This is a genomic window from Streptomyces sp. GQFP (assembly GCF_021545335.1).
Classification (GTDB): domain Bacteria; phylum Actinomycetota; class Actinomycetes; order Streptomycetales; family Streptomycetaceae; genus Streptomyces.
The window spans coordinates 1893803-2009145 of the sequence record NZ_CP089312.1 but is presented as its reverse complement, the minus strand read 5'-3'; the positions used below and the strand labels follow the sequence as shown (position 1 = coordinate 2009145).

General features: G+C 70.9%; 89 protein-coding genes and 4 pseudogenes (2 of these 93 running past the window's edge). 52 read left to right on the top strand and 41 right to left on the bottom strand.

Features of this window, described 5'->3' with window-relative positions; translation table 11 throughout:
- From LUX31_RS08765 to zapE, 11 genes and pseudogenes are all read right to left on the bottom strand, one after another.
- Positions 1–626, bottom strand: partial view of a DUF4142 domain-containing protein gene (locus LUX31_RS08765; RefSeq protein WP_235474214.1) — the 5' portion only. The gene continues 175 nt to the left of window position 1, outside the view; 626 of the gene's 801 nt are visible here — the first part of the coding sequence; its start codon is at positions 624–626; its stop codon lies beyond the left edge, outside the window.
- Positions 627–751: 125 nt separating this feature from the next.
- Entirely contained in the window at positions 752–1360 is a 609-nt protein-coding gene (locus LUX31_RS08760; RefSeq protein WP_235474213.1) for a DUF4142 domain-containing protein, read from the bottom strand.
- An 85-nt stretch (positions 1361–1445) separates the two neighbouring features.
- A complete protein-coding gene (locus tag LUX31_RS08755) occupies positions 1446–2231 on the bottom strand; it encodes a peptidyl-tRNA hydrolase (protein WP_235474212.1) in 786 nt (261 codons plus the stop codon).
- A gap of 37 nt (positions 2232–2268) precedes the next feature.
- Entirely contained in the window at positions 2269–3105 is an 837-nt protein-coding gene (locus LUX31_RS08750) for a polysaccharide deacetylase family protein (protein ID WP_235474211.1), read from the bottom strand.
- Between the two features lie 117 nt (positions 3106–3222).
- Positions 3223–4110 carry a PPK2 family polyphosphate kinase gene (locus tag LUX31_RS08745; protein ID WP_235474210.1) on the bottom strand — a complete coding sequence of 296 codons (888 nt, stop codon included), beginning with the start codon at positions 4108–4110 and terminating at the stop codon, positions 3223–3225.
- Positions 4111–4239: 129 nt separating this feature from the next.
- Positions 4240–4423, bottom strand: a pseudogene (locus LUX31_RS08740) (Tat pathway signal sequence domain protein); the annotation flags it as partial.
- Positions 4424–4584: 161 nt separating this feature from the next.
- The gene (locus LUX31_RS08735; protein ID WP_235474209.1) at positions 4585–5376 is read right to left on the bottom strand and encodes a slipin family protein; all 792 of its coding nucleotides are present in this window, start codon (positions 5374–5376) and stop codon (positions 4585–4587) included.
- Positions 5377–5516: 140 nt separating this feature from the next.
- Positions 5517–6977 carry a SulP family inorganic anion transporter gene (locus tag LUX31_RS08730; RefSeq protein WP_235474208.1) on the bottom strand — a complete coding sequence of 487 codons (1461 nt, stop codon included), beginning with the start codon at positions 6975–6977 and terminating at the stop codon, positions 5517–5519.
- 26 nt (positions 6978–7003) lie between these two features.
- Positions 7004–7594 (bottom strand): carbonic anhydrase, encoded by a 591-nt coding sequence (locus tag LUX31_RS08725; RefSeq protein WP_235474207.1) that lies wholly within the window; start codon positions 7592–7594, stop codon positions 7004–7006.
- 91 nt (positions 7595–7685) lie between these two features.
- Complete coding sequence (locus tag LUX31_RS08720) at positions 7686–8084, bottom strand: hypothetical protein (RefSeq protein WP_235474206.1); 399 nt, start codon at positions 8082–8084, stop codon at positions 7686–7688.
- A gap of 209 nt (positions 8085–8293) precedes the next feature.
- On the bottom strand, positions 8294–9403 hold the full coding sequence (zapE, locus tag LUX31_RS08715) for a cell division protein ZapE (RefSeq protein ID WP_235474205.1): 1110 nt from the start codon (positions 9401–9403) through the stop codon (positions 8294–8296).
- Between the two features lie 37 nt (positions 9404–9440).
- On the opposite strand from zapE, the gene LUX31_RS08710 reads away from it, so the two are divergent.
- The 4 genes from LUX31_RS08710 (at position 9441) to msrB (ending at position 12865) form a co-directional block, all read left to right on the top strand.
- Positions 9441–10277, top strand: a complete 837-nt coding sequence (locus tag LUX31_RS08710; RefSeq protein WP_235474204.1) for a pyrimidine reductase family protein — start codon at positions 9441–9443, stop codon at positions 10275–10277.
- Positions 10278–10434: 157 nt separating this feature from the next.
- The gene (locus LUX31_RS08705; protein ID WP_235474203.1) at positions 10435–10908 is read left to right on the top strand and encodes an indole-3-glycerol phosphate synthase; all 474 of its coding nucleotides are present in this window, start codon (positions 10435–10437) and stop codon (positions 10906–10908) included.
- A gap of 144 nt (positions 10909–11052) precedes the next feature.
- Positions 11053–12444 carry a UDP-N-acetylmuramate--L-alanine ligase gene (gene murC, locus LUX31_RS08700; protein WP_235474202.1) on the top strand — a complete coding sequence of 464 codons (1392 nt, stop codon included), beginning with the start codon at positions 11053–11055 and terminating at the stop codon, positions 12442–12444.
- Between the two features lie 13 nt (positions 12445–12457).
- Positions 12458–12865 carry a peptide-methionine (R)-S-oxide reductase MsrB gene (gene msrB, locus LUX31_RS08695; protein WP_235474201.1) on the top strand — a complete coding sequence of 136 codons (408 nt, stop codon included), beginning with the start codon at positions 12458–12460 and terminating at the stop codon, positions 12863–12865.
- A gap of 9 nt (positions 12866–12874) precedes the next feature.
- Here msrB and LUX31_RS08690 read toward each other — a convergent pair whose 3' ends face one another.
- The gene (locus LUX31_RS08690) at positions 12875–13231 is read right to left on the bottom strand and encodes a trypco2 family protein (protein ID WP_235474200.1); all 357 of its coding nucleotides are present in this window, start codon (positions 13229–13231) and stop codon (positions 12875–12877) included.
- A 106-nt stretch (positions 13232–13337) separates the two neighbouring features.
- Between LUX31_RS08690 and LUX31_RS08685 the strand changes: the two genes are divergently transcribed.
- The 5 genes from LUX31_RS08685 (at position 13338) to LUX31_RS08665 (ending at position 21008) form a co-directional block, all read left to right on the top strand.
- On the top strand, positions 13338–15008 hold the full coding sequence (locus LUX31_RS08685; RefSeq protein ID WP_235474199.1) for a trypsin-like serine peptidase: 1671 nt from the start codon (positions 13338–13340) through the stop codon (positions 15006–15008).
- Positions 15005–17344 carry a tetratricopeptide repeat protein gene (locus LUX31_RS08680; RefSeq protein WP_235474198.1) on the top strand — a complete coding sequence of 780 codons (2340 nt, stop codon included), beginning with the start codon at positions 15005–15007 and terminating at the stop codon, positions 17342–17344. Before LUX31_RS08685 ends, LUX31_RS08680 begins: the two co-directional genes overlap by 4 nt.
- A 96-nt stretch (positions 17345–17440) precedes the next feature.
- Positions 17441–18886, top strand: coding sequence for a VWA domain-containing protein (locus LUX31_RS08675; RefSeq protein WP_235474197.1), 1446 nt, complete (start codon positions 17441–17443; stop codon positions 18884–18886).
- Entirely contained in the window at positions 18883–19806 is a 924-nt protein-coding gene (locus tag LUX31_RS08670; RefSeq protein ID WP_235474196.1) for a hypothetical protein, read from the top strand. The genes LUX31_RS08675 and LUX31_RS08670 overlap by 4 nt, the downstream gene beginning before the upstream one ends.
- On the top strand, positions 19803–21008 hold the full coding sequence (locus LUX31_RS08665) for an ABC transporter substrate-binding protein (RefSeq protein WP_235474195.1): 1206 nt from the start codon (positions 19803–19805) through the stop codon (positions 21006–21008). Before LUX31_RS08670 ends, LUX31_RS08665 begins: the two co-directional genes overlap by 4 nt.
- A 3-nt stretch (positions 21009–21011) precedes the next feature.
- Here LUX31_RS08665 and LUX31_RS08660 read toward each other — a convergent pair whose 3' ends face one another.
- The gene (locus LUX31_RS08660; protein ID WP_235474194.1) at positions 21012–23834 is read right to left on the bottom strand and encodes a discoidin domain-containing protein; all 2823 of its coding nucleotides are present in this window, start codon (positions 23832–23834) and stop codon (positions 21012–21014) included.
- 410 nt (positions 23835–24244) lie between these two features.
- Here LUX31_RS08660 and LUX31_RS08655 point away from each other — a divergent pair, with 410 nt between their 5' ends.
- Together LUX31_RS08655 and LUX31_RS08650 are read left to right on the top strand one after the other, a co-directional pair.
- Positions 24245–25609 (top strand): FAD-dependent oxidoreductase, encoded by a 1365-nt coding sequence (locus tag LUX31_RS08655; RefSeq protein ID WP_235479843.1) that lies wholly within the window; start codon positions 24245–24247, stop codon positions 25607–25609.
- Between the two features lie 70 nt (positions 25610–25679).
- Positions 25680–26138, top strand: a complete 459-nt coding sequence (locus LUX31_RS08650; RefSeq protein WP_235474193.1) for an SDR family NAD(P)-dependent oxidoreductase — start codon at positions 25680–25682, stop codon at positions 26136–26138.
- A gap of 64 nt (positions 26139–26202) precedes the next feature.
- On the opposite strand, the gene LUX31_RS08645 is transcribed toward LUX31_RS08650, so the two are convergent.
- From LUX31_RS08645 to LUX31_RS08635, 3 genes and pseudogenes are all read right to left on the bottom strand, one after another.
- Positions 26203–28347, bottom strand: a complete 2145-nt coding sequence (locus LUX31_RS08645; protein WP_235474192.1) for a beta-galactosidase — start codon at positions 28345–28347, stop codon at positions 26203–26205.
- Between the two features lie 73 nt (positions 28348–28420).
- Positions 28421–29134: pseudogene (locus LUX31_RS08640) on the bottom strand (LacI family DNA-binding transcriptional regulator); the annotation flags it as partial.
- Between the two features lie 332 nt (positions 29135–29466).
- On the bottom strand, positions 29467–29604 hold the full coding sequence (locus LUX31_RS08635) for a hypothetical protein (protein WP_235474191.1): 138 nt from the start codon (positions 29602–29604) through the stop codon (positions 29467–29469).
- A 117-nt stretch (positions 29605–29721) separates the two neighbouring features.
- Between LUX31_RS08635 and LUX31_RS08630 the strand changes: the two genes are divergently transcribed.
- From LUX31_RS08630 to LUX31_RS08620, 3 genes are all read left to right on the top strand, one after another.
- Positions 29722–30057 carry an AbgT family transporter gene (locus tag LUX31_RS08630; RefSeq protein WP_235474190.1) on the top strand — a complete coding sequence of 112 codons (336 nt, stop codon included), beginning with the start codon at positions 29722–29724 and terminating at the stop codon, positions 30055–30057.
- Positions 30054–30170, top strand: coding sequence for an AbgT family transporter (locus tag LUX31_RS08625; protein WP_235474189.1), 117 nt, complete (start codon positions 30054–30056; stop codon positions 30168–30170). Before LUX31_RS08630 ends, LUX31_RS08625 begins: the two co-directional genes overlap by 4 nt.
- Positions 30171–30238: 68 nt before the next feature.
- On the top strand, positions 30239–31429 hold the full coding sequence (locus tag LUX31_RS08620; protein WP_235474188.1) for a M20 family metallopeptidase: 1191 nt from the start codon (positions 30239–30241) through the stop codon (positions 31427–31429).
- A gap of 324 nt (positions 31430–31753) precedes the next feature.
- Here LUX31_RS08620 and LUX31_RS08615 read toward each other — a convergent pair whose 3' ends face one another.
- Positions 31754–34837, bottom strand: coding sequence for an AfsR/SARP family transcriptional regulator (locus LUX31_RS08615; RefSeq protein ID WP_235474187.1), 3084 nt, complete (start codon positions 34835–34837; stop codon positions 31754–31756).
- Positions 34838–35047: 210 nt separating this feature from the next.
- Here LUX31_RS08615 and LUX31_RS08610 point away from each other — a divergent pair, with 210 nt between their 5' ends.
- The gene (locus tag LUX31_RS08610; RefSeq protein WP_235474186.1) at positions 35048–37507 is read left to right on the top strand and encodes a hypothetical protein; all 2460 of its coding nucleotides are present in this window, start codon (positions 35048–35050) and stop codon (positions 37505–37507) included.
- 76 nt (positions 37508–37583) lie between these two features.
- On the opposite strand, the gene LUX31_RS08605 is transcribed toward LUX31_RS08610, so the two are convergent.
- From LUX31_RS08605 to LUX31_RS08565, 9 genes are all read right to left on the bottom strand, one after another.
- Positions 37584–37913, bottom strand: a complete 330-nt coding sequence (locus LUX31_RS08605) for a hypothetical protein (RefSeq protein ID WP_235474185.1) — start codon at positions 37911–37913, stop codon at positions 37584–37586.
- Positions 37910–39118 carry a hypothetical protein gene (locus tag LUX31_RS08600; protein ID WP_235474184.1) on the bottom strand — a complete coding sequence of 403 codons (1209 nt, stop codon included), beginning with the start codon at positions 39116–39118 and terminating at the stop codon, positions 37910–37912. The genes LUX31_RS08605 and LUX31_RS08600 overlap by 4 nt, the downstream gene beginning before the upstream one ends.
- 187 nt (positions 39119–39305) lie before the next feature.
- Positions 39306–41489, bottom strand: a complete 2184-nt coding sequence (locus tag LUX31_RS08595) for an ArnT family glycosyltransferase (protein WP_235474183.1) — start codon at positions 41487–41489, stop codon at positions 39306–39308.
- Positions 41486–42331 carry a dolichyl-phosphate beta-glucosyltransferase gene (locus tag LUX31_RS08590; RefSeq protein ID WP_235474182.1) on the bottom strand — a complete coding sequence of 282 codons (846 nt, stop codon included), beginning with the start codon at positions 42329–42331 and terminating at the stop codon, positions 41486–41488. The genes LUX31_RS08595 and LUX31_RS08590 overlap by 4 nt, the downstream gene beginning before the upstream one ends.
- A 124-nt stretch (positions 42332–42455) precedes the next feature.
- Positions 42456–43061 carry a GTP-binding protein gene (locus LUX31_RS08585; protein WP_235474181.1) on the bottom strand — a complete coding sequence of 202 codons (606 nt, stop codon included), beginning with the start codon at positions 43059–43061 and terminating at the stop codon, positions 42456–42458.
- Positions 43048–43404 carry a DUF742 domain-containing protein gene (locus tag LUX31_RS08580; RefSeq protein ID WP_235474180.1) on the bottom strand — a complete coding sequence of 119 codons (357 nt, stop codon included), beginning with the start codon at positions 43402–43404 and terminating at the stop codon, positions 43048–43050. Before LUX31_RS08580 ends, LUX31_RS08585 begins: the two co-directional genes overlap by 14 nt.
- 1 nt (position 43405) lies before the next feature.
- A complete protein-coding gene (locus LUX31_RS08575) occupies positions 43406–43831 on the bottom strand; it encodes a roadblock/LC7 domain-containing protein (protein WP_053746758.1) in 426 nt (141 codons plus the stop codon).
- 14 nt (positions 43832–43845) lie between these two features.
- Positions 43846–46287, bottom strand: a complete 2442-nt coding sequence (locus LUX31_RS08570) for a sensor histidine kinase (protein WP_235474179.1) — start codon at positions 46285–46287, stop codon at positions 43846–43848.
- A 260-nt stretch (positions 46288–46547) separates the two neighbouring features.
- A complete protein-coding gene (locus tag LUX31_RS08565; RefSeq protein ID WP_235474178.1) occupies positions 46548–47567 on the bottom strand; it encodes a substrate-binding domain-containing protein in 1020 nt (339 codons plus the stop codon).
- A gap of 386 nt (positions 47568–47953) precedes the next feature.
- Here LUX31_RS08565 and LUX31_RS08560 point away from each other — a divergent pair, with 386 nt between their 5' ends.
- From LUX31_RS08560 to fxsT (LUX31_RS08515), 10 genes are all read left to right on the top strand, one after another.
- Positions 47954–49018: an AAA family ATPase gene (locus LUX31_RS08560; protein ID WP_235474177.1), complete on the top strand. Its 1065-nt coding sequence runs from the start codon at positions 47954–47956 to the stop codon at positions 49016–49018.
- The gene (locus LUX31_RS08555; protein ID WP_268828130.1) at positions 49015–52224 is read left to right on the top strand and encodes an SAV_2336 N-terminal domain-related protein; all 3210 of its coding nucleotides are present in this window, start codon (positions 49015–49017) and stop codon (positions 52222–52224) included. Before LUX31_RS08560 ends, LUX31_RS08555 begins: the two co-directional genes overlap by 4 nt.
- A gap of 108 nt (positions 52225–52332) precedes the next feature.
- Positions 52333–52506: a YxD-tail cyclophane-containing RiPP peptide gene (locus LUX31_RS08550; protein ID WP_235474175.1), complete on the top strand. Its 174-nt coding sequence runs from the start codon at positions 52333–52335 to the stop codon at positions 52504–52506.
- Positions 52507–52655: 149 nt separating this feature from the next.
- Positions 52656–53933, top strand: a complete 1278-nt coding sequence (locus LUX31_RS08545; protein ID WP_235474174.1) for an FxsB family cyclophane-forming radical SAM/SPASM peptide maturase — start codon at positions 52656–52658, stop codon at positions 53931–53933.
- A gap of 96 nt (positions 53934–54029) precedes the next feature.
- Positions 54030–56984: an FxSxx-COOH system tetratricopeptide repeat protein gene (fxsT, locus tag LUX31_RS08540; RefSeq protein WP_235474173.1), complete on the top strand. Its 2955-nt coding sequence runs from the start codon at positions 54030–54032 to the stop codon at positions 56982–56984.
- A 369-nt stretch (positions 56985–57353) separates the two neighbouring features.
- Positions 57354–58577 (top strand): FxsB family cyclophane-forming radical SAM/SPASM peptide maturase, encoded by a 1224-nt coding sequence (locus LUX31_RS08535; protein WP_235474172.1) that lies wholly within the window; start codon positions 57354–57356, stop codon positions 58575–58577.
- Positions 58578–58634: 57 nt separating this feature from the next.
- Entirely contained in the window at positions 58635–59942 is a 1308-nt protein-coding gene (locus LUX31_RS08530) for a toll/interleukin-1 receptor domain-containing protein (protein WP_235479842.1), read from the top strand.
- A 5-nt stretch (positions 59943–59947) separates the two neighbouring features.
- A complete protein-coding gene (locus LUX31_RS08525; protein WP_235474171.1) occupies positions 59948–60937 on the top strand; it encodes an AAA family ATPase in 990 nt (329 codons plus the stop codon).
- Positions 60934–61917, top strand: coding sequence for a hypothetical protein (locus LUX31_RS08520; RefSeq protein WP_235474170.1), 984 nt, complete (start codon positions 60934–60936; stop codon positions 61915–61917). Before LUX31_RS08525 ends, LUX31_RS08520 begins: the two co-directional genes overlap by 4 nt.
- 40 nt (positions 61918–61957) lie before the next feature.
- Positions 61958–65815, top strand: a complete 3858-nt coding sequence (gene fxsT / locus LUX31_RS08515; RefSeq protein WP_235474169.1) for an FxSxx-COOH system tetratricopeptide repeat protein — start codon at positions 61958–61960, stop codon at positions 65813–65815.
- A 56-nt stretch (positions 65816–65871) separates the two neighbouring features.
- On the opposite strand, the gene LUX31_RS08510 is transcribed toward fxsT (LUX31_RS08515), so the two are convergent.
- From LUX31_RS08510 to LUX31_RS08500, 3 genes are all read right to left on the bottom strand, one after another.
- Positions 65872–66687, bottom strand: a complete 816-nt coding sequence (locus LUX31_RS08510; RefSeq protein WP_235474168.1) for an SAM-dependent methyltransferase — start codon at positions 66685–66687, stop codon at positions 65872–65874.
- A gap of 118 nt (positions 66688–66805) precedes the next feature.
- Positions 66806–67075 carry a DUF397 domain-containing protein gene (locus LUX31_RS08505; protein WP_235474167.1) on the bottom strand — a complete coding sequence of 90 codons (270 nt, stop codon included), beginning with the start codon at positions 67073–67075 and terminating at the stop codon, positions 66806–66808.
- A gap of 1 nt (position 67076) precedes the next feature.
- Positions 67077–67952, bottom strand: coding sequence for a helix-turn-helix domain-containing protein (locus tag LUX31_RS08500; protein WP_235474166.1), 876 nt, complete (start codon positions 67950–67952; stop codon positions 67077–67079).
- Between the two features lie 391 nt (positions 67953–68343).
- Here LUX31_RS08500 and LUX31_RS08495 point away from each other — a divergent pair, with 391 nt between their 5' ends.
- The 7 genes and pseudogenes from LUX31_RS08495 to LUX31_RS08465 all read left to right on the top strand — a co-directional run.
- Positions 68344–69093, top strand: a complete 750-nt coding sequence (locus LUX31_RS08495; protein WP_235474165.1) for an ATP-binding protein — start codon at positions 68344–68346, stop codon at positions 69091–69093.
- A 154-nt stretch (positions 69094–69247) separates the two neighbouring features.
- Positions 69248–69652, top strand: coding sequence for a hypothetical protein (locus LUX31_RS08490; protein WP_235479841.1), 405 nt, complete (start codon positions 69248–69250; stop codon positions 69650–69652).
- Positions 69653–69853: 201 nt separating this feature from the next.
- A complete protein-coding gene (locus tag LUX31_RS08485; RefSeq protein ID WP_235479840.1) occupies positions 69854–71032 on the top strand; it encodes an MFS transporter in 1179 nt (392 codons plus the stop codon).
- 70 nt (positions 71033–71102) lie between these two features.
- A complete protein-coding gene (locus LUX31_RS08480; RefSeq protein WP_235474164.1) occupies positions 71103–72863 on the top strand; it encodes a glycoside hydrolase family 35 protein in 1761 nt (586 codons plus the stop codon).
- Complete coding sequence (locus LUX31_RS08475; protein ID WP_235474163.1) at positions 72860–75229, top strand: beta-galactosidase; 2370 nt, start codon at positions 72860–72862, stop codon at positions 75227–75229. Before LUX31_RS08480 ends, LUX31_RS08475 begins: the two co-directional genes overlap by 4 nt.
- Positions 75230–75328: 99 nt before the next feature.
- Positions 75329–76420 (top strand): LacI family DNA-binding transcriptional regulator, encoded by a 1092-nt coding sequence (locus tag LUX31_RS08470; RefSeq protein WP_235474162.1) that lies wholly within the window; start codon positions 75329–75331, stop codon positions 76418–76420.
- 9 nt (positions 76421–76429) lie between these two features.
- A pseudogene (locus tag LUX31_RS08465) lies at positions 76430–76570 on the top strand (transcriptional regulator); the annotation flags it as partial.
- Between the two features lie 35 nt (positions 76571–76605).
- Here LUX31_RS08465 and LUX31_RS08460 read toward each other — a convergent pair.
- Positions 76606–77835: an RNA-guided endonuclease InsQ/TnpB family protein gene (locus LUX31_RS08460; protein ID WP_235474161.1), complete on the bottom strand. Its 1230-nt coding sequence runs from the start codon at positions 77833–77835 to the stop codon at positions 76606–76608.
- Positions 77836–78018: 183 nt separating this feature from the next.
- Here LUX31_RS08460 and LUX31_RS08455 point away from each other — a divergent pair.
- Positions 78019–78680: pseudogene (locus LUX31_RS08455) on the top strand (Type 1 glutamine amidotransferase-like domain-containing protein).
- Here LUX31_RS08455 and LUX31_RS08450 read toward each other — a convergent pair.
- Both LUX31_RS08450 and LUX31_RS08445 read right to left on the bottom strand, forming a co-directional pair.
- Entirely contained in the window at positions 78599–79156 is a 558-nt protein-coding gene (locus LUX31_RS08450) for a DUF6114 domain-containing protein (protein WP_235474160.1), read from the bottom strand. The pseudogene LUX31_RS08455 and the gene LUX31_RS08450 sit on opposite strands and share 82 nt — an antisense overlap.
- Complete coding sequence (locus LUX31_RS08445; protein WP_235474159.1) at positions 79156–79887, bottom strand: DUF6230 family protein; 732 nt, start codon at positions 79885–79887, stop codon at positions 79156–79158. Before LUX31_RS08445 ends, LUX31_RS08450 begins: the two co-directional genes overlap by 1 nt.
- An 808-nt stretch (positions 79888–80695) precedes the next feature.
- On the opposite strand from LUX31_RS08445, the gene LUX31_RS08440 reads away from it, so the two are divergent.
- The gene (locus tag LUX31_RS08440; protein WP_235474158.1) at positions 80696–81355 is read left to right on the top strand and encodes a Tat pathway signal sequence domain protein; all 660 of its coding nucleotides are present in this window, start codon (positions 80696–80698) and stop codon (positions 81353–81355) included.
- A 33-nt stretch (positions 81356–81388) separates the two neighbouring features.
- Here LUX31_RS08440 and LUX31_RS08435 read toward each other — a convergent pair whose 3' ends face one another.
- Entirely contained in the window at positions 81389–82354 is a 966-nt protein-coding gene (locus LUX31_RS08435) for a lytic polysaccharide monooxygenase (protein ID WP_235474157.1), read from the bottom strand.
- A gap of 462 nt (positions 82355–82816) precedes the next feature.
- Here LUX31_RS08435 and LUX31_RS08430 point away from each other — a divergent pair, with 462 nt between their 5' ends.
- The gene (locus LUX31_RS08430) at positions 82817–84613 is read left to right on the top strand and encodes a S8 family peptidase (protein WP_235474156.1); all 1797 of its coding nucleotides are present in this window, start codon (positions 82817–82819) and stop codon (positions 84611–84613) included.
- Between the two features lie 266 nt (positions 84614–84879).
- On the opposite strand, the gene LUX31_RS08425 is transcribed toward LUX31_RS08430, so the two are convergent.
- A complete protein-coding gene (locus tag LUX31_RS08425; protein WP_235474155.1) occupies positions 84880–85731 on the bottom strand; it encodes an SDR family oxidoreductase in 852 nt (283 codons plus the stop codon).
- The gene (locus LUX31_RS08420; protein ID WP_235474154.1) at positions 85728–86387 is read right to left on the bottom strand and encodes a ScbR family autoregulator-binding transcription factor; all 660 of its coding nucleotides are present in this window, start codon (positions 86385–86387) and stop codon (positions 85728–85730) included. Before LUX31_RS08420 ends, LUX31_RS08425 begins: the two co-directional genes overlap by 4 nt.
- A 260-nt stretch (positions 86388–86647) precedes the next feature.
- On the opposite strand from LUX31_RS08420, the gene LUX31_RS08415 reads away from it, so the two are divergent.
- The 8 genes from LUX31_RS08415 to cyc2 all read left to right on the top strand — a co-directional run bounded on the left by LUX31_RS08415 (position 86648) and on the right by cyc2 (position 95522).
- A complete protein-coding gene (locus tag LUX31_RS08415) occupies positions 86648–87544 on the top strand; it encodes a ScbA/BarX family gamma-butyrolactone biosynthesis protein (protein ID WP_235474153.1) in 897 nt (298 codons plus the stop codon).
- Between the two features lie 75 nt (positions 87545–87619).
- The gene (locus LUX31_RS08410; protein WP_235474152.1) at positions 87620–88270 is read left to right on the top strand and encodes a ScbR family autoregulator-binding transcription factor; all 651 of its coding nucleotides are present in this window, start codon (positions 87620–87622) and stop codon (positions 88268–88270) included.
- Positions 88271–88384: 114 nt separating this feature from the next.
- Positions 88385–89581 carry a damage-control phosphatase ARMT1 family protein gene (locus tag LUX31_RS08405; RefSeq protein WP_235474151.1) on the top strand — a complete coding sequence of 399 codons (1197 nt, stop codon included), beginning with the start codon at positions 88385–88387 and terminating at the stop codon, positions 89579–89581.
- A 103-nt stretch (positions 89582–89684) separates the two neighbouring features.
- Positions 89685–90614, top strand: coding sequence for an ABC transporter substrate-binding protein (locus LUX31_RS08400; RefSeq protein WP_235474150.1), 930 nt, complete (start codon positions 89685–89687; stop codon positions 90612–90614).
- A complete protein-coding gene (locus LUX31_RS08395; RefSeq protein WP_235474149.1) occupies positions 90611–91516 on the top strand; it encodes an ABC transporter permease in 906 nt (301 codons plus the stop codon). The genes LUX31_RS08400 and LUX31_RS08395 overlap by 4 nt, the downstream gene beginning before the upstream one ends.
- A complete protein-coding gene (locus LUX31_RS08390; RefSeq protein WP_235474148.1) occupies positions 91513–92421 on the top strand; it encodes an ABC transporter permease in 909 nt (302 codons plus the stop codon). Before LUX31_RS08395 ends, LUX31_RS08390 begins: the two co-directional genes overlap by 4 nt.
- A 32-nt stretch (positions 92422–92453) precedes the next feature.
- Positions 92454–93218, top strand: coding sequence for an ABC transporter ATP-binding protein (locus LUX31_RS08385; RefSeq protein ID WP_235474147.1), 765 nt, complete (start codon positions 92454–92456; stop codon positions 93216–93218).
- A gap of 147 nt (positions 93219–93365) precedes the next feature.
- Positions 93366–95522 carry a germacradienol/geosmin synthase Cyc2 gene (gene cyc2 / locus LUX31_RS08380; protein WP_235474146.1) on the top strand — a complete coding sequence of 719 codons (2157 nt, stop codon included), beginning with the start codon at positions 93366–93368 and terminating at the stop codon, positions 95520–95522.
- Positions 95523–95561: 39 nt separating this feature from the next.
- Here the strand turns inward: cyc2 and LUX31_RS08375 are convergent, their stop codons facing one another.
- Entirely contained in the window at positions 95562–97091 is a 1530-nt protein-coding gene (locus LUX31_RS08375) for a hypothetical protein (protein ID WP_235474145.1), read from the bottom strand.
- Positions 97092–97262: 171 nt separating this feature from the next.
- On the opposite strand from LUX31_RS08375, the gene phsA reads away from it, so the two are divergent.
- Positions 97263–99134, top strand: a complete 1872-nt coding sequence (gene phsA, locus LUX31_RS08370; protein WP_235474144.1) for an O-aminophenol oxidase PhsA — start codon at positions 97263–97265, stop codon at positions 99132–99134.
- Between the two features lie 112 nt (positions 99135–99246).
- Complete coding sequence (locus LUX31_RS08365) at positions 99247–99933, top strand: PDZ domain-containing protein (RefSeq protein WP_235474143.1); 687 nt, start codon at positions 99247–99249, stop codon at positions 99931–99933.
- Positions 99934–99994: 61 nt separating this feature from the next.
- Here LUX31_RS08365 and LUX31_RS08360 read toward each other — a convergent pair whose 3' ends face one another.
- The gene (locus LUX31_RS08360) at positions 99995–100750 is read right to left on the bottom strand and encodes a metallophosphoesterase (RefSeq protein WP_235474142.1); all 756 of its coding nucleotides are present in this window, start codon (positions 100748–100750) and stop codon (positions 99995–99997) included.
- A 213-nt stretch (positions 100751–100963) separates the two neighbouring features.
- Here LUX31_RS08360 and LUX31_RS08355 point away from each other — a divergent pair, with 213 nt between their 5' ends.
- A complete protein-coding gene (locus LUX31_RS08355) occupies positions 100964–102091 on the top strand; it encodes an aminopeptidase P family protein (RefSeq protein ID WP_235474141.1) in 1128 nt (375 codons plus the stop codon).
- Between the two features lie 60 nt (positions 102092–102151).
- The gene (locus tag LUX31_RS08350; protein WP_235474140.1) at positions 102152–103099 is read left to right on the top strand and encodes an aminoglycoside phosphotransferase family protein; all 948 of its coding nucleotides are present in this window, start codon (positions 102152–102154) and stop codon (positions 103097–103099) included.
- Between the two features lie 102 nt (positions 103100–103201).
- Here LUX31_RS08350 and treZ read toward each other — a convergent pair whose 3' ends face one another.
- Positions 103202–104947: a malto-oligosyltrehalose trehalohydrolase gene (gene treZ, locus LUX31_RS08345; protein ID WP_235474139.1), complete on the bottom strand. Its 1746-nt coding sequence runs from the start codon at positions 104945–104947 to the stop codon at positions 103202–103204.
- A 180-nt stretch (positions 104948–105127) separates the two neighbouring features.
- On the opposite strand from treZ, the gene LUX31_RS08340 reads away from it, so the two are divergent.
- The 3 genes from LUX31_RS08340 (at position 105128) to LUX31_RS08330 (ending at position 107626) form a co-directional block, all read left to right on the top strand.
- Positions 105128–105679: a DUF1707 and FHA domain-containing protein gene (locus tag LUX31_RS08340; protein WP_235474138.1), complete on the top strand. Its 552-nt coding sequence runs from the start codon at positions 105128–105130 to the stop codon at positions 105677–105679.
- A gap of 166 nt (positions 105680–105845) precedes the next feature.
- A complete protein-coding gene (locus tag LUX31_RS08335; RefSeq protein ID WP_443045938.1) occupies positions 105846–107171 on the top strand; it encodes a M14 family zinc carboxypeptidase in 1326 nt (441 codons plus the stop codon).
- Positions 107168–107626 (top strand): SSI family serine proteinase inhibitor, encoded by a 459-nt coding sequence (locus LUX31_RS08330; RefSeq protein WP_235474137.1) that lies wholly within the window; start codon positions 107168–107170, stop codon positions 107624–107626. The genes LUX31_RS08335 and LUX31_RS08330 overlap by 4 nt, the downstream gene beginning before the upstream one ends.
- 194 nt (positions 107627–107820) lie before the next feature.
- Here LUX31_RS08330 and LUX31_RS08325 read toward each other — a convergent pair whose 3' ends face one another.
- From LUX31_RS08325 to glgX, 3 genes are all read right to left on the bottom strand, one after another.
- Positions 107821–109080, bottom strand: a complete 1260-nt coding sequence (locus tag LUX31_RS08325) for a M14 family zinc carboxypeptidase (RefSeq protein WP_235474136.1) — start codon at positions 109078–109080, stop codon at positions 107821–107823.
- 345 nt (positions 109081–109425) lie between these two features.
- Positions 109426–111810, bottom strand: a complete 2385-nt coding sequence (gene treY, locus LUX31_RS08320) for a malto-oligosyltrehalose synthase (protein WP_235474135.1) — start codon at positions 111808–111810, stop codon at positions 109426–109428.
- A gap of 195 nt (positions 111811–112005) precedes the next feature.
- Entirely contained in the window at positions 112006–114138 is a 2133-nt protein-coding gene (glgX, locus tag LUX31_RS08315; RefSeq protein WP_235474134.1) for a glycogen debranching protein GlgX, read from the bottom strand.
- Between the two features lie 189 nt (positions 114139–114327).
- On the opposite strand from glgX, the gene LUX31_RS08310 reads away from it, so the two are divergent.
- Both LUX31_RS08310 and LUX31_RS08305 read left to right on the top strand, forming a co-directional pair.
- The gene (locus tag LUX31_RS08310; RefSeq protein WP_235474133.1) at positions 114328–115152 is read left to right on the top strand and encodes a Tat pathway signal sequence domain protein; all 825 of its coding nucleotides are present in this window, start codon (positions 114328–114330) and stop codon (positions 115150–115152) included.
- 77 nt (positions 115153–115229) lie between these two features.
- Positions 115230–115343, top strand: the 5' portion of a protein-coding gene (locus tag LUX31_RS08305) for a copper amine oxidase (protein ID WP_235474132.1). Its footprint extends 1185 nt past the window's final position; the window shows 114 of its 1299 coding nt (coding positions 1–114); it begins with the start codon at positions 115230–115232; the stop codon falls past the right edge of the window.

Sequence of the window (115343 nt, the reverse complement as noted above, 5' to 3'; positions counted from 1 at the left end):
CTGGCGCTGGGCCCGGCGGCGGACTGGGCGATCTCCTCGAAGTCGACCTGGCCGGTCTTCTCCAGGACCGTGATGTGGTCGAGCACGGTCTGGTTGGTGTCCGAGGCCAGCTGACGCACCAGCGTGTTGCGGGTGGTGTTCCGCACCGTCGCGACGTCCGGGAGGATCTTGCCGTGCGCGGTGCGCAGCAGGTTCGCCCAGACCTTGTCGTAATCGGTGCCCTCGGCGGCCGTCATCTCGTCCAGCCAGCCCTGTTGCAGTTCGTTCGGCTGGTTGGGGATCGGGACACCGAGCTGCTGGGAGATGCTCCGCACCCGCTTGTCGAGGTCGGTGTGGCCCACGATCAGATGCTGCGCCGCCTCCCGGACGGCCGCGCTGGCGGACTTCTCCATCGCCTGCTGTCCGGCGGGCAGCTCCCACAGTCCGGCGAGCCGCACACGCACGATGAGGTCACGGTCGGAGGGGGTCAGCGGTCCCCACTGCGTGTTCACCGTCTCTCCGGTGACCGCGGCGGCCGTCGCGGTGTCGTTGCGGTGCGGGTAGGAGTAGAACACCGGGTACGCGAGTGCACCGACCGTGCCTGCGATTGCCAGACCGACGAGGATCGAGCCGTTCATGCGGGGCAAAGAAGCCTCCCGAGGGGAACCCAACTGATCGTTGGGGGAGTGATACGTGGCCAGTGGGGGAGAGGGCGATACGTGAGAAGCGGTCAGGACACTGAGCGGGCCCGCGCCGCGGTCACGTACACCAGTCAGATCGTGCCGTTGGCGAGGGCGTCGAAGTCGACCGCGTCCGTCTTCTCCAGCATCGTGATGTGGTCGAGCACGGTCTGGTTGGTGTCCGTCGCCAGCTGACGCACCAGGGTGTTCTGGGTCTGGTTGCGGACCGCCCCGATGGCCGGGAAGATCCCACCGTGCGCCTTGCGCAGAAGGCTCGCCCAGATCCGGTCGAAGGACTCGCCCTGAGCGGCGTCCATCTGGGCCAGGAAGCCCTGCTGCTGCGCGTTCGGCTGGTTGGGGATCTCGACACCGAGCTGGGAGGCGACCTTCCGCACCCGCTCGTCCAGGTCGCCGTGGCCCACCAGCAGGTGGTCCGCCGCGTCCTTGACCGTGGCGCTGTCGGACTTCGCCATCGCCTTCTCCGCCGCCGGCAGCTCCCACAGCCCGGCCAGCCGCACGCGCACGATCAGGTCGCGGTCCGAGGCGGTCAGCGGCCCCCACTGGGTGTTCACCGTGCCGGCGGCCATGTTCGACACTCCGGTGCCGGACCGGTCGGTGTAGGACCACACGGGGAACGCGAGCGCGGCGATGGTGGTCGTCAGGGCCGCGATGACGAGGGCCGATTGGTTGAAACGCGGCAAAGGAGCCTCCCGGGGAAACCAACTGGTCGTTGGGCAGATGTTGCTTGGCCAGTGACAGAAGGTACGGCCGGGAACCCGGTGATGTTCAACGAAGATGTCTGAACCCTGTGCGTCCCAGGGGACGGTGGTCCGCGACAACCGTCGCCGAACCGGGCGCGATCTCCGTGAAACCGGCATCACGGACCAACGGCAGCCCACCGGAGGTGAGTTCACGCCAACGGTCCGGCTCCGCCGTACGCACGGCGAGCGGATAGCCCGCGTCGCGCCAGGCCACCCGGGCCTCGTCCGACAGCTCCCACCACGCCAGTTGAGCCCCGTGCCCCGTCTGGGCCATCGCCTTGCCCGCCGACATGTCCAACCCGGGATTCAGCCAGAGAACGGGCACCGCAGGGTCCGGATCGAGCGGCGGCTCCGGATCCTCCAGTTCGGTACCGGAGACCTGAAGTCGGGCCAGATCCTTGGGCCACCCGTCCAACGGCACAGGCGGAAAGACCCGCACCTCGGCCGACTTCCCACTGACCGTGATCCCGGCCAACGCCTCGGCCCGCCGCCACTCGGCCCCCCGCGCCCGCCGCACAACCTTACGAATCCGAGCGTCCTGCCAGTCCCGCATGACCTGCGCCCACTCGCCTTCTCCGGCAGACCTTTCATCCCCGAGAATCACAAGAACGGCCCGAGCGGCGGTCTCCAACGCATCGGTACGAGCGGGCGGCGCCCCCTTCTCGATCCGCGCAACGAGAGGCAGAACGAACTGGGGCGCCTCATCACGAGGGGACTGCTCGGACTGAAAAGGACTGTCGCTGGGGTGCGTTTGATCATGGCTCACGAGGACCAACTCTAGGGGCGCGGGGAACTGCGCGACCAGCCACATACGACCCGCAGCCGCCCCACGACACAAGGCCCCACACTCATGGCGCCCCGATCAGCTCAGACACCTTCACAAACCGAAACCCACGCTCACGCAACACAGGCACGATCACACGCAGCGCCCGCTCAGTCACCGGCGCCGCACTACGCGTGCAGTGCATGACGACAACCGACCCCGCCCGCACCCCGTCCAGCACCTGCCGGGCCACGGCGCCCGCGTCCGTAGCGAACGCATCCCCGCTCACCACATCCCACTGCACCGCCGTGACCCCGGCCCCACTCAGCGCCCGCAGCGCACGCCGGTCGTAACACCCGCCCGGGAAACGGAAGTAGGGCATGGCACCGCGTACCCCGACGGCCCGGAACGCCGCGAAGGCCCGCTCGACGTCGCCCCGCATCCGCGCCTCCGAGCCGGCGATCGTCGGCAGCCCGTAGCAGTCCTCGGTGAAGGCGTAGTGGCTGTACGAGTGGTTGGCGACCTCGAACAAGGGGTCCCGCCCGATGGAACGGGCCTGGACCGGGTACTCCTCGGCCCACCGCCCCGTCATGAACACGGTCGCCGGCACCTTCAGCGCCCGCAGCGTGGCGATCAGCCGGGGATTGTCGAAGCGCTCGCCCCGCGCCGCCCGGTCGCCCTGTCCGGCGGTCATGTCGGCGTCGAAGGTGAGGGCGACGGTCTTCTCCGCGCCGCGCGGACCGTTCCGGAAGACGGGGGTCAGACCGGCGGGCCCGGGGGCGAGGGTGGGCGGACGCGAGGGGACGGCGGAGGGGGACACGGGAGGCCGCTGCGGGACGGGGGCCGTGCCGCAGGCGGCCAGGGCAGCGAGCGCGGCGCCCAGGACACAGCCAGTGGCGACTTGTCGTACGAGAGTGATCATCGTACGAAGGTAGAAATGCCGGGGTTGTCCGGCGGGCCGCCGCGAGGGCAAACCCCCCGGATGTCACCCGCCCGGCCGGTGAACCCGTACCCCCGCCGCCCCGCAGCCCACAGCCCCCTACGTGGCGAGCAGCCGCGCCCTGGCCTCCGCCACGTCGAAGTCCGCCTTCGGGTACTGCGGGTCCAGCGCCTCCAGGTGCTCAAGGAGCAGCCGGCTGATCGCCCAGTTGCGGTACCACTTGCGGTCCGCCGGGATCAGGTACCAGGGCGCGCCGGTCGAACACCGCTCCAGGGCGATCTCGTACGCCTCCTGGTACGCGGGCCACAGCGCGCGCTCCTCGATGTCGCCGACGTTGAACTTCCAGTGCTTGTCGGGGTTGTCGAGGCGTTCGAGAAGACGGCGCCGCTGTTCGTCGTACGAGATGTGCAGGAAGCACTTCACGACGGTCACGCCGTCCTCGGCGAGGGACTTCTCGAAGCCGTTGATCTGGTTGTAGCGGGCGGTGAGCTGGGCCCGGGAGGCGAGTTCGCGGACGCGGGCGATCAGGACGTCCTCGTAGTGGGAGCGGTCGAAGATGCCGATCTCGCCGGGCTGGGGGAGGGCCCGTTTGATGCGCCAGAGGAAGGAGTGGCCCAGTTCCTCGTGGGTGGGTGCCTTGAACGCACTGATCCGGCAGCCCGACGGGTTGAACAGGCCGATGACGTGTTTGACCGTGCCGCCCTTGCCGCTGGTGTCCATGCCCTGCAGGACGAGCAGCAGCCGCCGTCGGTCCCCGGTCGCGCCCGCCGCCCACAGCCGCTCCTGGAGGACCGCGAGCCGCTCGCCCAGCAGGGCGGTGGCGGCGAGGCCCGCGGCCTTGTCACCGGGGCCGCCCGGGGTGGCCCAGGCGTCGTACGCGCCGAGGTTCACGGGTGCCCCGCCGGGGACGCGCAGCAGCTCAGCCAGTGAGCCCTCGGCACTCTCGGCACGCCTCCCGGAGTCCTGTTTCGAGCCCTTCTTGGCCATGGGGCACCTCTTCCGGTCCGGTCCTTCGATCCTCCGGCACGGGAGCGGGGTGCGCCAGCCGCCGAGAGGTCCTAGCGACGTGTACAGCGCCCGGTGGGGCTCGTGGCCGGTGGGCGGCACTGGAGGGCGAAGTCGGCAGGCCCGTCGGGTCGGGAACCAGGGGACCGTAGCCGGAGTGGCCGATGCCCTGCGCGGCGGCGGTGCCGGCGAAGAGTTCGGAGAGGGCTCCGGTGAAGGCGATGCAGGCACCCAGGGCGCCGGTGCGGGCGAGGACCTGGCGTCGGGAGGCGGGGGATGCGTCGACTGCCGTCAGGCCGTCAACTGCCTTGGTGGCAACGGCTGTTGAGGTGTCGTCGAGTTCGGGCGTGCCGAATGCGGACAGGGGGAGGCGACCTTCCTGCTGGCGGACAGGACTGTGACCTTGCTGTGTGTATCACGCCGTACGGACCTTGGTAACCACGCGCGTAGCGCGCCTCACCCCGATGACCCGCCTGGAGGCGGCTGCTGGGCCTGTGCCCGTTCCAGGAAGCGGAGCAGTTCCACCGGGAAGGGCAGGACGAGTGTCGAGTTCTTCTCGGCCGCGACCGCCACCACCGTCTGGAGCAGCCGGAGTTGGAGCGCGGCGGGCTGGTCGGACATGACCTCGGCGGCCTCCGCGAGCTTCTTCGAGGCCTGCAGTTCGGCGTCCGCGTTGATGATCCGGGCCCGGCGTTCGCGGTCGGCCTCGGCCTGGCGGGCCATCGAGCGCTTCATCGTGTCGGGCAGGGAGACGTCCTTGATCTCGACCCGGTCGATCTGCACACCCCAGCCCATCGCCGGGCTGTCGATCATCAGTTCCAGACCCTGGTTGAGTTTCTCGCGGTTGGAGAGGAGGTCGTCGAGGTCGCTCTTGCCGATGATCGAGCGCAGGGACGTCTGCGCCATCTGGGAGACCGCGAAGCGGTAGTCCTCGACCTGGACGAGCGCGTTCGCCGCGTCGATCACCTTGAAGTAGACGACCGCGTCCACGCGCACGGTCACGTTGTCCCGCGTGATGCCCTCCTGCGCGGGCACCGGCAGCGTGACGATCTGCATGTTGACCTTGTGCAGCCGGTCCACGAGCGGGACCACCATCGTGAAACCGGGCCGTCGTACGTCCCCGGCGAGCCGGCCGAGCCGGAAGACGACCCCGCGTTCGTACTGCTTGACGACCCGTGCCGCCGCCCCGACGTAGACGAGCCCGGCGGCTCCGGCGGCGATGGCCGCGGCCAGCAATTCCTCAAGCATGATGACGACCCCTCGCAGCCGTCCCGTATGTGCCGATCGGCACCTTTAACAAACGATATGCCCGGTCCGGGGCTCGGGGCGAGCCTCGGACCGGGCAACCTCACATGCGAGACATACGAGACATACGAAGGCCGTGGAGGTTACGGCGTCGGCGTCATCATCCTGACCGGTTCCGTCCCGGCCGCGCTGTGCCGCTCCGCCCAGCTCTCCAGGGCCGTGCGGCAGGCGTGGTCCAGGTGGTGCAGGCCCGACAGGTCCAGCTCGATGGGCCGGTCCTGGGGCAGCGCCTCCAGGCTGTCCAGTATTTTCGGCAGCCGCAGGAAGGTCGCGTTGCCCGACAGATACGCCTGGACGGGCCCGGCGCCCTTGTCTATGACATCGAGCTTCAGATGCGAGGCCTCCCAGGCGGTCTTGCCCACCGACAGGGCGAGACCGATCAGCACGCCCTCGAACATGTTCACGGACACGATCGCCACGGCCGTGACGACGAGTATCAGCGCCTCACCGCGGTGCTCGCGCCAGAGCGAGACGACCCCGCGCAGCGGGATCAGCTTCCAGCCCGCGTGGACGAGGATGCCGGCCAGCGCGGGCAACGGGATCAGCGCCAGCGCGCCGGGCAGCAGCGCCGCGAACAGCAGCAGCCATACGCCGTGCATGACCCGGGACGCCTTCGTCCGCGCGCCCGCCTGCAGGTTCGCCGAGCTGCGCACGATCACCGCGGTCATCGGCAGCGCGCCCAGCAGCCCGCACACGGTGTTGCCGGCGCCCTGCGCCATCAGTTCCTTGTCGTACTGGGTGCGCGGACCGTCGTGCAGCCGGTCCACCGCGGCCGCGCTGAACAGGCTCTCGGCGGACGCGATCAGCGTGAACGCCACGACCGTGCCGAGCACGCTCAGGCTCGCCAGTTCGCCGAAGGCGCCGAGGCCGGGCAGCTGGACGGCGTCCAGCAGGCCCTTCACCTCCACGGTCGCCACCGGCAGGCTGAAGACGAGGGTGACGACGGTCGCCAGGACCACCGCCGCGAGCGCGCCCGGCACCGCCCGCACCTTCTTGGGCAGCCGCTGCCACAGCACGATCACGGCTATCGTGCCCGCGCCGACGGCCAGCGAGGCCAGCGCGCTGGTGCTCCCCACGGCCTTCGCGGCGGCCTCGGGCAGCCCGACGATCTTGTCGAGCCCGGCGGCGGGCGCCTTCAGCCCGGCCGCCGCGTACAGCTGCCCGGCGATGATCACGAGCCCGATTCCGGCCAGCATGCCCTCGACGACGGACACGGATATCGCCCGGAACCAGCGCCCCAGCTTCAGGGCGCCCATGGCGAGCTGGAGCAGGCCGGCGGCGAGCACGATCACCCCGAGGGCGGCCAGACCGTGCTCCCGTACGGCCTCGAAGACGAGCACGGTGAGGCCGGCGGCGGGCCCGGACACCTGGAGGCTGCTGCCCGGCAGGAGTCCGGTGACGATGCCGCCCACGATGCCGGTGACCAGGCCGAGTTCGGCCGGCACACCGGAGGCGACGGCGACGCCCACGCACAGCGGCAGGGCGACCAGGAACACGACGAGCGAGGCGGCGAAGTCCTGCCGCAGATGAGGGAACTTGGCCATTTTGGTGAGGCTGGTCATGGCGGCCCTCACAGCGCTTCGAACGCGTCGGTGGCGGCCCGGTGTTCGCGTACGGACCCGGTGTGGACCTCGTAGTACCAGCCGCGCAGGCGCAGTTGGCCCTTCGCCAGACGTTGCTCCACACAGGGGTAGGAGCGCAGCCGCAGCAGCTGGGTCAGGACGTGGTTCTGGACGCCCGCCGCGACCGTCGGGTCGTCGGTGTCGGACGCGGTGGTCGCCCCGGGTTCCCCTGCGGCGTGCGCGAGCCAGTCGCGTACGGCGGGTACGGCGGTGAGGTCGTCGCCGCGCACCAGGGCGCCGACGGCACCGCAGTGGGAGTGGCCGCAGACCACGATGTCGCTGACGCCGAGGACCTCCACGGCGTACTCGATCGTGGCCGCCTCGCCGGTGGGGCGGCCGGAGGCGTATGGGGGGACGATGTTGCCGGCGGTGCGCAGCTCGAAGAGTTCGCCCGGCCTGGCACCTGTGATCAGGGCCGGGACGACCCTGGAATCGGAGCAGGTGATGAACAGGACCTGGGGGGACTGGCCTTCGGCGAGCTTGGCGAACTCCTCAGGGCGCTGACCGAAGGTGCGGGCGTTGTCGATGAGGGGCTGCATGTGGTGACTCCTCCTGGCGCGCCTCGATGGCGCGTCGGACGTACATGACAGTCGGACGTGAGTGACAGAGCGTGGGGGGACGTCTCTGCTGTCAGCAGCGGAACACCTGGAGTGCGGCCGGGGTGTGCGCGGTCAGGGATCTGGGCGCCTGATGGCGGGATGTGACGCGCGCTTCCGGTTCGTGCGGGGCCGTGGGGTCCGCTGCGAGGGGCGGGCGCTCGGGCGTCTCGGGGCCCGCATCGACGATTCGATGCCGGTCACGGATGCGCAGGGGCCAGCTCGGGTCGTTGGGACGGCCGTCATTACCGCAGGTAACGTACTCGTCGCGCAGGGCTTCCGCCCGGGGTTTGTTTCGGGGCTCGGTCTTGGCCACGGCGTGACGGGCTGTGTGCGCGGATGCGAAGGACGCGGTGGGAGCGAAGAACTGGAGGGCCAGCAGGGCGGCGGCGAGGAGCGAAATCACGGTCCTGGCCGTAGCACCTCGGAACATGCGCCCCCCTCCAGGCGGTTCGAGATCTCTTACGCGCGTCAATGGTTGGTCAACCACTGGTCAAGAAACACGTTAACCCTGCGAAGTTGTTTGCAGGGTTAACTTAGCGTTTCGTGCTGAAGAGAGCCTGAAAGCGCGGGTGGGATGACGCGAACTGGCCCTTGACCTGCGGCAGTTCGTGTGGTGGGAGGGTGGGGCCCATGAGGGCTCTACGCGGGCTCCACGAGGCCCTTGGCGTCGCGGGCCAGAGCGGTCAGGCGGGAGATCGCGCGGAAGTACTTCTTGCGGTAGCCGCCGTTCAGCATCTCCTCGCTGAACAGCTGGTCGAAGGGCATGCCGGAGGCGAGCACCGGGACCTCGCGGTCGTAGAGCCGGTCGGCGAGCACGACGAGCCGCAGCGCCGTCGACTGGTCGGGAACCGGCCGTACGTCGGTGAGGCACACGGCCTTCAGGTCGTCCGTGAGGGCGCCGTACCGGCTGGGGTGCACGCGGGCGAGGTGGTCGAGGAGGTGCGGGAAGTCGTCGAGCGACGCGCCCTCGGTGGCGTACGCGGCCTTGGTCACCTGCTCCTCGGAGTACGGCGCCGGGGCCTGGGGCAGCCCGCGGTGGCGGTAGTCCTCGCCGTCGATGCGCAGTGCGCGGAAGTGGGCGGACAGGCCCTGGATCTCGCGCAGGAAGTCGGCCGACGCGAACCGGCCCTCGCCGAGCTTGCCCGGCAGGGTGTTCGAGGTGGCGGCGAGCGCGACGCCCGCGTCGACGAGCTTGCCGAGCAGGGTCGACACGAGGACGGTGTCGCCCGGGTCGTCCAGCTCGAACTCGTCGATGCAGAGCAGCCGGTGGCCGCTGAGTGTCTGCACGGTCTTCTGGAACCCGAGGGCGCCGACGAGGTTCGTCAGCTCCACGAAGGTGCCGAAGGCCTTGAGCGCGGGCTCGGCCGGGGTGGCGTGCCAGAGGGAGGCGAGGAGGTGGGTCTTGCCGACGCCGTAGCCGCCGTCGAGGTAGACCCCACGGGGCCCGGCGGGCAGCTTGGGCGCCCTGGCCTTCCCGAACCCGAAGAATCCCCGCTTGCCGCCCCCCAGGGCGTGCGCCCCGCCGAGCCCGCCGGCGAAGCCGTCGAGGACGCGCACGGCCTCGGTCTGGCTGGGCTGGTTCGGGTCCGGGATGTACGTACCGAAGCGCACCGAGTCGAACCGGGGCGGCGGCACCATCTCGGCGACCAGCCGGTCCGCGGGAACGTGCGGCTCACGCACGCACAGGGACAGCGGGGTGGCCGCGTCGGCTATCGGGCCGAATCCGGGGGTGGCTGGGGTGGTAGGCACGGTTCACCATGCTAAGCCGCATGCCAGACTGCCTGACATGCGACGCCTGTTCCCTGTGACCGAAGAGACAGTGACCGGGGCCTCGGGAGGGGCCGTGAATGCCGGTGGTGCCGGTGGTTCGCCCGGGGGTGGTGGGGCGGTCGACCGTGAGTGGAGTCTGGCGGAGCTGGGCGCCGCCTACGCCTACCCCGAGCGGGGGAACGGGGGCCCGGGAACTTGGCTGCGGGCCAACATGGTGTCCACGCTCGACGGTGCCGCCCAGCACGACGGCCGTTCCCAGCCCATCTCCTCCGCCTCCGACATGCGGATCTTCGGCACCCTGAGGGCGCTGGCGGACGTGGTGCTCGTCGGTGCGGAAACGGTACGCCAGGAGGGTTATCGGCCGGCACGCGCGCGTGCCGAGTTCGCCGAGGCCCGGGAGGCGGCCGGGCAGGGGGAGGCGGCGGCGATCGCGGTCGTCAGCGCGAGCCTCGAGCTGGACTTCTCGCTCCCGTTGTTCACCTCGCCCCTGGTGCCCACCCTGGTCCTCACGGGTGCCGCGGCCGCCCCCGACCGGGTCGCCGCCGCCGAGAAGGCGGGCGCCCGGGTGGTCGTCGCCGGTGACGGCATGGGCGTGGACCCGGCACGTGCCGTACAGGCCCTCGCCGGCCTCGGTCACACCCGGCTGCTGGCCGAGGGCGGGCCGCGGCTGCTGGGGCAGCTGGTGGCGGCCGGTGTGCTCGACGAGCTGTGCCTGACGATCTCCCCGATGCTCACCGTGGGGGACGCTCAGCGGATCTCGGGCGGGCCCTCGTTGGCTGTCCCCCGGCGCTTCGAACTGGTGTCCTTGCTGGAGGAGGAGGGCTTCCTGTTCAGTCGGTATCGCCGCCCATGAGGTGTGGGGGTCCCGCATGACCCGACACGATGTGGAATCTTCCGTTCCGTTTGTCTTTCGCTGGGCACACTAAAACTCGCAGCCCCCGTGCGATCACGGGGCAGGATGGTTTCCGCAGGGGCCTACGGACGGCCCACGGAGGAGAAGGGCGCCTGTCGTGTTCACAAGCGTACTGATGATCGAGAAGGCCCTGACGTCCGCCGACGTGGAGTTCGTCACCACCTTGCACGGCGACGAGGACGTCGCCTTCCACGTACTGCTCCAGCCCCGTGGCGACCAGGCCGACCGGCTGCTGCGCGCCATCGACGACATCGCCCTCGGCGAGCTGGACGAGGCGGCGCACGAACGGGAGGCGCCGGAGGGGAAGGACGCGGCGGCGTTGGGGGAGCAGGCGTTGGAGGTGTCGCTGGCGGCGCTGCGGGGGTCTGGTAACGAGGCGGAGGGGCGGATTGTCGAGGACCATCCGCTTGATGCGCTTCGGGGGTTGGTGGACGAGGTCGAGGCGGATGAGGTGATCGTGCTGACCGATCCTCATTACGTGGAGGAGTTCTTTCATCGGGACTGGGCTTCTCGGGCTCGGCACAAGGTGGGCGTGCCGGTGTTGAAGTTGTTCTCGCACAGCAAGGCGTAGTTCTTCGGGTGCGGGTGCGTTGTGGCTGGTCGCGCAGTTCCCCGCGCCCCTGGGTGGGTATCCGCTGCGTCCCTTGTCAAGTGCTGTCAGTCGTGGCTAATAGGCTGGGGGTCCGTCGTCGTACCGCACCTGGGAGATAAGCGCATGGCACCCGGCCTTCCTACCGCCATGGACCGACCGCACTTCATTGGCATTGGTGGCGCCGGGATGTCGGGGATCGCGAAGATCCTTGCTCAGCGTGGGGCCTCTGTGGCGGGGAGTGATGCCAAGGAGTCCGAGACCGCCGCGGCTCTGCGGGCACTGGGGGCGACCGTGCATATCGGGCATGCGGCCGGGCATCTCGCCGATGACGCCACGTGTGTCGTGGTGTCCTCCGCGATCCGGGCCGACAATCCGGAGCTGGCGCGGGCGGCCGAGCTGGGGATCCCGGTGGTTCACCGGTCGGACGCGCTCGCCCGGCTGATGGACGGGCTGCGGCCGATCGCCGTCGCGGGTACGCATGGCAAGACGACCACGACGTCGATGCTGGCGGTGTCGCTGAGCGAGCTGGGGCTGAACCCCTCGTACGCGATCGGCGGTGATCTGGACGCGCCCGGCTCGAACGCCCTGCACGGCGACGGTGAGATCTTCGTGGCCGAGGCGGACGAATCGGACCGCAGCTTCCACAAGTACGCGCCCGAGGTCGCGATCGTCCTCAACGTCGAGCTCGACCACCACGCCAACTACGCCTCCATGGACGAGATCTACGAGTCCTTCGAGACGTTCGCCGGTCGGATCGTGGCCGGTGGGACGCTCGTGATCTCCGCCGATCACGACGGCGCCCGCGAGCTGACGCGGCGGCTGCCCGACTCCGTGCGCGTGGTGTCGTACGGGGAGTCCGCCGACGCCGATGTGCGGGTGCTGTCCGTCGTGCCCCAGGGGCTCAAGAGCGAGGTCACCGTCGAGCTGGACGGGGCTCCGCTCACCTTCACGGTCTCGGTGCCCGGGCGGCACTACGCGCACAACGCGGTCGCCGCGCTGGCCGCGGGCGTCGCGCTGGGCGTGCCCGCCGGAGAGCTGGCGCCCGCGCTGGCGGCGTACACGGGCGTGAAGCGGCGGTTGCAGCTGAAGGGCGAGGCGGCGGGTGTCCAGGTCATCGACTCGTACGCGCACCACCCGACCGAGATGACGGCGGACCTGGAGGCGATGCGGGCGGCGGTCGGTGACGCGCGCATCCTGGTGGTCTTCCAGCCGCACCTCTTCTCCCGTACCCAGGAGCTGGGCAAGGAGATGGGCGGGTCGCTGGCGCTCGCGGACGCCTCGGTCGTCCTCGACATCTACCCGGCCCGCGAGGACCCGATCCCGGGTGTCACCAGCACGCTGATCATCGACGCCGCGCGGGTCGCGGGCGCCGATGTGACGGCCGTCTCCGACAAGGCCGAGGTCCCCGAGGTCGTCGCGGGAATGGCGAAGCCCGGGGATCTCGTTCTCACCATGGGCGCGGGTGACGTGACGGACCTGGGCCCGCGGATCCTGGATCGTCTCGCACAGAAGTAAGGGGTTGGCCTTCATGTCGTACGACGTCGACAAGCCGGACGAGCAGTGGCGCGCGGAGCTGACGCCGGCCGAGTACACGGTCCTGCGTCAGGCCGGCACGGAGCCCGCCTTCGTCGGTGAGTACACGGACACCAAGACGAAGGGCGTCTACTCCTGCCGGGCCTGTGGCGCCGAACTCTTCACCTCGGACACGAAGTTCGAGTCGCACTGCGGCTGGCCGAGCTTCTTCGACCCGAAGGACACCGACGCGGTCGAGCTGATCGCGGACCGGTCCCACGGGATGGTGCGGACCGAGGTGCGGTGTGCGCGGTGCGGATCGCATCTCGGGCATGTGTTCGAGGGTGAGGGGTATCCGACCCCGACCGATCAGCGGTACTGCATCAACAGCATCTCGCTGCGGCTGACGCCCGGCGAGGGCTGACGGCTTCGTTCATCGTTCATCGTTCGCCGGGCGGTGGGGTGTTCCGCCGTCCGGCTCCGAGGTGCGTGGTGTGCCGCCCCGGCCCACCCGTACCCGCTCGCCGCCCACGTCCGGTTTCAGGTCGACCTGCACCTGATGGGTAGTCTGGCGGTCCACTGTGCCGCCGAGTTCGGCTGTGACCACTCCGATCCGGACTCCGCCACGGCCGGTGCCGGAGCGGTGCACCTGGACCATGAACGTCAGGTTCACGTTCTCCACGGTGAAGCCCAAGGCCCGGCCCTGGGCTTCCTCGCGGGCCTCCTCCAGTTCGCCCCGGACCTGACGGATCACTTCGGCCAGTCCCACGAACCCCGGTACATCCGGCAACTCGTACCTCCCGAAAGCCTGTTGTTGCATTGCACGTCACTATGCGCAACCACCACCGTATAGTGACGGTGTGGCTGCTGACGGGGGTATCCATACCAATTCGTCCATGGAGACGCCGCCCTGGGTGGTGCGTATTCGGCGGGCGAACGGGGAGATCGCGGGCGCCGGCATTCTGCTGAGCCCCGATCAGGTCCTCACCTGTGCCCATGTGGTGGAGCGGGGAGCCCGGGTCACCGCCGAGTTCGTCGGGGCGCCCGGCCATACGGTGCCCTCGGTGGTGGCATGGGTGGACGGGGACGCGTATGTGCCGGAGACCCGGGACGCCGACGGCGATCCCAGTGGCGATGTCGCAATGCTGAGACTGGAACACTCCAGACCCACCGGAGAGACGACGCGGCTCCACCGGCTGTCCGCACCGAACCGGGCCGTACGGATGTACGGCTTCCCGTACGACCACAACGGCGGCATCTGGTTCCGGGCCACCGTCGTCGGCGGCTGCGGGCGTGACGGCCAGGTGCAGCTGAGCCCGACGAGCCGTGGTGAGCTGGCCAGCCCGGGATGCAGCGGTTCCGGTGTCGTCGACAGCCGGACCGGCGAGGTCATCGGGATGGTTCTCAGCGGGCTCAAGGACCGCCACGGAAACCTGTTCTCCTTCATGACCCCGGCCGAGACCATCGTCCGGCACCTCCCGCAGATCGCCCAGTGGACCTCGGGCCGGACCGCGGTCGACGACAGACTCAGATCCACGGGCGACGACGCCTCGGAGGCCCTGCTCGACGAGCCGTTCGCGCAGCGTCTCGCCGACTGGCTCCGGGACGACGGGCAGCAGGTGAAGATCAGCCTCGTCCGCAGCGGCGACGCCGCGCGGGCCGCCACGTTGCGTCGCGCCATCACCCTGGCCGACCGGGAGTTACGCACCTCGGCATCCGTCGACCGGGCGTCGCTCGATCCGCCGGGTACCGTCCCCTCGGCCGGCGGCCATGACCTGGCCGTGGACGCCACCGGACTCAGCTCCGCCGAGATCGAGGAGCGGATCGCCGAGCGCATGGGGCTGTGGCAGCACCCGGGCGCCCCGCCGACCGAACGGATCAGGACGGCGCAGGTCACCCTCACACTGATCGTCGTCGGGGTCGACGAGGCCGTCGACCCACCGGCGCTCCTGGACCTCCTGGAGATGCTCCGGGCCCAGGGCAGCCGCCTCCTGCTGGTCTTCCGCACCGCGGGTGCCGCCCACCGCCACGCCCGGTACCAACTGGTGGCCGAGCCCGCCCGACAGCGCCACGCACGTCTGGTCGCGCGGCTGGAGGAGACCGCCACCGGCCCGCTGGCCACGGCGCTGTACGAGCGGATGGCCGCCGTACGGACCGAGGACACCCGTCACGCGGACTCGGTCCTGGTGAGTGCCCACGCCGCACTCGCGGACCTGACCCGGGCGCCCGGCGCCGCGGGTGAAGGCTGCCGCGGGCCCGACCTGGCACGGTACGAGCGGCTCGCCGAACGGGTGACAGCCGGGCTGGCCAGGACCATCGGCACCCTCGACCGGCTCCGTGACCGGCGCGACGAACTGCGCGGCCGACTGCAGAGCTACCACGTACTGCACCAGCAGGCCACCCAGGGCGAGGAGGACCTGGCGGTGGACGCGCTCTATCTCCGCGCCCACGAACTGCTGCGGGCCAGGCCGTGCGACGTACAGGCGGCCGAGGCCGCGGTGGACGTCTATGTGCGCAGAGTCGAACGCGGGGACGCGGGCCGGAACCAGGGGGGTGTCCCCTCATGATGACGTCATCACCCGAGCCGTGCCCCAGATCCGACTGCCGGGGCGGCCACATCATGGTGACGGGCTTCTGCGGCACCTGCGCCCGCAGGCCGCCCGCCCCGGTACGGGGGTTACCGGCGCGGCCCGCCGCCGGGCCCGCGCGGTCCTCGCACCGGTCGGCAGCCCCTGCGGCAGCCCCCGCGTTGGACCGTGACGGTCTGCTGGTCCTTCCCCGCGTCCCCTCCCCGGATCCGTCGGAAGTCGCCGGTACCATCGCCCGTTCACCCAGCGGGGGCCGACGCTGCGGCGTCGACAACTGCACCGCCACCATCGGTGTCTCCTACGACGGAGGGCCGGCTCCCGACCACGGCTTCTGCACGGCGTGCGGTGCGGAGTACTCCTTCATGCCGAAACTGCACCCGGGCGACCGGGTCGGCGGCCACTACCGGGTGCTCGGCTATCTCGCGGTGGGCGGCCTCGGCTGGGTCCACCTCGCGGAGGACACCCGGGTGCCGGACCTCCTGGTCGTCCTCAAAGGGCTGATCAACACCGGGGACGCCGTCGCCCGGCGGTCGGCCGTCGAGGAGCGCCGCTCACTCACCACGCTCCACCACCGGGACATCGTCCGCATCGTCACGTACGTGCACCATCAGGTGCCCGGCGAGAAGGAACCCACCGGGTACATCGTGATGGAGTACGTCGGCGGCCGTTCCCTCGCCTGGATCCGGCATGCCTCGGACGAGGAACTGGCGCGGCTCTTCGGCGGATCGTTCGAGTTCGGCCATGTGCTCACCTACGGCTGCAAGATCCTCGGTGCCTTCGAGTACCTGCACGACCAGGGCCTGCTGTACTGCGACATGAAGCCCGACAACGTCATCCACTACGGGCGTGAGATCAAGGTCATCGACCTCGGAGCCATCCGCCGGATCGACGACCGCTCCTCCAGCCTGGTCTACACCCCGGACTACGCACCGCCGAAGACGGAACGCGACGAGCGCGGCTTCCAGGTCGACACCGACCTCTACACCGTCGGCCGGACCCTGAAGACCCTCGCCGTCCGTGCGTTGCCGGCCGCCGGACTCGCCGCCCGTTCCTTCGACGCACTGATCCGACGCGCCACCCACCCGGAGCCGGCCGCCCGCTTCACCTCCGCGGCCGAGATGTCCCGCCAGCTCTGGGAGGTGCTCCGGGAGCATCAGGCCCTCAGCGGGCACGAGCCGTATCCGGAGCGTTCCACCTGCTTCGAACCGACGGCGGCGCTGTTCGGCTCGGCTCTCGGCACGGTGCCGGCACTCGACCACTGGACCCGGCGCTCCAGCTCCGACGCGCCGGAACTGCCCATCGGCGCGCCGGAACCCCGGGACGCGGCCCGCGCGCTGCCCGTCCCCGTTCCCGACCCCCGGGACGCCGCCGCCGTACTGCTCGGCGGACTCGCCGCCGACAACCCGGAGCGCGTCGCGGAGCAGGCGGAACGGGACTCGGCGCTGTACACCGTGGAGACCGCGCTGTGGCTGTGCCGCGCCTATCTGGACGCCGGGGACGTGGACAAGGCCGACCGGTGGGTGGGGAAGGCCCGTGGGCTGAGCCGGGATTACGACTGGCGGATCTTCTGGCACCAGGGGCTGCTGCATCTGACGAGTGGTCAGGTGCGCGAGGCGGAGTGCGAGTTCGCCGCCACCTACGCCACCCTGCCCGGTGAGTCCGCGCCGAAGCTGGCACTCGGCTACTGCGCGGAACACCTCGCGGCCACCGCCGGGGCCGGGGAGCGGCAGACCGAGGAGTACGCGGAGTACACCGAGGAGTACTACGAGGCCGTCTGGCGGCGCGACCGGACCCAGGGCAGCGCGGCCTTCGGGCTCGCCCGGATCCACCTTCGCCGGGGCGACCGGGAGGAGGCCGTCGGCGTACTCGACGAAGTACCGACGACGTCACGGCACTACGACGCCGCACGCGTCGCCGCGATCCGGGTGCTCACCGGCCGGCTTCCCGGTGCCGGCCCCACCGCGGCCCAGCTCGGCGAGGCCGCCGAGCGGCTGCAAGGGCTGAGGAGACCGCCGACCACGCTGCACCTCGACGGCAGCGGAGCCTGGGACCGGCTGGTCACCGAGGTCCGGGGACATGCCGTCACCTGCCGTCCGCCCGGGGGATGGGGACCGGACTTCCCCGCCGGGGAGCTGTTCGGGCCGGCGGACACACCGAGGGCGCTGGGCGAGCTGCTGTCCCGGTCGCTGAAGAGACTCGCGGACCAGGCGGGGAGCACCGGCGAGCGCGGTGACCTGCTGGACCGGGCGTACGCGACCCTCCCCGAGACCGTCGGCCTCCGGGAACTGCTTCGGGGGTGGCGGCGGACGGTGTGAGGGGCGGGGCGGCGAGCGGACCGGCGACTGAGGACGAGGGCGAGGAGCACGGACACAGTGGACACAGACACATCCGTGAACGGAGGTGTACCGGGCGTGCGCGTGGTCGGAAGCGAGAAGGCGGGGCAGATCACGGTCGGGCTGGAGATCAGCCAGTCGAAATACCTGTCCGCCAAGGCGAGTGAACCGGAGATGCACGCCATCCTGACCGTCCGGGTCGATGGCACGGAGGGCGGCGGAGGGCCGGGCCCCGTGCTCGCCCAGGTGCTGGCCGTGGACTGCTCCAGCTCGATGGCCTGGCCGCAGGAGAAGCTCCGCGCCGCCAAACAGGCGGCCGTGGCGGCGCTGCGGATGCTGCCGGACGGCACCCCGTTCGCGGTGGTCCGGGGCGCGGAATCGGCGGCCATGGTCTACCCGACCACCACAGCCATGGCCCGGGCGGACGCCCGGCAGCGCGCGGAGGCGGAGAACGCCGTGGGCCGGCTGGTCGAGGGAGGCGGCACCTGTATCGGTACCTGGCTCGACCTGTGCCGTCGACTGCTGACGGAGCAGGCCGCGCCGATCGGACATGTCCTGCTGCTCACCGACGGCAAGAACCAGCACGACGAGCTGATGCCGCTGGAGGGCGTTCTGGAGGCGTGCGCGGGGCGCTTCGTGTGCGACGCCTGGGGCATCGGCGACGGCTGGGACGGGCGGGAACTCCTGGACATCACCCGCCGCCTGCACGGCAGCGCCGCCTCGGTACAAGAGGAGTCCGCCCTTCCGGGGGAGTACGAGAGGCTGATGGACCGTCTGCTCACGAAGAGCGTTCCCGAGCTGGCGATCTCCGTGACTCCCAAGGACGGGGCCACGGTCCGCTACGTCAAGCAGGTCTTCCCGACCGAGGCCGAACTCGTTCCCGGCACCGGGCAGGACGGCGGGACACAGCGGTTCGTCACCCGTGCGTGGGGTGACGAGACCCGCCGCTACCAGCTGTGCCTCGCGGCCGACCCCGCCGGCCGCCAGCCCCGGGAGGACCGCCAGATCGCAGTCGTGGCCGTCGACGTGCCCGGTGGCGAAGGCGTGCGGCTGCCGACGCCCCTGCCCTGCGTCGTGCACTGGACCGACGACCCGGTCCAGTCCCTGTACACCGACGTCCAGGTCGAGCACTTCGAGCAGCATCGGCTGCTCGGCGAGGCCATCGCGGCCGCGACCGACGCCCACCGCAAAGGTGAACACGACCTGGCGGAGCGGAAGTTGGGCCGGGCGGTGCAGCTCGCCCATGCCATGGGCGCCGCCGTGCAGCTCAGCCGGCTGGAACAGCTGGTGGAGATCGTCGACGCCACAGCCGGGCTGGTCAGGCTCCGTGCCGGCGTGGCGGCCATCGACTTCGAGCGCTTGATCGCCGCGAGCAGTCACAGCACGTACGGCCCGGAGTCGGCCCCCGGCGCCGGCACGAACCCTGGAGCCGGTGTGATGCCGTGCCCGGCCTGCGGGACGAACGCGCCGGTTACCGCACAGTACTGCGGGTCGTGCCGGCACCCCTTCGGAGAGCGGCCATGAGCACCACCGGGCGGGACCTGACGCGCAGACTCCGGCTGCTGCTGGCCCTCGGGGCCGCCGCCACCCTCGTACTGTTCGGCGCGTACCGGGGTGTGCACGACGACACCGTGCCGATGGCATCGTCGAGCACCCCGGGGATCCTGGCGGTCGACACCGCGATGCACGCGATGAGAACGGCGAACAAGGTCGTCAGCGGCGCCGGGGCGACGGATGACACGACCGGTGAGTTCCACACCCAGATCTCGGTCGCGCACCAGAGCCTCGCGCGGGCGGCTTCGGAGAACGTCACCGGTATCGAGGGCCGCCACACCCTGCAGACCGTCACCGGGCTGATCGCCGTCTACTCGGGCTTTGTGGAGCGCTCCGGCAAGGAGGGAGACGACTCTGTGCTGAGAGGCGTCTACCTGCACTACGCGGGCCGGGTGCTCAGCTCCGAATCTGACGGGGACATCATGGACCGCCTCAAGGATCTGCGGGCCGAACAAGTGAAGAAGGCCGAGGGGCAGGCGTCCTTCCCCTTGCCGTTGCGGCTGGGCTGGAGCGCGGTCCTGGTGCTGTACGTCGCGCTGTGCGCGGCGCTGGTGGAGGCGCAGTGGTTCGCACGGCGCCGGTTCCGCCACTCCGTGCACCCGCCGCTGCTCGCCGCGACCGTCCTGTGCCTGGCCGTAGTGGCAGTCCTGGGCTGGCTCACGCTGGGGGCACATACGGCGATGAACGGCACTCTCGACGGACTCCTCCAGCCGAAGTCGGCGGATGAGATCCCCGGTTTCGCCGCCCACGCGGAGGTCAAGATGGAGAACGTCGGCCTCTGGGCAGCGTTGTCCAACTGGGTACTGATCGAAGGGGCGTTGCTGATGGCGCTGATGGTGGCGGGGCTGTGGCCGCGCATCGCGGAGTACCGGTTCAAGGCGTCGCGATGAGACGACCACGACCCCGCAACCTCGGCATCGTCTGCGCCTGTCTGATCCTGCTCGCGGCCGGAGTCGTCACTGGGGTGCGCTGGGCGCAGGACAAGGGCCCGCTGACCCTGCTCGCCAACTGGAGCGGTGAGGAGGAGAAGCAGTTCAAGGACGTCCTCGAACGGTTCAAGGACGACCACGGCATCGAGGTCGTCTACCAGGGCAGCTCCGCCCTGAGCCAGGTGCTGGCCGCCGGCATCGCCTCCGGTTCCCCGCCCGACGTGGCGGTGGTCCCGGGGCCGGGCGAACTGATGACCTACGCGGACGAGGGCCGACTCCACCCGCTGGGCGCCTTGTTCGAAGCCGGTCGGTACGACGAGTTCTGGGCACCCGAAGTGACGCCGCAGGAAGGCCGGAAGAGCAGGTACTGGCTGCCGGTCAAGGCCGGTCTGAAGAGCATGGTGTGGCACTCGAAGTCGAATGAGGAGAAGGTCGCCGAGTTCGCCCGCACCCCCGGCAAGTGGTGCCTGGCCATGGAGTCCGGCGCGACCTCCGGCTGGCCGGGCACCGACTGGGTGGAGGACATCCTGCTGCAGCAGGCGGGCCCCAAGACGTACGGGGATTGGGCGACCGGCAAGCTCGACTGGAGGAAAGGGCACGTGAGGAAGGCATGGCAGACCTGGGGCGAGATGGTGGGCGCGGACGACCAGGACTCCATGGAAAAGGGGCTGAAGGCCGACTACACGAAGACCTGCTCACCGCAACTCCTTGAGCACCAAGGGTCGTTCCGCGCCACCGATTGGAAGAAGGCCGACGGCGACTTCGTCCACTCCGCCGAGGTGATCCCCGAGGCTCGCAAAGCCGCCAAATCCTGGGAGGCCTCCGGCGACCTCGCGGTCATGCTGAACAAGAGCGAGGAGGCCGAACAGCTGATCCGCTATCTGGCCTCCCCCGAGACCGAACTGCCGGAATACACGGTGAACACGGGCGCCTCACCGCCGATCGACACGAAGACCGTGAAGGGGAGGGTCGCCTCGACGCTTCGTGGACTGGACGGGACCCTCTGCTGGGACGCTTCGGACGCGATGCCACGCGCCCTGCGTGACGCGTTCCAGCAGGCGGTGCTCCGCTACCTCATCGCACCGAAGACGCTCGACGCCGAGCTGGCGGCCCTGGAACGACTACGCGTCGACCAGGGCACGACACTTCCCGTCTGCAGTTAGAGGTCAGCGACCGGAGCGGTCGTCGTCACCCCTGACGATCAGCTCCTCCAGGGCCGGCCGGTCGTCGGCACCGCCCTGTGCGCTGACCCGGACGTACCGGGCGTTCACCGGCTGGCTGAGCATGCCCGCGGCTCCGTCGGGCCGTACCCGCGTCCAGCTGTCGCCGTCCCGGGAGACCTCGACCGAGTACGTGGCCGGGAGCGGGTCCCGCCAGCGCAGGGCGACATGGGTGAGCGGTCGGGTCCGGCGCAGATCGAGCGTCACGGCTCCTTCGGTGGCGTCCGGCGACCAGAAGGTGGTGTCGTTGCCGTCCACCGCCGCCACCGCGTAGGCGCCCGGCTCCTCGGTCGAGGCGCTGATCCGGGCGCAGCGCGCCAGGTTGTCGGTGGGGTCGCGGTCCGGGCGCCGGGTCTTGAGGACGGCCGGTACGGACTCGCTCACCAGCCGATCGCCCTCCGGCGAGTCCACGCGCATCGGTTCCCCGCCGGTCAGCCGGACGGTGGTCTGCTCCGGCCCGACGGCGATGTCGAAGGTGCGCCCCTGCCAGCGCAGACCGCGCAGGGTCACCCCGTCCTTGAGCTGTGGCGGCAGCAGCGGGTCCAGCCGGATGCCGTCCTCGCGCCAGCGCAGCCCGGTCAGGCCATGGGTGAAGGCCTGTAGGAAGCCGCCCTTGCCGGTCAGGAAGTCCTGGGCGGGCTGGCCCGCCAGCGGGTCGGACGCCCCGGCCTTCTCGCCCCGGGCCTCGGCGAACAGCGCGTACGGATCGCGGGCGAACGGCCGGTAGGCGCGCAGGAGATAGGTGTACGTCGCACAGCCGGGCGCGCCGATCTCGGCGGCGTCGACGGCGTGCACCGAGTCCGTCATGGCCGGGCCGTCGGGGTCGCTGCGCCGCGCGTAGTAGTCGAGGGTCCGGGCCTTCCTCGCGTCGTCCATGGGCCATTCGAGCGGATAGATCAGCAGCACCGTGTCGGCCTGCTTGATCGGCTTCGTCCCGTCGTACCCCGCGTACTGGAGGTAGACGCCGGTGTCCGCGTCGTAGGGAATGCGCAGCCGGTCGGCGATCCTGGTCCACTCCTCCGGCACCGGCTCGCCGAGCAGCTGTCCGGCGCGGGTCGCGTTGCGCAGGGCGACCGCGGCGCCGGCGTTGGTGAAGACGCCGTCGTTGACGTCGTTGCTGTACTCGTCGGGCCCCGCCACATGGTTGATCGAGTACGAGCCGTCGGAGTTGGCGGTGACCCGGCTCGCCCAGAAGTCCGCGATGCCCTTCAGCAGAGGCCAGCCACGGCCGCGCAGCCAGGCCGTGTCGCCCGTCACCAGGTAGTACTGCCAGACGGCGAGGGAGATGTCGCTCTGCAGATGGTTCTGCATCCGGCAGTGGTCGGGGTCCACGCTGTGGCACTCGGCGGCCAGGTCGCCGTCGCTGCCGCTGGTCCACGAGTAGAACAGTCCCCGGTGGCCGAGCCGGGCGGCATTGGCCCCGGCCGCTGGCATGGTCCGGTACCGGTACTCCACGATCGTCCGCGCCAGCTCCGGGTGGAACGCCAGCAGGCCCGGGTGGATCCACGTCTCGGCGTCCCAGAAGACCAGCCCCGCGTAGTTGTCGCTGGTCAGGCCGACCGGCGACACGCTGGTGGCGGTGCCCGGCCGGGTGGCCGACAGCACCCCGTACAGGGAGGACCGCAGCCAGGCCTGGATGTCCGGACGGCCGGGCACCTCGATACCGCCGCGCCACAGCTCGTTCCAGGCCCTGGCGTGCTCGCCGAAGAGCGTGTCCCAGCCGCGCGTGGCGGCCCACCGGGAGGCGTCGAGCGCGGCGCGTTCCGGCAGCCCGGACGTCAACTCCGTGTCCACACCGACGTACTTGACGAACTCGTACGACCGGCCCGGCTCGACCGCGACGGTGGCGGACTGGCTCTCGGAGCCGACGTCGGCGGCGCGTCGACCGGTCTGGCGCCGAGGCCTGTCGGACCGGTCGACACCGGCGCGGGCGGCGCTGTCGCCGAGGACGAGGGTGGAGGCGACCGCGCCGTCCACGTTCGTGCCGTCGGTGCGGAAGGAGAGACCGATGGTCCGGTCCGCGCTGCCGGGCCGGGGCCCGCCGCCGGTCCTGGTGATCCGTCGCGCCCCGGCGCCGTCCAGGACGTCGGTGACGGTGGTCCGGCCGCGCCAGTGGGGCACCATGCGCAGCCGTACGGTGCCCACGTGCGGGTTGTTGCGGTCGGTGGTGATGTCGTAGACCAGGTCCGTGGCCCGGCCGTCGGCGGCGGTCCAGGTCAGGGACGTACGGACGAGTCCGCAGCGCTGGAACAGGGTCTGGCGGTATCCCGAGATCGCGGCGGCGGGTGTCCGCGAGGTGAAGGTGTCGCCGCCGACGCCCACGGTGAGCGTCGACCAGGTGGGGAGGGCGGCGGCGACCTGGAACCCCTTGGCCACGGCCGGGTCGCGGGCGTAGAGGCCCGCGGCGAAGGCGCCGTCGTAGGCCGGGGTGTAGAGGGGCCAGCCGGTCCGCTCACCGGTGGCGTCGTAGCCCATGCCGTTGGAGGGAACGCGCTGGCCGAGCAGGCCGTTGGCGACGTAGGCCCGGAAGGGGTTGTCCCGGTCCGGCCGGGTGGTCGAGGGAGCCCAGGCCGGGTCCCCGGCGTCCCGCAGACAGGGCCGGTCGGGCACTCCCGCGGCAGCCGCTCGGGGCACCTGCGCGGCCGGGACGGCCAGAGCGGGGACGAGTGCCGTCGCCAGGGCGAGGACACCCACGAGGACGGGCGGAATCGGCCGACCGCTGCGACGACGCCCGGCCCGGCCCCTTCCGGGGTGGATTCGTAGTGGCATCGCTGTCCCTTCAACTCAACTGCGGCCCGTCCAGCGGCGGATGAGCTATTGACTTTGCCCCTGAATAGGGTGTTGCGTCACGAATGATGGCATGGGCGGGAACAGGTTCCGTCCATGTGCGGAGGGGTGGCGGGGGGAGCGCGGCAGCCAGGTGGGGGCGTGTGGGAGCGAGGCATGCCGTTCTCGGCGATCACTTCGGCCGAGCCGTGGACGGGCCCCTGTCCAGGCGTCCGGTCCGACCGGTCGACGGGACGCGCCGAAGGGCGGGAACACGGTCAACCTGCCCCGTGCAGCGGGATACTTGTGGCCTCTCACGACAATGCGACCAGGGGAGCGGATCGGTGAACTCTGTCTTAGGGGCGGGCGGTTGGGGCGAGAGCGGCGGTCGGGGCGGGCGGCACGCGGTCGTTGTGGGCGGGAGTCTCGCGGGGCTTCTCGCGGCGCACGTCCTGGCCGGGCACGCAGACCGGGTGACCGTCGTCGAGCGCGACCGGTTCCCGGACGGCACCGGGGCACGGCCCGGCGTGCCGCAGAGCCGGCATCCACATGTCCTGCTGCAGGGCGGGCAGTCGGCCCTGGAGTCGCTGCTGCCGGGCTTCCTGGAGGAGCTGCGGGAGGCGGGGGCGCCACGGGTCGGCCTGCCGTCGGACCTGGTGCTGTGGCAGAACGGCCGCTGGCTGCGCCGGGTGCCCCCGTCGACGCACATCTACACCGGTTCCCGTGCGCAGTTGGAGGGGCTGGTGCGGCGGCGCGTTCTCGCCGACCCGGTGATCAGCGTGCTGGAGGGCACCGACGCGGTCGGGCTGCTCGGTGACGCCTCGCGGGTGCGGGGCGTGCTGCTGCGGGACCGCGCCGACGGTGCCGACGCGGAGCACCGGGCGCTGGAGGCCGATCTCGTCGTCGACGCCTCCGGCAGCGGCACCAAGGCCCCGCAGTGGCTCGCCGCGCTCGGCGCCGAGGCCCCGCACGAGGAGACCATCGACACCGGGCTCGCCTATGCCTCCCGCGTCTACCGGGGCAGGGACGGTGTCCTCGGCGGCGACACCCTCGGCTACTACGTCTACCCCAACCCCGAACAGGTCCACGGCGGCGGTGCGCTGCCGCTGGAGGACGGCAGCCATCTGGTCATCGTCTCGGGGCTGCGCGGCGACGAACCGCCCCGGGGCGACGACGAGTTCGAGACATACGCCAAGCGGCTGGGGCATCCGCTCCTGGACCGGTGGATCGAGGAAGCCGAACCGCTCTCATCGGCGTTCGGCTACCGGCGGACCGCGAACACCCGCCGCCGCTACGACCTGCCCGGCCGCCGCCCGGCCGGTTTCCTCGCCACCGGCGACGCCCTGTGCACCTTCAACCCGATCTACGGGCAGGGCATGGCCGTCGCCGCGATGAGCGCGGTCGCCCTGCGCGACGCGCTCGCCGACCCGCGCCGGACGCCCACCACGCGCCGCGTGCAGCAGGCGCTCCTCGCGGCGTCCCGGCTCGCGTGGGACATCTCCGCCGGGGCGGACCGCAAGATGCCGGGCGCGGTCGGCACCGCGGTCGAGGGCGCGCCCACGGACCGCGTCGCGGACTGGTATCTGCGCCGGGTCACGGAGCGGTCCCCCGGCGACCCCGTCGTGGGCCGCGCCTTCCGCGCCGTACTGACCCTCTCCGCGCCCGTCTCCGCCCTGTTCGCGCCACCCGTGGCCCGCGCGGTGCTGTTCGGTCCACCCGGACCGACACCGACCCGGCCGCCGGAGGCACTGGAGGAGCCGGGGGAGTCGGGGGACTGAGCGACACACGCTGGGGCCCAGCCGTCGTCGTACGGCAGGGCCCCAGCGCGTCTTCCTCTCCCGCTACGACGTGCAGACGTCCTACAGCCTGTCGGCCGCCGCGTCGATCTTGCTGGAGTCCGGGCCTGACCGGGACGTTCCTCGGGCACGGGCGGGCGCCGCGGTGATGGGCGCCGGAGGGCGGATCATCGTCACGGGGTCCGTCCTTGGCGACCGGCCCAAGGGCGGCCTCGCCGCGTACTCGGCGTCCAAGAGCGGCGTCCAGTCCCTGGTGGGGGCGCTGGCACAGGAGTTGGGGCCGCGCGGGATCACCGTCAACACGGTGGCTCTCGGCTGGTTCGACACCGGGCTCGGCGCGCACTGGCGGCGCAGCGCGGAGCGCGACAGCGGCATCGTCGACCACACGGCACTGGGCCGCTGGGGCACCCCCGACGACCTCCCCGGCATCTGTCTCTTCCTGGCCTCCGAGTCCTCGGCCTATGTGACCGGTACGACGATCACGGTCGACGGCGGCTACTCGCTGCTGTGACCGGCCGCCGCCGACCGGGAGGGCCTGTTGGCGTCGCGTGACGTCAACAGGCCCTGCCCGCTGATCAGTTGGAGCTGAACACCCGTACGTCCCAGGCGCCGAGCTCCAGTTGGCTGCCCGCCGCGACCGGACTACCGCCGTTCAGTACGTCCGTCAGGTCGGCCGGGGCCGTGACGCGCACCGGCTCCCAGCTCCAGTTGTGGACGATGTGCACGCGCCGTCCGTCCTCCGCCGTACCGGTGGTCGCCGTGACCGAGACCGGGAGGTTCCCCCAGGCGCTGCGGGCGGCCGGGGTCAGCCAGGTGGCCAGCTCCCGGGCGAGGTCGCGGCCCGGGACCGTGCCGACGTACGTCACCTGGCCCGAGCCGTGGCGGCGCGTGGTGACCGCCGGCCAGCGGCCGAAGTGCGGGTGGTCGTACGTCACCAGCGGCTCGGCGTCGGTCACGGTGAGACCGTCGGCCCAGTGCGACGCCGTTGCGCCGTCCGGGAGTTGGAGCGGGCCGCCGGGCACGCCACGCACCGGGATCCCGTCGGTCAGGTTGCTGAACTCGTCGTAGGTGACGCCCGCCGCGTCCACCAGGCGCCCGGGGGCGGGTTCGTGGCGGGCCCGCGCCTCGTGGTCGGCGTACGCCGTGCGCGGGCCGAGGACCAGGTGGCCGCCCGCGTGGGCGTACGCGGCGAGCCAGTCGAGGGTCGTGTCGTCGACGACGTACAGCGCCGGGACGACCAGGACCGGGTGCCGGACCACCGCCTCCTCCGGGCTCAGGCCCTCCCGTTCGCCGCTCGGGTCGTGGAGCTGGCGGGCGTGCACGATCCTGACCTGGCGGCCGGCGTCGAAGGCGCCCCGGTAGAAGGGGTCGAAGATCCGGTGGTAGGCGGTGTCGTCGGGGCCGCCGTCTCCGGTCGCGAGCGGCGGATACTTCTGCATCAGCCACTTGCTGGGCGTCGAGTAGACCAGCGTGATGTCGGCGTCCGGTTCGAGACCGGCGACCAGCGGGCCCGCCGCGTCCAACTCGGCGCCCAGCCGGGCCAGTTCGGCGTACGTACGGCCGGGCCGGCCGCTGTGCGGGAGGACACCGCCCCAGTAGGTCTCGGCGCCGAAGTGCAGGGTGTGCCAGTGCCAGTACTCGATCATCCTGGCCCCGCGCCCGACCAGCGCCCAGGCGGCCTGACGCCACTGGCCGTCGTAGGCGGGGCGGTTGTGCCAGGGCTCACCGATCGACGAGGCGTTGGTCTCGGTGACCAGGAACGGGGCCTGCTTGGAGGAGAACATCCAGTCGGCGGTCTGGTAGAGGGCCCAGACGCCCGTCGTACGCCAGCGCTGCGCGTGCGCGTCCGGTGTCCGGTCGGGGAGCGCGAGGGCGTCCTGCATGTCGTAGTACGGGTTGCCCGACGCGATGTCGAGCCGGTCGGTCAGCTCGTCGTCCTGGACGGCCGGGCGGGTGTACGAGATGCAGGTCGTGACGAACTGGTCCGGGTTCGCGTACTCCCGGACGATGTCCGCCTGCCAGCCGATGAACTCGGTGACCTGGCGGGCCTGGAACTCCCGCCAGGCGACGTCGTATTGAGGCTGGACGTTGCCGTCGGGGGTCCACAGGTCGGCCCAGGCGGACAGGCGGTGCGACCAGTAGACGAGCCCCCATTCGCGGTTCAGGGTCTCGATGTCCCCGTACTTCTCCCGGAGATGGTCGACGAAGCGCTCGAACACGCCCCGGTTGTGCAGGAGTTCGTTGCCGGGTTCGTTGTCGACCTGGAAGCCGATGACCGCGGGGTGGCCGGCGTACCGGGCGACGATCTTCCGGATCACCCGCTCGGCGTGGAACCGGAACGCGGGGTGCGTGAAGTCCACCTCCTGCCGGGCGCCCCAGCCGATCCGCTGCCCGGTGGCTCGCTCACCGGTGATCTCCGGGTACTGGCGGGCCAGCCACGGCGGCACGGCGTACGTCGGTGTCCCGAGGACCACGCCGATTCCGCGCTCATGGGCACCGTCGAGCACCGGCTCCAGCCAGTCGAGGTCGAAGCGGCCGTTCTCCGGCTCCCAGGTCGACCAGACCGACTCGCCGACCCGGATCACGGTGAACCGGGCGTCGGCCATCAGGTCCAGGTCGGCCTTGAGTTGTTCGCCGGGACGGTACTCGGGGCCGTGGGTGGGCTGGTACTCGTGGTAGTACGCGGCGCCGAACAGGACGCGGGCGGGCAGAACCGCCATGAAGTCAACCTCCAGGGAAGAAAGGGGAGTTGGGTGGTTCGGGGGTAACTCGCTTGTTGCATAAGGGAGTTACTGCGTATCCGGAGGCGGCCGACCAGTCGCCCACGACGACGGGCGGCTCGGGCGCGCCATGGGCGGCGAGGGCGGCCCGCCAGGCGTCGAGCCGGTCCCTGGCGGCGAACCAGCGTGGCGGACCGGAGAGGTGATGGACCGTCATATATTCGAGATCCAGGAGGTGTTGGGTGGCCGGCCGGGTGAGCAGATCCGCCCCGCCGCCCGAGGTGACCGGGTGGGAGGTGGCGAAGGGCGGCGGTGCGCCGATGACCAGGACCGGTACGTCCACGGTCAGCTCCGCCACGCCGGCGCCCTCGTCGATCGGCTCGGAGACGACAATGCCGTCCACCCCCTGTTCGAGGAGCGAGCCGACGGCACCGGCGACGCCAGCCGGGTCGCCCTCCATCGTGCTGACGACCCGCAGCGCGTACCCGGTGTCCCGGACGGCGCGCTCGATGCCCATCAGCAGTGACGCGGGCCCGTACAGGGCGGTACCCAGCGTCACCACGCCGATGGACCTCGTCCGCCCGGACGCTAGTGTCCGGGCGGCGTTGTTCATCCGGTAGCCGAGGTCCTCGGCGGCCTGGAGAACACGGCGCCGTACGTCCTCGGAGACGTACCGCTCGCCGTTGAGCACCCGGGACACGGTCTTCTGGGAGACACCCGCGAGGCGTGACACGTCGACGCTGGGGGGCGTCGACGAGGCCGCACCCCGTCCTGTCTGTCGTGTCACGGCGACTCCTAGCGGATCTCTGACTGCGCTGTCATGACAGCGCAGTCATATCTACGCAGTCGGACGGGGCGCGTCAAGGGGTCGCGCAATCTCGGCGTGACTTTCGCCGTTGGAGTCGGGGTGCTGGAGGGCGCTGGAAGCGGGTGGTGGGACCGGGTGCCGGGGCGGGGTGCCGGAGCCGGATGGTGGAGTCGGACGGTTGAGTCAGGCGGCGCGGCGCGGCGCGGCGGGGCGGGGCGGGGCGGGGTGCCGGGGCCGGGTGCCGGAGTCGGACGGCGGAGTCAGGCGCCGGAGTCAGGCAGCGGGTGTCAGTGCGTGGGAGTCGGCGGGTGTCAGCGCGTGGCCGTCGGCTGTGGTTCGCCGAGGTCCCAGAACAGCCCGGCCATGATGCGCAGGCCCTCCCGCGCCACCGAACCGAGCAGGTGTTCGTCGAGGGCGTGCTGGGCGCAGGACGGGTGCGAGTGCGGCACCCATGCGGTGGGCAGGCCCAGGATCTCCGCGAAGGCGGCGTTGGGGGGCGTGCCGCCCAGGTTTGGCAGCAGGGCCGGGACCTTGCCGGTGCTGCGGCGCAGGGAGGCCGTCGCCCAGTGGACCCAGGGGTCGTCCGGGTCGAGGCGGGTCGCCGGGACCGCCTGGAGCAGTTCGGCGCGCTCGCGTTCAAGGCGGTGGGGCGCAGCCCGATGCTCGGCGCGGTGGTGGCGTTCGTGTCGGTCGCCGCCGAGTGCGACGCGAGCTCGTTGGCGTTCCTGGGCATCCTGCTCGTCTGTACGGTGATCAACCTGCTGGTGACGAGCGGCTCCGCCCAGTGGGCGCTGGTCGGCTCGGTCTTCGTACCGATGTTCATGCTGCTGGACACCCCGCCAGAGGTGACCCAGGCGGTGTACCGCATCGCCGACTCGTGCACCAACGCGGCGACCCGATGAGCGCGTACTTCGTGATGACCCTGGGCGTCGTCCAGCGCTACCGGCGCTCCGCGGGCATCGGCACGCTGCTCTCCCTGAGCCTGCCGCTGGGACCGGGGGTGCCCGTCCGCTGAAACCCGGCTCCCCGGAAGCCCACGTTCCCCATGTTCCTTGGCGTTCCTGGGTAGTTACCCGCTTTCCCATGTCTTCTTCCCACGCCGTACGAGGAGAGCCGCCCGTGCCGCTGCCCGACATCGAGGCCCTGGCCCGTACCGCCCTGCCCGAGATGACCGACGACCTGCGGACCCTGGTCGAATGCGAAACCCCCAGTGACGACAAGGAGTTGCTGTCCGCCGGACTCGCCGCCATCGAGGGGTGGGCGCACCGGCGCCTGGGTTCGCCGGACGAGGTCGTGCGCCACGACGGGGGCGAACACGGAGATGTCCTGGAACTCCTCTACCGGGGCACCTCGGAGACGGAGGTGCTGCTGCTCGCCCACTACGACACCGTATGGCCGGCCGGCACCCTCGCCGAGTGGCCGTTCACCGTGACGGACGACGGCCGGGTGAGCGCACCGGGCGCCTTCGACATGAAGTGCGGCCTGGTACAGGCGATCTGGGCACTGCGCCTGCTGCGCGAACGGAACCTGCCGCTCCCGACGGTACGGCTGCTCCTCAACGGCGACGAGGAGATCGGCAGCCCGTTCTCCCGGCCGCACATCGAGCGGCTCAGCGAGCGGGTGGCGGCCACGTTGGTGTGCGAACCGGCGGCGGGTCCGGACGGCGACCTGAAGACGGCCCGCAAGGGGGTCGGCCTCTTCGAGGTGGCCGTGGCGGGCGTGGAGGCACACGCGGGCCTGGACCCGTACGGCGGCGCGAGCGCTGTGCACGCCCTGGCCGAACTGGTCACCCGGATCGCGGAGTTGGGCTCACGCGAGCACGGCACGACGGTCAACGTCGGTGTGATCAGCGGCGGTACGGGACGCAACGTCATCGCCGGACACGCCCGCTGCGGTGTCGACGTACGCATCGCCGACCCCGCCGAGGCGGCCCGTATCGACACCGAACTGGCCGCCCTCACGGCCTCCGACCCCCGGGTGCGGGTGACCGTCACCGGCGGCTGGAACCGCCCGGCGATGGTGCCGACGCCGGCCTCCCAACTCCTCTTCAAACAGGCGCAGTCGGTGGCGTCCGGGCTCGGCCGGCCGATCCGTGAGACGGGCGTGGGCGGAGCGAGCGACGGCAACTTCGTCTCCGCACTGGGACGCCCGGTCCTCGACGGCCTTGGCCCGGTGGGCGGGGGTGCGCACGCGCGGGGCGAACATGTGCTGCTGGGGCACGTGCCCGCCCGTACGGCGCTTCTCGCGGGGCTGCTGATGGCCCACGCCCAGTAGGCGGACCCGGCGAGGCAGGGTGGTGCGGTGACGACCGGCGAGTCCTTTCGTCACCGCACCGGACGGAATTAGGCGACTGCGGTTCCGAGCCACGAGCTGGGAATGCAGATCCATATCCCTACCGCGAAGGCAACCAACGAGAGGCAGGCCACTGCCTGGCGGTACACGGGTGCCTTCGAAATCCTGCGGGTGGACATATTCTCTTGTTTCTCCTGCAACCACTAGGGACCGGGTGCTGTTTTGCGACCCTGTGAATATTCTATTGATGGCCGCCTTCCAGCGCAAACTGACAAAACATGGCTACAGGGGGCTATTCAACGAGTTCTAGGTCTGGTAGATGTTTGTCGCCGTGCGAAGTCCGGCCAGGCTCGCGCGTGCCTGCGTTGCCTCCCTGGCCGCGCCGATCCGGTCCGCGATCTCGATGGCCTCGGAGATGTGCGCCGTGGCCGAGGCCTGCTGGCCCAGTTGGAGTTCGGCGAGTCCCAACGCGTGCAGTGCCTGGGCCTGTTCGTGTGCGGCGCCCACGCTTCGGGCCAGGTCCAGGGCGTGCTGGTGCCGGGTCGCCGCCTCGCCGAACCTGCCCGCGGCGTGCAGGGCGGCACCCATCGCGTGCAGGGTGTCGGCGGCGTTGCGGCGGTCGCCCAGCCTGCGGAAGGTGGCCAGGGAATCCTGGTAGAGGTCGAGCATGGCGGTGAGTTCTTCCGGGGAATTCATGGTGCTGGCGAGATTCACCTGGGTGATGGCACTCTCCGAAGGGCTGCCCGTTTCACTGAGGGTCTCCAGCGCTTCCTGGAGAATTCGGCGTGCGGTATCGGTGTCGCCCGTGTGGAGATGGAGATCCGCGAGATTGTTGAGGACATGCGCGTATTCTCGTCCGTCCGCCGATCTTCGGAAGTCGGTGAGGGCTGCATGGAAATTGTCGCGGGACTCCTCGACGTTCCCCAGGTAGAGATGTGTAATTCCGAGGTTGTTCCGCGAGCGGGCGATCTGCCAGCGGTCTCCCGAGGCGATTCGTAGGCGCAGGGTGTTGAGCTGGAACTCGAGTGCTTCCGTCAGCCGGCCGAGATTCCAGTGGAGAACCCCGAGCTGGTGGAGGGCCTCGGCCCTGGCCTCGGTGTCGCCAGTCTCCCCGGCACCCTGGAGCGCGCGCCGGTGGGCGGTGCGGGCCTCCTCGTACCGGCCGCAGCGGGACAGCGCGTTCCCCAGGTCGATCAGCGCGTGGACCTCGGACTGGCGTTCGCCGGCCGTGTGCCAGTGCTGTACGGCGGAGGCGTGCATGCGCCGGGCGTCCGCCGAGTAGCCCTCCTCGTCGAGGAATCCGGCCAGCGCGCTCGCGAGCAGGGCCGCCGCCCGCAGACGCCCGGTGGCCCGGCAGTGGCGTTCGGCGGCGAGGAGGGCCGTGCGCTCCGCGAGGAGCCAGCGGCGGGCCGACCGGGGACCGTCCCAGGGCGGCACCGGATGCTCCGGCGGCGGCAGCGGACGATGCGGGCGAAGGGCGCGCGGCTGGATCAATTTGTCGGCCGCGTCGGATGCGTGCACATAGAAATCGATCATTCTGTCCACGGCCCGGTCGCGCACGATGTCGGATTCCTCGGACATGACCAGGTCGCGCGCGTATTCGCCGAGCAGATCGTGGAGTGTGTAGCGCTCGGGGGCGGGTTCGCGCACCAAGTGGGCGTCGAGCAGCACCTCCAGGACATTTTCCGTCGCGTCGTGCGGAAGGCCGGCGAGGGCGGCGAGTGCGTATGCGTCGATCTCCGGACCGAATCGAAGCCCGAGAAATCGGAAAAGCGTTTGTTCTTCGCTCGTCAGTGTTCTGTACGAAACCTCGAACGCCGTGGCTATCCCGCCCCTGGTGCCGTCCCGGATTTCCTGGAGCCGCCCCTGTCCGTGGGTGAGCCGGCGCAGGAGGTGGGCGGTCGTCCAGGAGGGGCGGGAGGCCAGTCGCCCGGCAGCGAGTTCGATGGCGAGGGGGAGGAAGCCCGTGAGCCGGACGATGTCCGCGACCTCGCCCGTCTGACGGGTGCGGTCCTCGCCGGCCACGGAACGGAACAGGGCGACGGCGTCCTTCGGCGGCAGTACGTCCAGCTGGATCGACCGGATGCCCGGCAGCCCCGTGAGCCGTCGGCGGCTGGTGACGATGACGAGGGACGGCGAGGCGCCCGGCAGCAGGGGGCGCAGCTGTTCCGGGCCCGCGGCGTCGTCGAGGATGACGATGGCGCGCCGGTTGCTGAGCAGGCTGTGCCACAGGCCCGCCAGCTCGTGCGGGTCCTGCGGGAGGTCCTTCGCGGGGATCCCGAAGGCCCGGATCAGGGAGCTGAGCGCCGCCTCGGTGGTGAGCGTCTCCTGTCCGGGTGTGTGGGCGAGCAGGTCGAGGTGGACGGCCCCGTCCGGGTAGAGCGGCCCGAGTCGTCTCGCCGCGTGCAGCGCGATCAACGTCTTGCCGACTCCGGCCATGCCCGACACGGTCTGCAGGGCGATGACGGTACGTCCGGCCGCCGCACCCGCCGCCAGGGGCGAGGCGGTGTCCACGATGGCCGCCAACTCCTCCTCACGGCCGACCAGTTCGGCGTGACCGGGCAGCGCCCGGGGCGCAGCGACCGCTGCCACCGCCGCCGCACCGGCGCCCACCGCGGTCTCGGGCCGGGGCAGGAAGGCCTGTACGGGCGCGCCGTTGAGGACGAGTCCGTGCAGCCGGGAGAGCGCCGCGCCAGGGTCCGCGCCGAGGTCGTCCCGCAGCCGGCGCCGGACACCCTCGAAGACGCGCAGCGCGTCGGCCTGCCGTCCGCTGCCGTAGGTGGCCGTCATGAGCTGGCCGGCGAGCAGTTCGTCGGTGGGGTGCTCCTCCAGGAGGTCGGTGAGGTCGGGGACGAGTTCGGCGAAGCGGCCCTCGCGCAGTTCGAGTTCGATACGGACCAGCTGCGCGGAGAGGTGCCGCTGCCCGAGGACGCCCCTGATGTGTTCGGCCCACAGCCCGGGCAGGCCCGCCAGCGGCTCGCCTCGCCAGAGTGCGCCCGCCTCGTGCAGCAGACCGAGCGCCTGCCGGTCGTCGCCGGTGTCGCTGAGGGCGCGCGCCCGGGCGGTCAGCGCCTGGAAGCGGTGGTAGTCCACCTGGTCGGGGCGCACGTTCAGGGAGTAGGTGTGCGCCTGCTGGACGAGCCGCGCCTCGCTGTCCAGGGCCCGCAGTCTGCGCCGGATCCGGGCGGCGTACGAGTGCAGACTCGCCCGGGGTCGCGCGGGCGGGCTCTCGTCCCACAGCCGGTGGATCAGGGCGTCGAGGGAAACCGGGCGCCCCGCTTCGAACCCCAGGGCGGCCAGGAGCAGCCTCTCCTTGGCTGAGCCCAGCGGATCGGCGTACTGGTTTCCGCGCAGTTCGACCGGTCCCAGTAAGCGGATTTCCAAGTCCACCAGTGCCCCCGTCCGACGGTCGGCCTGCGCTCTGGCGTCGATAAGAATCGCATGCGGTCAATAACTGTTCAAATATTGCTACAACTCAAAAGATTTAATGGCTCATTTCTGACGGATACGAACCCGCCAAGAACTAGTTCGGTCTGATGTGGTCGGCGGCCGGGTAGGACACAGGGCGTCGGGCATCGGGGGACCTGGGGGAAGCGGCGCATGCAGCACGTGACGGCCGAGGAATTACAGACGGCCCTGACCCTGGCCGCCCGACGGCCACATGCCCAGCAGGCACTCGCCCGCCTCGTGGGCGCGCTGCCCGCGCCCGCGGTCACCGAATCCGTACGGGCCTGGACCGAGCAGTCCACCGGCACGGGCGCGGCCGGCAGTTCCCGCGCCCTCGCCGACCTGCTGGCCGCGGAAGCGGCCAACAGCCCCGCGCTCGCCGGGGAGTTACGGCGGTGGCACGCCGACGTCCTGGCCACGGAGGCCGCCGACAACGCCCGCCACCAGGTCGCGAACAGCATCGGCGGCTCCACGAGCATCGGCGGACCGGTGGTCCAGGCCCGCGACATCACCGGCGGTGTCCACTTCCACCCCGTACTCGATTCGTCGGCGGTCAGGGCACCGGCCGTCCCGCGTCAAGTGCCGCCCGTGCCGGGCCACTTCATCAACCGGCTCGCCGAACGGGCGGAGCTGGACCGGCTGGCGCACGCCTCGCCCGACGGCGCCACGATCGCCGTCATCAGCGGACCGGCCGGCATCGGCAAGACCGCACTGGCCCGCCGCTGGCTCCTCGGTCGCGCGGAGGCCTTCCCCGACGGGCAGTTGTACGCCGATCTGCGCGGCCACTCCGCCGACGGCCCCGCCCGCCCCGGCGAACTCCTCACGGAACTCCTGCGCTCCTTCGGCCATGAGCGCATCCCCGCCGAGCTGAACGAGCAGGCGGCGCTGTGGCGTTCGGTCACCGCCGACGCGCGCATCGCCCTGTTGCTCGACAACGCGCTCAGTGCCGCCCAGGTGCGTCCCCTGTTGCCGGGATCGACGGTGGCCCTCACGGTCGTGACCAGCCGGAACCGGCTGACCGGCCTCGGCCTGGAGGGTGCGGCCTTCGTCCCGCTGGACGCGCTGGGAACCGGCGACTCCATGGAGTTGCTCCGCCGCCGGGTGGGCGCCGACCGGGTACGGCAGGAGCCGGAGGCGGCGCTGGCCATGGCCCGGGCCTGCGCGGGGCTGCCCCTGGCCGTGTGCGTGGCCGGAGCGCGGGCCGCGTCCAGACCCCGGCAGTCGCTGGAGGTGCTGGCGCGGGCGCTGAGCGGCGGCGGTGGAGAAGGCCCGCTGGAGGCGCTGCGGATGGGAGGCGAGTCCGCCGTACGCGCGGCGCTGCAGGAGTCGTACCGCCTCCTGGAACCCCAACTGGCCTACATCTACCGGTATTTGAGCCTGGCTCCGGTACCTGTGCTCACCCCGCCGGTGGCCGCGGCGGTCTGTGCTGCCGAGCCGGCCGACATGGACCGGATGCTCGACGAACTGGTCGAGGTGCACCTCCTGGAGGACCTCGGGCCGGATCCGCGCACCGGCCTCGACCGCTACCGCTTCCACGACCTGATCCGCGCCCACGCGCGCGAACGTGCCGCCGAGGAGGAGACCGTCGAGGACAGCGACCGGGCCGTACGACGTGTCGTGGACCACCACCTGGCCGTGGCCACGGCCGCCGAGGCCCTCCTCACCCCCAGCCACCGCACCCTGCGCCGCGACTGGCCCGAGCCGCCCGCCGCACCGCCGTTCACCGACGCCCCCGGCGCACTGCGCTGGCTCGACGCGGAACGCGCCCGGCTGATGGCCGTACTGCGGACCGCGGCGGCCCGGGGCTGGAACGCCGCCGCCTGGCAACTCGCGGACGCCCTCTGGCCGTTGTTCCTCCGTCTTCGCCCCTACGACCTGTGGATCGAGGCCCATGAGATCGGCCTCGCCGCGGCCCGCCGGGACCGGGACCCGGCCGGGATCGCCCGGATGCTCACCTCGGGCGGCGCCGGCCTGCGCAACGTGGGCCGGTACGAAGAGGCCCTGACCTGGTTCGGCCAGGCGCTGGACGCGGCCCGACTCGGGCGGCAAGAGGCGGACGGCTCCCAGGAGTTGACGGCCGCCCTGCGCAACGAGGCCCAGGCGCTGCACGGTCTGGGGCAGACGCACCGGCTCGCGGGCCAACTGGACCTGGCCCGCGAGTACTTCACCCGCGACCTGGCCCTGCGCGAGGAGATCGGCTACCGGCGAGGCACCGCCCTGACCCGCCTCTGCCTGGGCGACACGGCCCTGGCGGACGACCACCCGGCCGAGGCCCTCGCCCACCTCACCCGGGCCCGCGTGGACCTCCTGGCCGAGAACGACCCGTACGACGCGGCCCGCGCCCTGGCATACCTGGGCCGGGCCCACGCCCGCCTCGGCACTCCTCACCACGACCTCGCCGACAGCCAACTCCGCCAGGCGATCACCGAGTTCGAACAGACCGGCTCGGTCCACTGGCAGGCACGTGTGCTGGAGATGCTCGGCGAGGGGGCCGAGGAGCGTGGGGATGTGGAGCGGGCGAGGGACTGGTACGCGCAGTCCCTGGCCCGCTACGAGCCGGTCAGTGAGGTCGACGCGCGTCGTTTGGAGGGCCGGCTGCAGCAGGTGCGGTGACCGCGGCGCCGGAGGCGTGGGGATGTCGAGCGGGCCAGGGACTGGTGCGCGCAGTCCCTGGCCCGCTACGAGCCCGTCAGCCAAGCCGACGCACGTCGTCCGGCGGACCGGTCGCGACAGCTGCCGTAACCCCGGCGTGCGTCCTGAGTACAGGGGTGCCGCCGACCCCGACCCGCGCCCGCGCGACACAACCGCCGCCCACGCCGGCAAGCAGCACCAGCGAGCACCCCGGGTAGCGCCACAGCACCAGCCCGGCCAGCAGCCACGCTTCGGCGGCCGGCCTCGGGCGGGTGCTGAACAGCACGTCGGCGCACTCGCGCCAGTTCTCCCCGTTCTCCCCGGTGGTGTCGAGGCAGACGATCACCGGATCGTCGGCGATCACGGTGTCGATCACGGTGTCGTTCACGCCGAACTCCTGCTCCGGCGTCCGCCCCACAGCCGGCGGGGGAGCGGAAGCGGCGGCAGTACGGGTTCGTGGGCGGGCTCGCCCAGGCCCAGGAGTCGGTACATCAGCTTGCGGGTGTTGGGTCCGAACCGTCCCGGCTCCGAGGAGATGCGCCGCGCGATCCGGGCGTACCCCGTGGCCGGATAGACGGACCGGGCGTACGCGAGCTGCTCGGGCAGCGCGTGTGCGGGGGACAACGCCGGTGCCACGCGGGCGAGTTCGGCGCCCGGCGACGCGGGATCGACGTCCTCCTCCGGGAAGCGGGCCAGGATGATGGGCGCACGGGTGAGCGTGGAGTACAGCGTCACGGAGCCGTGGTCGCCGATCACCCAGTCCGCCGCGACGAGCAGTGAGCGCCAGTCCAGCTCCGGCGGGACGACGACGATCCCGTGCCGCCGGGCCGTCGACAGCCAGGACCGTACCTGCCAGGAACCGTGCCCCGACCAGACGTTGGGATGGACGAGTACGGCCACCCGGTACTCGTCGGCCGGCAGTTCCGCGAGGAGCCTGGGCAGGAGCGCGTCCAGGCGGTTGAAGGAGGACCCGGTTCCCCAGGTCGAGGAGACCAGCAGCAGTTTCTGAGCTCCGCGCAGCCCCAGTGCCGCACGGAAGCGGGCGCGCAGCGGCATGCTCGCCGCGATCCGGTCGCGGGTGGCGTCACCGACCACCTCGGTGACGGGCAGCGCCTCCGGGCACTCCCGCCGCAGCGTGTCCAGGTCGTCCCGGTGCGCGACGGCCAGCGCCTTGGGCACCAGCCGTCCGTCCCGCACCAGATACCGCCTGCCCAGCCCGCCGACGGTCCGGGGCGCTCCCGGATCCCGGTCGTCGGCGGGCCGCGAGAGCTTCATGTGCCCGGCGCCGTGCGGCAGCCGCAGCAGCGGGCCGTGGAGCCGGTCGACGCCCTGCGAACCGGCGGCCAGCACCAGGTCGAACCTGTCGTCGAGAGCCGCTTCCCAGGGCAGCAGGCTGTCGTGCTCCACGGGCACGGAGCGGGTAGCGCCCGCGTTGAAGGCGTGCGGAGCGATCGTGAAGTCGACCTGGATCCGCAGATCGGACTCCAGCAGCGACAGCACGTCACGCAGCCGCTGTCCGTACACCTGCGTGTGTACGACGGCCAGGACCCGCTTGCAGCCCGGCAGCGTCAGCCATTGCCGTGCACCGTCCATCGGTACCCCCGTTGTCGTGTTCCTGGTGAGTTGGAATGCTCGGTTCGGGGTTGCCCCGATATCGGGTCGGAAGGCTTGCCACGGCCTTGCCGAAACCTTGCAGAGGCGCGGAGGAGGGGAAGACGGACGGGCGGGCCGCCGGAAGATGTCCGGTGGCCCGCCCGTGGGGAGGGGAGAGGAAGGTCGGTCAGCTCACGTCGGAGGCGTCCAGGCGGTACAGGCCGCTGCTGGTCGACGTGGTGGATGTGGACGTGGACGTCGAGGTGGAGCTCGACGAGCTGCTCGTCGAACTGGTGCTGTACTCCGAGGAGTCGACCGCCGTGCCGTTCGCCTTCACCCAGGTGGCGATCTCGGAGTTCGTGCCCTGGCCGGAGTCGCTGCTGACGATGATGTAGTGCAACTTCCCCGCCTTCACCAGGCTCTTGAGCTTGGCCAGGGTCATCGCGTTGTCGCTGCCCGACCAGCCGCCCATGGAGATCACGGGCTGGCCCGACTCCAGGATGATCGAGGACGCCGTCTGGTCGGTGGCCACCGCCAGCAGCCAAGTCGCCCCGTCCTGGTGCTTCTTGAGGTACGTGATCATGTCCGACGACACCTGGGTGCCGCCGCCCATCCCGCCGCCACCGCCACCGGTGCCGCCACCGTCACCGCTCGGACGGGTGCCCGACTCGGCCGCCGCATCCGACGAACTCCCGCTGGAGGACGACGAGTTGCCGGACGGGGGCGTCCCCATCGACTGGCCGCCGCTGTTGCTCGTACCGCTGCTGCTGCTCGTACCCCCGGAGCCCTGCGGAGCACCGCCACCGCCACCACCCATGCCGCCGCCCGTGCTGGGACCGGCCGTCGGGTTGGTGCCGTTGGTGCTGGAGGTCGCGGCCGAGACCGAGTAGGCGGCCGGTCCTGCGAGCAGGGCGACCACCGCGGCCAGTGCCGCGACGCCCATCAGACGGTGCCGCTTGGTGAAGCGGCCGACCAGCAGGCCCAGTACGGCGATGGTGCCCGCTGCCGCAACCACGATCTCCGCGACCGTGTACAGCGTGCCGGAGCCGGACACCCGCTGGAGCAGGACGACCGCCCAGATCGCGCTCGCCGCGATGGCCAGCGGAAGAACCCAGGCCCACTTGGCCGCCGAGCCCTCACGGAAGGCGCGGTAGAGCATCACGCCGCCGGCGCCCGCCAGGGCCGCGATACCGGGGGCCATGGCCGTGACGTAGTACGGGTGGAAGGTGCCCTCGGCGAGGGCGAAGGTCAGGTAGTGCAGGACGAACCAGCCGCCCCAGAGCATCAGCGCCGCGCGCTTGGCGTCCGTACGAGGGGCACGGCCGCGCAGGACCAGGCCCGCGACCAGGGCGATCAGCGCGAAGGGGATCAGCCAGGAGATCTGGCCGCCCATGATCTCGTTGAACATGCGGTAGATGGACGCCGTACCGCCGAAGCTCGCGCCGTTGCCCGCCGAGCCCGTCGACGAACTCGCCCCGAAGATCCGGCCGAAGCCGTTGTAGCCGATGACCAGGTCCCAGACCGTGTTGTCGGTCGAGCCGCCGATGTAGGGGCGGGAGGAGGCCGGGATCAGGTCGACGACCACCATCCACCAGGCGGAGGAGACGATCAGGGCCACCGTGCCGACGGCCAGGTTGCGGATGCGCCTGCCCAGGCTCGCGTTGGCCGCCCAGAGGTAGACCAGGAAGAAGACCGGCAGGACGACGTACGCCTGCATCATCTTCGTGTTGAACGCGAAGCCGATCGCCACGCCCGACCACACCAGCGGCATCAGCCGGCCGGTGCGCACCGACTTCATCAGGGCCGCCGCGCCCAGCAGCATCAGGAAGACCAGGATCGGGTCAGGGTTGGTGTCCCGGGTGATCGCCACCGTGATGGGGGTGAGAGTGAGCGCGAGGGCCGCGATCGTCGCCGCCACCGGGCCGAAGTCGCGCTTCACCATGCGGAACAGCAGGGCCACCGAGCCCGTGCCGACCGCGACCATCGGCAGCATCAACTGCCAGGTCCCGTAACCGAATACGCGGGCCGACAGGCCCATCACCCATAGGGCGAAGGGGGGTTTGTCGACGGTGATGAAGCTGCCGGAGTCCAACGCCCCGAAGAAGAACGCCTTCCAGCTCTTCGTGCCGCTGTACACGGCCGCGTTGTAGAAGGTGTTGCCGGTGATGGAGGAGAGGTTCCAGGCGTAGAGCGCCGTCGCCAGGAGGAGGATGCCCCAGAGAGTCGGGCGGGTCCAGCTCGGGTCCTCGGGGGCGCCGGTGAACAGGCGTTTGGCGCGGGCCGCGAGACCGCCGCCTGACGTCGGGGGTTCGGCGCGGTGGCGGGGCGCGGGTGCGCTGTCGCGGGTCGGCGGCGGGGCGAGGGTCGTCATGATACGTACTCCAAGCTGGGGGCGGGGCTGCTGCTGGTGACGTGCTGGGGTGCGCCTACCGGGCTCTGCGCGGGCACGCGGTGGGGTACGGCGATCCGGGCGCGGCCGGTGAGGCTGCTGCGCAGCATCCGGCGCATGCCTCTCAGGTCGTCGAGGGCGGTGCGGACGATGTCGACCCGGCTGTCGGGGTCGTCGACCCAGTCGACCGGCACCTCGTGGATGCGGAGGCGGTTGCGCTGGGCCAGGACCAGCAACTCGGTGTCGAAGAACCAGGCGTTGTCCTCGATGTGCGGGGCGAGGGCCCGGAAGACGTCCGTGCGGACGGCCTTGAAGCCGCACTGGGCGTCCGAGAAGCGGGCCGCGAGGCCGAGCTTCAGGAGGAGGTTGTAGGAGCGGGAGATGAACTCGCGCTTCGGGCCGCGCACCACGTCGGCCTGGCGGTGCAGCCGGCTGCCGATGGCCACGTCGCTGTGGCCGGAGAGAAGGGGGGCCACGAGCGGCAGGAAACCCGCCAGGCCCGTGGACAGGTCGACGTCCATGTAGGCGACCACGTCGGCCGTGGAGTCGCTCCACACGTGCTTCAGCGCGCGGCCCCGGCCCTTGGCGTCCAGATGGACGGCGTGGACGTGGGGGAGGTGGAGCGTCAGGTCGGTCGCGACCTGCCAGGTGGCGTCAGTGCTGGCGTTGTCCGCGACCGTGATGCGGAACGGGAACGGGAAGGAGGCTTCGAGGTAGGCGTGGAGACGGCCGATGCTCTCGGCGAGTACGTGCGCCTCGTTGTACACCGGCACCACGATCTCGACCGAACGCTGCCGGACGCCCCTCGCGTTCGTTTCGTTCATGCCAGTGACGATCGGGGCCGTATCTGGGGCGACCCTGAGGCGACTCTGAGCGACGAATGAGAATCAGCGGACTCACAGGTTGCTCAAAGGCGACCGGTGACACGTGACGTGCTGACACGTGACTTCAGGCCGTGTGCGCGTCCCCGCCGCCCGGAGTCGCCGACGCGATCAACTGGTCGATCAGCGCGATCAGTACGTCCCGGCACGACTCCCGGTCCCGCGCGTCGCACAGCAGGACCGGCGTGTGCTCCGGCAGCGCCAGCGCCTCCCGGATCTCGTCCGGCTCGTACGGATGCTCCCCGTGGAAGCCGTTCACCCCGACGACGAACGGGATGTCCCGGCGCTCGAAGAAGTCGATCGCCGCGAAGCTCGACTCCGGCCGGCGTACGTCGATGAGGACCACGGCCCCCAGCGCGCCGATCGCCAGGTCGTTCCACATGAACCAGAACCGCTGCTGTCCCGGCGTACCGAAGAGGTACAGGATCAGTTCCTGGCTGAGGGTGATGCGGCCGAAGTCGAGGGCCACGGTGGTGGCCTTCTTCTCCTCGATGCCGTCGAGGTCGTCGATGCCGAGGCCGGCCGCGGTGAGCGGCTCCTCGGTGCGCAGCGGCACGATCTCGCTGACCGAGCCGACCATCGTCGTCTTGCCCACGCCGAAGCCGCCGGCGATGAGGATCTTGACCGTGTCGGGCGCCGAGGTCCCGTTCGCGGTCAGGCTAGAGCCGGCCAAGGCCGTCCCTCACTTTCTGGAGCAGGTCCATGTCCGTGGTGCGCGAGATCTGGCGCGGGGACTGGGCGGTGATCCGGCCGGCCTCCAGCAGATCGCACAGCATGATGACGACCACGCTCACCGGCAGGTCCAGATGGGCCGCCAGCTCCGCCACCACGACGGGCCGTGCGCACAGCCGCAGGATCCGAGCGTGCTCGGGCTGCGGCCGGGCGCCGCCGTCGGGCTGTGGCTCCACCGCCGTCACCGACGTGATCAGCGTGAAGTCGGCGCGGCTGGGCCGGGTCCGCCCGCCGGTGAGCGTGAACGGCCGGACGAGCCGGCCGGCCGCGTCGCTTCCGCTCACCTCACTCGCCGGCCGCGCCGGCGACCCCGGCACGCGGGGCCGCGCTGAGGTGCTCACCGATCTTCTTCACCAGCATGTTCATCTGGTACGCGACCACCCCGACGTCCGCTCCCTGGCTGGTCAGCACGGCGAGATGGGCGCCCGGACCGGCCGCGGTGAGGATCAGGTAGCCGTTGCGCATCTCGATCAGTGCCTGGCGCACCGGACCGCCGCGGAAGTCCATGCTGACGCCCTTGCTGAGGCTCATCAGCCCGGACGCGGTCGCCGCGAGCCGCTCGGCGTCGTCGCGCAGGAACGCCGTCGACCTGCTGACGACCAGTCCGTCCTCGGAGAGCACGACGGCGTGGTTCACCTCGGCTACCCGGTCCACGAGTCCGGTGAGCAACTGGTCCAGCTCGGTGTGCGTGGCGGGGGTGGGGCGTGTCATTTCTCTGTCCTTCATCAGCGGTCTGCGGGCGGAGTCGAGGTGACCGGAGTGCCTGCGTCGGGGAGCGGTGCGTCGGGTTCCTGAGGCGAGTCGTCCTCCCCATGGTCGTACTGCTCTTCGGCGTCGTCGTCACGGGCCTGGAGGGTTCCGCGCTGGAAACCGGAGAGCGAGGAGGCCGCGCGCTCCGCCGAGAACTCGTCGAGCGAGTCCTCGGACGTGCCGTCGGGGTCGTCCTCCCGCAACTCGGCGGCCAGACTGGTCTGCGGCACCCGGCGCGGCAGCGGGGTGAGCCCGCCCTTGCGCGCGGCGGCGCCCTTCTCGGCCTTGCCCTCACCGCCGCGGCCCGCCCCGACGAGGGCGGCCTGCCGGGGCGTGGGACCGGCGTCGGCGATCCGGACGCGGGCCGCGACGGGCGGTGTCTCCCGGTCCCGGACGCGCTCGTGCGCCGGACGCTCCGCGGCGACCGGCCCCGGCACCTCGGCGGACGCCTTCTCCGTATCCGAGGAGTCCGTGTCGGGCGCGGCGAGTTCGCGGACGACGACATCGTGCGGGATCAGCACGATCGCCGTCGTGCCGCCGTACGGCGAGGAGCGCAGCGTGACCTGGATGCCGTGCCGGACGGCGAGGCGCGCGATCACGAACATGCCGAGCCGCAGGTCGTCGGCGAGCGCCACCACGTCGAACTGCGGGGCCTCGGCCAGGTGTTCGTTGAAGGACGCGTAGTCCTCCTCGGACATGCCGAGACCGCGGTCCTCGATCTCGATGGCCAGCCCCCTGGCGACCATCGCGGCCCGTACGCCGACCGGGCTGGGCGCGGGGGAGTAGGCGGTCGCGTTGTCGATCAGCTCGGCCAGCAGATGGATGACGTCGGCCACCGCGGGCGGCGCGAGATACACGTCCTCCTCGGTCTGTACGTCGACCCGCTGGTACTCGGCGACCTCGCCGACGGCGCTGCGCAGGATGTCGATCAGCGCGACCGGCTCGGTCCAGCTGCGGCCGGGCCGTTCACCGCTGATGATGACGAGGTTCTCCTCGTACCGGCGCAACTGGCTCGCGGTGGAGTCGAGTTCGTACAGCCCCTTGAGGATCTCCGGGTCCTGGTGGGCGCGTTCCAGCGCGTCCAGCTTGGTGAGCTGGAGGTTGACCAGGTTCTGGCTCTGCCGGGCGATGCCCAGGATGACCTTCTGGAACCCGCGCCGGGTGTCGGCGAGTTCGACCGCGGTGTGTACGGCGGTGCGCTGCGCCGCGTTGAACGCGTGGGCCACCTGGCCGAGTTCGTCGTGGCCGTAGTCCAGCGGCGGGGTGGCCGACTCGACGTCGACCTTCTCGCCCCGGTTGAGCCGCGCGACCACGTCCGGCAGCCGCTCCTCGGCCAGACCCAGGGTGGCCATGCGCAGCCCGCGCAGCCGACGGGACAGGGACCGGGTGATGCGCCAGGACAGCATGATGCACAGCAGCAGCGCTACGAACCCGCCCGCGCTCAGCGAGGCCGCCTTGATCAGCAGCGACCGCGCCTCGTCGGCGCTGCGGGTGAGCAGGCCCCTGGTCTCGTCGTGGATCAGCGAGCCGTACTGGACGCTCAGTTCGTCCATCGCGGCGGACCACTGCTTCTGCTTGTCCGGCAGGGTGATCTTCCGGTCGGTGCCGCCGCCGGGCGTGCCCGACGTGAGCACCTGGTCCTCGATGGAGGTCAGGGTCTTCCAGGCGGAGCCCGCCAGGATCGCCTCGGTACGGGTCTTCGCCGTGCCGCTCAGGGACTGGATCAGCTGGTCCTCGACGACCCAGCGCCGGGCGCTCACCAGTCGGACGTACGACTCCCACTCCTGCTGGTCCAGACTCCCCGCGGTCCAGGCCAGGTTGAGCTGCGAGTCCTCCTGGGCGACCAGTTCGGCGGCCTGCTCCAGCGAGACGAGCGGGCCGGCCTGGGAGGTGAGGTCGCCGTCGTCGACCTGGGACAGCTCCTGGAAGGCGTGGATCTGGGTGCCGATGATCGACGAGTACTGGTCCAGCGCCTGCTGGGCGGAGATGTCGGTGAGCCTGTCGACCTGACCGCGGTAGTACTCCAGGCTGCCCGCCGCCGCGATCACCGAGTACATCCGCTCGCTGATGCGGTCGGGGGCCTCCTGGATCGCCTTGGTCTGGCCGACCAGTTGAGCGACCGCCTTGTCCGTCACCTTGCGCTGCGCGTCCAGGGCGCTGCGGTCGCCCCTGGGCGAGGCCAGCCACTCGGCCGACAGCGTGCGCTCCTTCTGCAACGCCATCGTGGCATCGGTGCCCATGGCACCGGTCGCCTTGCTGAGCCCCGTCTGGTCCCGCAGCCGCAGGCCCTCCGAGAACATCTGAATCGTCGTCACGCCCCACATCGCGGCGAGGGTGACGCTCGGCACTAGCGCGAGCAGGATCAGCGAGAGACGTATGGAGCCGAGACGGCGCCGGGCACCTTTGCGTGGAGGCATCGTCGTCCTAGAGCGATCAGCGGTGAGCGGGAGTGAGCAGGTGACAACTGGCAGGGGGCGGCAGAAGCGGAACAGGCGCCGGAACATGTTTCCGGGTCCGCAGGATGCTATCCGTACAAGTGAACGTACGCACCGTGAGCCCCCAAAGCTTGGTTCAGCCGTTGTACGACGGTTGCCGCGCGGGAGGGTTGGGGAGCGAGGCGGAGGGGGATACGGAAGCCCCGCGGAGGGGTGCTGGGCGGAGTCGAGGAGCGGGCGGCTCAGCGGGTGCCGTCGGCGGAGAACCTCGCGACGTCGGCGATGTTCTGCTTGGTGACGAAGGCCGGCCCGGTGAGCACGGGAGCCGAACCGCCGCCGCTGAAGTTGCCGTTGGACTTGTACAGCCAGAGCGAGTCGACGGCGAGATAACCCTGCAGGTAGGGCTGCTGGTCCACGGCGAACTGCACCTCGCCGCTCTTGACCGCGTTGACGATGTCGTTGTTCAGGTCGAACGTCGCGATCTTCGCCTTGCTGCCCGACTCGTCCACCGACTTCACCGCCGCGAGCGCGAACTGCGCGCCCAGGGTGACGACTTCGTCGATGTCCGGGTCCTGGGTCAACCGGGCCGCGACGACCGCGGTCACCGCGTCCATGTCGGTGCCGTTCACATAGAGGTTCTCGGTCTCGCCGGTGAAGGTCTTCTTCACTCCGGCGCAGCGCGCCTCCATGGCGACGTTGCCCTGCTCGTGGATGACGCAGAGGGTGTGCTTGACCTTGAGCGTGTCCAGTTTGTCGCCGAGGGCGCGACCGGCGGTGCTCTCGTCCTGCCCGAAGAACGACATCAGGCCCGCGGAACGCCAGGCGTCGATACCCGAGTTGAGACCGACCACGGGTATCCCCGCCGACCTCGCCTGCGCGACCGCGCTCTTCATCGCCTCGGGCTTGGCGAGGGTGACGGCGATCCCGTCGACCTTGTTCTTGACCGCGTCGCGCACCAGGGCGGCCTGGGCGGCGGCATCGGGGTCGCTCTCGTACGTCAGCTCGATGTTGTCCTTGGCCGCGGCGGCCTCGGCGCCCTTCTGCACCCGCTCCCAGAAGGCGTCGTCCTTGGCGCCGTGGGTGATCAGAGCGACCTTGATCCGGGCGGTGCCGGCACCGGCGGTGCCCTGGCCGGAGTCCGACCCGTCGGAGCCGGAACCCGAACAGCCGGCCGCGAGAAGACATACGGCGGCCACACCGGCGGCGACGGCGGTGACACGGGGAGATCGTGCGGAACCGGAAGAGACGGGGGGTGTGTTCATGGGAGTGCGGCACCTCGCTGCGCGGCCGAGGAGGGGAAGGACATAGAGAGGGAGAGGAAGGGCGAGAGGGGGAGTGGGTACGGCGAAATCTGCGCGATCGTCGGTCGACGTGCACTGACTGTCCGACTTTCGCTGGGGCGGAGCCAATCGGATGTGACGCCTGGTAGTCAAGTGAGCAACCAGTTGGAACCGGAGTCCACAAGCCGGTTCGGGGTGTGCCCGGCGCGTGTGATCCCCCTCGGTCGGTCCTGGGTAGTGTCTGAAGGATTGCCGGTGCGGAGGAGGAATGGAAGGGGAAAAGGGGCCTCCGGTTCCCTTTCGTGTCCCCGGTGCCCGGCCGAACCGTCATCAGGCAGCCTCGCCCGTCCTGCACCGAGGAGCGTGACGTGAACGAGTGGCTGATCTACCGAGGCACCGGACAACCGCACGACGGAGTCGACCGGCTCCCGGACCCGCCCGCCTGGCGCCGCTTCGACGGCGGCCCACTGATCCGGCCGCCGGCCGCCGCCGACACCGTCTCCACCCGGAGGCTCGGCCAGAGCCGCGCCTTCGCCGAGCACTACCGGCCGACCCCGGCCGAACTGGAGCTGGTCAACGCGGCGTTGTATCTGCGCCGACCGCTCCTCGTCACCGGCGAACCGGGCAGCGGCAAGAGCACACTCGCGCACGCCGTGGCCCATGAACTGGGGCTGGGCCGGGTACTGCACTGGCCCATCGTCAGCCGCACCCAACTCACCGACGGCCTCTACAAATACGACGCGTTGGGCCGCCTGCAGGACCTCCAGATCACCCGTCCGCGCGAACGCCCGGAGGCCGGCACGGTGTCGGTACCGCCCGGCCAACTGCCCCCGGAGGCACCCGACCTGCTCGCCCGGGGCATCGGCCGCTACCTCCAACTGGGCCCGCTCGGCACCGCGTTGCTCCCGACGGCACGACCCCGGGTACTCCTCGTGGACGAGCTGGACAAGAGCGACATCGACCTGCCCAACGACCTCCTCGGGGTCCTGGAGGAGGGCGAGTTCGGCATCCCCGAGCTGGAGAGGATCGCCGAACACCGCCCGGCGGTACGGGTCCGCGACCACGACGGTCGCTCCGTGGAGGTCCACGAGGGCAGGGTCCGCTGCCGTGCCTTCCCCTTCATCGTCCTCACCAGCAACGGTGAACGCGACTTTCCCGTACCGCTGTTGAGGCGCTGCGTCCACCTCCACCTGGAGCCCCCGGACGAGGACAGGCTCGCTGCGATGGTCCGCGCCCACTTCGGCGAGGACGCGGCCGAACAGCACGCCGACGTCATCGCCCGCTTCCTGGAACGCAGGCCCGGCGAACAACGAGCCGCCGACCAGCTCCTCAACGCCATCTACCTGACCCGCCACGCCCAGAACGAGGAACCGGGCACCCGTGCGCACCTCGCGGACCAACTCATGCGGCCGTTGAATCGGCCGGCGCGGTGAGTGGGGGTGGGGGGTCACTGGACCCGCTGGATTCGCTGGTCCGGCGTCTGAGGGAGGCGGGGGTCAGGGCGGGGGCCACTGAACTCGCGGATGCGCTCTGGCTGGCGGGGCGGATGGCCGAGGCGGAGAGCGGGGCCGGCGGCGAGGTAGGTGCCGGGCCTGGTGATGGGGTTGGTGACTACGGTGGCGACGGTCTCCCGTCCGACCGGGTGGACCGGCCGGTGGCTCCGCAACTTCTCGCGGTGGTGCGGGACGAGGGGGCCGAGGGAACGTACGGCGCGCCTGGCGCCGAGATCCTCGTACCGGTGGCTTCCGCCTTTCCGGGCCTGCTGTCCCTGGGGCACGCCCTGCGGCCCCTCCAGGGCAGGCCGGCGCCGGCCGGACCGCCGCGCCCCCGGACCGACGACGTCCTCGACGAGTCCCGAACCGCGCAGGCGAGCGCCGTCGGGGACTGTGCGCTGCCGGTCTTCCGGGCCGACCGGAGACGGCAGTCCCGGATGCAGCTGCTGGCCGACGACTCGCCGTCGATGGGCGCCTGGGAACGCACCCTGGAGGAACTGCGCCTCGCCTGCGAACAGTCCGGCGCCTTCCGGTCGGTGACCGTCCACCGGCTGCGCCCGCACCCCGACGGCGGAGTCGGCGTGCTGTGCCGGGCGGGCGGCAGCGAATGGCTCGCCCCGGCGGACGGTCTGCGCGACCCGAGCGGCCGGACCGTCACCCTGCTGCTCAGCGACTGCTCGGGCCCGCTGTGGCGGCACGGCGCCGCCCAGCGGCTGCTCCACCGGCGGCTGCGCACGGGCCCGCTGGCCGTCGTACAGCCACTGCCCGCCCGCCTGTGGCCGCAGACCCTGCTGCCCACCGAACCCGGCACCCTGTGGCGCACGGCGGGCCCCGGCGGGACGCTCGGCTTCCGGCCGTTCCGCGACCGGGGTCCCGTGGACGGCGGGGCGCTGCCGGTCCCCGTGCTGCCGCCTACCCCCGCCGCACTCGGCGGCTGGGCACGTTTGCTGTCGGAACGGTCGGCGGACACGCTGACGGCCTCCGTGGCCATGGTCGGGCCCGCGGACCCGGGAACGGCACCCGCTCCCCGCCCCGACCGCACCCCGGAACAGCTGGTCGAGGACTTCCGCACCACCGCCTCCCCGGCCGCCCGCCGCCTCGCGGTCTGCCTCTCGGCGGCGCCGCTGTCGTACCCCGTCATGCAACTCGTACAGCGCGCCCTGCTGCCCGGCACCGGCCCGGTCGAACTGGCCGAGGTGCTCTTCAGCGACCTGTTGGTGGAGGTGGCGGACGACAGCGACGGCCCCGGCCCCTGGTACGAATTCGCCCCGGGCGTAAGGGACTTGCTGCTTCGCCGACTGGAGCTGGACGAGGCCCGCGCGGTACTGGAACAGTGCTCGCGCTATCTGGAACGGGTGTGGGGAACGCGGGCCCGGAACTTCCCCGCGGTGGTGGTCGGCCACCTCTCGGGGACGACCGCCCGAACCGGGGTCGGCCACCCGGACGACACCGAGGAGACTCCCGGCCGACCGGTCCCGCAACCCTTCGCGGACGTACCCCGCAGGGTGCTGCGCAGATTCCAGCCGGGAGACGTCGACGCCACCCCGAACCCCACCTCCAGCCAATCGCAGTCGCAATCACTGGCCCTCCGGTTGGCCCGTACCCGCCTCGCCCGCTACGAACGGCAGGGCGGCATCCGCGACCTCTGGGACGCCGTACGCATCCTGCGCGCGACCGCGCCCGGCGCGGAAACGGCGGCACTCCTCGCCGAATGCCTGCTCGGCCTCTGGGACATCCACCGGGACCGCGCGGTGCTGCGGGAGGCCGAGGACACCGTCCGCGCGGCAGCGGACCCCGCCGGCTCACCGCCGGCCCGCGCGCACCTCGTCCTCGGCAGGGTCCTCCGGGCCCGCGCAGCGACCGAGCCCGACGACGAGGCGAGGGCCCGCGCACTGGCCGAGGCGGCCGAGAGCCTGGAGCGCGCCTACGCCCTGCTGCGCTCCGAGCCGGGCCCCCTGCTCGACGTCCTGCTCCACGTCGTCGAGGTCGTCCGCGCCCGCTACCGCCTCCTCGGTGACCGACGACTGCTGTACGGGGCCCAGGTACGGCTCGACGCCCTACTGGAGGGCTGGCCGGGCGAACACCCCCTGCCCGGAACGGCGTTGCTGGCACGCGGCGGACTACTGATGGAACTGTGCACCAACGCACGCGAGCGCGACTCGGCCGACGAGTCACGGGCCCTGGCCGTCCAGGCGGCAGCCGACTTCGAGTCGGCTGCGGCGTTGGCAGAGCGGGCGGGGGAACCGCCGGGGGTCGTCTGCCGGGCGCGGCTCGAACTGGCTGCGGCCCGGGCGATCGTGACGGGGGATCAGGGGGCGTCGGAGGTTGTCACGGCGCTGACCGAGGCACTGTGGGCCGCCGGATCAGGTGCGCACACGGGCGAGTTGAGGCTGCGCGCGCTCTGGCGGCTGGCGGAAGCCCACATCGCCCGCTGGACCCGCAGCGCCGAACCGGCCGAACTGGACACCGCCGACGGGTACTTCGCCCGGGCGCAGGCGCAGCTCAGCACCGACGATCCGCGGCGCCCGGAACTGCTGGCGGCGCGGGGCGGTGCGGCACTGAACCGGGCGGCCCACGCCGACGGCGTCGCGGGCGCCGACGTCGCCACGGACGCCGTACGCGTCCTGCGCGCCGCGCTCGCCCAGACCCCCGAGAGCGACCCGGCGCTGCCCGCCCGCCGACTCCTCTTCGCCCGCGCCCTGCACCGCCACCACGAACTCGGCGGCTCGCTCACCGACCTCCACGAGGCCGAGTGGATCCTGGCCCGCGCGGCCCGCGGCGCCCGGACGGGTGGGGACGCCCGGACGGAGGCGTTGGCGTGGCTGGAGCGGGGGGATGTGCTGCTGGCCCTGGCCCGCCCGCGGCCCAGTACCACGGAGTACGAGGACCGGGCCGCGGAGTCCTTCCGTCGGGCCGCCTCCGCGGCTGAGGCGTCCGACGACCTCCTCGTCATGGCCCGTGCCCTGCACCGGCGCGGCACGGTCCTGGAACGCACGGCGGGCCCGGCCCACGCTCTCGACGCGTACCGCGCCGCCTGGGCCGCCTGGCAGGGGGCGGGCGGCGACGAACGGCACCCGGAGGCCCGAACGACCCTGGAACGGATGCGGGCGCTGACGGCACGGTCGGTCGGTACAGGTTCGGCCTGATTCGATCGTTGTTTCGGTCATGTACCTCAGGCGGACCCGAAGAAAGGTTTCCGTGTGTTGCCCACACGGGTAATTGCCGATGGCCGACGTGCCTGGGAGGAGCACAGCATGTCGAATTGTGCGACCGATGAGCCGACCGCGTGGGATGAACCTCTGCCGGATCTCACGGGGGTCGAGTGGGGGGACTTGCGGGGGAGCGACGGTCATTCCGTGTTGAACGAGGTACTGGCGATGCTGATGGAGAGGACGACGACGGTGGCGTTCTACGACGATGCACCATGAACGTGACCGATTGACCCCGGAGTCCGACAGGAGACTTCGGTGCTCTCTTCCGGTCGCTCGGGCGCATTCGTTTTTCGTTGCGTCGGTGCGGGCATGCACGACCCAGGCAGGGAGGGGGCCGCATGCCTACATCGTTGCGAGGGTGCGCCGTGACCACGGTCGACGATCTCGATCCCGCGCCTTGGCCGGGAGCGGTACTGGACGTTCCGCGCCTGCGTCACGTCGGTCTGCGCCCGGTTCCGCTGCGCCAGTTCACGCTGAAGGTGCACACGCGCTGCAACCTGTCGTGTTCCTATTGTTACATTTACCATGGGTCTGACAGCTCCTGGCGTGACCACCCGCCCCGCGTTGCCTCTCGTGTCATGCGCCGTACTGCCCAGCGCATAGCCGAGCACGTGGTGACCCATGGGCTGGACGAGGTCCGCGTCGATCTGCACGGCGGCGAACCCCTGCTGTCGGGTCCGGCACTTCTGCTGGAGTACGTCGCCGCAATCCGTGCCGCGGTCCCCGCGAGCTGCCCGACACCGGCGACCGTGCAGACCAACGGCACTCTGCTCACGGAATCGGTCCTGGCCGAGTTGGGTGAGGCCGGGATCCGGATCGGCCTCAGCCTCGACGGCGGCACGCATGCACTCAACCGACGCCGGGTGGACCACGTGGGCCGCGCGTCGTGGCCGGCGGCGGAGCGGGCGGCCAGGCTGCTGGCCAGGCATCCGGACTCGTACGCCGGACTGTTGTGCACCGTCGACATCGGGCAGGACCCGGTCGAGGTGTACCGCTCGCTCGTCGCGCTGGGGCCGCCCGCCCTCGATCTGCTGTTGCCGCACGCCAATTGGTCCGCCCCGCCGCCGGGACTGCCGGTGCGTGCTCCGGAGGCCGCCCGGACCGGGACCCGGGGCGTGACGCCGTACGGTGACTGGCTGGCCGCCGTGTTCGACCGGTGGTGGGAGGACGGCCGTGGTGCCGAACGGCCGCCGCGGATCCGCCTGTTCGCCGAGATCATCGCTTTGCTGGTCGGCGGAGCCAGCGCGACGGAAGCGGTAGGGCTGTCGCCGGCGGGTGCCGTCGTGATCGAGACGGACGGTTGCATCGAGCAGCTCGACTCGCTGAAGCAGGCGTACCAAGGGGCGGTCGTGACCGGCCTCGATGTGTTCCACAACTCCTTCGACGAGGCCTTGGACCACCCCGGGATGGCTGCTCGCCAGCTCGGCGAGGCCGCCCTTTCCGCTGTGTGCCGGACCTGCCCGGTCATGCGGGTGTGCGGCGGAGGCAATTACGCGCACCGCTACCGGGAAGGCAGCGGCTTTCGCCATCCGAGCGTGTACTGCAGGGACCTCGAGCGCCTGATCAGGCATGTCGCGAACCACCTTGGCGAGGCGGCCAAGGAATTCGGCAGACCGGCCAAACGGGTGAACCATTCACCGTAAACGTCGCATAAAGGAATTCTGGGTGTGTTGTGCTATCACTTGTCAAATATTGTCGCTTTGTCGAGAAGCTCACTATTACTTTAAGGGGATGGTCATATGGTGGACCGGCGTGACGGAGCCGGATCGCGAAACCACTATGTGATCAGTTATGCGGGGTTCAATCGCCCGTGGGCGAGTTGGATCTCGCATCAGCTCGAACAGTTGGGCCACCGGACAACGCTGCTGCGCTGGGACCCGCCGGTGAGTATTTCCTTGGCCGAGGCCCTGTGCGGCCTGTTGGAGGCCCCCGGTCGCGTTCTGCTCGTGCTGGACGACTGGTACTTCAATCTCGGGCCGCGTACCGACGCCGAATGGACGGCGGCCCTGCGGGAGGTCGTCCCGGAGCACGAGGACCGGTTCGCAGCAGTGAGTGTGGCCACCCGCGCCGTCCCGCCGGGTGGCGAGCGCCTGCAGCCCGTGGACCTGCGTGATCTCGAAGCGGGGGAGGCCCGGCGGCGGATCCTGGTCCGCCTGGGTCTGCCGACCAGTGGTGCGGCGGTCGACAGTGACAGCGCTCCGCGGTTTCCCAACGACCCGCCGGCAGTGGTGAACACCCCGCGTCGGAATCTCCGTTTCACCGGCCGTGAACGGGCGTTGGACGAACTGCACTCTCTGCTGAACCAGGGCGGGGACGGATTTTCGCGTGTCGCTCTCCGCGGAATCTCGGGAGTGGGGAAAAGCCAGATCGCGATCGAGTACGCGCACCGGTTCGGAAACGACTACGACGTGGTGTGGTTCGTCAGCGCCGGATTCCGTGCCACGGCCCGCGAGCAGTTCGCCGACCTCGCACCCCGGTTGGACCTCTGGGTCGGTGTGGAGCCGGGCGAGCGCATCCGTGCCGTGCACGAGGCGCTGCGCATCGGCAAGCCGCACCGCCGCTGGCTGGTGATCTTCGACAGTGCGGACGACATGGCGCAGGTTGAGGATCTGCTGCCGGAAGGCAACGGCCATGTCCTGGTCACCACGCTGACTCAAGACTGGGCGACGTCGGGCAGCCTCAGCGAGATCCAGGTTCTGCCGTTCATCCGTGAGGAATCGGTCGCCTACGTCCGCCGCCGGGCTCCGCGCCTCTCGGAGCAGGATGCCGACCAGTTGGCGGAGGCTGTGCAGGATCTGCCTTTACTGCTGGCGCAGACGGCCGCCTGGCTGGAGGCCAACAGGATGCCCGCCAAGGACTACATCGACCTGATCGGCAAGGGCGGCGCCAGTCGGATCGGCATTCGTATCTCGGACGACTACCCCATGGGTTTCCAGACGAGCTGGTCGATAACTCTCAATACTCTCAAGGAAAACTTCCCGGAGGCGTTCGAACTGCTTTGGCTGTTCGCGCTCTTCTCGCCGGACGCCATTCCTGTGCGACTGATCCAGACCGCGCATCCCTCCGACCTCCCCGAGCATCTTGCCTCGCTCGCGGCCGAACCGTTCCGCTGGTATTCGGCGCTGCAACGACTGTCGGAGTGCACGGCGGTTCAACTTTCCTACGAGAGTTCAACAGAGGGCGAACTCCACGTGGGTGGCGCGAGCATGCACCGGCTCTATCACGACTTCCTTTACAGCACTCTGCCGGAGGAGCGCCGGGAGGCGATGTCCTTGGTCGCCTGTGAGGTGTTGGCCGGCGTGGACCCGCGGCGCCCCCGTGATGCCCCGGCTTGGCCCCGCTACGCGGAACTGCTTCCGCAACTGCATTTCGCCGGAGCCCTCGGCAGTAATAAGCCGGTGGTGCGCAGGATGGTCCTCAACTGCATCGACTATCTGCGGGCACGTGGCGAAGCCGGAGACGGGCTCGAGTTGTGCCAACAGACCCTGGCCCGTTGGCGAAGCCGCCTGGATCAGGATGATCCGGATTTGCTGGAATTGACTCATCAGCATGCCAACATGCTGCGTCGCATCGGCAGTTACCGTGAGGCGGAGGCGGTCGGGCGAGCCGAGGTGAGCAGGCTCTCCGAGACAAGGCCGTCCGACGATCCCGGCCTCATCCGCGCGAAGGACGGCTTGGGGGGCACCCTGCTTGCCCTGGGCGAATATCGGGAGGCCCATGAGCTGTTCCAGCCGTCTCACACCAAGTCCGCCGACACGGCTTCGGACACCAATCACGGAATCAGCCTGGCGCTACTGGGTCGATATCAGGAGGCATGCGACTGGCACTACAAGGTCCTTCAAGCGCGAGAGGAGGGTCTGCCGCCGGAGCACTCAAGGATCCCGCTCTCAAGGCTGTACTACGCTTGGACTCTTCGCCTCCTCGGTCGATATGGAGAGGCCAAGGTCCGGCAGCAGAGCAATCTCGCGGATCTTCGGCGGACCTTGGGCGAATGGCACCCGCATTCTCTCCTCGCGGAACACAATCTCGCACTGTGCCTGCGTCGCGCCGGGGACCTCGAAGGCGCGAAGGCAGCCATGAAGGGCCTCGTGGAACGCACTAGTCGCAAGTATGCATCGCGGCACCCCGACACCCTGCACGTCCTGGCGGACTTCGCCACCTTCCAGCGTGAGCACGGTGATCTGGACCAGGCCCGAGAACTGGCCGGCGAAGTGGCCGGCGGCTATCACGATCTGGTGGGGCCCGGCCACCCCTTCACTATCGGGGCGAAGGGCAACATTGGCCTCGTCCTGTGGAAGTACGCCGAGCGTGCGCAGGCGCTGCGGATCGCGGAGACCGCCTGGCACGAGATGACCGCCGCAGTCGGTGCGGATCACCCCTGGACACTGGGCTGTGCCCTCAATCTGTCCGGCGCCCGCAACTACGCCGGGGACGAGGAGAGCGCCGTGCGACTCAGTGGGGAGACCCTGGAGCGTGCCACAGTCGTTCTCGGCGCGAACCATCCCATGACCCTGTCGTGCAAAGCCGCACTCTCCGCGGATCTGCGGTCGCTGCGCCGTGACAAGGAAGCCGCGGTACTGGAGGAGGACGCGCTACGGAAGCTCACGGAGAAGTTCGGATCCGGCCATCCTCATACCAAAGCCGTGGGGAGGCGCGATCGTCCGTACTGGGACTTCGAACCGCAGCCGACGTGACTGCCCGAACAGGTTCTCGGTGGTATTCGATTGACTCGATTGGCCTCCCGTGAGTCGTGTGACACACCGTCGCCAAAGCTGCTAGCCTCGCGCCTCTGACATGCGTGGAAATCGCGCGCGGACCATCCCACCTGGAGAAGGCTTGCCTGTTCCTCAGGGCGTGGCGCCTTCTCCGGGGGCCCAGCGTCGAATCGCCCAGCCGTTGCCGGACTTCGACGGTCGGGATCTGGCCATGCTGGCAGCGAGGGCTGGACATCCGGTTCTCGCCGAGCTGGCCGAGACATTTCGTCGGCGGACCGGATCCTCGACCCCGGGCGCGTTCTACGATGACTCGCCCTATGTCCCGACAGAGCAGCAGTCTCACCTCCGGTGACCGTTGCGCCGCCCCCGTGGCCGGTGCGGGGCCTCGACGTCGACGCGGTCCGGTGTGCCACCGGTGCTCTCCCCACCCCCTTCCGGCAGTTCGTGCTGAAGGTGCACAGCCGCTGCAATCTCGCCTGCACCTACTGCTACGTCTACGAGGGCCCCGACCAGAGCTGGAGTGAGCGCCCCCGGTCAGTGCCGGACGAGGTGGTGGCCGCCGCCGCCCGGCGCATCGCCGAGCATGCCGCGACCCATGGGCTGCGCGACGTACACGTCAATCTGCACGGCGGTGAGCCGTTGCTCTCAGGCCCGGGGCCGCTCGTGCGGTATGTGGGCGCGGTGCGGCGGGCCGTGGCCGAGCAGGCCGGGCCGTCATGTCGGGTGCATGTCAGTATGCAGACGAACGGGACCCTGCTCACCGACGCCGTCGTCAGTGAACTGGCCGGGGCCGGCATCAAGATCGGGGTGAGTCTCGACGGTGGGCTCGCCCGGCACAACAGTCGGCGCGTCGACCGCCGGGGGCGGCCTGCCTGGCCCGCCGCCACTCGGGGGCTTCGGGTTCTCGCGCGGCACGCGGACTCGTACGCAGGGATTCTCTGCACCATCGACCCGGCGACGGACCCCGTCGAGGTGTACGAGTCGCTGCTGGAGTTCGCGCCGCCGAGCCTCGATCTGCTGCTGCCGCACGCCAATTGGTCCGCTCCGCCGCCCGGTGCCGATACCGGTGGCTCCGAACCGTACGGCCGGTGGCTGGCCGCTGTCTTCGACCAGTGGTTCGACGCCGAGCGGGTGCGTACGACCATTCGGCTCTTCACCGAGATCATCGGTCTGCTCATGGGGTTGCCCAGCGCCACCGAGGCGGTCGGGACCTCGCCTGTTGTGGCGGTCGTCGTCGACACTGACGGCGCGATCGAACAGGTCGACTCGCTCAAGACCACCTACGCGGGGGCTCCCGCCACCGGACTCGATGTCTTTCGGCACACCTTTGACCTGGCGCTCGACCATCCCGGTATCGCCGCGCGTCAGCTGGGCCCCGCCGTGCTCTCGCGGATGTGCCGGGACTGCGCGCTCGTCGAGGTGTGCGGGGGTGGGAACTACGCCCACAGATTCCGGGCCGACACCGGGTTCCAGAACCCATCCGTCTACTGTCGGGACCTCGAACATCTCATCAGGCACATCGCCGGGCGGATCAGTTCGGTTGTCGGGAACACACAATTGCGGGAGGACTGAGCCGCCGTCAGAATCCCCTTAGCACTGGGGGACTTGGGGGGCGGGGGCTTGAGCAAGGTGTTCATCAGCCACAGCACGCGCGGCGACTCCTACGCCACAGCGGTGCGCTCACAGGTCGTCCACGGGCTGCGCGAGCGCGGATATGACGTCCTTGTCGACGCGGACGGGCTGTTACCCGGGGAGCAGTGGCATCCACGGCTCTACGAGTGGCTGTTGGAGTGCCGGGCCGCGGTCGTCCTGCTCAACCGGGCCGCGCTCACGTCCTTCTGGGTGCACCGGGAAGTCGACATCCTGATGTGGCGGCACCACTTCAACAGGTCGTTCCTCGTCCTTCCCGCACCGGTCGGCGATGTGACCCCGGAGGACATGAGCACCGCAGGGTTCGATGACCTGATGTCCCTCCAGCTCGTACAGCGGGCCGAAGCGGGCGACTCCGAGACGCGGCAGGCGGATCCCGCTGAGACCGCCGCGGTCATCGTGCAGGCGTTCCCGCCGCTGCCCGCCCTGCCCGACGACGACGATCCCGTACGGCGCTGGGCCGAGGACATCACCGCGCAGCTGAGCCAGGTGCGTACGATGAGCCGGCTCGCGCGGATGGGACGTGCTCTCGGGATGCAGGACCGGCATCTGGCCGGGGCCCCGGTCACGGACGTCAGCTGTGGATTCCTCGCCGCGCAGATGCTGCACACGCACGACGCGGTGGCGCTGCGCAACGCCGTCGGGGAGATCGCTAGGCACATGGACAGTACGGCTCTCGACCAGCTCGTCCAACTGGTGCTGCCGGTCTGGATCGACGCTACCTCCGCCCGGCACGTGCTGCCAGACGACGACGGCATTCGGCCCCGCACGGTCGTCCTCAGCGTGCGAAACCCGACCACGGGGGAGTACTACCTGGGTCGGGCCTTCTGCATGGACCACAGCCGCTACTGGCCGATCGTCGTGACCGCGCCGCCGCCGGGCGAGGAGGACCCTGAGGAAGAGCTGCGGTACCGGTGCGAGCGGACCATCAGGGCCCGGTTCGGGATGACCGACCGGGAACCGCTGGCGAGCGCCCCGCAGCTGCCGAACTGCGACACGTACGTCGTGATCTTCGCCGAGCACTGTTCCTTGGACGAGGCGGAGCGCGTGGTCGACTGGCTGCACGGGCAGATTTCCTGGCTGCACATTCTTCTCATCCCCCGCGACGAGCTGACGGACGACGACCCCAGACCCGGGCGGCTGGCCGGCGCCGCGCTGCTAGTGCCGCCCTTCGGGGCCCACGACGAGCGGATCGCGATCAGGGTCGCCTACGGGATGCTCAACGACTGGAGCCACGGCAGGGGCGGGGACGGGGACAGGCCGGGGCGCCCCCGGGGAAAGGGATGAGCCCGATGACGGAGCACCTGAGTCCCGAGGACTGGTTCCGCAGTCCCGACCGGGGGGACGGCGAGATCTATGTGATGTCCCCGCGCATCGAGGAAGCGGTCATGGTGGCCCTCGCCACCGGCCGCCCGCTGCTGCTGCGCGGCAGGCCCGGGTCCGGCAAGTCGTCCCTGGCGCCCTTCATCGCCCGCCAGCGCGGCTGGCGTTACTACGACCACGTCATCACCTACGGCACCCGGTCGACCGAACTGCTGTGGCGCTACGACAGTGTGCGCAGGCTCGCCGACGCGCAGGCCCACAGGCAAGGGGCCGTCGGCCTCGATGACGCCTCCTATGTCGAACCCGGTGTGCTGTGGTGGGCGTTGGCGCCCGGGTCTGCGCGGCGGCGGGGGCGGGCAGCGGGGCAGGCGGCCCCCGGGGCGGAGTGCCCGGACCCCTCCGCGGACGTCAATGTCGGACGCAGTCCCGACCATGCCGTCGTACTCATCGACGAGATCGACAAGGCCGATCCCGACGTGCCCAACAGCCTTCTGGTGCCGCTGGGTTCGCACCGGTTCACCGTGGTGGAGACCGGTACCGAGGTGCGGTTGGAGCAGCCCGTCGGGGAGGTGGACCCGCGGTTCTCCCGGTATCTGGTCGTCATCACCACGAACGACGAGCGTGAGCTTCCGCAGGCGTTCCTGAGGCGGTGTGTCGTGGAGACGTTGCCCGATCACGATGTGCCGAGCCTGGTGCGGATCGCCGAGGAACATATGAAGACCTGGCACGGGAGCGCCGGAGACGGCGAGTTGCGGTTGGCGGAGGCGCTCGCCGTGGAGCTGGGCAAAGTGCGGGAACAGGCCATGACGATCGGATTGCGCGAACCCAGCACCGCCGAGTTCCTCGACGCGTTGCGGGCCTGCCTCACGCTCGGGATCACGCTCGGCAGCGAACGCTGGGAGTGGCTGAAGAACTGCGTCCTGATCAAGCGTCAGCAGATCGCGGGGGACGAGTGGTGAGGCCGGTAACGCGCGAGATCTGGCTTGGTGACGTCGCCCGTGCCGCCACCACCCTCGGTGTGACCGACGTGGTCGGCTGGGAACGCGTGGCCGCCCTCCTCGGCCTCGGCCCGGGCACCGAGCCCACGCCTCTCGCCGAACCGCCGGCGGACGGGACGACACCACCCCCGCCGGCGCCCGCTACGGGACGGACCGGCCCGTCGGACGAAGGAGACCCTCGGCCGTACGTCGAACCCCCTGATGCCGCCCGGCCCCGGCGTGGGGACGAGGAGCCGACCTTGCTCGTCCCAGTCGGCCACCGTCCGCCCCGCCGCACGGGCTGGGCCGTCGACCCGCTGCCCGCCCCACGCTCCACCCCCACCGCCGAGGACGGTACGCCTCCGCACCCGCCCCTCCTCGCGCCCCGCTCCACCGCCGCCGTGCTCCACGCGGCCCTCGCCCGCGTCACGTCCGAGGGCGACCTTGATGTCGAACGGGCCGCGGACCATCTCGCCCGGGGACTGCCCCTCGCGGAGATCCCGCGCCGCCCCCTGCCCACCCTGCGCTACGGCGTGCAGATCCTCGCCGACATCTCCGCCTCGATGGAACCCTTCGCCCGGGATGTCGAGGACGTCATCGACCAGGTCCGCAGCCTCGTCGGGGTCGCCGGGACACGAGTACTGCGTTTCTCCGACTGCCCCTCCCGCGGTGTCGGCGCCGGCCCGCGCGGCACCTGGCGGCCCTACCAGCCACCCCAGCACGGCACCCGGGTACTGCTGCTGTCCGGCCTTGGCAAGGTCGGACCGGTGTTCGACCCGCACCGCGGCACGGAGCGCGAATGGCGGGAGATCCTCCTCCGGATCAGGCAGCACGGCTGCGACACGGTGGCCCTCGTGCCGCTTCCCGAGCGACTCTGGCCGGCCTGGTGGCAGTCCCGGATGCGAGTGGTGGCCTGGGACCGCGGGACTACCGTGGGGCGAGTCGTCGGAGGCCTGCGTTGAGGAGGCCAACGGTCCGGGGCCGAGAGCGGGGTGGCATCCCATGAGCCCCCCGGCCCGGCAGGGCCATGAACTCGCCGTCCTGCTCAGTGTCGCCAGCCGGATCGAGCCCGAGCTGATGCGCGCGGTACGGATCGCGGTGGCTCCTTTGCTCGACGTGTCGGCCGAGGTCGACCTGTGGTTCGGCAACCTCGTGGAGCGACGTGGATACGGCTATGTCTCGCTGCGCGCCGACCTGTTGCCCTCACTGCGCACCGAACTCGCCGACCGGCTGGCCGGTTCGCCGTCCGGGGCGCCCGTGCACCGCTTGTGGTCGGTGATGGAACGCCTGCACAAGGACCGCTCGCCGGCCCTGTTCGCCGAGGAGTGGGCCACCTGGCTCGCGATCCGGGACGGAGCCGATGCCGACCTGGCCATCGAACGCGCGCTGCGACCCGCGCTGCGGGCCCTGGTCGAGCAGGGTCGGGACGGGGTCGCCCGCTGGTTCGCCGGTGCCTGGCCGCGGCTGCCCGAGCCGGTCCGCCGTACGACCACTGCCTGGCAGCTCGCCACGGTCACCAGCGCGCGGCTGTCCGGGGTGATCCTCCGCCCCGAACTGCCGGAACGGCTCACCGTGACCGACATCGGGCTGATCGCGGCCCGACTGCCCCGGGTCTCGCTCCGGGTGCGCCGGTGCGGACCGGACCTGTTGCTCGGCGAACGGGCTGACGGCGTGGGCGGGTTCACCGTCGAGGTTCCGGACACCGACCCCAGGGTGCTTGATCTGCTCGACGACCCGCTGCCACGCACCCTGCTGGTGAGCCGGGGAGCCACCGCCACCGAGCGCGTCGGCTGGGGGCCGGTACGGCTGCTCACGGCCGACGGCGCCGTCTACGCGGTGCCCGCTCCCAGCCCGGTGCCCGAACGCCCGGTCCGGCTGCGAAGGCCCGCCGCGCCCGAACGGCGGATCACCGTCGCTCACACTGGTGCCAGCCAGGCCTGGGGCGCCTGGGTCGCCGACCATGCGGAGAACGCCGGATTCGGCGTGACCGCGGAGTCGTGGCACCCGGACTCGGGGCGGACGCTGTGGGACGAACTCGGCGGACTCCTGCAGGGCCCCGGCAGGACCTTGCTCGTACTGGGCGACACCGACTGCCGGTTCGGCGGACGCGGTGACGACGAGTGGAACGCCGCATTGCCCGAGGCCGCCGCCGACTGGCCGGGCCGGCTCGCCGCGGTGCTCGTCGGCGCGGGTGAACGGCCCGCCGCCGTCGGGGCGTTGCCGCTGGCCGACCTGCGCGGGGTCGACGAACGTGAGGCCGTACGCCGCCTGTTCACCCTCCTCGGTACGCCGCTGACGGGCACCGGCACCAGAAGCGGCGACCGCCCCACCGTCGACCTCCGGTTCCCCGGCATCTCACCCGCCGTCTCCAATGCCCCGCCCCGCAACCCCCGGTTCACGGGCCGCGAAGCCCTGCTGGCCCGCACCCGGCAGACCCTGCTCTCCTCCGGTCCCGAACCGGGCGCGGGGGACCGCCACCGCTGTGTGCTGCTCGGCCCGTCCGGCACGGGCAAGACACAGACGGTCACCGAGTACGTACACCGGTACGGCAGCGAATACGACGTGGTGTGGTGGATCAGCGCGGGTTTCCAAGGCACGGCCCGCGAACAACTCGCCGAGCTGGCACCGAGGTTGAGACTCACCGCCGGGGAGGACATCGGCAACCGGATCCGCGCGGTGCAGGCCGCGCTGCGGGTCGGGCAGCCGTACCACCGCTGGTTGCTGGTGCTGGACCGGGCCGACGACATGACCGAGATCGAGGATCTGCTGCCGGAGGGCGCCGGGCACGTCCTCATCACGTCCAACAGCCGGGCCTGGGCCGACAACGAACGCGTCCACCGCATCGATGTGCCCCCCTTCTTCCGCGCGGAGTCGATCGCGTACACCAGAAGCCGTGTCCCCCGGCTGAACCTCGCCGAGGCCGATCTGCTCGCGGAGGCGGTGCAGGATCTGCCGCTGCTGCTGTCGCATATGGCGGCCTGGCTGGATGCCAATCCCATGCCCGTCGCCGAGTATCTGGAACTCGTCCACAACGGCCACTCCGGCCGGCTGGACCAGCCTGTCGCGGGCAGTGGCTCGGCCGGGTATCCGCAGGCGTTGGAGAGCAGTTGGTCGATCACTCTCGCGTCGCTCCAGGACCACCATCCCGCCATCGCCGAGCTCCTGAAGCTCTTCACCTGCTTCTCGCCGGACGCCGTGCCGGTGGGCCTGCTGTGGAAGGGGCGGCAGGTCGATCTGCCACCCCGTATCGCCGCGCTGGCGGCCGACCGACAGGCGTGGGACGCGGCCCTGTTGCGGCTGGCTGAGACATCGGCGGTGCGGTTGGTGTTCGGGGAGGACGGGGTGGAGCGGGCCGAGATGCACAGCCTCTACCACTCCCTGCTGCGGGAGGGCCTTGGCGAGGACGAGCGCGACCTGTTCTCCCAGATCGCCTGCGAGACACTGGCGGCGGCGGTACCCGACGACCCCTCCGACGCCGAAACCTGGTCACGCTATGCCGAGTTGATTCCGCACCTGGAGATCTCGGGGGCCTTGAACAGTACCCGGGACGAGGTGTCCAAACTGGTGCTGAACTGCGTCGATTACCTGAAGAACCGGGGGGAGGCACGCACCGGGCTGCGGCTGTGCGAGCTGACCATGGCGCGATGGCACAGCCGGATTGCGCAGGACAGCGACCCGATGCTCGTCCTCACGCATCAGCACGCGAACATGCTTCGGAGGATGGGGCGTTACCAGGAGGCGGAGGCGGTGGGGCGGGCGGTCACGGACCGATTGTCCGACCGCCGACCGGCCGACGACCCCGCACTGCTCCGGGCCAAGAACGGGCTAGGGGGCACGCTGGTCGCCCTGGGCGTGTACCGCGAGGCGTACAACCTGTTTAGCGATGCGTACCGGCTGTACGGCCCGGTCGACGAGGTGCAGGGCAACCGGGCCCTGTCCAATCTCGCCAACGCTGCCGCCCTGCTCGGCCGGTACCAGGAATCCTTCGAAAAATGCACCGCCCTCGCCCTGCGGCGGGGGCAGATCGATCGGCTCCACCCCCGGAGGCTCGACACCGAGATGCGCTGCTGCTGGACACTGCGTCTGCTCGGCCGCTACACCGAGGCCCTCGACCGGCAGGCCGCAAACGTACGGGACTACCACGATGTCATGGGCCGATACAGCGTCAACTCCATGATCGCCGAGCACAACCACGCCCTGTGTCTGCGACGGTCGGGCCAGCTGTCCCGCGCGGACGAGCTGATGCGGGCAGTCGTCGAGCTGGCCCGTCAGCTGCACGGGCCACGCCATCCGGCGGCGCTCTTCGTGGTGGCGGACTACGCCTCCCTGCTGCTGGAACAGCACGATGCGGACCGCGCGTGGACCCTCGCGGACACCGTTGCCCGGGACTACGCGGACCTGCTCGGAGACGACCATCCGTTCTCCGTGGGCACGGCAGGCAACGTCGGCCTGACGCTCTGGGAGTCGGGCGACCGGGACGAGGCGCTCCGCATCGCCGAACAGGCACAGCGCGGCATGGTCGCCGCGATGGGCACCGATCACCCCTGGTCGCTGGGGTGCGCACTGAATGTCTCCGGTGCCCGCAGTCTGGCCGGGGACCACGAAGGCGCCGCCCGCCGCAGCAAGGACGCCATGGAACGCACGGCTCGTGCCCTCGGAGGCACCCATCCGCTGACCCTGATGTGCAAAGCGGCACTCGCCGCCGACCTACGCGCCCTCCGCCAGACCGACGCCGCCGACCGCCTGGAGCGGGAGACGCTCGGGCAGCTCGTCGAGGCGCTGGGGCCGGACAGCCCGTTCACCCTGGCGATGCGCCAGGGTGAACGGCCCTACTGGGACTTCGAACCGCAGCCGGAGTGACCTCGGCCTCGGTCACGGGGTCACTGCCCCCTACAGCTGCCGAACCCCCGTCACCCTTACGGCTTTCGGGCCACCGCCCCATACATGGCGATGTCCTCGTCCCTGATCCCCTCGCCGCTCGTCTCGTCCGGGTGCCACTTGTGGACCTGGACGATGCCCGGCTCGACCAGCTCCAGGCCCTCGAAGAACTCCTCGGCCTCCGGGAACGTCCGCAGGCGCATCGGCATGTTGCGGGCCTTGTACTCGCGGGCGACCCGGCCCACCTCCTCCGGGGCGAACTCGGCGGTGCCGATGGACATCGCCAGGTAGCTGCCCGAGGGGAGGGGGTCGAGGAGGCGGCGGACGATGCCCACCGCGTCGTCCTCGTCCAGGACGAAGTGGACGATCGCGATCACCGTGAGCGCGACCGGTTTGGTCAGGTCGAGGGTCTCCCGGAAGTCCGGGGAGTCGAGGATGGCCTCCGGGTGCTGGAAGTCGGCCTCGATGTACGCCGTCCGGCCCTCCGGCGTGCTGGCCAGCAGGCCCTGGGAGAGGGTGAGGACGATCGGGTCGTTGTCGACGTAGACCACCCGGGACTCGGGGGCCACCGACTGGGCGATCTCGTGCAGGTTGGGGGAGGTCGGGATGCCGGTGCCTATGTCGAGGAACTGGCGGATGCCCGCTTCCTTGGCCAGATAGGCCACCGCTCGGTTCATCCAGTCGCGGTTGGCCTTCATGTGGATCGGCAGGGCGGGCCACTCGTGCGACATGGCGTCGCCCGCTTCCTTGTCGGCGGGGTAGTAGTCCTTACCGCCGAGGATGTAGTCGTAGATCCGCGCGGAGTGTGCGTTCTCCGTGTCGATCCGGTCGGCCGGCCATCCGTTGTCGGGCACGCCGCCCCTCCCATTCACGTGGTGAGTCTGAGTCAAGTCTCGGTAGAAACAAGGCAGTTCAGTACATCAGTGCAGTACATCATTTCTGTACATCAGTTCTGTACGGCAGTTCTGTTCGTCAGAGCAGGAAGTCTGCTGCACCCGCCTTCACACCGGCCAGGAAACTTGTCATCTCGTTCGGGGTGAAGACCAGGGCGGGGCTGTCGGGATCGGTCGACTGGCGGACGGCGACCCGGCCGTCGGCGAGCTTCATCACCTCGACGCAGGCGCCGCCCGCGTCGTCGCTCCACGGCTTGGACCAGCCCCGGGAGCCGAGTTCACGGGCGGGCATGCCGTTGCGTACGGAGCGGGTGTGTACGGGGTGGTGGGGGTGGGTGGGGTGGTGCATGTCAGAGCTCCTTGCGAATCGCACCGAGGAAGGCCTCGGTCTTTCTGGCGGGCGCCGACTGCGCGCCCAACCGGTCCAGGGCCTCGCGATAGACGACGACGTCGTCGGCCTTGTCGAGATACACCGCGCCGACCAGACCGCTCAGATAGACGATGTCCGGCAACTCGGGTGCCCTGAAACGGAAGAGATGGAACGCTCCGGCCCGCATCGCGGGATGCGGGCCGTTGCCGAACGGCATGATCTGCAAGGTCACATGAGGCAGCGCGTTCATCGCGATCAGATGGTCGATCTGCGCGCGCATCACCTCCGGACCGCCGACCGGCCACCGCAGCACGGTCTCGTCCATCACGATCCACACCCGCGGTGGTGCCTCGCGGGTCAGTAGTTCCTGCCGTCGCAGGCGCAGTGCCACCCGGCGGTCCGTCGCCTCCGAAGAGGCGTGCGGATTGCCGGCCCCCAGCAGTGCACGCGCGTAGTCCGCCGTCTGGAACAGGCCCGGCACAAACTGCGATTCGTACGCACGGACCTGCAACGCCGCCTGTTCCAGGCTCAGATACGCGGCGAACCAGTCGGGCAGTACGTCCCGGTAGTTGTGCCACCAGCCGCGCTTGTTGGCCTCGCGGACCGACTTGAGGAACGTGTCGATCTCCTGCTGGTCCGCCACCCCGTACGTCTGCAGCAGTTTCTCGACGTCCGGCAGGCGGAGCCGGGCCACCTTGGCGGCTTCCATCCTGCGGATCGTGGAGTGGCTGACGCCGATCGCCACACCCGCGTCCTCGTACGTGAGACCGGCGCGCGTCCGCAGCTCCTCCAGCTGTCTGCCGAGGATCATGCGCAGGACGGAGGGGGCGCCACCCCAGTCGGTCTCCGCGGTCACACCTACCCCCTCACACCGGGCTCAGGGTCGCAGTCTGTCACGATCATCATCGACGGGAGCAGCATGCACCGCACGAATTGCAATTTTCAACTTGCTGGTTGCGAGCCGTTGTTGTCAGGTGTCACAGTGTTCGTACCTTCCCGGAAACGGTGAACGACGAGTCTGAATGGCCCTGTTGGGGGAGAAGGGGCTACAACCTGCGCTTATTCGAGGCAGGTTGACCTACTCGTGGCTCGCATCGGGGTGGCGTCGCACCGGCCAGGGTGCGCAGGCAGACGAAAGGCGAACGGCGATGGCTCCGCCCTCCCTCCCCCAGCCACTCGGCCGACTGCCCAGGGACAGGCTCGCCGGCCCCTCCAAGTACTCTCACCAACACTCTCCGCAGTCGGGCATGTTCGCTTTGCCCGCGACTCCCGCCTCCGTGGGCGCGGCCCGCCGGAAGGTGCGCGAACTGCTCGGCGCCTGGAGCGTCGGCGACGACGCCGTCGACAACGCCCTCCTGGTGACCTCCGAACTCGTCACCAACGCCCTCACCCACACCGCCAGCGAGCGGATCGTGTGCCGGTTGCGCCTGTCCGCCGGGCGGCTGCACGTCGAGGTCGAGGACGAGAACCGCGGCGGGACCCTGCCGTACCAGCGCATGCCCGGCCCCGACGAACAGTGCGGACGCGGACTCCTGCTGGTCGGCATCCTGAGCAGCGACTGGGGCGTCCGCGACGCCCCGCACGGCTCCGGGCGCATCGTCTGGGCCGAACTCCCCGACGAGCACGCGGAGTTGACGGACAGCACCGCACCGACGTCCACGCCGCCGTCGCCGGTCGCGGCCTCGGCCTTGGCCTCCGTCGAGATCCCGGCTCCCGCCGACAGCGCGACCTCCGTGACCACCGAGCCCGCCGCCGCACCCGCTGCCCCCACACCCGCCACGCCCGACGCCCCGGCCCCGCTCAGACCCGCCCCCGTCTTACCCCCGACCCCACCCGCCGCCCACGCGGCACAGGTCGCCGCGCCGGCCCCCTGGCAGCCGCCGGCCCCGCACCGCACCCGGCCCGTCCCCCACTCGGCCGAAGGAACAGCCTCACATGGACCGTATGGACCGTATGGAACAACAGCGCCGCACCATTCCCCGTACTCCCGTTCCTGACCCGCGCCCCCACGGCCCGGTCACCCACCTCACGCTCCCGCCGCTCCACGCAGCCCCCGCGACAAAGCGAGGGCCCGGCGATATCCGCTACGGTTCGGCAGCGCACCAAAGGGGCGCGGGGCTGCAACATCTGCGGCTCCGCCGCGTTGGCGCGATCAACCACGACGGCGCCGCAGCGAACCCACAACACCTCCCGGCGCTTCCAGCGGAGCGCCTCGGCTGTGACGCCGTCGGCACACCCCGTGAGCATGGCCGGCGGATCATGGACAGCCTGCCCCGCGTCGGCTGTGTCTTCGCCGACGACCAGCGCTGGTGGTGGATCGTGCCGTCCGGCTCCCACATTGGAGTCACCTGGCCGCCGAGCACCCGTTACGTGGTCGGCGCGCAGCTCGCCGACCCGTCCTGGACGCGCACCCGACCGGCGTCCCCGTCCGTCCGGCCCCGGCTGATCCACAGCCCCGAGGGTGACTCCCCGTACACCCCGCCGATACCGCTGTACTTCCTCGCCTGCCGACTGGCCGGCAGCGTTCCCAGCTGGTCGCTGGGCACCGGCGGCTGATCCCGCCGACTCCCTTGCGGATCCCCTGAGGCGAAAGGCCTCGGGGGATCTTGACGGCACAAATGTTACCGGTAACATTTGTGCCGTCCCCGCACCGGCGCGAGGACGAGTCAGCCGCGTTCTCGACCACAGGTGACGGGAGTCCACGTGACCGATCAACCGACGGCACGACCGGCGGTCACCGAGCGACGGACATCCCCCATCGGCCCAGAGACCCCTGTCGGCCCAGCCACCCCCGTCTTCAGCCCCGCCGCCGTGGTCGCCTCCTGCGTCGGCTTCGTGCTGATCGGGGCCCTCCAGGCCCTGTACGGTCCGGCGATCCCGGCCCTCCGCGACGAGTTCGGGCTCTCCCCGTCGGCCGCCGGTCTCGGGCTGAGCGCCCACTTCGTCGGCGGGGTCGCCGGGGTGCTCCTCTTCGACCGGCTGTACGTCCGGATCGGCAACCGGCGCATCCTCGGCAGCTCGTACGTCCTGATGGCCGTCGGTGCGGCCGGCTTCGCGCTGGCGCCGAACTGGCCGGTCGCGCTGGCCGCCGCCCTGCTCGCCGGGCTCGGCTTCGGCGGTATCGACTACGGCCTCAACCAGCTCTTCGCGATCGGCTTCGGCAAGCGTTCGACGGCGATGCTGAACATCCTCAACGCCCACTTCGGCATCGGCGCGATCCTCGGCCCGGCGCTGATCGGCGCGGTCGGCTCGGAGCACTATCCGGCCGTTTTCCTCGCCTTCTCGCTCGCCAACCTGCCCCTGCTCCTGTGCCTTCGGGGCGTACGGGAACACGTACCGCAGCAGACCCCCGCACCCGAGTCCGGCGTCCCCGGCGGGCAGGTCCTCGCCCGCAGCCTGGGCTCCGTACTCGGCGTCTTCGTCACCCTCTATGTCCTGCACGTGGGCATCGAGGCGGGCGTCGGCGGGTGGGAGCCGACGCACCTGGAGACGGTCGGGTACGGCGCCGGAGCCGCCGCCACAGCCACCTCCGTGTACTGGCTGATGATGACGATCGGCCGGTTCCTGGTCGCGCCGCTCGCTCTGCGCCACTCCGCCCAGTCGATCATCGCGGTGTCCTGCGCCGGGATGACCGTCTGCCTGCTGCTGGCCGCGATACCCGGACTCGCCCCCTACGCCTACGCGGGCGTCGGCCTCTTCATCGCGCCCATCTTCCCCACCGGGCTGCCCTGGCTGAACCGGGCCGCCCCACGCGCCCGGAGAGCCGGTGCCGTGGTCATCGCCGCGTCGATGGCCGGGGGAGTGGCCGCGGGACCGGTGCTCGGCAAGGCCATCGAGTGGTCCGGCGTACGGGCCGTGCCGCTGCTGCTCAGCGGGGTCTCGGCGCTCTGTCTGGCCGCCACGGTCTGGCTGATCCGGGCGACCCGCACCCACTGACCCCCTCGCTCACCGACCACCACCCTCCAGCGGACCGGCTGGAGTCCACGACCCGAAGGGAAACCCCCGCATGCCCGCCCTGACAACGACGTCCGACGGTTTCCTGCTGCACGGCGAGCCGTTCCGGATCATCTCCGGCGCGATGCACTACTTCCGCGTCCACCCCGACCAGTGGGCCGACCGGCTGCGCAAGGCCCGGCTGATGGGCCTCAACACCGTGGAGACGTACGTCCCCTGGAACCTCCACCAGCCCGAACCGGGCACCCTCGCCCTCGACGGCATCCTCGACCTGCCCCGCTATCTGCGACTGGCCAAGGCGGAGGGGCTGCACGTCCTGCTGCGGCCCGGGCCGTTCATCTGCGCCGAGTGGGACGGCGGCGGGCTGCCCTCCTGGCTCACCACCGACCCCGACATCCGGCTGCGCTCCAGCGACCCCCGTTTCACGGGCGCCATCGACCGCTATCTGGATCTCCTGCTGCCTCCGCTGCTGCCGTATCTCGCCGAGTCGGGCGGTCCCGTGATCGCCGTGCAGGTGGAGAACGAGTTCGGGGCCTACGGTGACGACGCCGCGTATCTCGAACACCTCGCGGAGGCCCTGCGCTCGCGCGGGATCGGGGAGTTGCTCTTCACCTGCGACCAGGCCAACCCCGAGCATCTGGCGGCCGGCAGCCTTCCCGGGGTGCTCACGACCGGCACCTTCGGCAGCAGAGTCGCCGCTTCCCTGAAGAAGTTGAGGGCGCATCAGCCCGAAGGGCCCCTGATGTGCGCGGAGTTCTGGATCGGCTGGTTCGACCACTGGGGCGAGGAGCACCACGTCCGGGACGCGGCCGACGCCGCCGCCGACCTGGACCGGCTGCTCTCGGCGGGGGCGTCCGTCAACATCTACATGTTCCACGGCGGCACCAACTTCGCCTTCACCAACGGCGCCAACCACGACCACGCCTACCAGCCCATGGTCACGTCCTACGACTACGACGCCGCCCTCACCGAGAACGGCGACCCCGGACCGAAGTACCACGCCTTCCGCGAGGTCATCGCCCGGCACGCACCCGTCCCCGACGAGCCGGTTCCCGCGCCGAGCCGCAAACTCCCGCCCACGGTGGTGGAGTTGGGGCAGCGGGCGCCCTTGCTGCCCAATGTGGGGGTTCTCGCCAAGCCCGTTCGTACCGAGGAACCGGCGACCATGGACGAGCTGGGGCTGCGCGCCGGGTACGTCCTGTACCGCACCACCGCTCCCCTCGCGGGCGACGGGCTGCTGCACTTCGCCGACGGAGTGGGCGACCGGGCTCAGGTGTTCGTCGACGGCGCCCCCGTCGGCGTACTCGAACGCGAGCGGCACGACGAGACCCTGCCCGTCCGGATCCCCTTCGCCGGAGCGGCAGTCGACGTGCTCGTCGAGAACATGGGCGGGGTCAACTACGGGCCGCGCATCGGCTCGCAAAAGGGCCTCCTAGGGGCGGTCACCTTCAACGGCACCGCCCTGCACGGCTGGGACAGCCACCCCCTCACCCTCGACGACCTCAGCGCCCTGCCCTTCGCGCCCTCCGACGCGACCCCGGCCACCCAACCCGCCTTCTACAAGGGCACGTTCGAGGTCGAGGCCCCCGCCGACACCTTCCTGTCGCTGCCCGGCTGGACCAAGGGCCAGGCCTGGATCAACAACTTCCACCTCGGCCGCTACTGGAACCGCGGCCCGCAGCGCACCCTCTACGTCCCCGCCCCCGTACTGCGCCCCGGCGCCAACGAGTTGGTGCTCCTTGAGCTGAACGCCACCACCTCCGCACAGGCGCTGCTCACCGACACCCCCGACCTCGGACCGGTGAAACCGTGACCCACCACTCCCTCCGGATCCCGGCGCCCGCCGGACCCCCGCTCACCGGCCACCTCCCCTTCACCGACGCGCCGGGCGTCGCCGACCCGATCGAGGTGACCAGCCGCTGGTTCACCCGCGGCGGACGCCCCTCGTTCCCCGTCTCCGGCGAGTTCCATTACTCCCGCTACCCGGCCGGGGAGTGGGAGGAGGAGCTGCTGAAGATGAAGGCGGCCGGTGTCACGGCCGTCGCCAGCTACCTCATCTGGATCCACCACGAGGAGATCGAGGGCCGGATCCGCTTCGACGGCGACCGCGACCTGCGCCGCTTCGCCGAACTCTGCGCCCGCCACGGCCTGGACTTCATCCCGCGCATCGGGCCCTGGAGCCACGCAGAGGTACGCAACGGCGGCCTGCCCGACTGGCTGCTCACCCGCACCACCGCACCCCGCACCGACGACCCCGACTACCTGGGACCCGTACACGGCTGGTTCACCGCGATCGCCGAGCAGTTGAAGGGGCTCGACCGGGCGCACGGCGGCCCGATCGTCGCCGTCCAGATCGAGAACGAGCTGTACGACCAGCCCGGCCACCTCCTCACCCTCAAGCGCGTGGCACAGGAGGCCGGGCTGAGCGCCCCGCTCTGGACCTCGACCGCCTGGGGCGGAGTCCAACTCCCGCCCGACGAACTGCTTCCGCTGTACGGCGGCTACACCGAGACCTTCTGGACCGAGTGGGACGGCGGCTGGTCCGACACCTGCCGCAAGCACTTCTTCTTCACCCACCAGCGCGACGACGAGGGCATCGGCGCCGACCTGCGCCCGACGACCGTACGAGGCGGAGAACCGGCGCCCACCGACCGATTCCCCTGGGCCACCTGCGAGTTGGGCGGCGGGATGGCCGTGGCCTACCACCGCCGGCCGCGGGTCGACGCCGCCGACATCGGCGCGCTCGGGCTCACGAAGATCGGGTGCGGCTCGGTCTGGCAGGGCTACTACATGTTCCACGGCGGCACGAATCCCGCCGGTGAGCTGAGCACCCTCCAGGAGTCCCACGCCACCGACTACCCGAACGACCTGCCTGTCCTGACGTACGACTTCCAGGCCCCGCTCGGCGAGTACGGCCAGTACCGGCCCTCGTACGACGAACTGCGCCTCCAGCACCTGCTGTTGGCGGACTTCGGCGAGCGCATCGCGCCCATGGAGTCCGTGCTGCCCGAGCGGCAGCCGGCCGGGCAGGACGACCGGGGGACGCTGCGATGGGCCGTGCGGAGCGACGGCGACTCCGGTTTCCTGTTCGTCAACAACCATCAGCCGCACGAGCCGTTGCCCGACCATCCGGACACGTCGTTCACGGTCGAGTTTCCGGACGGGCCCGAACTGACCGTGCCCAGCGCGCCGGTGACGATCCCTCAAGGAGCCTATTTCTGCTGGCCGTTACGGCTCGACGTCGCCGGACTGCGGCTCGACTGGGCCACCGCCCAGCCCGTGTGCACGGTCGACGTCGGCGGACGTACCGTCCTGGTGCTGGCCGCCACGGACGGGGTGGACGTCGAACTGGCCCTGGACATCAGCACGTTGAGGTATGTGCACACGCCCATGGGGAAGGTCGTGTCCGCCGACGGACGCTTCCTCGTCACCGGGCTGCGGCCCGGCACCGACGCCCTCGTCGAGGTCGGCACGCTGGACGGCGGACAGGTCGGCCTCCTGGTGCTGGACGCGGCGACCGCCCGTACCGCCTACCGGGGTGCGGCTTGGGGCGCCGAGCGGCTGGTCCTGTGCGGCGCCGGGGACGGGGTCGTCTTCGACGAACCGGCCGGGGAGGTGCGGGTGCACAGCGCGGCGGCGGAGACCTCGTTCGCCGTGCTGCCCGCACCCGAGCGGCCTCCCGGCGAGAACCTGGCCGTGACCGCCGACGGGGTGTTCACCCGCTACACGCTCCCCACGGGCGGCGACTCGGGCACCCTCGACGTCTCCCTCCTCCGGGCCGCCGGACCTGCCCCCGACACCGTCACCGGCGTACTGGACCGGGCCAGCGCGCCCGCCGACAAGTACTTCGACACGTCCGCCGCCGAGTACCTCATCGACGTACCGGACCAACTCCCGCGCACCGGAACGCTGTTGCGCATCCACTGGACCGGTGACGTGGCCCGCGCGTATGTCGGGGAGACGCTGGTCGCCGACCAGTTCTCCGCGGGGCGGGTCTGGGACATCGCCCTCGACCGGATCCCGGACGGCGCACTGCGCACCGGCGGAGGGCTGCGCGTGAAGGTGCTGCCGTTCGCCGCCGACGCACCCGTGTATCTGCCGGTGCCCGTGCCGGTGGGGGAGGCCGGGATCTCGCGCGTCGAATGGGTCACCGTACGGACTCAGGTGATCACCGGGTAGGTCCCGGTCGGTGGTGACCGCCGTCCGGCGGCCTATCCTGTGGGCCAGCCGGGCGGGGCACTACCGCCACCCACGGGACGAAGCCGAAGGATGCACCCCATGACCCGAAGTGCCGGTGGCGGCGCCGCTCCCAAGGGGCGCAGCCGACGCAACTTCGCGGGAACGCGGCCGGTGATGGACGACGTGGCGCGGCTGGCCGGTGTCTCCAAGCAGACCGTGTCGCGGGTGCTCAACGACAACCCGGCCGTGCGGGCCGAGACCCGGGAAGCCGTCCTTGAGGCCATGCGGTCGCTCGGGTACCGGCCGAGCCGCAGCGCACGTTCGCTGGCCAGCGGGCGGACCCGGATGCTCGGGGTGATCTCCTTCGACGCGGCCCGCTACGGGCCCGCCTCCACGCTCACCGCGATCAACACCGCGGCCCAGGACGCGGGTTACCTGGTCAGCTCCATCGCCCTCGACACCGCCGACCGGGACACCGTCGTCCAGGCCGTGGACCGGCTGTCCGCGGAGGGCGCCGACGGGGTCATCGCCATCGCCCCGCAGCGGCGGGTGGGCAAGGCGCTCGCCGAGGCGCACCTCGACATCCCCCTCGTCGTGATGGACAACGCCCTCGGCGACGACACCCCCATGGTCACCGCCGACTCTCGGGGCGGAGCGCGCCTCGCCACCGAACACCTCCTGGACCTGGGCCACCGTACGGTCCGGCACATCGCCGGACCCACCGGCTGGACCTCCGCCGAACGCCGGGCCGCGAGCTGGCGCGAGACCCTGGAGAAGGCCGGGGCCGAGGTGCCCGAGCCGCTCGTCGGCGACTGGAGCGCCGACTCCGGATACGAACTGGGCCGGCGGCTCGCCCGCGATCCGGACGTCACCGCCGTCTTCGCCTCCAACGACCAGATGGCGCTCGGCGCGCTGCGCGCCTTCCACGAGGCCGGCCGCCGGGTCCCGCACGACGTCAGCGTCGTCGGTTACGACGACATCCCGGAAGCGGCCCACCTGCTGCCCCCGCTGACGACCATCCGCACCGACTTCCAGGAGATCGGCACACGCTCGCTGCGGCTGCTCCTGGCACGGATCGACGGTCAGGCGAACATGGGTGCGACGGCCGGTGCGGAGCCGGACACGGGCCTTGTCACCGTCATCCCCGCCCACCTCATCGTGCGGAGCAGCACGGGTCCCGTACGGGCCTAAACTGGGCCGGTGGTAACAGGTACGGGCAGCCCCGGTTCCGACGATCCGTCCGCCGAGGTGCTGGCGGAGGCCGCCGGGGCCTTCGGGCTGCTCGCCTCGCCCGCCCGGCTGCACATCGTGTGGGCGCTGGCCCAGGGCGAGAGCGATTTGAATCCTCCCCTCCCTCAGGGGAGGGGATTCCTGGCTCAGGCTGCCATTCGGGGCGGCGCCCCGAATGGTCTCACGCCCTCGGCACCAGCCGGGTTGAGGCCAGCCCGGATGAGCATCACGTGTGCGGAGTTCTTGTCCCGGGGGGATGCGGTTCCGCAGGTGGTGCAGGTGTAGGCGCGCATTCCCAGCGGCAGTGCGTGCTTGGCTCTCGCTCCGCAGTGCGCGCAGTCCATGGTGGTGTGCGCGGGGTGGACCAGGTGCACGCGGCGTGCGTGCTTGCGGCCCATCTCGATCAGGGCCCGTTTGTTGGCGCCAATGGCGGCGTCAGCGGCCTTCCTGGCCATGGTGGTCCTGGCGAGAAACTTCGGCTTGAAGTCCTCGACAGCGATCGCGTCGTGGTCGGTCACGACCTTCTTCGCCCACTTGCGGCCGGTGTCCTGCCGCTGGCGGGCGATCTTCTGGTACGTCTTCGCCCGCCACTTCATGGCCTCGCGGTACCCCTTGGAGGCCGCTTGCCCTTTGGCGGGCTTGCGGCGGGCCATCATCCGGTCGTACCGGGACAGTTTCTCCTTGGCCTTTTGCCCGTGCTGGGCGTGGGGGAGATCATGGGCGTCGCTGGTGGTGGTCGCAGTCTCCTTCACACCCCAGTCGATGCCGATCACGCGGCCGGTCTCGGGGAGCGGCCGCACCTCGGCGGGGACGACGAAGCTGGCGTACCAGTGCCCGAGGCTGTCCTGATAGACGCGCACCGATGACGGCTCGGCAGGAAGGTCCCGCGACCACACCACCGTCAAGGCGATGCCGCCCGCCAGATGCAGCCTGCCGTCCTTGAGGCGGAAGCCACGCCGGGTGTAGTTCAACGTCGGCAGCGTCTCGCGCTTCTTCTTCCACTTCGGCATCCCGGCCCGGCGGTGCTGCGGAACCCGATCGCGGATGTCTTTTTGCGCCTTGGCCTTGGACCTGCCGAAATCCCGGATGAACTGCTGCTGCGGAACGCTGGAGCCCTCACGCAGCCACGGCGTGCGCGCACGGGCACCGGTCAGCATCCTGTCGAGCTGCGCAGGACCGCAGTTGCGCTTGTCGGTGCCCTCTGGACGGTTGCTGTTCCAGGAGTGGGTTTGCTTCGACTTGTCCACACACTCGTTCCACACCCACCGGCACCGGTCCCCCTCCGCCCTCAGCAGCGTGAGGGCGGTGGACGACACTCGAAGCCGGAACGTGTACCGGGCATGCCCCGCTCCGTCGGCCCCTGCCGTTTCCGCCACGTCCTCGCTCCCCGTCCAGGTTCCGGTCACCCGCCCTCTGTCGGACGACCATACGTACGAGATCCACACGCCCGCTCCCCTCTCCCGTCGCGATCACTCCTATCGGCGAACACGGGCACGTGTGTTCGTCACATTCGGCTCCGCGGGGCAAGCCGCAGCGCCGCTCCGCGCCCGGGAAGCAGAGTGCGGCGAGACGCCGTCGATCTCTCCGGAGCCCACGGCCGCAGGCCGCGCGTTCTGTACGTCGGTACGGCGATCGGGGACGCCGAGCACTACGCCGCCCGCATGGGCGAGGCCGCCCGGGTCGCGGGCTTCGACCTCACGCCGCTGCAGCTCTTCCCCATGCCGAACGTGGACGACGTCGAGGGCGCGGTGCTCGAACAGGACGTCGTCTGGGTCATGGGCGGCTCGGTCGCGAACCTGCTGGCGGTGTGGCGGGTGCACGGCCTCGACCGGATCATGCGGCGCGCCTGGGAGGCCGGCGTGGTGCTCAGCGGCTGAGCGCGGGCTCCCTCTGCTGGTTCAGGGGTGGCACCACCGACTCCTTCGGCCCCGAACTCCGGCCGCTCACCGACGCGTTGGGGTTTCTGCCGTACGGCAACGGGCTCCACTACGACAGCGACGCGGGCCGCCGCCCGCTCGTCCACACGCTGGTTGCCGACGGCACCCTGCCCACCACGCACTGCACCGACGACGGGGTCGGCCTCGTCTACCGAGGGACCGAACTCGTCGAGGCAGTCGCGGAGTTGCCGGGCAAGGGTGCCTATGTCGTCAGGTGTGAAGGGGAGTCGACGGTGGAGGAGCGCATCGAGCCGCGCAGGCTGCCCTCTCCGGTGTCGTCCTGACCGTCGTCCGTCGTTGTCGTCGGCGCCTTGGAATCCGTGGTCGTCCGAGCCGCCACGGCCGCCTTGTGCTCCCGCTTGATCTTGCGTCGCTGACGGCGGCTGACCCGGGGTTCCTGGTCCGGGAGCCAGCCGAAGGCCATGCAACTGCCCACGGCGCCCAGGGTGAGGCCCACGAAGAAGCCGCCCAGGTTCGAGGTGAGCCATGTGCCCAGCGTCAGCAGGATGCCGACGATCGAGTAGAACAGGCGTTGTGCGGGGTTGAAGATGATCAGCAGACCGCACACGATCATCAGCGACGGCAGCAGATAGCCCGCCAGACCCTGCATACCGATGTGCAGGACGACCTTGAGCGACACCTTCATGGTGACCAGGATCTCCGCCCCGCCCAGGGTGAGCAGCACCCCGGCCAGGAACGGACGGTGGGCCCGCCATGCTCTGAAGGCGGGCCGCACCCCCTGCCGTATGTCGGCCGACATCAGCAACCCGACTGGCTGAAACTGAGCTTCAGCCCGGGCAGCTTGAACACCGCGGCCGTGGTCGCGTAGTTGGTCTGCCGCAGGTTGGAGATGTGGACGGTGTCCGCCTGCTGGCTGAAGACACCGCGCGGACCCTTGACGCCCGCCTTGGTGAGCGTGCTGGCATCGTTGCCGATCTCGATGTTGTCGAACGACGCGTTGCCCGACAGCTCGGTGGAGTCGGTCGTCAGGTCGGTCGCGGTCACCGGAGTGCCGCTGCTGCCGGCCTTGATCAGCAGGTTGATGCCGCCGAGGTCGACGCTCTGGCACAGCTTGGTGAGCGACGCGCTCTTGATCGCGGAGGTGATGACCAGCACCTGACCGCCGGTGTCACCCTCGTTCGGGCTGTTCTCGATCATGTGGTCGAGGCCGCCGAACTGCTCGAAGCCGGTGCCGTTCAGCTCGGTCGCGGTGACCGTGAACGGCATGCCGGAGATGGCGAACTGGACGCCCAGGGCGCCCTCGGCGGTGAGTACCGCGAGCGTCGCGGCGATCAGGGTGGCCGGCACCGCCATGATGGCGGCGCGGCGTCCACGGACCCGCCCGCGTCGCTCGGCGCCCTTTCCGGCGCCTTCGAAGAATTCGGACACGTTGGAGGATCCCGAGCCCCCGGAGCCACCGGAGGCGTTACCGCTCTCCGGCTGCTCGGGGTTGGATCCGGCGGACGACGAGACGTCCGAGGACGAGGCCATGGCTGCTCCCAAGTGCATAGTCAATGCGTCAATGCTGGTCGGGCTTCAGTGGCGTGTTGTCCTGGCGCGGACAGCAGCTGGGGTATCCGTCTCCTCGCAACTCCCGGCGATTGCAAGGGCTTTCACGGTTACGCACCAGTAGCCGCCGAGGAAGTTACCCGTGGTTACTTTGGAGGGTCAAGGGAGTTGTGAAAAAAGGGTGCGGATTATGCGCCACCTGTGGCTTCACGGGGTGATCTAGGGTCGTCCGGGGCGTCCAGAGGGGTCTCCGAGGGCTCGGAGGGACGCGCGGAAAACCACGGGAAAGTTGGATCGGAGACATCAACTTCCGCTCTGCACCTTGACGTTGACGGTTCCTCAGGTTTAGAACTGCCGTGGTTTCCCCGGATCCGTGGCGCCGGATCCGCAGCGGTGCAAGCCGCTCTTCCCGGACTCAACGCTCATTCCGAAGTCCGCCTCCGAGGCACCGGTACGGCCGTTTCCCCCCTGGGCCGTCGCCGGGTCGCCCTGTCCCGCCCGGTCCGGCCAGGAAGCCTCCCTCCAAGCCTTCCTGTCGGTCACCGGCCGGTTGTCGTTGCCGGTCCGTCACGTACGGAGAAGGCGTCGCGGGCCGGCGACGGCTCCTTTCCCGCGCTCTCGGGTTCATCCCATGTCCTCGGGTTCATTCCATGCCCTTCAGGCGGCGGCACGCGTTCCCACGCGTACTTCCGCACGTCCTGACCCCCTAGACACCACCCCCCACCTCACCCCCAACACGCCCCCAACACGCCCCCCAACACCCCCAGTTCCAGAAAGAGGCACCCGCATCATGCGTACTCGCACCCGCTCCGCCCTGGCCCTCGCCGCCGCTGTCGCCGGCCTCTCCGTCGCCGCGGTCACCCCCGCGTCCGCCGCCGACACCGTGCTGACCGTCGGCAGCGCGGCCGGCGACGCCGTCGCCGTCGGCGACGTCCTCAGCGCCTCCCTCGCCTCCGGCACCACCGCCACGCTCTACTCCAGCGCGACCGGCACGAGCGGCGTCTCCTGCTCGGCGTCGACCTTCACCGCCTCGGTGCTGACCAACCCCACCGCGCCGGGCACCGCGACCGAGTCGGTCACCGCCCACACCTTCGGCAGTTGCACCAGCAACGTCCTCGGGGTCCTCGGGGTGACCAGCGTGACCGTCAACAACCTGCCCTACACCACCGCGGTCGGCTCCGACGGCACCGTCACCGTCACCCCGGCCTCCGGTTCCACCATCCAGACGACCGTGGTGCTCAGCACCCTGCTGGGCAGCATCAACTGCGTCTACCAGGCGCCCAGCCTGACCGGTACGACCGGCGAGGCCGACAACAGCATCAACTTCGCGGCCCAGGCGTTCACCAAGACGTCCGGTTCGTCGCTGTGCTTCAGCAGCGGCTACTTCACCGCCAAGTACGCCCCGGTGCAGGACGTGACGCAGGGCAACGCCACGGTCTTCGTCAACTGACGATCCGTCAATGGACGGCTGGGTCGCCGGTGTTCACCGGCGGCGCAGCCGCAGGACGAGGGCGGCGACCACGGCGAGCAGTACGGCCGCGGCGCCGCCCGCGACCGCGTACCGCGGTCCGGAGCCGTCGGTGGTGGCCGCCACCGGGGCGCCGGCCACGGTGCTTCCGGCCTGTGGGGCGGCGGAGTCGGCGGACTCCGCCGCCTCTTCCGTCTCCGCCGTCCTCGACGGTTCCTCGGCCGCATCGGTCGGCGTGGGGGACTGGGCGGGCTTGGTCTGCGCCGCAGTGCTCGCGGACGCGTCGGAGCTGCCGGCGCCGCCGGAGTTGCCCCCGTCGCTCTTCGCTTTCGGGAAAACCACGTCCGAGCACGAGTAGTACGTGTCCGGCGTACTGGAGTTCTGCCAGATCGTGTACAGGACGTGGCGGCCGGTCCGGTCCGAGGGCAGCGTCATGTTGATGCGGTACGCGTCGCCCGTCATCGACGGGTCCTTGACCTCGGCGAACGGCTTGGCCGGCAGGTCGGACCACTTCAGCGGCTCGGCCGGGTCGTACCCGGGCTTCGTCAGGAACATCTTGAACGTGCCGGTGTGCGGGATCGTCGAGCGGTACGTCATCGTCAGCCGCGCGCCCGGCGACAACGTGGTCGTGGGCCAGTCGGCGCGGGCGATGTCGAGCCCCCGGTAGTCGGGCAGCCCGCCGCTGCACAGCTTGCCGTCGGGGATCACCGCGCGGTCCCGGCCGTTCACGTCCGCGACCCGCAGGTTGTCCCAGAAGGTGAAGGGCGCCCCGCCGTTCGCGGTGAGCGCCGCCCGGCAGGCCGCCGTACCGGCCGTGCTGCCGCCGTCGGGGGAGCAGGCGTAGGCACGGCTGACCGGTTTCGTCGGCGCACCGTGCGCCTGGGCGGGAGCCGCCGCCGACAACGTCAGCAACAGCGGTGCCGCGACGACGGCGGTGCAGGAGAGTGCGGCGGCCGAGAGAGTACGGCGGTGGGCGGTCATCGGGATGTCTCCTCGACCGAGGGGGGGAACAGGTCTGAACAGGTCTGCTGCGGGGCGGCCCGGGAACGGGTCCGCCTTCGGGCAGTACGGGAAGCGGGCAGACCGCGTTCAATCGCCACACGACTGCCACACCCACCGCCGCTCGCCCCGCCGCACACGCCGCCAATCCCCCGTAACTCGCCCAACCCGGTCAACTGGCCGTCGTTCAGGGGCGGTTTCCGGCGTTCGAGGGTGTGGAACCGGACGGATCGAGGGTTTCCCCTGTATCCGGATGACCTTCTCTTTGCCTACTGTTCCACCACAGCCGCCCCACAGGTAACCCCGGAACGGGCCGCTCGCGCTTGGCCGGCCGCCGCGCCGCTTTTCGACTGCACCCCCCGCCGCTTCGACGACGAAGCGAATCGACCGCCACTCCGCGCCGCCCTCCAGGCTGCCCGGAGTACGGCCACGAAAGGCAAGCCCTTGCGTACCTCACCCACCCGTGCCACGGGGCGGAAGCTGATATCCGCCGCCGCGGTCTCCGCCGCGCTGGTCGCCGCCGCCACCACCTCGGTCGCCTTCGCCCAGGAGCCCGCCGCTCCCGCCACCGCACCGGAAGCCGCCGCACAGGCGGTCGCCGTCCCGGCCGAGCGACTCATCGTCGGCTACAAGGCCGGCGCCGCCGAGGCCAGGTCGAACCAGGCCGCCGACGCCGACGCCGTCGCGAAGGGCAAGGAGGCCGGCGAGAGCCTGGACTTCCAGCGCCGCCTCGGCACCGGTGCCGCCCTCGTCGACCTGGGCGAGCAGCTCAGCAAGGCGGACGTCGCCGACGTCATCGCCGAGTACCAGGCCGACCCGCAGGTCGCCTACGTCGTACCGGACCGCCTCAACAAGCCGCAGGCCGACCCGAACGACACCGAGTACAGCAAGCAGTGGGACCTCTTCGAGACCACCGCGGGCATGCGCGTCCCGGACGCCTGGACCACCGCGACCGGCACCGGCGTGACCGTCGCCGTCATCGACACCGGTTATGTCACCCACTCCGACCTGGCCGCCAACATCGTCGCGGGCTACGACTTCATCTCCGACACCGCCGTCTCGGTGGACGGCAACGGCCGTGACAGCAACCCGGCCGACCCGGGCGACTGGTACGCCACCGACGAGTGCGGCACCGGCACCGGCTCCAGTAACTCCTCCTGGCACGGCACCCATGTCGCGGGCACCATCGCCGCCGCCACGAACAACAGCAAGGGTGTCGCGGGCATCGCGTACAACGCGAAGATCTCCCCGCTGCGCGTCCTCGGCAAGTGCGGCGGCTACGACTCCGACATCATCGACGCCATCACCTGGGCGTCCGGCGGCACCGTCTCCGGAGTCCCGGCCAACGCCAACGTCGCCAAGGTCATCAACATGAGCCTGGGCGGCTCCGGTGCGTGCACCACGGCCACCCAGACGGCGATCACCAACGCCGTGGGCCGTGGCACCACGGTCGTCGTCGCGGCGGGCAACAGCAACGCCAACGCGGCCAACTACTCGCCGGCCAGTTGCAGCAACGTCATCTCGGTCGCCGCACTGAGCCGTACGGGCGCCAAGGCCTCGTACTCCAACTACGGCTCCACCGTGGACATCGCGGCCCCCGGCGGCCAGACCAGCACCGGTACCGCCAACGGCATCCTGTCCACGCTGAACTCCGGCACGCAGGGCCCTTCGACCGAGTCGTACGCCTACTACCAGGGCACCAGCATGGCCGCCCCGCACATCGCGGGCCTCGCCGCGCTGATGAAGTCGGCGAACTCCTCGCTGACCCCGGCCCAGATCGAGTCGGCGATCAAGACCAACTCCCGTGCCCTGCCCGGCGCCTGCTCGGGCGGCTGCGGCGCCGGTCTGGCCGACGCGACCAAGACCGTGCAGGCCGTGAGCGGTACGACCACGGGCACCACCTTCTCCTCCACCACCGCGGTCTCGATCCCGGACAACAGCTCCGCCGTCGAGTCCTCGATCGCCGTCAGCGGCCGGACCGGCAACGCCCCCTCGGCCCTCCAGGTCGGCGTCGACATCACCCACACCTACCGCGGTGACCTGGTCATCACGCTGGTGGCGCCCGACGGCACGACCTACCCGCTGAAGGCCTCCAGCACCTCGGACTCCGCCGACAACGTGAGCGCCACGTACACGGTGGACGCCTCCAGCGAGGTGGCCAACGGCACCTGGAAGCTCCGCGTCCAGGACGTGGCCGCCTCGGACACGGGCACGATCAACAGCTGGAAGCTCACCTTCTGATTCAGTGAGCTGAAGGTGTGACAGAGACGGGCGGGTCGGCAGGCGTGGATGGACGCTTACCGACCCGCCGCTGTCATGTGCCGTACGTGATGACCTGGGGAGGTCGGGCGCGGGACCCGCGTCCCGAAAGGGGCGCGGGGAACTGCGCGACCAGCCCCCACCGGCCCGCAGCGAACGAACCGCCGATCCAGCGGAGCTACCCGCAGCGAACGAACCGCCGATCCAGCGGAGCTACCCGCAGCGAACGAACCGCCCATCCAGCGGAGCTACCCGCTGAACTCCGCCAGATGCTCCGCAGCCCACTCCCGGTACGAGCGCCCCGGCCGGCCGAGCAACTCCGCCACATCCGGCTCCACTTGCCCCTTGGCCCCGTCCCGCCCCCGCGCCGCACTCTCCACGAGGGCGTGGGCCACCGCCTCCGGGTAACGGGCGAGCAGCCCCCGCAGAACCTCGTCCTCCGTCAACTCGACGAACTTCAGGGGCCGTTGCAGCAACTCGCCCAGGATCTCCGTCTGTTCGACCGGAGTGACTCCGGCCGGTCCGGTCAGCGCGTACGCCCGCCCCGCGTGCGCTTCCGGGTCCGTGAGCGCCCGTACCGCCACGTCGGCGATGTCCCGCGGGTCGACGTTCGCGTTCCGCGAGGTGCCGTAGGGGCCCCGGACGACCCCCTCCTCCCGGACGGAGCGGGCCCAGCCCAGGGTGTTGGACATGAAGGCGCGCGGACGCAGCAAGGTCCACGCCAGGCCGGAGGCGCGCAGGAGTTCCTCGTTGCACCGCTGCCACCGTGTGATCAGGTCGGTGGCCCCGGGGTCGGTCACCGCCTGGGCCGACAGCTTCACCACCTGAGGTACCCCCGCCGCTCGGGAGGCCGCCACGAAGTTCTCGTCCTGGGCCGGCGCCAGCGGGTTCGCGGTGACGAGCAGAGCGGACCGTACGCCGGCCAGCGCCGTGCGCAGCCCGGCGGCGTCGTCGAAGTCCCCGCGCACCACCTCGACTCCGGGACCGGCGAGGGTGACGCGGTGCGGGTCGCGGGTGAGCAGGCGCAGCGGGCCGGTGCCCGCCAGGCGTTCGGCGACCAGTCGGCCGACGGTGCCGGTGGCCCCCGTCAGCAGAATCACGGGACGGGGACCGGGACCGGGGCCGGGGCCGGGGAGAGGATGCGGACGCCGCGGTCGGCCCGGCTGTCCAGTCCGAGCAGGAGCCCCGGTACCGCGATGCCGGGCAGGATGTGGGACCACAGGACCGAGATACGGTGCGCGAGGTCCGCCCGGTCGGTCAGGGCCCGCGACATCAACTGGATGCCCGCGAAGCCCCCCACCAGCAGCTCCACCGTGTCCTGCGGCTTCACCGTGGGCAGCAACTCGCCCTGGGCGCCAGCCTGTTCCATCAGCACGATCAGCCGCTCCCCCCACTGCCGGAACGGTCCGGAGTGGTCGACCCCGGGGGGCGTCGCCTGGTCCACCGTCAGCCGCACGCTGCCTCGCAGCAGGGAGTCGGTCAGCAGCCGCTGCGCCACGACGAACGTCATGTCGATGATCTCCTGCAGTTTGCAGGGCTGTTCCGGGACCGTGCCGAACGGCACCTGCTCGTCGAGCACCGCCTGCGCGAGCGATTCCTTGGAAGGAAAGTGAAAATACAGGGCGCCCTTGGTGACCTCGGCCCGCTCAAGGACCATCGCGATGGTCGTGGACGTGTAGCCGTGTTCGTCGAAAACCGCGCCCGCGGCTTCCAGGATCGCCCTGCGCGTCCTGATGGCGCGCTCCTGTTTCGCCATAAGAGCCCCTCCCTGGCGCCCAGTTGGCCGGTGTCCGTATTCGGTGCCGTATTCAGTGCCGTGCTGGTGCGTGACGACGCGTGGTCAGGTGCGCCGGAACCGCCGATCATAGGGCCGGACCGACTGATCTCGTTGAAAACAAACCGGTCGCCTCGTACTCTAACGCTCACCGGAGCGGGCGCCTTTCCGTCTGCCACGCCATTCGGGGGACCGAGGGAGAGACATTGCTTCCAGTGCCGCAGTCTGCCGAAATCCCACTCATGACGGCGAGCGTTCCGCGCCAACTCGTGCACCGTGCGGCGATCGCGGAGACGTTCCCCACCGGCTGGTCCCGAACGGAGACCGACCGGTTCAGCGTCTCCGCACAGTGGCCGCGAGTCCACTGTTTACACGTGTCGGCCGACCGGACGGCCTACGATCCGCTGCTCGTCGTGGAGACCGTGCGTCAGGCCGGAACCCTGCTCAACCACACCGAGTACCAGGTGCCCCTGGACCACCAGTTCGTGCTCCAGGAGTTCCGGATCACGACGTTCCCCGAGCACTTGGGCGTCGGGCCGGTCCCTGCCGAACCCACCGTCGACATCACCTTCTCCGACATCCGCCATCGAGGCAAGCGCCTGGTTTCGGCCCGTTACGCGGCCGACGTACTGCTGGACGGCGAGCTGGTCGCGCATGCCGACGTCGCCTTCACCTGCACCAGCGGCGCCGTCTTCAGCAGGCTGCGCGGCGGTCGTACGGCGGCCGGCGTGACCGCGCTGCCCGTCCCGCCGGGGCTGCCGGCCGCCGACGTGGGCCGGGACTCGGCGGCGGACGTCGTTCTGGCACCGCCTCAACAGGACGATCGTGACTGGCAGTTGCGAGTTGATACCGGTCATGCTGTTTTCTTCGACCATCCTCTCGATCACATACCGGGCATGCTGCTCCTGGAGGCCGCCCGCCAGGCGGCGCTGGCGCGGACCGGCCCCGACGGCGGGCTGATACCCGTGTCCTTCGACACGACCTTCCATCAGTTCGCCGAACTGGACCTGCCCACCTGGATAGAGTCCACGGATCAAGGTGACGGGGCCCTGAAGGTGGTGGGAACACAGGAGGGACACACGGTTTTCGAGTGTGTGGTGGGCACCATGGAACGGTCGGCTATCTTGTACAGGCAGTAAGAAACAAACGGCATATCCCGTTTTTCTTCAGGGAGTTCGGGAGCGCCGGGACGGTGTGGGAAGGGGTGGGCGCCGATGGCGAGGCAGTTACGCGCCGAGCAGACCCGTGCGACGATCATCACGGCCGCGGCCGACCTGTTCGACCGCCATGGCTATGAGTCGACCAGCCTGAGCGACATAGTCGAGCACGCCCATGTCACCAAAGGCGCCCTCTACTTCCACTTCGCGGCGAAGGAGGATCTGGCCCACGCCATCCTGGAGATCCAGTCCAGGACCTCCCGGCGGATGGCCAGGGACATCGAGGGCCGCGGCTACTCCTCGCTCGAAGCGCTGATCCGCATCACCTTCGGGATCACCAGGATGGCCGTCGAGGGCCCGATCTCCCGGGCGGGCCTGCGTCTCGCCGCCGGCGACGTCGTCGTACGGCCGCCGCTGCGGCACCCGTTCCGCGAGTGGTCGGAGATCGCGTCCGGCAAACTCCTCGGCGCGGTCAAGGAGTCCGACGTCCATCCGGACATCGACGTCGACGCGATGGCGCACTCCCTTGTCAGCTTCTTCGTCGGCAGCCGCGTGGTGAGCCGAGCGGTGGAGCCGGTGGCCCGCCAGCCCCGCCGTACGGCGGACATGTGGCGCCTCACCATCCGGGCCTTGGTGCCCACGCCGAGGCGGGCGCGGTATCTGAGCCTGGTGGCGCAACTGGAGCGGGAGATAAGGGTGGTGGCGTGAGACTGGCCGTGCGGCTACTGGGGAGGGGCTTGCGGTTGAGTGCCGGGTGACCGGTTGGTTGTGGCTGGTCGCGCAGTTCCTCGCGCCCCTGAGGGGGGCGGTAGCGTGAGGCTCATGCCTGTCTCCGACTCCGTGTCCCCGCCTGTGATCCTCTCCAACGAGCCGGGGTCGTTCCCCTGGAGCGTGCTGGCCGAACGGCATCCCGCGCTCATCCAGAAGGTACGGGACGCCTTCCCGTACGGCCCCGAGCAGCACCGCGCGCTCGACGCGCTCCTCAAGAACTGCACCGAGGGCGCCGTCGAACCGCTCCCGGCCGGGGCCGAGGACCGGGAGCAGTGGGAGGAGTGGGGGACCCGGGAGTACGCGGGCCGGTCCTGGTTCGACGTGCCGTGGCTGTGGGCGGAGGGGTACTTCTACCGCCAACTCCTCGAAGCGGTCGGGTACTTCGGCGGAGACGGGGGAGCCGGCGCCTGGCGTGGGATCGACCCCTTCCGCCCTTTCAAACTCGCCGAACTGGACGCCCCCGAGACCGACGAGGAACTGGCCGCGCTCGACGACCTGGTGGGCAGGCCGGAGGAGGAACAGGCGCGCGCCCTGCTCCACGGGTCGTTGTGGGGCAACCGGGCCGACCTCGGCTTCCGGCTCTCCGGCGCGGACGAGGGCGGAGAGGCGGCGGGACTCGTCGCAGACGACAGCGAGTCCCTCTGGTCGCTGCTCCGGCCCACCCGACGCGACGCCGGCACGGTGTGCCTGGTCGCGGACAACGCGGGCCGTGAACTCGTCCCCGATCTACTGCTCCTGGACCACCTGCTGACCCGGGGGTACGCCGAACGCGCCGTCCTGCACGTGAAACCGCACCCGTTCTTCGTCTCCGACGCGACCACCGCCGACGTCGTCGACGCCCTGCGCCGGCTGACCCGCGCTCCGGGCGAGGCCGCCGCGTACGGTCACCGCCTCTGGTCCGCGATGGCCGACGGCCGCCTCACGGTACGCGCCCACCCCTTCTCCTGCGCCCCCCTCCCGTACGCGGAGATGCCCGACGACCTGCGCGAGGACTTCGCCTCGGCCACGGTCACCGTGATGAAGGGCGACCTGAACTACCGCCGTCTGGTCGGTGACCGACTCCGGCCCCCGACCACCCCGTTCGCGGACGTCACCGAGTACTTCCCCGGCCCGGTGGCCGCCCTGCGCACCCTGAAGTCGGACGTGATCGTCGGCCTCGACGCCCGTACCGAGACCGCGCTCGTGGCCGCGGAAGGGCAGCGCTGGCGGACGAGCGGTACGCGTGCGGTGGTCCAGGTGGCTCGTTGACCTGTGGTGATCATGTCAAATATTTGATAGGCATGCGCCCATGGCGTTACGTCCATTGCGCTCGGAAAGTTCGGGAAGTCCAGGAAGAGGAAAACTCGCGGCGGTGCTGGCCGCCCTGACTCTGGCCGTCGCGGCCTGTGGCGGCGACGGCTCGGACTCGTCCTCCTCGGACGACGGCAAGGAACGGATCGATGTCGCTGCCCTGCCGCTGATCGACTGCGTCGCGCTCTACATCGCGCGCGACCGCGGTCTGTTCGAGAAGGAGGGACTCGACGTCCGTATCACGCAGGTCCAGCAGAGCCTCCAGGCGCTGCCCGCGCTGGCGAAGGGCCAGGTCGACGTGGTCGCGAGCGCGAACTACGTCACCTACCTCCAGGCCCATGAGAAGGGCACCCTCGACATCCGTATCGTCGCCGAGTCGATCAGAGCCGCGCCGCGCATGATGGATGTGCTGGTGTCGAAGGACTCGGACATCGAGACCGTCGCCGACCTCAAGGGCCGCAAGGTCGCCGTGAACGTCCTGAACAACGTCCAGTCGCTGACCTTCAACGAGATCCTGGAGCAGGCGGGCGCCGGGCTTCCCGAATACCGGCAGGTCCCCTTCCCGCAGATGGGTGCCGCGCTGGAGAAGGGGCAGGTCGACGCCATCCACGTGGTCGAGCCCTTCGACAGCGTCATCCAGGACGAACTGAAGGCAAGGGTGCTCATCGACGGCTCGTCCCCACCCGTCGAGACGATCCCCCTCAGCGGCTACGTCACCACCAACCAGTACGCCACCGAGAACCCGGAGACCCTCGCCGCTTTCCAACGGGCCATCAAGGCCGCCGCGCAGATCGCCGGCGAGGACCCGTCGGCCGTACGCGCAGTGGTGCCGACGTACACGAAGGTGACGGCGGACCAGGCGAACTCCATCGACCTGCCGGTCTTCCCTCCGGTCATGGACGCCACACAGATCGCCCGGCTGACCGAACTGATGGAGAAACAGGGGCTGTTGAAGAAGGCGATCGATCCGGCGACGCTGTTGGTGCGGTGAAACGGGTACGAGAACGGGCACAGGTGCGGGAGTTGGGCCGGGGTCGGGTACGCGTACGGCAGGAGCCGGTGCTCGGTGTTCTCGGCGTGCTCCTCGCCTTCGGGGTGTGCGAGGCGGTGAGCAGGGCCGGGATCGTACGGCGCAGCTATCTGCCGCCGGCGTCCGAAGTCCTGGCCCGGGCCGTGGAGTTGGCGGGCGACCGGGCCTTTCTGGACGGGCTCGGGGCGACCCTGCGCGCATGGGCCCTGGGACTGGGGCTGGCCTGCGCGATAGCGATCCCGCTGGGGCTGCTGCTCGGGAGCGTGCCGGTCGTCGACGCCGCCGTACGCGCGATCGTCGAGTTCCTGCGCCCGATGCCGTCCGTCGCACTGATCCCCCTGGTCTCCCTCCTCCTCGGCTCGGGCACCGAGACCAAGGTCGCACTGATCACCTACGCCTCGGTCTGGCCGATCCTCTTCAACACCGTCTACGGACTCGGCGAGACCGATCCCCTCGCCAAGGACACCCTGCGCGCCTTCGGCTTCGGCCGCCTCTCCGTGCTGCTCCACGTCGAACTCCCCGGCACGGCACCCTTCATCGCGGCCGGTATCCGCATCTCGGCCGCGATCGCCCTCATCCTCGCCGTCGCCACGGAGATCCTCGCCGGCTTCGGCGAGGGCCTCGGCATCTTCATCGCCCAGGCGGGCACGGCGACCGACGGCACCCGGGACGTCCTGGCAGGTGTGATGTGGGCCGGGACCCTGGGCCTGGTCATCGACGGGGTGCTCGTGCGGTGTGAACGCAGAGCGTTTCCGTGGACACCGGAACACCGGCCACGCGAGCGCCAAGCACGCCCTGCGTCCGCGTCGGTCCGTGGCGAGCGGTCCGCCACCGACGTCTCCGACCACGAGGTTCACCCATGAGCGGCCGCACAGGGCCCACGGCCGACAAGCCACCACGCGCGGACACCGCCCAGAAGAAGACCGGGACCGCCGGAACCGGTTCTGCCTCCCCCACCCTTATCGCCTCCCGTACCGCCCGTGTGGGCTCCCGCGCCCGAGGCGCGCTGCTCCGTTGGCTCGTGCTCGCCCTCGCCGTGGGCGTCTGGCAGCTCGCCGCCCGTGCGCACGGCAGCGTCTACTTCCCTCCTCCCGGCCGTATCGCACGCCACGCCTACGATCTGTGGTTCTCCGGCCCCGTCAGCCATCTCTTCCTCACCGACGCCGCCGTCGACAACATCCTGCCCAGCCTCGGCCGGATGGCTGTCGGGTTCGCGCTCGCCGCCGTCGCCGGGGTTGCGCTGGGTATCGCGGTCGGGCGGTCGCGCCGGGCGTACGCCCTGTGCAACCCGGTCCTCCAGTTCGCGCGCGCCGTCCCGCCCCCGGCCCTCGTACCCGTCTTCGTCGTCGTGCTCGACTTCGGTACGCAGATGCAGATCGCGTCGATCGTCTTCAGTGCCGTATGGCCCGTGCTGATCAACACGGCGGACGGGGCGCGCAATGTCGACCCGCTGCGGCTCGAAGTGGCCACCGTGCTGCGTCTGACCGCGTTCGAACGGCTCTGGCTGCTGCTTCTGCCCTCCGCGCTGCCGCGCATCTTCGCCGGGCTTCGGCTGAGCCTCTCGCTCTCCCTCATCCTCATGGTGTTCTCGGAGCTGCTGCCGGGCACCGCCAACGGCATCGGCTTCACCCTCACCGACGCCCAGTCGCGCTCCGACCTGCTGACCGTATGGGCGGCCCTCGTCCTGCTCGGCGCCCTCGGACACCTCCTCAACACAGGCCTGCTGGCGGTCGAGAAGCGGCTGATCGGCAGCAAGCGACCCACATGACCCCAGCCCCTCAGGACAGGTGACCGATCCGGATGCTCACCCTCGACTCCCTCGGCCAGCACTACGGCGACCACAGCGTCCTGCGGGACATCAGCCTCACCGTGCCCGACGGTCAACTCCTGTGCGTCGTCGGCCCGTCCGGCTGCGGCAAGTCCACGCTGCTGCGCACCATCGCCGGACTGCTGCCCGCACACGAGGGCACGGTCACCGTCGACGACACGCCCGTCTCCGGTGTGCCCGACCGGCTCGCCGTCGTGTTCCAGGACTACGGGCGCTCCCTGTTCCCCTGGCTCACCGTGCGCGAGAACGTCGCGCTGCCGCTGCGCCGCCGCGGTCTGGGCCGGGCCGAACGACGCGGGGAGGCGGAACGGATCCTGGAGCGCGTGGGTCTGGCCGGTGCCGCCCGCCGCCACCCCTGGCAGCTCTCCGGCGGTATGCAGCAGCGCGTCGCCATCGCCCGCGCCCTCGTCTGCCGTCCTTCTCTGCTCCTCATGGACGAGCCCTTCGGTTCCTTGGACGCCCAGACCCGGGAGGACCTCGAAGACCTGCTCCTTGAAGTGCACCGCACGGACGGCGCGACCATCGTCTTCGTGACGCACGACATCGACGAAAGCGTGTACGTCGGTGACCGCGTCGTCGTCCTGTCGCCGGGCCCAGGCTCCCGGGTCCTCCTCGACCTCCCGGTCGGGCTCCCCGGCCCGCGCGACCAGATCGGGACGCGGGGGCTGCCCGAGTTCGTGGCGCTGAGGGCGCAGGTCGGACGGGCGGTGCGCTCGGGGGCGGGTGAGGGCTCGTAGCAGTCGCAGAAAGTCTCGTAGTGTTCGCATGTCGAGTGAACTCACAGCACCCGTCCGGAATCCCGGAATCGGTCCTGATTCACGCGATGGTGTGATCTTGTCCCGCTCCGTGGATGGCACGTCCGGGGCAGGGGTAAGGCCCCGCCCATGACACAGCCGTTCGTACTCCCGCACTTCTATATGCCGTATCCCGCGCGCCTGAATCCGCATCTCGACGAGGCGCGCGCCCATTCGACCGTCTGGGCACGGGAGATGGGAATGCTGGAGGGCTCAGGCGTCTGGGAGCAGTCCGACCTCGACGCGCACGACTACGGGTTGCTGTGCGCGTACACGCACCCCGACTGCGACGGGCCCGACCTCTCGCTCATCACCGACTGGTACGTGTGGGTCTTCTTCTTCGACGACCACTTCCTGGAGGTCTTCAAACGCAGCCAGGACCGGGACGGCGGCAAGGCCTATCTCGACCGGCTGCCCCTTTTCATGCCGCTCGACCTCTCGACTCCCGTACCGGAGCCGCAGAATCCGGTGGAGGCGGGCCTCGCCGACCTCTGGGCACGCACCGTTCCGTCGATGTCCGTGGACTGGCGCAGGCGGTTCTCCGTCGCCACCGAGCATCTGCTGAACGAGTCGATGTGGGAACTGTCCAACATCAACGAGGGTCGGATCTCCAACCCCGTCGAGTACATCGAGATGCGCCGCAAGGTCGGCGGCGCGCCCTGGTCGGCGGGGCTCGTGGAGTACGCGACCGCCGAAGTGCCCGCGTCCGTCGCGGAGTCGAGGCCGCTCAGGGTGTTGATGGAGACCTTCTCGGACGGCGTCCACCTGCGCAACGACCTTTTCTCCTACCAGCGGGAGGTCGAGGACGAGGGCGAACTGAGCAACGGCGTACTCGTCCTGGAGACCTTCTTCGGGTGCACGACCCAGGAGGCCGCCGACACCGTCAACGACATCCTCACTTCACGGCTGCACCAGTTCGAGCACACCGCGCTCACCGAAGTCCCCGGCCTGGCCCTGGAGAAGGGCCTCACACCGGACCAGGTCGCCGCGGTGGCCGCGTACACGCGCGGGCTGCAGGACTGGCAGTCCGGCGGCCACGAGTGGCATCTGCGCTCCAGCCGGTACATGAACGAAGGGGCCCTGGAGGAGTCGCGGCCGTTCGGGGTCGGCGCTTTCGGCACGTCCGCGACCAACATCGGCGCACTGCTGGCCTCGGCAGGCGCGGAACGCCTGCGCGCCTACACGCATGTGCCCTACCAGCAGGTCGGCCCGTCCCAACTGCCGGATTTCTACATGCCGTTCCGGCTCACCCTCAGCCCGCATCTGGACGGCGCCCGGTACCGCCTCACCGACTGGATGCACAGCATGGGCATGCTCCAGGAAGGCGTCTGGGACGAGGACAAGCTCGCCGCCGCCGACCTGCCGCTGTGCGCGGCCGGCATCCACCCGGACGCGACGGCCGACGCCCTCGACCTCAGCTCCGCCTGGCTGTCCTGGGGCACCTACGGCGACGACTACTACCCCCTCGTCTTCGGCCACCGCCGCGACCTGGCCGCGGCCCGTCTGTGCACCGAGCGGCTCTCCGCCTGCATGCCCATCGAGGGCGACGCGTTCCCTGCCCCGGTCAACGGCATGGAACGCGGGCTCATCGACCTGTGGCGGCGTACGACGGTCGAGATGACCCCCGATCAGCGGCGCACGTTCCGTGCCGCGGTGGACGTCATGACCGAGAGCTGGGTGTGGGAACTGTCCAACATGACCCAGAACCGCATCCCCGACCCGATCGACTACCTGGAGATGCGCCGCGCCACCTTCGGCTCGGACCTCACCATGAGCCTGTGCCGCATCGGCCACGGCCGGACGGTCCCGCCGGAGGTCTACCGCAGCGGCCCCGTCCAGTCGCTGGAGAAGGCGGCCTCCGACTACGCGATGCTCATCAACGACGTCTTCTCGTACCAGAAGGAGATCCAGTACGAGGGCGAGATCCACAACGGCATCCTCGTCGTCCAGAACTTCTTCGACTGCGACTACCCGACCGCGCTCGGCATCATCCACGATCTGATGACCCAGCGCATGCAGCAGTTCGAGCATGTCGCCGCCCATGAATTCCCGGTCCTGTACGAGGACTTCAAGCTCACGGACGAGGCACGCGCGATCATGGACGGCTATGTGGACGAGCTGCGGAACTGGCTGTCCGGCATCCTGCACTGGCACCAGCAGGTGCCCCGCTACAAGGCGGACTACCTGGCCCGCAGGTCGCACGGCTTCCTGCCGGACCGCAGCAGCTCGGTACTGGCGGTTGGCTGACGGCTCCCCGCCCACCAGTACGTACGCGCCCGTCCTCCGTCAGCCGAGGTCGCGCACCCGTTCCGCCGTCTCCTCGGCGAGTTCTCGTACGCCCGTGGCGGCGTTCCCCGAGAGCTCGCCGAGTATCGCGTCCGCGGAGGCCAACAGGGCGCGGGCCTCCTCCGGGAGGTCCGCGTCGGCCAGCGCGCGGGTGAGGGCGTAGTGCTCCTCGGTGATGTAACGGCCGAGGTTCACCCCGTGCCAGAGCCGCAGGGAGGTGTCCCGGGGGTCGGTGAGGATGGCCCGCAGGGCCGCCAACGTGGCCGTGGCCTGGGGCAGTTGCCCCAGCTCCCGTTCGAGGCGGGCCTGTGTCAGCCGGGCCGACACCCGGGCCCAGGCCGTGTCCGGGAGGCCGGCGAGCAGACGCTGGGCCCGCAAGGCCTGGAACCTGTCGCCCAGTCCCTGGAACTCGTGGCTCAGCGCCCGCAACGGCGAGGTGTCCAGGGCCTCCGGTGACTTGCCCGGCCGCCCGAGCTGATACAGCCCCAACTCGACCTCGTCCAGCAAGCGGATCAGTGCGACCCGGGCCAGTTCGGTCATGCCCTGGTCGCGGGCCAGCTCCGTCCAGGTGAACAGCGGTTCGTCCGACGGGTCCGTGCCGAACATCGAGGCGTCCATGTCCAGCGCCCACTGCCGCAGTTCGGCACCCATGGCCCCGGACCCCGGCAGCTCGCTCAGACCGCACGCGGTGTCGAAGTCCGTGTCCCGGACCTCGTGCAGCAGCGGCAGATCCTCGGCCAGTCCTTGCAGGCCCACCAGGACGGCACCGAGGCGCAGTTCGTCCGTCATCGACGACTCCGCCTCGTACCGCACGAGATGCCGCAGCAGGCCCAGATCGCCGTCCGCGCGGTCGAACTGCGCGGCCCGCAGGGCGAGTCGGCGGCGCAGCGGATCCCGGGCCACCTCATCCCACGCCACCGGGCCGTCGCCCGCCCGCAGCACGGCCAGGTCGGCCCGGCCACGAGCGAGCACCGGCTCCCACAGGGGCGGGCGCGGCTGCCGGTCGAGCAGCTCGTACGCCCCGCCCTCCTCCGCGTTGAGCAGCAGGAAGTCGGGCTCGGTGCGCAGCAGCGCCTTGTGCAGCAGGCCGATCAGCTCCACGGGGGAGCGCTCAGGCAGTCCCAGGGCGCCGCGCAGTTCGGCGCGTTCGGCATCGATGTCGGAGTCCTCGCGCATCTCCTGCTCCGTCTCCGCTATGCGCGCGAGGATCTTCTCCGTACCGTCGGCGGGCGACAGGTCCAGGTAGTCGTGCCAGCCGGGCAGACCGATCACGATCTCCAGCGCCTCGTCGGCACTGGAGCCGATGATCCCGGCCGAGCCCTCCGAGCCGGCGTACAGCACCGATCCGTCCGCGCACACGAAGAACGTGCCTCCCGTGCCGTCGCCGGCCACCGGGGTCAGCTCTCCGCCCGAGGCGAGGCGGACCTCCTCCCCGTGGTCGGCGCGGTCGAGGTCGAAGTCGAAGGGGAACGCGGCCAGTTCGGCGGCGGAACGGCTCTGTCGCAGCAGCCGCAGGGCGTGATCGGTCATGCCGCAGAACGTAACAGCCCCCACTGACAACGGGAATATCGCCGTCCATTACCAGTTTCCGAACCTTCTCGTACGGAACCGCACATTCAGGGAACTTCGGCAATTCGCCAGGAGTCTTATGAGGTGAGTGGAACTGAATGACAGACCACCAGAACACGGGGGTGTTCGACCTTGACCGACATCATTGAGAGGCCTACGGAAAGCATTACAGGGGAACAGGCGCCCGCGCCCGGGGAGTTGACGCCGTACGTGGCGCCGCTGCTCGTCCCTCCGGTCCTGCGGCCCGCGTCCGAGGACGTGCTGAAGGAGACCGAGATCGCCCTGCGCCCGGCCTGGGTGCGCCTGCACCCGCAGCTGCCGCCGACCCTGATGTGGGGGTACGAGGGACAGGTGCCCGGCCCGACCATCGAGGTGCGCCGCGGACAGCGCGTCCGGATCGCCTGGACCAACCGCATTCCCGCGGACGGCGAATACCCGGTCACCGCCGTGGAGGTCCCGGTCCGCGCACCGGGGACCCCGCCGGCGACCACCGAACCGGGCCGCGAGGGCGTCGAGCCCAACAAGGACGTGGCGGCCCTGCCCGCCTGGTCGGTGACCCATCTGCACGGCGCCCAGACGGGCGGCGGCAACGACGGCTGGGCGGACAACGCCGTGGGCTTCGGCGACGCCCAGCTCTCCGAGTATCCGAACGACCACCAGGCGGTCCAGTGGTGGTACCACGACCACGCCATGAACATCACCCGGTGGAACGTGCTGGCGGGCCTCTACGGCACCTACCTCGTCCGTGACGACGAGGAGGACGCCCTCCATCTCCCCTGCGGGGAGCGGGAGATACCGCTGCTGCTCGCCGACCGGAACCTGGACACGGACGAGGACGGCCGTCTCAACGGACGTCTCCTGCACAAGACCGTCATCGTGCAGCAGCAGAACCCGGAGACGCTCAAGCCGGTCTCCATCCCGTTCACCGGCCCGTACACCACGGTCAACGGCCGTATCTGGCCGTACGCCGACGTGGACGCCGCCTGGTACCGCTTCCGGCTGGTCAACGCGTCCAACGCGCGCATCTACAACCTCGTCCTGGTCGACGAGGACAACAACCCGGTCCCGGGCGTCGTCCACCAGATCGGCAGCGACGGCGGACTGCTGCCGCGCCCCGTCCCCGTCGACTTCGACGGGGCGCTGCCCACGCTGACCGCCGCCCCGGCCGAGCGTTTCGACCTGCTCGTCGACTTCAGGGGGCTCGCCGGCCGGAAGCTGCGCCTGGTCAACAAGGGCCGCGCCCAGGCACCGGGCGTGCCCGACCCGGCGAGCGACGTGCGCTACCCGGAGGTCATGGAGTTCCGGGTGCGCGAGGAGTGCGTCAGCGACAGCTTCGAACTGCCCGAGGTGCTCTCCGGCTCCTTCCGCCGCCTCACGCACGGCATCGAGCACGGGCACCGGATGATCGTCCTCACCCCGCCCGCCACCAAGGGCGGCGGCGGACACCCGGAGATCTGGGAGATGACCGAGGTCGCCGACCCGACCGGCATCCAGTTCCCCGCCGAGGGCGTCATCCAGGTGACCGGCCAGGACGGAACGACCAAGACGTACCGCCGTACGGCACGGACGTTCAACGACGGCCTCGGCTTCACCATCGCCGAGGGCAGCCACGAACAGTGGAGCTTCCTCAACCTCTCCCCGATCGTCCACCCGATGCACATCCACCTGGCCGACTTCCAGCTCCTGGGCCGGGACGCCTACAACGTCTCGGGCTTCGACCCGGCGGTCGGCGGCACCCGGAGCCCGATCGCCTTCGACGCGGCCACACAGATACCGCTGGCGCCCAACGAGCGCGGCTACAAGGATGTCTTCCGGGTCCCTGGGAACCAGATCCTGCGCGTCATGGGGAAGTTCGACGGTGCGTACGGCCGGTTCATGTACCACTGCCACCTCCTCGAACACGAGGACATGGGCATGATGCGGCCCTTCGTGGTGATGCCCAAGGAGGTGCTCGAGTTCGACCACGGGGCGGGACACGGCGGCCACGACGGTCACACGGCCTGAGGGGTCCGGGCGGACGCCTATGGCTGCCCATTTCTGACCCTGTGTCAGTCTCACTCGTTCGTGGCTCGTTGTGCGCCGGTGCGCCGGGTAGAGCACCTGCCGGAGGCGAACCATGGAACAGACCGCACTGCGTCCCAAGCCCATGCCCGGTCAGGAACCGGCCGGCGGCACCACAACCCGTCCGGCCCGGCGCCCGCATGCCGCGCCCCGGCGCGGCCGACGGCTGACGGCCCTGCTGTTCGGCCTGTTCGTCGGGGCCGTCCTGGTCCTCGCGGGCGTCGGGCTCGGCACGCTCGGCGCCACGGTGATCGGCATGAGCAAGCTCGCGGACCTGCAGCGTCAGGCGGGACAGGACGGGCAGGCAGGGCAACAGGGTCAGGGGCAGGGGCCTGACTCGGCGGGCGCGCGAAGTGGTGCGCCCGCCGAGTCAGGGCCTGGGTCCGGGGCCGAGTCCCGGTCCGGGCCGGGATCCGGGTCGGGCCACTCCAGGCAGCCCTCGGACGGTGCGAGCCCGGCCTCCTCGGCGTCGGCCGTGACCGCGACGCTCGGTGTCGAGGCCGTGGACGCCGAGAAAGTGGGAGCCCTGGTCGTCGGCGTCCACATCCCGGGCCCCGGCTACACCGCGGGCCTGGTCCGGGGCGACGTACTCCTCACCTTCGGCGGGGCCCGGGTCGACTCGGCGGCCGATCTCGCCCGTGTGGTCGCCCGTGCCCGCCCCGGTGCGGAGATCACCCTCACGGTCCGTCACCGCAGCGGCGGCTACCAGCAGTTGGTGGCGATCCCGGGCGTCGTCACCTGACCGCCTCGGTCAGTGGACGGCCTCCGTCACCCGACCGCGTCCGCCACCTGACGACCCTCCGTCAGACAACCACCCTGAAGTGGCTGGTCAGCCGCCCGTCGTCGGCCAGCACATGAAAGGCGAGGCCGACCGGCGCGTCCCGGTCCGCGACCTCCTCGCCCTCCCAGGGCAGCTGGAGGGTCCACGTCACCCCCGGGCCGACGACCAGCGGCCGGCCCGCGAAGGTCGTGGCGGCCGGGGTGTGCGCGTGACCGGTGATGAGACCGGCGATCTGCGGGCTGCGCTCCATCAGGGCGGCCAGCCGGTCGGGCCGGCCCAGCTGGTAGGAGTCCGGCAGGGGGTGGTGCAGGGCGACGGGCGGGTGGTGGAAGGCGAGCAGCGCCGGGACGCCCTCGTCCAGTTCGTCGAGCGTCGCGTCGATCCAGTCGTACGTCTCGTCGTCGAGGGCGCCTTCGTCGCGGCCCGGCACGCTGGAGTCGCACATCAGTACGGCGGCGTCGTCGAAGACGTGCGCGCTGTTCACCGGCCCCTCGGCGGCGGGCAGCCCGAGCAGCGCCTTGCGGTAGGGCGCGCGGCTGTCGTGGTTGCCCGGGCAGGTGAGTACGGGGAAGGGCGCGTCGCCGGTGCGCAGCCCGAGGATGCGCGCGGCCTCCTCGTACTCGGCCTCCGTGCCGTGGTCCGCGATGTCCCCGGTCACCAGCAAGGCGTCCACATGCCCCGGCAGCTCCCACAGCCGGTCGCGCACCCGTTCGGCGCGTGCGATGGACCGCGCGGTTCCGTCGAGGTGCAGATCGCTGATGTGGGCCAGTACGAGCATGGACTTCCGCCTCCCTTAATGGTTCAGGTAGATCTAAGCATTAGATCTAATGGTTGCTCAACTCTCATCCGTTAGTTGAGTGGGCCGCGGTGGGAGGGAGCGGGTGGGAGATGGACGCGAGACGGGTGGTGAGAGCTGCAAACCGGCTCGCGCCGCCCCGCGCATCCGGGCAGGATGCTGCCCGTAGCCCCTCGCCCTTCCACGGAGGCCCGGATGACCGGCAGCAGCCCCGCGCCCTTCACCGCCGACGACTACCGGGCCCGGATGCGGCGCGCCGCACGGGAGGCCGAGGACGCGGGGCTCGCCGGGCTCCTGGTGGCCCCAGGACCCGACCTCGTCTGGCTCACCGGCTACGCACCCACCGCGGTCACCGAACGCCTCACTCTGCTCGTCCTGGCCGCCGGACAGGACCCGGTCCTCGTCGTCCCCGCCCTGGAGGCCCCGGACGCGGCCCACGCGGCGGGCGCACCCGCCCTGACCCTGCGCGACTGGACCGACGGCAAGGACCCGTACGCGGCCACCGCACCCCTCCTCGACGCGGCGGGCCGCTTCGGGGTCAGCGACAACGCCTGGGCACTGCATCTGCTGGCACTCCAGAAGGCGCTGCCCGGCACCTCGTACGTCTCCCTCACCGAGGGACTGCCGATGCTGCGCGCCGTGAAGGACGCGGCGGAACTGACACGCCTGGCAGCCGCGGGAGCGGCTGCTGACGCAACGTACGAGGAGATCCGGAAGGTTCCCTTCGGGGGCCGCCGCGAGAGGGACGTCGCGGGCGATCTCGCCGATCTGCTGCGGCGGTTCGGGCACTCCGAGGTCGACTTCACGATCGTCGCCTCCGGCCCCAACGGCGCCAACCCGCACCACGAGGCCGGCGACCGCGTCATCGAGCGGGGTGACATGGTCGTCCTCGACTTCGGCGGCCTCCTGCACGGCTACGGCTCCGACACCTCCCGCACGGTCCACGTCGGCGAACCGGACGCCGAGCGGCGCAGGGTCCACGACATCGTGCGCGAGGCCCAGGAGGCGGGCTTCCGCGCCGTGCGGCCCGGCGCGGCGTGCCAGGACGTCGACCGGGCGGCCCGCGCGGTCATCACCGAGGCCGGATACGGCGAGTACTTCATCCACCGCACCGGCCACGGCATCGGCGTCACCACGCACGAGCCGCCGTACATGATCGAGGGCGAGGAACGGCCCCTCGTCCCCGGCATGTGCTTCTCCGTGGAACCCGGCATCTACCTGCCCGGCCGCTTCGGCGTACGCATCGAGGACATCGTCACGGTGACCGAGGACGGCGGCCGACGCCTCAACAACACGACGCGCGAGCTGGTCGTCGTGGACTGACCGACCGCTCACCAGGAGTTCCGCCCTGCCAGCACCCCTCCGGACGACAACGGCGCGACCATGACACAGGCACCGACACCCACCGCGGACACGGTCCGCCGACTGGTCCGCTCCCTGCTCGCGGACAGCGCCCTCGGCACGTCCGCCACGGCGGGACCCGACGTGCGGCCCGTCGGCGCGGGCGGCGAGGCGTCCACCTGGTGGGTCGGTGCCCGGCACGTCCTGCGCCTGGCCCCCGACCGGGACGCGTCCGCGCGGCTGCGCCGCGAACTGCGCCTGCGCGACCTCGTGCGCCCGCACCTCGGCGTCGCCGTCCCCGTCGGTGTGGCGCACGGCGAGTGGGCCGCCGGACTGGCCTACACGCTGGACACCAGGGTGCCCGGCGGCTCGGCCGAGGAGCACGACGTCTCCGCCGTCGGCGAGGCCGATCTGGCCGCGCTGCTCACGGGCCTGCGCGAGGTGCCTGCACGGCAGGCCGAGACGCTCGGGGTGCCACGGGTCGCGCCACGCTCCCTGGAGGCCCTGCGCCGGGCCGCCGAGCGCGCGGCCGAACGTCTCGCCGCGGCCGACGAGTTCGACCCCGCACGGCTCCACCAGCTCACCCCGGCCGCCGCCACGCAACTCGCCGCGCAGGCCGGTACGGCGGTCCTCGTCCACCACGATCTGAGGGGCGAGCACCTCGTGGTGAGCGCCGACGGGCGGGTGCGCGGTGTCCTCGACTGGGCCGACGCGGTCGTCGGCGACCCGGCCGAGGACATCGCCGGGCTCGCCCTCGCGGTCGGCTCGCCCGCCGCCGTACGCGCGGCCACCCTCGCCGGTTACGCGGCCCGCCCCTGTCTGCGCGGCCTGTGGCTCGCCCGCTGCGACACGATCGTCCGGCTCGCCGAGAGCCTCACCGGCCGCGACGCCGGCCCGCGACCGCTGCTGCGGGTGCAGCTGCGGCGCGCGTGGGAGGCGATCCTGCTGGAACGGGTGACGGAACTGCGGGAGCAGGACGAGGAAGGGTAGGCCTGGCGCCCGCAAGGGGGCACCGACAGCGCGGGAACCGATCTCCCGGACAGGAACGTCGCTGCCGCTCAGGCAGGTACCGTCGCTGCCCCACAAGACAACTCACCCTTGCTCCAGCACCACGCAGGACTCCCCTGGGATGTGCAGCAGTCCGTCCGCGCCCGGCAGTTCGACTGGCTCCCAGGCGGCCAGCACCGTTGCCTGTCGCGGGCCCAGGGGGACCGCCGCCGGCTTCGCTGCCAGGTTCGCCACCACGCGTACGTCCCCGCGCCGGAAGGCGAGCCAGCGGGCCTCCTCGTCGTACGCGACCTTGATGTCCGACAGGTCGGGGTCCGTGAGGTCGGGCTGGGCGTGGCGCAGGGCGATCAGCTCGCGGTACCAGGACAGCACGCGCGCGTGGGGCTCACGTCCGGGCTCGGACCAGTCGAGGCAGGAGCGGTCGCGGGTCGCCGGGTCCTGTGGGTCGGGAACGTCCTCCTCGGCCCAGCCGTGCGCCGTGAACTCCCGCCGCCTGCCCCGCCGTACGGCCTCCGCGAGGTCCGCGTCCGTGTGGTCGGTGAAGAACTGCCACGGAGTGCCCGCCGCCCACTCCTCGCCCATGAACAGCATCGGCGTGAACGGCCCGGTGAGCATCAGCGCGGCCCCGCAGGCCAGCAGACCGGGGGAGAGGGAGGCCGAAAGGCGGTCCCCCTGGGCGCGGTTGCCGATCTGGTCGTGGGTCTGTGTGAAGCCGAGCAGCCGGTGCGCGGCGACCCGGGTGCGGTCGAGCGGGCGGCCGTGCAGCCGGCCCCGGAAGGTCGAGTACGTGCCGTCGTGGAAGTAGCCGCCCGTGAGCGTCTTGGCGAGCGCCGCGAACGGGGCCCGCGCGAAGTCCTCGTAGTAGCCCTTCGACTCACCGGTCAGTGCGGTGTGCAGGGCGTGGTGGAAGTCGTCGCTCCATTGGGCGTGCAGTCCGAGGCCGCCGCCCGCGCGCGGGGTGACGAGCCGCGGGTCGTTGAGGTCGGACTCGGCGATCAGGGACAGCGGCCGGCCCAGCTCGGCGGCGAGGGCGTCCACAGCCGTCGACAGCTCCTCCAGGAAGTGGCACGCGCGCGTGTCCCGCAGTGCGTGCACCGCGTCCAGCCGCAGCCCGTCGACCCGGTAGTCGCGCAGCCAGGCCAGCGCGCTGCCCAGCAGATACGCGCGCACCTCGTCCGACCCGGGCGCGTCCAGGTTCACGGCGGAACCCCACGGCGTCTGGTGCGTGTCCGTGAAGTACGGGCCGAAGGCGGGCAGATAGTTGCCGGAAGGGCCCAAGTGGTTGTGCACGACGTCCAGGACCACACCGAGACCGAGCGCGTGCGCCTCGTCGACAAATCGCTTCAGCGCCTCGGGGCCGCCGTACGGCTCGTGCACCGCCCACAGCGAGACCCCCTCGTACCCCCAGCCGTGCCGCCCCGGGAACGGGCACAGCGGCATCAACTCGACGTGCGTCACGCCCAGTTCGACCAGGTGGCCGAGCCGCCCGGCCGCCGCGTCCAGCGTGCCCTCGGGCGTGTACGTGCCCACGTGCAGCTCGTACAGGACCGCGCCCGGCAGCGCCCGGCCCGCCCACTCGGTGCGCCAGGTGTGGAGCCCGTGGTCGACGACCGCGCTCAGCCCGTCCGGGCCGTCCGGCTGGCGGCGCGAACGCGGGTCGGGCAGTACGGGGCCGTCGTCCACGGCGAAGCCGTAACGCGACCCTTCCCGGGCCTCGGCCTCGCCGGACCACCAGCCCGCGCGCTCCGGATCGCGCTCCAACGCGCGCGTGCCCGCGTCGCACTGGAGCGTCACACGACTGGCCTGCGGTGCCCACACCTCGAAGTGCACGGACGGTTCCCCTTCGTCTGCCGGGTGGTGCCCGGGAGGTAGCCCGTCCCATCGTGCTTCAAACACCCCGCTCCGCGCTTGAATCTTCACGTTTGCCCCGGGTGTCGTCGGGCCGGACCGACGGGCCACCGTTTCCGCGTTTTCTGGACACTCCGCGCGCGCTGCCCGACAATCACGAACGTGACGTCGTCCTTCGAGTTCCACACGTATCCGGCTCGTCTCTCCGACGCGGAGCGCGACCGGGCGCTGAAGGTGCTGCGGGACGGGGTCGCCCTGGGCCGGCTGTCGCACGACACGTTCATCCGCCGGATGGAACTCGCCCTCATCGCCCGCCGGTCCGACGAACTGGCCGTCCTCACCGCGGATCTGCCCACCGAGAGCCGCCTGTCCCGCCTGGTGTTCGGGACGGTCGAGGCGGTCTCCGGCTTCACGGTACGGCTGCGCAGGGCCTGGCAGTCCGAGCGGCTCCCCAAGCTGCTGCTGCCCCACCCCGGCAGCGGCCACCCGTTGCGCATAGGGCGCGACCCGGCCAACGGTCTGCGGCTCACCCACGAGACGGTCTCGCGCGTCCACGCCGAACTCCGGCACCAGGGCGGCCTGTGGGTGCTGCGCGACCTCGGCTCGACCAACGGCACCACGGTGAACGGCCGACGTGTGATCGGCGCGGCCGTCGTCCGCGACGGCGACCAGATCGGCTTCGGGCACATGGCGTTCAGGCTCGCCGCCGAGTGACACCACCCCCGCGGGACCGTCCCCGCGGGAGCAATTCACTTTGCCTGCCGCGGTGTTGACGTACCCCCGGAGTCGTGACTGACTGTGCGTGCACCATGTACACCAGGTGAATCGACGGCCCCGCTTGTGGAGGTGTGCCCTGTCGCCGCTCCTCCGCTACCCGTCCGTGGACGAGCTGGCCGACCGGGCCGCCGCACTCGTCGCCCGGCACCCCGCCGACGCCCGGCTGCGCACGGTCGGCACCTCACGCGGCGGTACGCCCCTGTGGCTGCTCTCCGTGGGCCACGGCGACCGCCAGGCCCTCGTCGTCGCCGGACCGCACGCCAACGAGCCCGTGGGCGGCGCGACCACCCTCCGGCTGGCCGAGCGGGCGCTCGCCGACCCCGGACCGGCCCTCCGCGCGGACGCCACCTGGAACCTGCTGCTGTGCCTCGACCCCGACGGCTCGCGCCGCAACGAGGGCTGGCTCGGGGGCCCGTACACGCTCGGGCACTACTTCCGGAACTTCTTCCGGCCCGGCTTCATGGAACAGCCCGAATGGCTGCCCGACGGCGCGGCGGGCGCCGCCCTGCCGGAGACCCGCGCACTCCTCGCCGTCCAGGACGAACTGCGGCCGTTCTTCCAGTGCTCGCTGCACGGCGTCGACGTCGGCGGCGCCTTCGTGGAACTCACCCGCGACCTGCCCGGCCTCCCGCAGCGCGTCGAGCAGACCGCGGCCCGGCTCGCCATACCGCGCGAACTCGGCTCGTTCGACACCCTGTACTGGCCCCGCCTGGGACCCGCCGTGCACCGGATACCGCCGCCGAGGCGCGGCGACCTGGCCGCCGCCATCACCGAGGCCGCCGTCGAGTCGACCTGGTTCCATCCGCACCGGCACGGCACCGTGACCGCGATCGTCGAGTCGCCCATGTGGGGCGTCGCCGCCGTGGAGGACGACAGCCCGCCCGCCGACGCCGACGCCGTGCTGCGCACCATCAGCCACACGCTGCGGCACGACACGCGGTACCTGGAGCTGGCCCTCGGACGCCTGAGACCCCACCTCGCGCGTGTGCCGGACGCGGACCGTCTCCTCGCCCCCGTGGACGACTACCTCCTGGTCTGCCCCGGCCTCGCCGACACCTGGGACCCCGACACGGACGACGGCACCGCACGCCCCCTGCCCCCGCTCAGCACCGCCCACCTGGCCACCCTGCGCATCGCCGGGCGGAAGCTGGCCCTGCGCACGGCGGGGCTGCTGCACCAGCTGGCGTGCGCCGCCGGTCCGGGGGCCGCCGACGTCCGGTGCGCGCTCGACCGGCTGATCGACGAGTGGTGCGCCGACTACCGCGACGGCTGCGGGGCGCGCTGGATACCGGTCGCCCGTCAGGTCGAGTACCAGTCGCGGGTGGTGCTCGCCGCGTTCGAACTGGCGGGCCGCCACGCGCGCGTGGGCTCCCGTTCGGGTGACTCGGGCTGGGGCACGGAGTCCGCGGTGCCGATGCACAGGGAATGACCCACACCATCACCACCGGCAACACGATCAGCCCCGTCCGGACCAACGGGACCGTCAAGGCCGTGCGAGCGGTACGCGGTGCCCTGCTGGCCGTCGGTCTCCTCGTCGCGGGCTCCGCCCCCGCCCAGGCGGTCTCCCAGGGGGGCGCAGGAGACAACTGGCTCTACGTCACCGTCACCCGGGGCGAGTCGGGTTCCGGCGACACCCGCGGCACGCTGGTGCTGTGCGACCCGCCCCAGGGGCACGCGCAGGCGGCCAGAGCATGTGCGGACCTCGCCGCCGCCGACGGCGACATCGGCGGCATCCCGCCGAAGAAGGTCATCTGCCCGATGCTCTACTCCCCGGTCACCGTGCACGCGCACGGGGAGTGGAACGGCCGCCCGCGGGAGTACGACAGGACCTTCTCCAACGGCTGCGAACTGGGCGCGCGCACCGGGGCCGTGTTCGCCCTGTAGGTGCCCATCGGGGGCGCTCCGGCCGGGCGAACGGCAGGGAGAGAGGCGAACGGTTTCGCCTGGCTCCTCCAAGCGGACCCGGTGAAGTCGACTGCGGTCCGGCGACGCCGCCAAGGGGCGCGGGGAACTGCGCGACCAGCCGCGACGGCGCCGCAGTCGAAAGACAACCCAGCACGGCACATCCGGCGGAGCGCCTAGCTCCTCCGGGCGGCCCCCTCGCGCGCGTGCCGCGCCGCCGCCACCACCGTGCGGGCCTGGTGCTCGACCTGGTGCTCCAGGGGCACCCAGCGGGCGCGGAAGCGGTCCATGAAGGCCTCGCTCCAGACCGTGACCAGGTGTTCGAGGCGCGGTGCCGCGCGGTCGTCGGTCTCCCGCAGGACCCGCAGCAGCATCGCGGCGGCCCGCAGCGGCAGCCGGCGGCCGAACGCGTCCACGCTGCCGACGTACGCCATCGTCGTGTCGGCGGGCGGTGTGTGCGTCCAGTCGTCGGCCAGCCCCGGCACCAGCTCCAGCGCCCACTGGGCGGCCCGCAGCAGTGGTCCCTCGGCGCCCTTGAGCCGGGGCAGCGCGTCCGCTAGGACCCGTTCGACCTCCAGCCCGTCCCGCAGCAGCCGGCCCGCGAGCCGCCGTATCGCCGCCGCGGGCGCGGGGTGCGGGGCCGGGTCGTCCACCAGGTCGCTCGCCCACATCGGCACCTCGACGACCGCGGTCAGACCGCCGTAGCGGTGGGCGTGGTACCAGGTGCTGTGCCGGGCGTCGTCGGGCATGCTCGGGTACGCCGCGTCCGAGCCCGGCGCCGGCATCACATGCACACCGGGCCCCGACGCGGGCCAGCCCGCCGCGTCCGAGGCGCCCGTCTCCACCGGGATGTGCAGCTGCGCCGCCGACTTGGCGAACGGCTCCGCGAGCCCGGGGACGTCCTTCGTCAGCTGCACCCAGCTGCCGCCGACGTCGGTGCCGTGCAGGGTGACCTGGAGATAGGGCCGCAGCTCGTCGATGACCCGGATCAGGGCGCGGGTCTCGGGCGGCAGCCGGTCGGGCGGCAGCACGGAGGGCGACCACTCCGGCTGCTCGGCCCCGGCCGGCCGGTAGAAGCCGAGGTGGTAGTCGAGCAGGCTGCGCGGCGCCGGGGTGACGTGCAGGCTCGCGCCGTCCGGGTCCGCGCACAGCAGGAAGTGCCAGGAGGTCGCCGTCCGCAGCTCGTGGTCGTACAGGGCCCGTTCGGCGAGGGCGAGGAGCGTGGAGCCGCCCGTGGGCTCGTTGGCGTGGGCGCCCGCGACGACGAGCACGGCGCGCCGTGCGTGGCCCACGGACAGCAGGTGCAGGGGCCGTCCCGCGCGGGAGGAGCCCACCTGCCTCAAGGCGCACAGGCCGGGCCGGTGAGCCGCCAGCGCCCGGGCGGACGAGACGAGTTCGTTCACACTGGGGTAGCGCAGCTCCGGCAGGAGACTCACCCCCGTCTGGTCCACCCTGCGTCGCAATCCGCAGTACCCCATGGCGTCGGAGGACTGTCAAGGAGGTGACGGGGGCGGCTCCAGGGGGCGCCAAGGAGTACTCACCGCCGGTGGTGAGGAGGAGCGCGGCCGGGGGAACGGCCGGCCGGGACATCTGCCGCGCGGAACGCCAAGCGAGGGCCCCGCCGAGGGCGTGTACGCGTGCCACCGACGGGGCGCCGAGGGAGCGACGCCGCTCACCACCATGCGCCGGTCCCGCACTGCGCGCTCCGGGAGTGCGCGCCGCCGTGAGCCGGGCGCCAGGGCGCTAAAAGGGGCGCGCGCAACGAGCCCGCGCCCCCGCTGTCACTCCTCGCCGACACGCTCCAGCAGCGCCACCGGCAGCCGCGCGAAAAGCTCCTCCACGCGCGCGTGCCCCGTGAACTCCCGCTCCGGAGCCAGCAGATCAGTCCACCGGCCCGGCGGCAACGGCAGCCGCGTGTCCTGCCAGCCGCCCGTGTCCGCCAGCCGCAGGGACAGCCGGGTGACCGCCGTGACCACCTCCCCGGAGCGCGCGAACGCCGCACAGTGCGCCGCCGCCGGGCCCTCCGCGACGAGCGGCGTGTACGTCGCCGTGTCGCCGAACACCGCAGGCCGCCGCCCGCGCAGCCGCAACGCGGCAGCCGTCAACTCCGCCTTCTCGCCCGGCGCCTCCGGAGGGAAACGAACGGGGCGCCGGTTGTCCGGGTCCACCAGTGCCCGGTACTCGCTCTCCGTGCCCTGATAGAGGTCCGGCACCCCCGGCATCGTCAGATGGACCAGGGCCGCGCCCAGGACGTTCGCCCGGACATACGGCTCCAGGGCGCTCCGCAGCGCGGCCACGACCTCGCCGGGCGCCCCGCACGGGCCCGCCGCCACGAACGCCGCCACAGCCTCCTCGTACGCCGGTTCCTGCTCCGTCCAGGCGGTGTGCAGGCCCGCCTCCCGGACGTGCTTCAGAAGGGCGCCCTGGAGCCTCTCAGGGGCCGCCGGGCCCAGACCGAAGGCCGTCTGCCAGGCCGCCCACGCCAACTGGGCGTCGGGCACGCCCTCGCCGGTGCGCGTGACCTCCGCCAGGACGTCGGCCCAGCGCTGCGGGCACTCGGTGAGGACGGCCAGCGCGGCGCGTACGTCGGCGCTGCGCTTCGTGTCGTGCGTCGACAGCACGGTCCCCGTTGCCGGCCAGTCGCGCTGCACGCGCGCGCAGTAGGCGTGGAAGTCCTCCGGGGACACCGCGGGACTGCCCGGACCGCCGCCGACCTCGGTCGCCGATAGCAGCGGCACATAGCGGTAGAACGCCGTGTCCTCCACGGACTTGGCCCGCAGAGCCGACGCCGTCTGCGCGAACCGGTCCCGGAACTCGACGTGGTCGGGCCCGTCCCCGAACCGCCCCAGCAGCAGATTCCGTACGACGTCCACGGCCCCGCCCTCCTCAGGGACGGCGAACGCCCGCCGGGCCTCCTCGGCGGCCTCTTCGGTGACCAGGGAGGCCGCGTCCCCAGGGGTGTAGGGGCGGTAGACCTCCAGGCGGACCAGCAGCTCGCGCAGCGCGGTACGCAGGGCCCAGGGGGCGCGGTCGCGCAGGGCGAGGTCCGGGGAAGCCGCGCAGATACGGTTCGCCACGCGGGTCAGCCGGTCCACCTCGGTGGCCAGCTCGTGCGTCACCACCTTGTACGCGGCCCGCCGGACCGTCGTCTCCCAGTGCCCGCCCCGGTCGGCCTGAGGGGCCGCGAACCGCCGGTACTGGCCGAGGAGTTCACCCACGCCCGCCGGGTCCGTGAACAGGCCGTCCACGTGCCGCAGGGCGTCGTACCCGGTGGTCCCCGCGACCGGCCAGCCCGCCGGCAGGTGCTCCCCGTCGGCCAGGATCTTCTCGACCACCGTCCAGCGGCCCCCGCTCGCCTCGTGCAGCCGCCGCAGATACCCGCCCGGGTCCGCGAGACCGTCCGGGTGGTCGACCCGCAGCCCCTCCACCACGCCGTCGTCGAGCAGCTCCAGCAGCTTCCCGTGGGTCGCCGCGAACACCTCGGGGTCCTCGACGCGCACCCCGATCAGCTCCGAGATGCTGAAGAAGCGCCGGTAGTTGAGTTCGGTGCGGGCCAGCCGCCACCACACCGGGCGGTACCACTGCGCGTCGAGGAGCTGCGGCAGCGGCAGCTCCTCGGTGCCCTCGCGCAGTGGGAGGACATGGTCGTAGTAGCGCAGGACAGGACCGTCGTACCCCAGGTGCGCGTCCTCCCAGTACCCGACCTTCAGCTGGTCCCGCTCCGCGCCGAGCGGCGCCCCGAGCACCGGCAGCAGCATCCGGCCGTCCTGTGCCTCCCAGTCGATGTCGAACCAGCGCGCGTACGGCGACCCGGGGCCCTCCCGGAGCACCTCCCACAGGGGGCGGTTGTGGCGCGGGGACATGGCCATGTGGTTGGGCACGATGTCGGCGACCAGCCCGAGACCGTGCTCCCGCGCGGTGCGGGCCAGTGCGCGCAGGCCCTCCTCGCCGCCGAGTTCACCGCGCACGCGCGCGGGGTCCACGATGTCGTAGCCGTGCGTCGATCCCGGGACGGCCTCCAGGAACGGCGACAGATGCAGATGCGAGACGCCGAGCGAGGCCAGGTACGGCACGGCGGCCGCCGCGGCACCGAACGGGAACGCGGGCTGGAGTTGCAGCCGGTAGGTGGCCGTGGGCACGACCGGGTCAGGACGCTCAGGTGTCATGGAAACCTACGTACCCGCCCCGAGGCCTTTCGTGTCATCGGCTCCTGCACTCGGCTCCCACGGCTCGTTGGTGTCGGCGGGAGTGGTGCCGCGCCCTTCAGGGGCGCGGGGCTGTGTCGATCTGCGGCTCCGCCGCGCGGGCGCGACCAGCCACAGCGGACCCGCAGACTCTGCACCGCATTTCCAGCGGAGCGCTTACGCGGGGCGTTGCAGCACCGTCAGACTGCGGTCCGTCAGGGTGAGCCGGTCGCCCGCCTCCACCTTCGCGCCCGTGCCCGGGGGCACGCCCTCCGGACGGGCCGTGTCGATCACGACCTGCCAGCGGCGGCCGTGGTTGACCGGCACCACGAACTCCAGCGTCTTCGGCGAGGCGTTGAACATCAGCAGGAACGAGTCGTCGGCGATGCGCTCACCGCGCGCACCCGGTTCGGAGATCGCGTTGCCGTTGAGGAACACGCTCATCGCGCCCGCCTGCGACGAGTCCCAGTCGCGCTGGACCATCTCCTCGCCCGCCGGAGTGAACCAGGCGATGTCCGACAGGTCGTCGTGGGTGCCCTCCACGGGACGGCCGTGGAAGAAGCGGCGCCTGCGGAAGACCGGATGGTCCTTGCGCAGCCACACCATCGCGCGCGTGAAGTCCAGCAGATCGCCGGTGCCGGATTCGCCGTCGCCGTCCTCGTCGCTGGGCCACGGCACCCAGGAGACCTCGTTGTCCTGGCAGTACGCGTTGTTGTTGCCGCCCTGGGTGCGCGCGAACTCGTCGCCGTGGCTGATCATGGGCACGCCCTGGGACAGCATCAGGGTCGCGATGAAGTTCCGCAGTTGGCGCCCCCGGAGGGCGAGGACGTCGGGGTCGTCGGTCTCGCCCTCCGCGCCGCAGTTCCAGGACCGGTTGTGGCTCTCGCCGTCCCGGTTGTCCTCGCCGTTGGCCAGGTTGCGCTTCTCGTTGTACGACACCAGGTCGTTGAGGGTGAAACCGTCGTGGCAGGTCACGAAGTTGATCGAGGCCAGCGGACGGCGGCCGTCGTCCTGGTAGAGGTCCGAGGAGCCCGTCAGCCGGGACGCGAACTCCGCGAGCGTGCGCGGCTCGCCGCGCCACATGTCCCGTACGGTGTCGCGGTACATCCCGTTCCACTCGGTCCACAGCGGCGGGAAGTTGCCCACCTGGTAGCCGCCCTCGCCCACGTCCCACGGCTCGGCGATCAGCTTCACCTGGGACACCACCGGGTCCTGCTGGACCAGGTCGAAGAACGACGACAGCCGGTCGACCTCGTGGAACTGCCGGGCCAGCGTGGCCGCGAGGTCGAAGCGGAAGCCGTCGACGTGCATCTCGGTGACCCAGTAGCGCAGCGAGTCCATGATCAGCTGGAGCACGTGCGGGGACCGCATGAGCAGCGAGTTCCCGGTGCCCGTGGTGTCCATGTAGTAGCGCTGGTCCTCGGCGAGCCGGTAGTACTGCGCGTTGTCGATGCCCCGGAAGGACAGCGTCGGGCCCAGATGGTTGCCCTCCGCGGTGTGGTTGTAGACCACGTCCAGGATGACCTCGATACCGGCCTCGTGCAGCGCCCGTACTGCCGACTTGAACTCCAGGACCTGCTGGCCGCGGTCGCCCCAGGAGGCGTACGCGTTGTGCGGGGCGAAGAAGCCGATCGTGTTGTAGCCCCAGTAGTTGTTCAGGCCCATGTCCACCAGCCGGTGGTCGTTCACGAACTGGTGGACCGGCATCAGCTCCAGGGCCGTGACACCGAGTCCGGTCAGGTGTTCGATGATCGCCGGGTGGGCGAGCGCCGCGTACGTCCCGCGCAGTTCCTCGGGCAGCGCCGGATGGCGCATCGTCAGGCCCTTCACATGGGCCTCGTAGATCACCGTGTGGTGGTACTCGGTGCGCGGGCGCCGGTCGTCGCCCCAGTCGAAGTACGGGTTGACCACGACCGACGACATCGTGTGCGGCGCCGAGTCGAGGTCGTTGCGCCGTTCGGGTGAGCCGAAGTGGTAGCCGTAGACCTCCTCGCCCCAGGTGACCGCACCGCTGATCGCCTTCGCGTACGGGTCGAGCAGCAGCTTCGCCGAGTTGGTCCGCAGGCCGCGCTCGGGCGCGTACGGGCCGTGCATACGCAGGCCGTACCGCTGACCCGGCATCACACCGGGCAGATACGCGTGCCGGACGAACGCGTCGCTCTCCCGGAGTTCCACCGCCGTCTCCGAGCCGTCGTCGTGCAGCAGACACAACTCGACCCGGTCGGCGGCCTCCGAGAAGACCGCGAAGTTGGTGCCGGCGCCGTCGTACGTGGCACCGAGTGGGTATGCCTCTCCTGGCCAGACCTGCATGCACCCGACTCTTTCAGTTGTGGTTCGCCGCTGGGTCGACTCCGCTCCGAGTCTCCCCGAAAGTGATGGAACCACCTACGACTTACGTCCCTCTTACCGGTCGACCAGTGCGTACCCGCATACACGGGTATGCCAAAACTTTTCGTCTTTACATACTCCCGGGGCTGTGAGGGGGAGTAAGGGGACTACGTGCGCAAGATCGTGCGTCGCCACCTGGGCAAGGTGGTGGCGGGTACGGGGATCGCGGTGGCCGGTACGGCCCTGATGGTCGCGGTGACACTGCCGGGATCGGCGGGGGCCGACGAATCGGGAGGTACGGGGACCGCGGGGAGTACGACGAGTACGGGCCGAAGCGCGGGAGAGTCCGCGCAGCAGCAGGCCGCGGTGCCGCCCGCTGTCGTGGAACAGGCGCCCGCCGAGGGCGAGCAGGGCAAGGGCCGTGATCCGCTGACCGACGGCGAGATGGCGAAGGTCGAGCGGATCGCCCTCAACCGGCAGCTGCGCGACTCCAGCGAGAACGTCGAGGGGCAGCGCGGCCCGCAGCGGATCGGCATCGACCTCGCCGACCCCGAGGCCGCCGAGGTGGACGACCCGAACGCGCCCCGGCGCGCGGACGTGTCGTACTACGACTACAAGGACGACACCCTGGTCACCAGGACCGTCAACCTGGAGACGGGCAAGGTCGAGCGGACCGGCACCCAGCACGGCGTACAGCCGCCGCTGAGCCGCGCCGAGACCGCCGAGGCGACGCAGCTGCTGATAGCCGACGCGCTGGGCGCGGGCCTGAAGGTGGACTACAAGGACGCCACCGGCAAGGAACTCACCTCGCCGGACCAGCTGCTCGTCAGCAGCATGGTCTACCGGGCCGTTCCGGGCGCCCAGCCCGCCGTCCTCGACTCCTGCGGTGACCACCGCTGTGTGCGGCTCTTCCCGAAGGTGAAGAACGGGCCGTGGATCGACGCCCGTTCGCTCGTCGTCGACCTGAGCGCCCGCAAGGTGGCCAAGCTCGGCTGACCCGAGGGCTCTTCTTTCCCTCCCCTCTCTCTTCTCTCATCCTTTTCAGCTCTCTCCTCCTTGGGAGTTTCTTCGTCATGCGCGAAAAGTCGTTGCTCGTCGGCCTCTCCGTGGTCGCGCTGGCCGCCGGCCTCACCACGGCGGCGGGGCCGGCCGCCGCCCAGCCGAAGGCCGGGCCCGTGCCGCCCACC

What these genes read in the sequence shown, in the direction of transcription:
- LUX31_RS08420 (WP_235474154.1), bottom strand. Translation starts at nt 86,387, where the DNA reads ATGGCGAAACAGGAGCGCGCCATCAGGACGCGCAGGGCGATCCTGGAA.
- murC (WP_235474202.1), top strand. Translation starts at nt 11,053, where the DNA reads ATGGCACCCGGCCTTCCTACCGCCATGGACCGACCGCACTTCATTGGC.
- cyc2 (WP_235474146.1), top strand. Translation starts at nt 93,366, where the DNA reads ATGACACAGCCGTTCGTACTCCCGCACTTCTATATGCCGTATCCCGCG.
- LUX31_RS08725 (WP_235474207.1), bottom strand. Translation starts at nt 7,594, where the DNA reads ATGCAGCCCCTCATCGACAACGCCCGCACCTTCGGTCAGCGCCCTGAG.
- LUX31_RS08480 (WP_235474164.1), top strand. Translation starts at nt 71,103, where the DNA reads ATGCCCGCCCTGACAACGACGTCCGACGGTTTCCTGCTGCACGGCGAG.
- fxsT (WP_235474169.1), top strand. Translation starts at nt 61,958, where the DNA reads ATGAGCCCCCCGGCCCGGCAGGGCCATGAACTCGCCGTCCTGCTCAGT.
- LUX31_RS08590 (WP_235474182.1), bottom strand. Translation starts at nt 42,331, where the DNA reads ATGAACGAAACGAACGCGAGGGGCGTCCGGCAGCGTTCGGTCGAGATC.
- LUX31_RS08365 (WP_235474143.1), top strand. Translation starts at nt 99,247, where the DNA reads ATGGAACAGACCGCACTGCGTCCCAAGCCCATGCCCGGTCAGGAACCG.
- LUX31_RS08450 (WP_235474160.1), bottom strand. Translation starts at nt 79,156, where the DNA reads ATGTCGGCCGACATACGGCAGGGGGTGCGGCCCGCCTTCAGAGCATGG.
- LUX31_RS08625 (WP_235474189.1), top strand. Translation starts at nt 30,054, where the DNA reads ATGAGCGCGTACTTCGTGATGACCCTGGGCGTCGTCCAGCGCTACCGG.
- LUX31_RS08755 (WP_235474212.1), bottom strand. Translation starts at nt 2,231, where the DNA reads ATGTGGCTGGTCGCGCAGTTCCCCGCGCCCCTAGAGTTGGTCCTCGTG.
- LUX31_RS08745 (WP_235474210.1), bottom strand. Translation starts at nt 4,110, where the DNA reads ATGGCCAAGAAGGGCTCGAAACAGGACTCCGGGAGGCGTGCCGAGAGT.
- LUX31_RS08440 (WP_235474158.1), top strand. Translation starts at nt 80,696, where the DNA reads ATGCGTACTCGCACCCGCTCCGCCCTGGCCCTCGCCGCCGCTGTCGCC.
- LUX31_RS08665 (WP_235474195.1), top strand. Translation starts at nt 19,803, where the DNA reads ATGAGACGACCACGACCCCGCAACCTCGGCATCGTCTGCGCCTGTCTG.
- LUX31_RS08415 (WP_235474153.1), top strand. Translation starts at nt 86,648, where the DNA reads ATGACGGCGAGCGTTCCGCGCCAACTCGTGCACCGTGCGGCGATCGCG.
- msrB (WP_235474201.1), top strand. Translation starts at nt 12,458, where the DNA reads ATGTCGTACGACGTCGACAAGCCGGACGAGCAGTGGCGCGCGGAGCTG.
- LUX31_RS08730 (WP_235474208.1), bottom strand. Translation starts at nt 6,977, where the DNA reads ATGGCCAAGTTCCCTCATCTGCGGCAGGACTTCGCCGCCTCGCTCGTC.
- LUX31_RS08355 (WP_235474141.1), top strand. Translation starts at nt 100,964, where the DNA reads ATGACCGGCAGCAGCCCCGCGCCCTTCACCGCCGACGACTACCGGGCC.
- treY (WP_235474135.1), bottom strand. Translation starts at nt 111,810, where the DNA reads ATGACACCTGAGCGTCCTGACCCGGTCGTGCCCACGGCCACCTACCGG.
- LUX31_RS08435 (WP_235474157.1), bottom strand. Translation starts at nt 82,354, where the DNA reads ATGACCGCCCACCGCCGTACTCTCTCGGCCGCCGCACTCTCCTGCACC.
- LUX31_RS08410 (WP_235474152.1), top strand. Translation starts at nt 87,620, where the DNA reads ATGGCGAGGCAGTTACGCGCCGAGCAGACCCGTGCGACGATCATCACG.
- LUX31_RS08470 (WP_235474162.1), top strand. Translation starts at nt 75,329, where the DNA reads ATGACCCGAAGTGCCGGTGGCGGCGCCGCTCCCAAGGGGCGCAGCCGA.
- LUX31_RS08505 (WP_235474167.1), bottom strand. Translation starts at nt 67,075, where the DNA reads ATGCACCACCCCACCCACCCCCACCACCCCGTACACACCCGCTCCGTA.
- LUX31_RS08610 (WP_235474186.1), top strand. Translation starts at nt 35,048, where the DNA reads ATGCAGCACGTGACGGCCGAGGAATTACAGACGGCCCTGACCCTGGCC.
- LUX31_RS08495 (WP_235474165.1), top strand. Translation starts at nt 68,344, where the DNA reads ATGTTCGCTTTGCCCGCGACTCCCGCCTCCGTGGGCGCGGCCCGCCGG.
- LUX31_RS08735 (WP_235474209.1), bottom strand. Translation starts at nt 5,376, where the DNA reads ATGCTTGAGGAATTGCTGGCCGCGGCCATCGCCGCCGGAGCCGCCGGG.
- LUX31_RS08405 (WP_235474151.1), top strand. Translation starts at nt 88,385, where the DNA reads ATGCCTGTCTCCGACTCCGTGTCCCCGCCTGTGATCCTCTCCAACGAG.
- LUX31_RS08570 (WP_235474179.1), bottom strand. Translation starts at nt 46,287, where the DNA reads ATGCCTCCACGCAAAGGTGCCCGGCGCCGTCTCGGCTCCATACGTCTC.
- LUX31_RS08645 (WP_235474192.1), bottom strand. Translation starts at nt 28,347, where the DNA reads ATGGCGGTTCTGCCCGCCCGCGTCCTGTTCGGCGCCGCGTACTACCAC.
- LUX31_RS08350 (WP_235474140.1), top strand. Translation starts at nt 102,152, where the DNA reads ATGACACAGGCACCGACACCCACCGCGGACACGGTCCGCCGACTGGTC.
- LUX31_RS08375 (WP_235474145.1), bottom strand. Translation starts at nt 97,091, where the DNA reads ATGACCGATCACGCCCTGCGGCTGCTGCGACAGAGCCGTTCCGCCGCC.
- LUX31_RS08385 (WP_235474147.1), top strand. Translation starts at nt 92,454, where the DNA reads ATGCTCACCCTCGACTCCCTCGGCCAGCACTACGGCGACCACAGCGTC.
- LUX31_RS08710 (WP_235474204.1), top strand. Translation starts at nt 9,441, where the DNA reads ATGCGACGCCTGTTCCCTGTGACCGAAGAGACAGTGACCGGGGCCTCG.
- LUX31_RS08360 (WP_235474142.1), bottom strand. Translation starts at nt 100,750, where the DNA reads ATGCTCGTACTGGCCCACATCAGCGATCTGCACCTCGACGGAACCGCG.
- LUX31_RS08680 (WP_235474198.1), top strand. Translation starts at nt 15,005, where the DNA reads ATGATGACGTCATCACCCGAGCCGTGCCCCAGATCCGACTGCCGGGGC.
- LUX31_RS08670 (WP_235474196.1), top strand. Translation starts at nt 18,883, where the DNA reads ATGAGCACCACCGGGCGGGACCTGACGCGCAGACTCCGGCTGCTGCTG.
- LUX31_RS08620 (WP_235474188.1), top strand. Translation starts at nt 30,239, where the DNA reads ATGTCTTCTTCCCACGCCGTACGAGGAGAGCCGCCCGTGCCGCTGCCC.
- LUX31_RS08720 (WP_235474206.1), bottom strand. Translation starts at nt 8,084, where the DNA reads ATGTTCCGAGGTGCTACGGCCAGGACCGTGATTTCGCTCCTCGCCGCC.
- LUX31_RS08750 (WP_235474211.1), bottom strand. Translation starts at nt 3,105, where the DNA reads ATGATCACTCTCGTACGACAAGTCGCCACTGGCTGTGTCCTGGGCGCC.
- LUX31_RS08330 (WP_235474137.1), top strand. Translation starts at nt 107,168, where the DNA reads ATGACCCACACCATCACCACCGGCAACACGATCAGCCCCGTCCGGACC.
- glgX (WP_235474134.1), bottom strand. Translation starts at nt 114,138, where the DNA reads ATGCAGGTCTGGCCAGGAGAGGCATACCCACTCGGTGCCACGTACGAC.
- LUX31_RS08525 (WP_235474171.1), top strand. Translation starts at nt 59,948, where the DNA reads ATGACGGAGCACCTGAGTCCCGAGGACTGGTTCCGCAGTCCCGACCGG.
- LUX31_RS08600 (WP_235474184.1), bottom strand. Translation starts at nt 39,118, where the DNA reads ATGGACGGTGCACGGCAATGGCTGACGCTGCCGGGCTGCAAGCGGGTC.
- fxsT (WP_235474173.1), top strand. Translation starts at nt 54,030, where the DNA reads ATGGTGGACCGGCGTGACGGAGCCGGATCGCGAAACCACTATGTGATC.
- LUX31_RS08445 (WP_235474159.1), bottom strand. Translation starts at nt 79,887, where the DNA reads ATGGCCTCGTCCTCGGACGTCTCGTCGTCCGCCGGATCCAACCCCGAG.
- LUX31_RS08390 (WP_235474148.1), top strand. Translation starts at nt 91,513, where the DNA reads ATGAGCGGCCGCACAGGGCCCACGGCCGACAAGCCACCACGCGCGGAC.
- LUX31_RS08575 (WP_053746758.1), bottom strand. Translation starts at nt 43,831, where the DNA reads ATGACACGCCCCACCCCCGCCACGCACACCGAGCTGGACCAGTTGCTC.
- LUX31_RS08550 (WP_235474175.1), top strand. Translation starts at nt 52,333, where the DNA reads ATGTCGAATTGTGCGACCGATGAGCCGACCGCGTGGGATGAACCTCTG.
- LUX31_RS08685 (WP_235474199.1), top strand. Translation starts at nt 13,338, where the DNA reads ATGGAGACGCCGCCCTGGGTGGTGCGTATTCGGCGGGCGAACGGGGAG.
- LUX31_RS08660 (WP_235474194.1), bottom strand. Translation starts at nt 23,834, where the DNA reads ATGCCACTACGAATCCACCCCGGAAGGGGCCGGGCCGGGCGTCGTCGC.
- LUX31_RS08595 (WP_235474183.1), bottom strand. Translation starts at nt 41,489, where the DNA reads ATGACGACCCTCGCCCCGCCGCCGACCCGCGACAGCGCACCCGCGCCC.
- LUX31_RS08565 (WP_235474178.1), bottom strand. Translation starts at nt 47,567, where the DNA reads ATGAACACACCCCCCGTCTCTTCCGGTTCCGCACGATCTCCCCGTGTC.